The 112,612-nt window shown below is 59.1% G+C and carries 121 protein-coding genes and 2 pseudogenes (2 of these 123 running past the window's edge); 56 read left to right on the top strand and 67 right to left on the bottom strand.

Going from position 1 to position 112,612, the window contains the following annotated elements; all coding sequences use genetic code 11:
• From M5D89_RS02315 to dnaA, 5 genes are all read right to left on the bottom strand, one after another.
• Nucleotides 1-2,622 carry the 5' portion of an FAD-dependent oxidoreductase gene (locus M5D89_RS02315; protein WP_248884123.1) on the bottom strand. The gene continues 891 nt to the left of window position 1, outside the view, so 2,622 of the gene's 3,513 nt are visible here — the first part of the coding sequence; it begins with the start codon at nt 2,620-2,622; its stop codon lies off the left edge, out of view.
• Nucleotides 2,623-2,679: 57 nt separating this feature from the next.
• A complete protein-coding gene (gene gyrB, locus M5D89_RS02320; RefSeq protein ID WP_248884124.1) occupies nt 2,680-5,079 on the bottom strand; it encodes a DNA topoisomerase (ATP-hydrolyzing) subunit B in 2,400 nt (799 codons plus the stop codon).
• Complete coding sequence (gene recF, locus M5D89_RS02325; protein ID WP_248886420.1) at nt 5,076-6,122, bottom strand: DNA replication/repair protein RecF; 1,047 nt, start codon at nt 6,120-6,122, stop codon at nt 5,076-5,078. Before recF ends, gyrB begins: the two co-directional genes overlap by 4 nt.
• Nucleotides 6,122-7,219, bottom strand: coding sequence for a DNA polymerase III subunit beta (gene dnaN / locus M5D89_RS02330; protein ID WP_248884125.1), 1,098 nt, complete (start codon nt 7,217-7,219; stop codon nt 6,122-6,124). Before dnaN ends, recF begins: the two co-directional genes overlap by 1 nt.
• A 241-nt stretch (nt 7,220-7,460) precedes the next feature.
• Nucleotides 7,461-8,801: a chromosomal replication initiator protein DnaA gene (dnaA, locus tag M5D89_RS02335; RefSeq protein ID WP_248884126.1), complete on the bottom strand. Its 1,341-nt coding sequence runs from the start codon at nt 8,799-8,801 to the stop codon at nt 7,461-7,463.
• Between the two features lie 155 nt (nt 8,802-8,956).
• Here dnaA and M5D89_RS02340 point away from each other — a divergent pair, with 155 nt between their 5' ends.
• Nucleotides 8,957-9,751: an SDR family oxidoreductase gene (locus tag M5D89_RS02340; RefSeq protein ID WP_248884127.1), complete on the top strand. Its 795-nt coding sequence runs from the start codon at nt 8,957-8,959 to the stop codon at nt 9,749-9,751.
• Between the two features lie 228 nt (nt 9,752-9,979).
• Here M5D89_RS02340 and M5D89_RS02345 read toward each other — a convergent pair whose 3' ends face one another.
• Complete coding sequence (locus tag M5D89_RS02345; RefSeq protein WP_248884128.1) at nt 9,980-10,711, bottom strand: hypothetical protein; 732 nt, start codon at nt 10,709-10,711, stop codon at nt 9,980-9,982.
• Nucleotides 10,712-10,772: 61 nt separating this feature from the next.
• Here M5D89_RS02345 and thiD point away from each other — a divergent pair, with 61 nt between their 5' ends.
• The 5 genes from thiD to M5D89_RS02370 are packed head-to-tail and all read left to right on the top strand — an operon-like array spanning nt 10,773 to nt 14,152.
• Nucleotides 10,773-11,558 carry a bifunctional hydroxymethylpyrimidine kinase/phosphomethylpyrimidine kinase gene (gene thiD / locus M5D89_RS02350; RefSeq protein WP_248884129.1) on the top strand — a complete coding sequence of 262 codons (786 nt, stop codon included), beginning with the start codon at nt 10,773-10,775 and terminating at the stop codon, nt 11,556-11,558.
• A complete protein-coding gene (gene thiE / locus M5D89_RS02355) occupies nt 11,555-12,205 on the top strand; it encodes a thiamine phosphate synthase (protein WP_248884130.1) in 651 nt (216 codons plus the stop codon). Before thiD ends, thiE begins: the two co-directional genes overlap by 4 nt.
• Entirely contained in the window at nt 12,202-13,479 is a 1,278-nt protein-coding gene (hemL, locus tag M5D89_RS02360; RefSeq protein WP_248884131.1) for a glutamate-1-semialdehyde 2,1-aminomutase, read from the top strand. Before thiE ends, hemL begins: the two co-directional genes overlap by 4 nt.
• Before the next feature lie 9 nt (nt 13,480-13,488).
• The gene (locus M5D89_RS02365) at nt 13,489-13,884 is read left to right on the top strand and encodes an HIT family protein (protein ID WP_248884132.1); all 396 of its coding nucleotides are present in this window, start codon (nt 13,489-13,491) and stop codon (nt 13,882-13,884) included.
• Between the two features lies 1 nt (nt 13,885).
• Nucleotides 13,886-14,152 carry a ComEA family DNA-binding protein gene (locus tag M5D89_RS02370; RefSeq protein WP_248884133.1) on the top strand — a complete coding sequence of 89 codons (267 nt, stop codon included), beginning with the start codon at nt 13,886-13,888 and terminating at the stop codon, nt 14,150-14,152.
• Here M5D89_RS02370 and rng read toward each other — a convergent pair.
• From rng to M5D89_RS14200, 8 genes are all read right to left on the bottom strand, one after another.
• On the bottom strand, nt 14,149-15,654 hold the full coding sequence (rng, locus tag M5D89_RS02375; RefSeq protein ID WP_248884134.1) for a ribonuclease G: 1,506 nt from the start codon (nt 15,652-15,654) through the stop codon (nt 14,149-14,151). The two genes, M5D89_RS02370 and rng, sit on opposite strands and share 4 nt — an antisense overlap.
• Nucleotides 15,647-16,237: a Maf family protein gene (locus M5D89_RS02380; protein ID WP_248884135.1), complete on the bottom strand. Its 591-nt coding sequence runs from the start codon at nt 16,235-16,237 to the stop codon at nt 15,647-15,649. The genes rng and M5D89_RS02380 overlap by 8 nt, the downstream gene beginning before the upstream one ends.
• A gap of 4 nt (nt 16,238-16,241) precedes the next feature.
• Nucleotides 16,242-17,135 (bottom strand): OmpA family protein, encoded by an 894-nt coding sequence (locus M5D89_RS02385; protein ID WP_248884136.1) that lies wholly within the window; start codon nt 17,133-17,135, stop codon nt 16,242-16,244.
• Nucleotides 17,132-17,566: a hypothetical protein gene (locus M5D89_RS02390; RefSeq protein WP_248884137.1), complete on the bottom strand. Its 435-nt coding sequence runs from the start codon at nt 17,564-17,566 to the stop codon at nt 17,132-17,134. Before M5D89_RS02390 ends, M5D89_RS02385 begins: the two co-directional genes overlap by 4 nt.
• Entirely contained in the window at nt 17,560-18,042 is a 483-nt protein-coding gene (gene rlmH, locus M5D89_RS02395) for a 23S rRNA (pseudouridine(1915)-N(3))-methyltransferase RlmH (RefSeq protein WP_248884139.1), read from the bottom strand. Before rlmH ends, M5D89_RS02390 begins: the two co-directional genes overlap by 7 nt.
• Before the next feature lie 2 nt (nt 18,043-18,044).
• The gene (gene rsfS, locus M5D89_RS02400) at nt 18,045-18,398 is read right to left on the bottom strand and encodes a ribosome silencing factor (protein ID WP_248884140.1); all 354 of its coding nucleotides are present in this window, start codon (nt 18,396-18,398) and stop codon (nt 18,045-18,047) included.
• An 18-nt stretch (nt 18,399-18,416) separates the two neighbouring features.
• Nucleotides 18,417-19,061 carry a nicotinate-nucleotide adenylyltransferase gene (gene nadD, locus M5D89_RS02405; protein WP_248886421.1) on the bottom strand — a complete coding sequence of 215 codons (645 nt, stop codon included), beginning with the start codon at nt 19,059-19,061 and terminating at the stop codon, nt 18,417-18,419.
• A gap of 113 nt (nt 19,062-19,174) precedes the next feature.
• Nucleotides 19,175-19,309, bottom strand: coding sequence for a hypothetical protein (locus tag M5D89_RS14200; RefSeq protein WP_283102941.1), 135 nt, complete (start codon nt 19,307-19,309; stop codon nt 19,175-19,177).
• Nucleotides 19,310-19,629: 320 nt separating this feature from the next.
• Here M5D89_RS14200 and M5D89_RS02410 point away from each other — a divergent pair, with 320 nt between their 5' ends.
• The 5 genes from M5D89_RS02410 to M5D89_RS02430 all read left to right on the top strand — a co-directional run bounded on the left by M5D89_RS02410 (nt 19,630) and on the right by M5D89_RS02430 (nt 24,196).
• Complete coding sequence (locus M5D89_RS02410) at nt 19,630-20,868, top strand: carbohydrate porin (RefSeq protein WP_248884142.1); 1,239 nt, start codon at nt 19,630-19,632, stop codon at nt 20,866-20,868.
• Nucleotides 20,869-20,969: 101 nt separating this feature from the next.
• Complete coding sequence (locus tag M5D89_RS02415) at nt 20,970-21,875, top strand: metal ABC transporter solute-binding protein, Zn/Mn family (protein WP_248884144.1); 906 nt, start codon at nt 20,970-20,972, stop codon at nt 21,873-21,875.
• Between the two features lie 73 nt (nt 21,876-21,948).
• Entirely contained in the window at nt 21,949-22,773 is an 825-nt protein-coding gene (locus tag M5D89_RS02420; RefSeq protein WP_248884146.1) for a mechanosensitive ion channel family protein, read from the top strand.
• Nucleotides 22,770-23,669, top strand: coding sequence for a lysophospholipid acyltransferase family protein (locus tag M5D89_RS02425; protein ID WP_248884148.1), 900 nt, complete (start codon nt 22,770-22,772; stop codon nt 23,667-23,669). The genes M5D89_RS02420 and M5D89_RS02425 overlap by 4 nt, the downstream gene beginning before the upstream one ends.
• 80 nt (nt 23,670-23,749) lie before the next feature.
• Nucleotides 23,750-24,196: an Hsp20/alpha crystallin family protein gene (locus M5D89_RS02430; RefSeq protein ID WP_248884149.1), complete on the top strand. Its 447-nt coding sequence runs from the start codon at nt 23,750-23,752 to the stop codon at nt 24,194-24,196.
• Nucleotides 24,197-24,235: 39 nt separating this feature from the next.
• Here M5D89_RS02430 and M5D89_RS02435 read toward each other — a convergent pair whose 3' ends face one another.
• The 20 genes from M5D89_RS02435 to M5D89_RS02530 form a co-directional block, all read right to left on the bottom strand.
• Nucleotides 24,236-24,583, bottom strand: coding sequence for a thiosulfate oxidation carrier complex protein SoxZ (locus M5D89_RS02435; protein ID WP_248884151.1), 348 nt, complete (start codon nt 24,581-24,583; stop codon nt 24,236-24,238).
• Nucleotides 24,580-25,074, bottom strand: a complete 495-nt coding sequence (locus M5D89_RS02440; protein WP_248884153.1) for a thiosulfate oxidation carrier protein SoxY — start codon at nt 25,072-25,074, stop codon at nt 24,580-24,582. Before M5D89_RS02440 ends, M5D89_RS02435 begins: the two co-directional genes overlap by 4 nt.
• Before the next feature lie 68 nt (nt 25,075-25,142).
• Nucleotides 25,143-26,507, bottom strand: coding sequence for a tRNA uridine-5-carboxymethylaminomethyl(34) synthesis GTPase MnmE (gene mnmE / locus M5D89_RS02445; RefSeq protein ID WP_248884154.1), 1,365 nt, complete (start codon nt 26,505-26,507; stop codon nt 25,143-25,145).
• 1 nt (nt 26,508) lies between these two features.
• Nucleotides 26,509-28,113 carry a membrane protein insertase YidC gene (yidC, locus tag M5D89_RS02450; protein ID WP_248884156.1) on the bottom strand — a complete coding sequence of 535 codons (1,605 nt, stop codon included), beginning with the start codon at nt 28,111-28,113 and terminating at the stop codon, nt 26,509-26,511.
• Nucleotides 28,114-28,127: 14 nt separating this feature from the next.
• Nucleotides 28,128-28,346, bottom strand: a complete 219-nt coding sequence (yidD, locus tag M5D89_RS02455) for a membrane protein insertion efficiency factor YidD (RefSeq protein WP_248884157.1) — start codon at nt 28,344-28,346, stop codon at nt 28,128-28,130.
• Nucleotides 28,346-28,675, bottom strand: coding sequence for a ribonuclease P protein component (rnpA, locus tag M5D89_RS02460; protein ID WP_248884158.1), 330 nt, complete (start codon nt 28,673-28,675; stop codon nt 28,346-28,348). Before rnpA ends, yidD begins: the two co-directional genes overlap by 1 nt.
• 3 nt (nt 28,676-28,678) lie before the next feature.
• Nucleotides 28,679-28,813 (bottom strand): 50S ribosomal protein L34, encoded by a 135-nt coding sequence (gene rpmH / locus M5D89_RS02465; protein WP_215872187.1) that lies wholly within the window; start codon nt 28,811-28,813, stop codon nt 28,679-28,681.
• Nucleotides 28,814-28,915: 102 nt separating this feature from the next.
• Nucleotides 28,916-29,293 (bottom strand): hypothetical protein, encoded by a 378-nt coding sequence (locus tag M5D89_RS02470; RefSeq protein ID WP_248884159.1) that lies wholly within the window; start codon nt 29,291-29,293, stop codon nt 28,916-28,918.
• Between the two features lie 3 nt (nt 29,294-29,296).
• On the bottom strand, nt 29,297-29,434 hold the full coding sequence (locus M5D89_RS02475; RefSeq protein ID WP_248884160.1) for a hypothetical protein: 138 nt from the start codon (nt 29,432-29,434) through the stop codon (nt 29,297-29,299).
• Nucleotides 29,435-29,519: 85 nt separating this feature from the next.
• Nucleotides 29,520-31,145, bottom strand: coding sequence for an ABC-F family ATPase (locus M5D89_RS02480; protein WP_248884161.1), 1,626 nt, complete (start codon nt 31,143-31,145; stop codon nt 29,520-29,522).
• A 249-nt stretch (nt 31,146-31,394) separates the two neighbouring features.
• Nucleotides 31,395-33,824 (bottom strand): TonB-dependent receptor, encoded by a 2,430-nt coding sequence (locus M5D89_RS02485; protein ID WP_248884163.1) that lies wholly within the window; start codon nt 33,822-33,824, stop codon nt 31,395-31,397.
• Between the two features lie 246 nt (nt 33,825-34,070).
• A complete protein-coding gene (locus M5D89_RS02490) occupies nt 34,071-34,550 on the bottom strand; it encodes a GNAT family N-acetyltransferase (RefSeq protein ID WP_248884165.1) in 480 nt (159 codons plus the stop codon).
• Between the two features lie 42 nt (nt 34,551-34,592).
• Nucleotides 34,593-35,564: an arginine N-succinyltransferase gene (locus tag M5D89_RS02495; RefSeq protein WP_248884166.1), complete on the bottom strand. Its 972-nt coding sequence runs from the start codon at nt 35,562-35,564 to the stop codon at nt 34,593-34,595.
• A 10-nt stretch (nt 35,565-35,574) separates the two neighbouring features.
• Entirely contained in the window at nt 35,575-36,924 is a 1,350-nt protein-coding gene (locus tag M5D89_RS02500; protein ID WP_248884168.1) for an N-succinylarginine dihydrolase, read from the bottom strand.
• Between the two features lie 14 nt (nt 36,925-36,938).
• Complete coding sequence (locus M5D89_RS02505; RefSeq protein WP_248884170.1) at nt 36,939-37,337, bottom strand: ExbD/TolR family protein; 399 nt, start codon at nt 37,335-37,337, stop codon at nt 36,939-36,941.
• Between the two features lie 28 nt (nt 37,338-37,365).
• The gene (locus M5D89_RS02510) at nt 37,366-38,013 is read right to left on the bottom strand and encodes a MotA/TolQ/ExbB proton channel family protein (protein ID WP_248884172.1); all 648 of its coding nucleotides are present in this window, start codon (nt 38,011-38,013) and stop codon (nt 37,366-37,368) included.
• A gap of 38 nt (nt 38,014-38,051) precedes the next feature.
• Nucleotides 38,052-38,729, bottom strand: a complete 678-nt coding sequence (locus tag M5D89_RS02515; protein ID WP_248884173.1) for an energy transducer TonB — start codon at nt 38,727-38,729, stop codon at nt 38,052-38,054.
• A 117-nt stretch (nt 38,730-38,846) separates the two neighbouring features.
• Nucleotides 38,847-39,110, bottom strand: coding sequence for an ACT domain-containing protein (locus tag M5D89_RS02520; RefSeq protein WP_248884174.1), 264 nt, complete (start codon nt 39,108-39,110; stop codon nt 38,847-38,849).
• Nucleotides 39,098-40,165: a malate dehydrogenase gene (locus M5D89_RS02525; RefSeq protein ID WP_248884175.1), complete on the bottom strand. Its 1,068-nt coding sequence runs from the start codon at nt 40,163-40,165 to the stop codon at nt 39,098-39,100. The genes M5D89_RS02520 and M5D89_RS02525 overlap by 13 nt, the downstream gene beginning before the upstream one ends.
• Before the next feature lie 21 nt (nt 40,166-40,186).
• Nucleotides 40,187-40,816, bottom strand: a complete 630-nt coding sequence (locus M5D89_RS02530) for a MarC family protein (RefSeq protein WP_248884176.1) — start codon at nt 40,814-40,816, stop codon at nt 40,187-40,189.
• 572 nt (nt 40,817-41,388) lie between these two features.
• Between M5D89_RS02530 and M5D89_RS02535 the strand changes: the two genes are divergently transcribed.
• The 20 genes and pseudogenes from M5D89_RS02535 (at nt 41,389) to M5D89_RS02625 (ending at nt 66,030) form a co-directional block, all read left to right on the top strand.
• The gene (locus M5D89_RS02535) at nt 41,389-43,044 is read left to right on the top strand and encodes a peptide ABC transporter substrate-binding protein (protein ID WP_248884177.1); all 1,656 of its coding nucleotides are present in this window, start codon (nt 41,389-41,391) and stop codon (nt 43,042-43,044) included.
• A 4-nt stretch (nt 43,045-43,048) separates the two neighbouring features.
• Nucleotides 43,049-44,011: an ABC transporter permease gene (locus tag M5D89_RS02540; protein ID WP_248884178.1), complete on the top strand. Its 963-nt coding sequence runs from the start codon at nt 43,049-43,051 to the stop codon at nt 44,009-44,011.
• Nucleotides 44,004-44,915 carry an ABC transporter permease gene (locus tag M5D89_RS02545; protein ID WP_248884179.1) on the top strand — a complete coding sequence of 304 codons (912 nt, stop codon included), beginning with the start codon at nt 44,004-44,006 and terminating at the stop codon, nt 44,913-44,915. Before M5D89_RS02540 ends, M5D89_RS02545 begins: the two co-directional genes overlap by 8 nt.
• Before the next feature lies 1 nt (nt 44,916).
• Entirely contained in the window at nt 44,917-45,933 is a 1,017-nt protein-coding gene (locus M5D89_RS02550; RefSeq protein ID WP_248884180.1) for an ABC transporter ATP-binding protein, read from the top strand.
• Entirely contained in the window at nt 45,930-46,922 is a 993-nt protein-coding gene (locus M5D89_RS02555) for an ABC transporter ATP-binding protein (protein WP_248884181.1), read from the top strand. The genes M5D89_RS02550 and M5D89_RS02555 overlap by 4 nt, the downstream gene beginning before the upstream one ends.
• A gap of 25 nt (nt 46,923-46,947) precedes the next feature.
• A complete protein-coding gene (locus M5D89_RS02560; RefSeq protein WP_248884183.1) occupies nt 46,948-48,402 on the top strand; it encodes a TldD/PmbA family protein in 1,455 nt (484 codons plus the stop codon).
• The gene (locus M5D89_RS02565; protein WP_248884184.1) at nt 48,399-49,706 is read left to right on the top strand and encodes a metallopeptidase TldD-related protein; all 1,308 of its coding nucleotides are present in this window, start codon (nt 48,399-48,401) and stop codon (nt 49,704-49,706) included. Before M5D89_RS02560 ends, M5D89_RS02565 begins: the two co-directional genes overlap by 4 nt.
• Nucleotides 49,703-51,355 carry a peptide ABC transporter substrate-binding protein gene (locus M5D89_RS02570; protein WP_248884186.1) on the top strand — a complete coding sequence of 551 codons (1,653 nt, stop codon included), beginning with the start codon at nt 49,703-49,705 and terminating at the stop codon, nt 51,353-51,355. Before M5D89_RS02565 ends, M5D89_RS02570 begins: the two co-directional genes overlap by 4 nt.
• Entirely contained in the window at nt 51,352-51,792 is a 441-nt protein-coding gene (locus M5D89_RS02575; RefSeq protein WP_248884187.1) for a GNAT family N-acetyltransferase, read from the top strand. Before M5D89_RS02570 ends, M5D89_RS02575 begins: the two co-directional genes overlap by 4 nt.
• A gap of 45 nt (nt 51,793-51,837) precedes the next feature.
• Entirely contained in the window at nt 51,838-53,697 is a 1,860-nt protein-coding gene (locus M5D89_RS02580) for an ABC transporter ATP-binding protein (RefSeq protein ID WP_248884188.1), read from the top strand.
• A gap of 211 nt (nt 53,698-53,908) precedes the next feature.
• Nucleotides 53,909-54,616: a MotA/TolQ/ExbB proton channel family protein gene (locus tag M5D89_RS02585; RefSeq protein WP_248884189.1), complete on the top strand. Its 708-nt coding sequence runs from the start codon at nt 53,909-53,911 to the stop codon at nt 54,614-54,616.
• A gap of 11 nt (nt 54,617-54,627) precedes the next feature.
• Nucleotides 54,628-55,026: an ExbD/TolR family protein gene (locus M5D89_RS02590; RefSeq protein WP_248884191.1), complete on the top strand. Its 399-nt coding sequence runs from the start codon at nt 54,628-54,630 to the stop codon at nt 55,024-55,026.
• A gap of 32 nt (nt 55,027-55,058) precedes the next feature.
• Nucleotides 55,059-55,814, top strand: a complete 756-nt coding sequence (locus M5D89_RS02595) for an energy transducer TonB family protein (RefSeq protein ID WP_248884193.1) — start codon at nt 55,059-55,061, stop codon at nt 55,812-55,814.
• Nucleotides 55,815-56,081: 267 nt separating this feature from the next.
• Nucleotides 56,082-56,768 (top strand): hypothetical protein, encoded by a 687-nt coding sequence (locus M5D89_RS02600; RefSeq protein WP_248884195.1) that lies wholly within the window; start codon nt 56,082-56,084, stop codon nt 56,766-56,768.
• 1,295 nt (nt 56,769-58,063) lie between these two features.
• A pseudogene (locus tag M5D89_RS02605) lies at nt 58,064-58,969 on the top strand (ABC transporter ATP-binding protein).
• Between the two features lie 41 nt (nt 58,970-59,010).
• Nucleotides 59,011-59,712, top strand: coding sequence for an ABC transporter permease (locus M5D89_RS14395; RefSeq protein WP_431307168.1), 702 nt, complete (start codon nt 59,011-59,013; stop codon nt 59,710-59,712).
• Between the two features lie 439 nt (nt 59,713-60,151).
• A complete protein-coding gene (locus tag M5D89_RS02610) occupies nt 60,152-60,862 on the top strand; it encodes an ABC transporter ATP-binding protein (protein ID WP_248884196.1) in 711 nt (236 codons plus the stop codon).
• 37 nt (nt 60,863-60,899) lie between these two features.
• Nucleotides 60,900-63,323, top strand: a complete 2,424-nt coding sequence (locus M5D89_RS02615; protein WP_248884197.1) for an FtsX-like permease family protein — start codon at nt 60,900-60,902, stop codon at nt 63,321-63,323.
• Nucleotides 63,324-63,376: 53 nt separating this feature from the next.
• Nucleotides 63,377-64,642 (top strand): efflux RND transporter periplasmic adaptor subunit, encoded by a 1,266-nt coding sequence (locus M5D89_RS02620; RefSeq protein ID WP_248884199.1) that lies wholly within the window; start codon nt 63,377-63,379, stop codon nt 64,640-64,642.
• Nucleotides 64,639-66,030 (top strand): TolC family protein, encoded by a 1,392-nt coding sequence (locus tag M5D89_RS02625; RefSeq protein ID WP_248884201.1) that lies wholly within the window; start codon nt 64,639-64,641, stop codon nt 66,028-66,030. Before M5D89_RS02620 ends, M5D89_RS02625 begins: the two co-directional genes overlap by 4 nt.
• 991 nt (nt 66,031-67,021) lie before the next feature.
• On the opposite strand, the gene M5D89_RS02630 is transcribed toward M5D89_RS02625, so the two are convergent.
• From M5D89_RS02630 to M5D89_RS02735, 22 genes are all read right to left on the bottom strand, one after another.
• Nucleotides 67,022-67,363, bottom strand: coding sequence for a hypothetical protein (locus M5D89_RS02630; protein WP_248884202.1), 342 nt, complete (start codon nt 67,361-67,363; stop codon nt 67,022-67,024).
• Nucleotides 67,338-67,631 carry a tyrosine-type recombinase/integrase gene (locus M5D89_RS02635; protein WP_346347726.1) on the bottom strand — a complete coding sequence of 98 codons (294 nt, stop codon included), beginning with the start codon at nt 67,629-67,631 and terminating at the stop codon, nt 67,338-67,340. The genes M5D89_RS02630 and M5D89_RS02635 overlap by 26 nt, the downstream gene beginning before the upstream one ends.
• A gap of 183 nt (nt 67,632-67,814) precedes the next feature.
• On the bottom strand, nt 67,815-68,132 hold the full coding sequence (locus M5D89_RS02640; RefSeq protein WP_248884204.1) for a hypothetical protein: 318 nt from the start codon (nt 68,130-68,132) through the stop codon (nt 67,815-67,817).
• A gap of 307 nt (nt 68,133-68,439) precedes the next feature.
• Nucleotides 68,440-69,660 (bottom strand): ParB/RepB/Spo0J family partition protein, encoded by a 1,221-nt coding sequence (locus M5D89_RS02645; RefSeq protein ID WP_248884205.1) that lies wholly within the window; start codon nt 69,658-69,660, stop codon nt 68,440-68,442.
• Entirely contained in the window at nt 69,657-70,520 is an 864-nt protein-coding gene (locus tag M5D89_RS02650; RefSeq protein ID WP_215850719.1) for a ParA family protein, read from the bottom strand. Before M5D89_RS02650 ends, M5D89_RS02645 begins: the two co-directional genes overlap by 4 nt.
• 76 nt (nt 70,521-70,596) lie before the next feature.
• Complete coding sequence (locus M5D89_RS02655; RefSeq protein WP_226822974.1) at nt 70,597-70,851, bottom strand: hypothetical protein; 255 nt, start codon at nt 70,849-70,851, stop codon at nt 70,597-70,599.
• Between the two features lie 20 nt (nt 70,852-70,871).
• Nucleotides 70,872-71,717, bottom strand: coding sequence for a TraB/TrbI/VirB10 family type IV secretion system protein (locus tag M5D89_RS02660; RefSeq protein WP_248884207.1), 846 nt, complete (start codon nt 71,715-71,717; stop codon nt 70,872-70,874).
• Between the two features lie 467 nt (nt 71,718-72,184).
• Nucleotides 72,185-73,273 (bottom strand): TrbG/VirB9 family P-type conjugative transfer protein, encoded by a 1,089-nt coding sequence (locus M5D89_RS02665; protein WP_248884209.1) that lies wholly within the window; start codon nt 73,271-73,273, stop codon nt 72,185-72,187.
• A 12-nt stretch (nt 73,274-73,285) separates the two neighbouring features.
• Nucleotides 73,286-73,966 carry a VirB8 family type IV secretion system protein gene (locus tag M5D89_RS02670; protein WP_248884211.1) on the bottom strand — a complete coding sequence of 227 codons (681 nt, stop codon included), beginning with the start codon at nt 73,964-73,966 and terminating at the stop codon, nt 73,286-73,288.
• A 199-nt stretch (nt 73,967-74,165) separates the two neighbouring features.
• Entirely contained in the window at nt 74,166-74,537 is a 372-nt protein-coding gene (locus tag M5D89_RS02675; RefSeq protein ID WP_248884213.1) for a helix-turn-helix domain-containing protein, read from the bottom strand.
• A 15-nt stretch (nt 74,538-74,552) separates the two neighbouring features.
• On the bottom strand, nt 74,553-74,855 hold the full coding sequence (locus tag M5D89_RS02680) for a type II toxin-antitoxin system HigB family toxin (RefSeq protein WP_248884215.1): 303 nt from the start codon (nt 74,853-74,855) through the stop codon (nt 74,553-74,555).
• 163 nt (nt 74,856-75,018) lie between these two features.
• Nucleotides 75,019-75,270, bottom strand: a complete 252-nt coding sequence (locus tag M5D89_RS02685; protein WP_215874225.1) for a hypothetical protein — start codon at nt 75,268-75,270, stop codon at nt 75,019-75,021.
• 69 nt (nt 75,271-75,339) lie between these two features.
• Complete coding sequence (gene trbL, locus M5D89_RS02690) at nt 75,340-76,875, bottom strand: P-type conjugative transfer protein TrbL (RefSeq protein WP_248884217.1); 1,536 nt, start codon at nt 76,873-76,875, stop codon at nt 75,340-75,342.
• A gap of 1 nt (nt 76,876) precedes the next feature.
• On the bottom strand, nt 76,877-77,650 hold the full coding sequence (locus M5D89_RS02695; protein WP_226823502.1) for a TrbJ/VirB5 family protein: 774 nt from the start codon (nt 77,648-77,650) through the stop codon (nt 76,877-76,879).
• Between the two features lie 11 nt (nt 77,651-77,661).
• Nucleotides 77,662-78,690, bottom strand: a complete 1,029-nt coding sequence (locus M5D89_RS02700; RefSeq protein WP_248884219.1) for a hypothetical protein — start codon at nt 78,688-78,690, stop codon at nt 77,662-77,664.
• A gap of 85 nt (nt 78,691-78,775) precedes the next feature.
• A complete protein-coding gene (locus tag M5D89_RS02705; RefSeq protein WP_248884221.1) occupies nt 78,776-79,102 on the bottom strand; it encodes an EexN family lipoprotein in 327 nt (108 codons plus the stop codon).
• 74 nt (nt 79,103-79,176) lie between these two features.
• Nucleotides 79,177-81,687, bottom strand: a complete 2,511-nt coding sequence (locus M5D89_RS02710) for a VirB4 family type IV secretion/conjugal transfer ATPase (protein ID WP_248884223.1) — start codon at nt 81,685-81,687, stop codon at nt 79,177-79,179.
• Nucleotides 81,659-82,051: a VirB3 family type IV secretion system protein gene (locus M5D89_RS02715; protein WP_226823500.1), complete on the bottom strand. Its 393-nt coding sequence runs from the start codon at nt 82,049-82,051 to the stop codon at nt 81,659-81,661. The genes M5D89_RS02710 and M5D89_RS02715 overlap by 29 nt, the downstream gene beginning before the upstream one ends.
• A 22-nt stretch (nt 82,052-82,073) precedes the next feature.
• Nucleotides 82,074-82,463: a hypothetical protein gene (locus M5D89_RS02720; protein ID WP_009560729.1), complete on the bottom strand. Its 390-nt coding sequence runs from the start codon at nt 82,461-82,463 to the stop codon at nt 82,074-82,076.
• A 346-nt stretch (nt 82,464-82,809) separates the two neighbouring features.
• Nucleotides 82,810-83,202: a hypothetical protein gene (locus M5D89_RS02725; RefSeq protein WP_248884225.1), complete on the bottom strand. Its 393-nt coding sequence runs from the start codon at nt 83,200-83,202 to the stop codon at nt 82,810-82,812.
• Nucleotides 83,203-83,212: 10 nt separating this feature from the next.
• The gene (trbB, locus tag M5D89_RS02730) at nt 83,213-84,166 is read right to left on the bottom strand and encodes a P-type conjugative transfer ATPase TrbB (protein WP_248884227.1); all 954 of its coding nucleotides are present in this window, start codon (nt 84,164-84,166) and stop codon (nt 83,213-83,215) included.
• A 3-nt stretch (nt 84,167-84,169) separates the two neighbouring features.
• Nucleotides 84,170-84,637 (bottom strand): hypothetical protein, encoded by a 468-nt coding sequence (locus M5D89_RS02735; RefSeq protein WP_248884229.1) that lies wholly within the window; start codon nt 84,635-84,637, stop codon nt 84,170-84,172.
• A 182-nt stretch (nt 84,638-84,819) separates the two neighbouring features.
• Here M5D89_RS02735 and M5D89_RS02740 point away from each other — a divergent pair, with 182 nt between their 5' ends.
• Both M5D89_RS02740 and M5D89_RS02745 read left to right on the top strand, forming a co-directional pair.
• Nucleotides 84,820-85,119, top strand: coding sequence for a phospholipase D-like domain-containing protein (locus tag M5D89_RS02740; protein WP_283102942.1), 300 nt, complete (start codon nt 84,820-84,822; stop codon nt 85,117-85,119).
• The gene (locus M5D89_RS02745; protein WP_248884232.1) at nt 85,116-85,574 is read left to right on the top strand and encodes a hypothetical protein; all 459 of its coding nucleotides are present in this window, start codon (nt 85,116-85,118) and stop codon (nt 85,572-85,574) included. Before M5D89_RS02740 ends, M5D89_RS02745 begins: the two co-directional genes overlap by 4 nt.
• A gap of 122 nt (nt 85,575-85,696) precedes the next feature.
• Here M5D89_RS02745 and M5D89_RS02750 read toward each other — a convergent pair whose 3' ends face one another.
• The gene (locus tag M5D89_RS02750) at nt 85,697-86,752 is read right to left on the bottom strand and encodes an IS5 family transposase (protein WP_248884234.1); all 1,056 of its coding nucleotides are present in this window, start codon (nt 86,750-86,752) and stop codon (nt 85,697-85,699) included.
• A gap of 122 nt (nt 86,753-86,874) precedes the next feature.
• Here M5D89_RS02750 and M5D89_RS02755 point away from each other — a divergent pair, with 122 nt between their 5' ends.
• Nucleotides 86,875-87,054 (top strand): hypothetical protein, encoded by a 180-nt coding sequence (locus M5D89_RS02755; protein ID WP_248884235.1) that lies wholly within the window; start codon nt 86,875-86,877, stop codon nt 87,052-87,054.
• Between the two features lie 447 nt (nt 87,055-87,501).
• On the opposite strand, the gene M5D89_RS02760 is transcribed toward M5D89_RS02755, so the two are convergent.
• Nucleotides 87,502-87,732, bottom strand: coding sequence for a hypothetical protein (locus tag M5D89_RS02760; RefSeq protein WP_248884237.1), 231 nt, complete (start codon nt 87,730-87,732; stop codon nt 87,502-87,504).
• A gap of 699 nt (nt 87,733-88,431) precedes the next feature.
• On the opposite strand from M5D89_RS02760, the gene M5D89_RS02765 reads away from it, so the two are divergent.
• Genes M5D89_RS02765 through M5D89_RS14400 form a run of 3 tightly spaced genes read left to right on the top strand, consistent with a single transcriptional unit; the run spans nt 88,432 to nt 90,110 of the window.
• Nucleotides 88,432-88,728: a thioredoxin family protein gene (locus M5D89_RS02765; RefSeq protein ID WP_014002619.1), complete on the top strand. Its 297-nt coding sequence runs from the start codon at nt 88,432-88,434 to the stop codon at nt 88,726-88,728.
• Entirely contained in the window at nt 88,703-90,013 is a 1,311-nt protein-coding gene (locus M5D89_RS02770; protein WP_248884239.1) for a cytochrome c biogenesis CcdA family protein, read from the top strand. Before M5D89_RS02765 ends, M5D89_RS02770 begins: the two co-directional genes overlap by 26 nt.
• 4 nt (nt 90,014-90,017) lie before the next feature.
• Nucleotides 90,018-90,110, top strand: a complete 93-nt coding sequence (locus M5D89_RS14400) for a MerR family DNA-binding transcriptional regulator (RefSeq protein ID WP_431307144.1) — start codon at nt 90,018-90,020, stop codon at nt 90,108-90,110.
• A gap of 120 nt (nt 90,111-90,230) precedes the next feature.
• On the opposite strand, the gene M5D89_RS02775 is transcribed toward M5D89_RS14400, so the two are convergent.
• Nucleotides 90,231-91,175 carry an IS5 family transposase gene (locus M5D89_RS02775; protein WP_169737325.1) on the bottom strand — a complete coding sequence of 315 codons (945 nt, stop codon included), beginning with the start codon at nt 91,173-91,175 and terminating at the stop codon, nt 90,231-90,233.
• 94 nt (nt 91,176-91,269) lie between these two features.
• On the opposite strand from M5D89_RS02775, the gene M5D89_RS02780 reads away from it, so the two are divergent.
• From M5D89_RS02780 to M5D89_RS02850, 15 genes are all read left to right on the top strand, one after another.
• A complete protein-coding gene (locus M5D89_RS02780) occupies nt 91,270-91,566 on the top strand; it encodes a MerR family DNA-binding protein (RefSeq protein ID WP_283103054.1) in 297 nt (98 codons plus the stop codon).
• Nucleotides 91,567-91,632: 66 nt separating this feature from the next.
• Complete coding sequence (locus M5D89_RS02785; protein ID WP_077272807.1) at nt 91,633-91,926, top strand: BufA1 family periplasmic bufferin-type metallophore; 294 nt, start codon at nt 91,633-91,635, stop codon at nt 91,924-91,926.
• 373 nt (nt 91,927-92,299) lie between these two features.
• Complete coding sequence (locus M5D89_RS02790; RefSeq protein ID WP_248884243.1) at nt 92,300-93,619, top strand: TolC family outer membrane protein; 1,320 nt, start codon at nt 92,300-92,302, stop codon at nt 93,617-93,619.
• 26 nt (nt 93,620-93,645) lie between these two features.
• Nucleotides 93,646-94,680 carry an HlyD family secretion protein gene (locus tag M5D89_RS02795; protein WP_248884246.1) on the top strand — a complete coding sequence of 345 codons (1,035 nt, stop codon included), beginning with the start codon at nt 93,646-93,648 and terminating at the stop codon, nt 94,678-94,680.
• The gene (locus tag M5D89_RS02800; protein WP_248884248.1) at nt 94,670-96,412 is read left to right on the top strand and encodes an ATP-binding cassette domain-containing protein; all 1,743 of its coding nucleotides are present in this window, start codon (nt 94,670-94,672) and stop codon (nt 96,410-96,412) included. The genes M5D89_RS02795 and M5D89_RS02800 overlap by 11 nt, the downstream gene beginning before the upstream one ends.
• The gene (locus M5D89_RS02805) at nt 96,409-97,524 is read left to right on the top strand and encodes an ABC transporter permease (protein ID WP_248884250.1); all 1,116 of its coding nucleotides are present in this window, start codon (nt 96,409-96,411) and stop codon (nt 97,522-97,524) included. Before M5D89_RS02800 ends, M5D89_RS02805 begins: the two co-directional genes overlap by 4 nt.
• Nucleotides 97,524-98,633, top strand: coding sequence for an ABC transporter permease (locus tag M5D89_RS02810; RefSeq protein ID WP_248884252.1), 1,110 nt, complete (start codon nt 97,524-97,526; stop codon nt 98,631-98,633). The genes M5D89_RS02805 and M5D89_RS02810 overlap by 1 nt, the downstream gene beginning before the upstream one ends.
• 108 nt (nt 98,634-98,741) lie before the next feature.
• The gene (bufA1, locus tag M5D89_RS02815) at nt 98,742-99,023 is read left to right on the top strand and encodes a BufA1 family periplasmic bufferin-type metallophore (protein WP_248884255.1); all 282 of its coding nucleotides are present in this window, start codon (nt 98,742-98,744) and stop codon (nt 99,021-99,023) included.
• Between the two features lie 10 nt (nt 99,024-99,033).
• Nucleotides 99,034-99,501 (top strand): DoxX family protein, encoded by a 468-nt coding sequence (locus tag M5D89_RS02820; protein WP_077272806.1) that lies wholly within the window; start codon nt 99,034-99,036, stop codon nt 99,499-99,501.
• Nucleotides 99,502-99,581: 80 nt separating this feature from the next.
• Complete coding sequence (locus tag M5D89_RS02825; RefSeq protein WP_248884257.1) at nt 99,582-99,869, top strand: BufA1 family periplasmic bufferin-type metallophore; 288 nt, start codon at nt 99,582-99,584, stop codon at nt 99,867-99,869.
• 103 nt (nt 99,870-99,972) lie between these two features.
• Entirely contained in the window at nt 99,973-100,857 is an 885-nt protein-coding gene (gene bufB / locus M5D89_RS02830; RefSeq protein WP_248884258.1) for an MNIO family bufferin maturase, read from the top strand.
• A complete protein-coding gene (locus tag M5D89_RS02835; RefSeq protein WP_248884260.1) occupies nt 100,850-101,563 on the top strand; it encodes an HvfC/BufC N-terminal domain-containing protein in 714 nt (237 codons plus the stop codon). Before bufB ends, M5D89_RS02835 begins: the two co-directional genes overlap by 8 nt.
• Complete coding sequence (locus tag M5D89_RS02840; RefSeq protein ID WP_248884262.1) at nt 101,560-102,156, top strand: sigma-70 family RNA polymerase sigma factor; 597 nt, start codon at nt 101,560-101,562, stop codon at nt 102,154-102,156. Before M5D89_RS02835 ends, M5D89_RS02840 begins: the two co-directional genes overlap by 4 nt.
• The gene (locus M5D89_RS02845; RefSeq protein WP_248884264.1) at nt 102,153-102,500 is read left to right on the top strand and encodes an anti-sigma factor family protein; all 348 of its coding nucleotides are present in this window, start codon (nt 102,153-102,155) and stop codon (nt 102,498-102,500) included. The genes M5D89_RS02840 and M5D89_RS02845 overlap by 4 nt, the downstream gene beginning before the upstream one ends.
• A complete protein-coding gene (locus M5D89_RS02850; protein ID WP_248884266.1) occupies nt 102,497-102,847 on the top strand; it encodes a DsrE family protein in 351 nt (116 codons plus the stop codon). The genes M5D89_RS02845 and M5D89_RS02850 overlap by 4 nt, the downstream gene beginning before the upstream one ends.
• A 301-nt stretch (nt 102,848-103,148) precedes the next feature.
• Here M5D89_RS02850 and M5D89_RS02855 read toward each other — a convergent pair whose 3' ends face one another.
• Nucleotides 103,149-104,105: an IS5 family transposase gene (locus M5D89_RS02855; protein WP_004871535.1), complete on the bottom strand. Its 957-nt coding sequence runs from the start codon at nt 104,103-104,105 to the stop codon at nt 103,149-103,151.
• 97 nt (nt 104,106-104,202) lie between these two features.
• Here M5D89_RS02855 and M5D89_RS14515 point away from each other — a divergent pair.
• From M5D89_RS14515 to M5D89_RS02865, 3 genes and pseudogenes are all read left to right on the top strand, one after another.
• A pseudogene (locus M5D89_RS14515) lies at nt 104,203-104,262 on the top strand (thioredoxin fold domain-containing protein); the annotation flags it as partial.
• A 21-nt stretch (nt 104,263-104,283) separates the two neighbouring features.
• Nucleotides 104,284-104,550 (top strand): hypothetical protein, encoded by a 267-nt coding sequence (locus tag M5D89_RS02860; RefSeq protein WP_346347698.1) that lies wholly within the window; start codon nt 104,284-104,286, stop codon nt 104,548-104,550.
• Between the two features lie 145 nt (nt 104,551-104,695).
• Complete coding sequence (locus M5D89_RS02865; RefSeq protein ID WP_248884268.1) at nt 104,696-105,208, top strand: CDGSH iron-sulfur domain-containing protein; 513 nt, start codon at nt 104,696-104,698, stop codon at nt 105,206-105,208.
• 186 nt (nt 105,209-105,394) lie between these two features.
• On the opposite strand, the gene M5D89_RS02870 is transcribed toward M5D89_RS02865, so the two are convergent.
• The 6 genes from M5D89_RS02870 to M5D89_RS02895 are packed head-to-tail and all read right to left on the bottom strand — an operon-like array spanning nt 105,395 to nt 110,718.
• Nucleotides 105,395-106,933 carry a DUF3363 domain-containing protein gene (locus M5D89_RS02870; protein ID WP_248884270.1) on the bottom strand — a complete coding sequence of 513 codons (1,539 nt, stop codon included), beginning with the start codon at nt 106,931-106,933 and terminating at the stop codon, nt 105,395-105,397.
• Nucleotides 106,930-107,538: a hypothetical protein gene (locus tag M5D89_RS02875; protein WP_248884272.1), complete on the bottom strand. Its 609-nt coding sequence runs from the start codon at nt 107,536-107,538 to the stop codon at nt 106,930-106,932. Before M5D89_RS02875 ends, M5D89_RS02870 begins: the two co-directional genes overlap by 4 nt.
• The gene (locus M5D89_RS02880; RefSeq protein WP_248884273.1) at nt 107,507-107,779 is read right to left on the bottom strand and encodes a hypothetical protein; all 273 of its coding nucleotides are present in this window, start codon (nt 107,777-107,779) and stop codon (nt 107,507-107,509) included. Before M5D89_RS02880 ends, M5D89_RS02875 begins: the two co-directional genes overlap by 32 nt.
• Entirely contained in the window at nt 107,776-108,075 is a 300-nt protein-coding gene (locus M5D89_RS02885; RefSeq protein ID WP_248884275.1) for a hypothetical protein, read from the bottom strand. Before M5D89_RS02885 ends, M5D89_RS02880 begins: the two co-directional genes overlap by 4 nt.
• Complete coding sequence (locus tag M5D89_RS02890; RefSeq protein ID WP_215851124.1) at nt 108,047-108,487, bottom strand: 1-acyl-sn-glycerol-3-phosphate acyltransferase; 441 nt, start codon at nt 108,485-108,487, stop codon at nt 108,047-108,049. Before M5D89_RS02890 ends, M5D89_RS02885 begins: the two co-directional genes overlap by 29 nt.
• On the bottom strand, nt 108,484-110,718 hold the full coding sequence (locus M5D89_RS02895) for a DNA topoisomerase 3 (RefSeq protein ID WP_248884277.1): 2,235 nt from the start codon (nt 110,716-110,718) through the stop codon (nt 108,484-108,486). The genes M5D89_RS02890 and M5D89_RS02895 overlap by 4 nt, the downstream gene beginning before the upstream one ends.
• A gap of 255 nt (nt 110,719-110,973) precedes the next feature.
• Here M5D89_RS02895 and M5D89_RS02900 point away from each other — a divergent pair, with 255 nt between their 5' ends.
• Entirely contained in the window at nt 110,974-111,669 is a 696-nt protein-coding gene (locus M5D89_RS02900) for a hypothetical protein (RefSeq protein WP_215851126.1), read from the top strand.
• 53 nt (nt 111,670-111,722) lie between these two features.
• Here the strand turns inward: M5D89_RS02900 and M5D89_RS02905 are convergent, their stop codons facing one another.
• Nucleotides 111,723-112,612 carry the 3' portion of a hypothetical protein gene (locus M5D89_RS02905; RefSeq protein WP_215851127.1) on the bottom strand. Its footprint extends 334 nt past the window's final position, so 890 of the gene's 1,224 nt are visible here — the last part of the coding sequence; its start codon lies beyond the right edge, outside the window; the stop codon is at nt 111,723-111,725.

Below are 112,612 nucleotides of genomic sequence, written 5' to 3' on the forward strand. Positions count from 1 at the left end.
CAGGCGGAAGAATTGTCCCGGCTGGAAATTTTTCGCCGCCGCCGGGGCCTCTACCCAGAGCTCACAGACCGCCGGGTTGCTGCGATCGATGCGGCGGATGCGCGCGCCGAGCTGCGCCGCCAGACGTCCCTGAAAAGCGGCAAGATTGCGGGTCGCTGCAGGTGGCAGAATCTCCATCGCTGCCAGCACATCGGGATAGCTGCGCTTGGCCGAGGCAATGGCCTTCACCACACTACCGTGATACACCGGATGGGTGTCGCCAATAAAACTGACGCGGTGACCCGCTCCGTCCTGATAGGAAGTGAATGGCCCGGGTTCCGGCGATTTACAGTGTTCTGCCACCTGCACGCTCTGTACACTGCGATCATGGTGCGCCAGATGGGGCTGAAAATGATCCCCATCCAGTTGCAAGGTGCCCGGATACTCCCGCTCATAAATGGTGTTCGGCACCGTGCCGGCAGCGACGAAGACCCCGCGGGCCGGCAGCCGCAACTCTTCGCTCGTCGCCACCCAGCGCCCCTCTTCTTCTCGCAACTTGCGGAACACCATCGCCTCGACGTGGCCATAGCCATCCAGATCGGCACGCAGGGGATCGACCCCTTCCTGATAGAAGAGCCCCTCTTCCATCGCCTTGATGAGTTCTTCATGGTTACGGGTGTACGCAGGGGATTGCCGCATGCCCTTGCGATAGGCGAGGGTGACCCCACCCCAGGCGTGCAGTAGCGGAATGAAATTCGGCTTGTCACCGGCGGCAGCAGCACGCTCGCGCTCGGCACGGACAGCGCGACCATGCTCGAGGAACTCCTCAAGAATACCGAGGTCCTCTGCCGACAGGCCGGCACGCAGCTTTTCCTCACCGACTTCCGGCAAGAGGGTCTCATAGCGCGCCAGAACCTTCTCCACCTGCCGAATATAGTAGGCCTGCACTTCCGTCGCGGTATCCACCGCCGTCAGACCGCCGCCAATGACCACCGCCGGCAGGCGCACCTGCAGGTTGGCGAGACTGCTCTGCTTGCCGGCGCCGGTGAGCTGCAGGGCCATGAGGAAATCACTGGCCTGCCGCATACCACGGGCAAGACTGCCAGGCAGGGACAGGACGCGCGGTAGGCCGGCACCCGTGGCCAGACAGACATGATCAAAGCCGAGCTCCCAGGCATCCTCGAGACGCAGGGTACCGCCCAAGCGCACGCCGCCAAAGATCTGGAAACCGGGGCGACGCAGCAGGCTGAGATAGATCAGTTTCAGGAAATTCTTGTCCCAGCGCACGGTGATGCCGTACTCGGCGACGCCGCCAAAGCCGAGCAGGATGCGCTCATCGAGATCTTCCTGCAGCGAGGACCAGTCGCGCACCGGGGCATCCCGCAGGGATGCTGGTAGCGGCTCGATCTTCAGGCCATCAACGCCGACCACGCTGCAACCGGCCTGAAGGAGATGGTGCGCCATGGTGAAACCCGCCGGTCCCATACCAGCGACCAGGACCTTGCGACCGTTGTCTGCGGCGGCACAATACTGCTCCTGCCGCAGGGGATTCCAGCGCGTCAGCAGGTCATAAATCTCCACCCCATAGGGTAATTCCAGCACGTCCGTCAGAATCCGTGTCTCGACCTGAGGGATATTCACCGGATCCTGCTTCTGATAGACACAGCCCTTCATACAGTCGTTGCAGATGCGGTGCCCGGTGGCCGGGACCATGGGATTGTCGACCATGATCATGGCGAGAGCAGCGATGCTGAAACCATCGCGCCGCAGGATCTGCATTTCCGAGATCTTTTCTTCCAGCGGGCAACCGGTCAGGGTGACACCCAAGGGATCGACCTTGAAGCCGAGCTCCGGCACGCCCTTTTTCTCCGGAAAGCCGCGCGAGCAGAAATCACCGTCGTGGTCGTGGCAGTAGAGACAGTAGTGGACCTCGCTTTGCACGCTGCGCAAATCCATGCGTTGGTCGGTGAGATGGAAGGCATCGCGACGACGCCAATGGGCCGGATCGGCTGCCAAGGGGTGGTCGGGACGAAATTCTGCCCGCTGCAGGGGAACCAGGGCCTCATGGTCCATGCGCTCAGGCAAGCGGAAACTCGACCACTCCCGCACCGCCATCCGCGCAGCCGGGTCGCTCAGGGCCAGGGCGCACCACTGGGTCAGGCGCTGGACCTTGGCGGCGTTTTTGGCCTCGTCTTCCAACCAGCCCACGCCCAGACGGGCGATCGACCATTCCCGATCGTCGGCAGGTAAGGCGGCCGCATGGATTTCCTGATCCAGCCAACCCTGCAGATCGGCAAAGCTCTCGGCAAATTCACCGCGAAACCGCCGGCCGCGGCGCAGGACATAGAGCTTCTTGAACTCCATGACCACGTCTTGCGCACGGATGCTGTCCTGCAGTTTCCGGTTCTCCGCCTCGATGGCAAAGAATTCCGCCAGAAACTGCTCGACATGCGGGGCGAGGCGAAGCAGGAGTTCACTGCGTTCTTGCCCATCCTGGGCTGCCTGACCGGAACGATGATCAAGCAAAAGTTGTGCGAGATCTGCATCGCGTGCACGCAACGCATCCAGAAAAACCGCGTCCAGACGTTCCGTCATTCCCGCCTGTACATATTCGGAAAAAGCAAAATCACTCAGCTTCAGCACCGTATACTCCCTGCATACCCGGCCGGCAGAAGCCGGCCATTTTGCGCCCCAGCGGTCTCAGATGTCGAGACGCGACACATAGCGTGCATTTTCTTCGATGAAACGGCGGCGTGGCTCGACCGCATCGCCCATCAACATGGAAAAAACCTCGTCTGCGGCAATGGCGTCTTCCACGTCAACCCGCACCAAACGCCGGTTCTCCGCATTCATGGTCGTCTCCCAGAGCTGCTCCGGGTTCATTTCACCCAAGCCTTTGTAGCGCTGGATCTCGACCCCGCGCCGGGCATCACTGAGCAACCATTGCATGGCCTCGCGAAAGCGGCGCACATCGCAGCCTCGCTCGCCCCGTTCGATCCGCGCCCCGGCGGCCAAGCCCGCCTCTACCTCGCGGGCGTAGCGGGCCAGATGGCGAAAATCACTGCTGGCGAAAAATTGGCTGTCCAGATAGCGCTGCTCGCGGCTACCGTGAAACTGGCGGCTGAGCAACAGACGCGGTTCCTCGGCACTCCCCACCCAGTCCAACTGCCACTTTTCCCCCGCCAAGGCGGTCGTGTCCAGTTCCACTGCCAGGGCCTGGACATAGGCGCCCCATTCAGCATCCGTGGCAGCTTCCACCGGCGCCGGCACACTGGCCATAGCCCACAGCATCGGCTGGGGATAGCGACGCTCCAGACGGGCAACCAAGCCATCGATGTTCTGATACTGCCGCATCATGGCAATGAGTTGTTCACTGTCTACCGACTGGTCCTGGCGCGGGATAAAGTTCGCACCCTGCATGGCAATTTCGCGCAAGTAGGCGGCTAACTCGTTGTCATCCTTGATATAGCGCTCATCCCGCCCCTTCTTCACCTTATATAGCGGCGGTTGGGCAATGTAGACATGACCGCGTTCCACCAGCTCCGCCATCTGCCGGTAGAAAAACGTCAGCAAGAGGGTGCGGATATGGCTGCCGTCCACGTCGGCGTCGGTCATGATGATGACCCGGTGGTAACGCAGCTTGGCGACATCGAAATCTTCCTTGCCGATCCCCGTGCCAAGGGCGGTAATCAGGGTGCCGATCTCATCGGAGGACAACATGCGATCGAAGCGCGCTCGCTCCACATTGAGAATCTTGCCCTTGAGCGGCAGGATGGCCTGGTGGCGACGATCCCGCCCCTGCTTGGCAGATCCACCAGCGGAGTCGCCCTCCACCAGATAGATTTCACACTTGGACGGATCCTTTTCCTGACAATCCGCCAGTTTGCCAGGCAGGTTGGCCACGTCCAGCGCGCCCTTGCGCCGGGTCAGCTCGCGCGCCTTGCGCGCCGCCTCCCGAGCCCGTGCCGCCTCGATAATCTTGGCGGCAATCGCCTGTGCCTCCTTGGGATGTTCGTCGAGGAAGATGGTCAAAGCCTCGGTCATGGACGACTCGACAATCGGCTTCACCTCGCTGGACACCAATTTATCCTTGGTTTGGGAGGAAAACTTGGGGTCCGGCACCTTGACCGAGAGCACCGCTGTCAAGCCCTCTCGCGCATCGTCGCCCGTGGCAGCGATCTTGGCCTTGGCCAGCAGTCCCTCACGTTCCATGTATTGGTTGAGGGTACGAGTGAGGGCGCCACGCAGGCCGGCGAGATGGGTACCACCATCGGCCTGGGGAATATTGTTGGTGAAGCAGAGGACTGATTCGGTGTAGCTGTCACTCCACTGCAGGGCGGCCTCTACCGTTACCCCATCGCGCTCGCCGGTGAGGGAGATGATGCTCGGGTGGATGGCGGTACGGTTGCGGTTGAGGTGCTCGACGAAAGCGCGGATACCCCCTTCGTAGTGAAAATTCTCCTCCCGTCCCTCACCCCGCTCATCGACCAGACGAATTCGCACGCCCGAGTTCAAAAAGGCCAGTTCACGCAGCCGTTTGGCGAGGATCTCAAAATGGAAGCGGGTTTGCGCAAAGATTTGCGGTGACGGCAGAAAGCGGATCTCAGTTCCGTGCTTGCGAGATTTTTCTCCCTGGGCCAGGGGGGCCACTGGCTCGCCATCGCGATATTCCTGCGTCCAGACATGGCCATCGCGCTGAATGCGCAGTCGCAACCAGCTCGACAGCGCATTCACGACCGATACCCCAACGCCATGCAATCCGCCGGATACCTTGTAGGCGTTGTCATCAAACTTCCCGCCGGCATGGAGGACGGTCATGATCACTTCGGCCGCCGAGCGCCCTTCTTCGGCATGGATGTCGACGGGGATACCGCGGCCGTTGTCGATGACGCCGAGAGATTCATCTTCGTGGATGGTAACGACGATCTGGTCACAATAACCGGCCAGGGATTCATCAATGGCGTTATCGACCACCTCGAACACCATGTGATGCAGACCACTGCCATCGTCGGTATCGCCAATGTACATACCGGGGCGCTTGCGCACCGCCTCGAGGCCACGGAGCACCTGAATGCTCGAAGAATCATAGTTTTTGGTCATTGGATTTCCTCAATCAAGTGGCCTGCATGTAGGCGAAAAATGTTGCCGCCAAGTTCTTCGGGATCTTCCGTACTGGCGGCAAAAATCTGGGTGTGCAGGGCCTGGAGCTCCTGCATCCACCAATGTCGGGCAGGGGCATCGAGTTCTGCCGCAAAATCGTCGATGAGAATCACCGGTAAGGCCGCCCCAGCCTCCTGTTGGGCGGCAATCTGCGCCAAACGAAAGGCAATTCCCAGCAAGCGGAGTTGACCCCGGGACAACTGCTCGGCAGCCGGATGGCGCTGGGCGCGAAACTGCAAGCGAGCCCGATGCGGTCCGCTATGGGTGTACGCAAACTGACGGTCCAGGGCAAGATCTCGCTCCAAGGCCTCAGCGAATTCCCCCGTCCATCCCGGGTGGAGGACAAAATCTACCTCTTGGATGGCCTGGGGTCCCGCCGCCCAAATCCGCTGAAAATGACCTTGCAGGGCATGAAGATGGGTTTCTCTTTGTTGCTGGATGGTAGTACCCAGATGCAGGAGCGCCGAATTCCACGCCTCGGGACGCAACCCTTGACGCAGAGCTGCATTGCGCTGCTTCAGGGCATGGCGATAGGCGCGCAAGGTGCTGCCATAGCCACGATCCGCGTAGTACAGCCCCCAATCGAGGATGCGCCGGCGTTCTTCTGCGGGGGCAGAGACAAAGTGCGCATTGCCTTCATGCCAAGCCTGCAGAGGGAGGGTGTCGAGCAGTTCCCAGGCGCTGTGGATGCGCTCGCCATCACGGGACAGCTCGCGTTGTTCGCCCTGCCGCCGCATTCCCACGAAGCCCGCGTTGCCCTGACTGAGACGGGCACCCAAGAGATAGTGTTCACTGCCATCACGAATCAACTGCCGTTGTCCACGGCGCCAACTCTGACCCATGGCCAGCAGATGCAACGCTTCGAGTACGGTGCTCTTGCCCACGCCATTGGCACCAATGAGCCAGTTCCAACCCGGCTGGGGATGCAAGCGAAGCTGGGAAATGCTGCGCAGATTTTCGATCTGTAGCTCCACTACCGGCATCACAAACGGATGGGCATCACAACATAGAGGGGGTTATCACTCTCCTGGCCACGCAGGAGGGCGCTGCTACCACTATCGCGCACCTGGATCAGCAGTTGTTCGCACTGGAAGATTTGTTGCGCGTCGAGCAGATAGCGGGTATTGAACGCAATTTCCGTGGGTTCTCCTTGCAGTACGGCAGGCACGCGGATCTCGCCTTCCTCCTGTTCTTCGTTGCGACTCTGCAAAACCAGTTCTTCTGCCTGAAACTGCAAGGTGCAGGCGGGATTCTTGTCACTGGCGATGACGTCGATCTGCTGTAGGGCTGTTTTCAGAGTCTGACGATCGATTACACATTGGGTGGGCTGAGCTAGGGGAATGACGCGGCGATAGTCCGGGTAATTGGCATCCACAAAACGGCTGGCAAATTCCTGCTGTCCCTGCTGCATGCGACAACCCTGTTCGTCAAAGCTCCACGCCACATCGCCCGCATTGAGGATACGCTGCAGTTCCAACACCGCCTTGCGCGGCAGGATGCCCTGAAAGGGTTCTGCCTCGGGCGCATGAGCAAAGGGAATTTCCATCCGCGCCAGACGATGTCCGTCGGTGGCAATGAGGCGCATCTTCTGCTCTTGAATTTCCACGAACACGCCATTGAGAAAATAGCGGGTGTCGTTATGGGCCATAGCGCTGGCGGCTACACTGAGTCCGCGCTGAAGATCTTCGCCATCACAGTTGCCGGATAGGCGCGCAGTCCGTTCCGCCATGATGGGAAAATCCTGGGCCGATAAGGTGGGAAGGGTGAAGCGTGCTGATCCTGCGCGTAGGGTGAGACGTTCACCATTTTTCTGCATGAGAATTTCTGTGCCGTCGGGCAAGGTGCGACAGATGTCGTAGAACTTGCGTGCGGGGATGGCGGTCTGCCCCGGTTCTTCCACGTGGAGTTCCAGTTCCGCCATCAGTTGGATTTCGGAATCGGTAGCCAGCAGCTGTATCCCCTTCTCGCTGCTGCGCAGCAAAAGGTGCGAGAGAATGGCTTGTACCGGCCGACGATCGGCAATGTTCGCCATGGCAGCGAGAACGGGAAGGATCTCATCTTTTTGCACGCGAAGTTTCATAGGCTTCTCTCCCAAAAGAAGAATAAATATCTTTTCTTTGTTTTATTATGATTATTAAGGGCCGATCTGCCTGTGGAAAAGCACCACAAGCCGTTGATCGAAAGAGTTCTCGCTAAGCGGTGATCGGTCCTGGATTCCTGTGGATAAGTCGGTATACTTGGGGACGATTTGGACCGCGGATTCCATCCCCAGCTCAGTACCCGAGTTGTTCCGGGGCTTATCCACAGCTTTTTCGGCTCGCTCATCCGCCCAGTACCCGCAAGATATTGGTGTAGTCCTCGGCCACCTGAGAGTCGCTCTGGCGCAGCTTTTCGATCTGGCGACAGGCATGCAGGACTGTGGTGTGGTCACGCCCCCCAAAGGCCTCACCGATTTCTGGCAGGCTGTGCGAGGTCAGCTCCTTGGTGAGTGCCATAGCGATCTGCCGCGGCCGGGCAATGTTCCGGCTCCGGCGTTTGGACTGCATTTCCGAGCTGCGAATGTGAAAATATTCGGCCACCACCTTTTGGATATTCTCCAGGCTGATCATGCGCTTTTGCACGTCGATCAGATCCCGCAGGGCCGCCTTCGCTGTCTCGACATTGTAGGGCTTACGGGTGAAGTTGACGTGGGCGATGACGCGGCGTAATGCGCCCTCCAGTTCACGCACGTGGGAGCGGATCTTCTCGGCAATGAAAAAGGCGACCTCGTGGGGTAGTTCCACCCCCGCCTCTTCGGCCTTGCACAGGACAATCGCCATGCGGGTTTCCAGATCGTGGGGTTCGATGGCTACGGTCAGGCCCCAGCCAAAGCGCGACTGCAGGCGTTCTTCCAACCCTTCCACTTCCTTGGGGTAGCGATCGCAAGTAATGATGATCTGGCGGCCGCCATCGAACAGGGCATTGAAGGTGTGGAAAAATTCTTCCTGGGTTCGATCCTTGTTGGCGAAGAACTGGATGTCATCGATGAGGAGCACGTCCAGTTTGCGATAGCGCTGTTTGAACTCGGCGGTGCTGTTGTGCTGCAGGGCACGCACCATATCCATGATGAAGCCCTCGGAGCTGATATAGAGGATCTTGGCTTGTGGATTTTCCCGGAGAATCTCGTTGCCTACCGCATGCATGAGGTGGGTCTTGCCCAATCCTACGCCGCCATAAATATACAAAGGGTTGTAGGATTTTCCTGGATGCTGGGCGACCTGGCGCGCCGCGGCTACCGCCAGTTGGTTCGATTTGCCTTCGACATACGCCTGAAAGGTGAAGCCGTTATTGAGGTGATGACCGTTCAGTCGGCGCTCGGGCGCCGGGGGGGCTACTCTCTCCTCCACGGCAGCGACTGCTTTCGTCTCCAGCAACGCGATGCGCAAGTGGAGTCCTGGGAGCAGATCATGCAGTTCCTTTTCCAGCATTTCCCGGTAATGATGTTGCACGCGGTCACGGACGAAGGTGTTGGGGGCGAGGAGCAGCAGTTCCTCGGCGTGCAACTCGGCGTGCAGGGGACGCAGCCAGGTGTTGAACTGCTGTGCCGACACCAATAATTCCATGCGGACGCTGAGAGCGCTCCATAACGCTGCTCCGTCCTGGCTTGCCGTTTCGTTACTCATGGGGTCCTTGTCATGGATACTGCTGTCTTTCCCGGCGGCGTGCAGCGCCGAGCGCTACATTAACCATCAACATCGTACCTGAAGGCGGGAGTATACGACATGGCCCTTTTCGCCGCCAGCGAAGGCTTTCGGGTGTGCAGTTAGGAGATTGTTTCATGGACATTTTTTCTTCTTCCAGAGCGGCTGGTGCCATCGTCATCACGGGTGCCGGTAGCGGCATCGGCGCGGCCCTGGCGCGCTGCTATGCGCGACCGGGCCAGAGCCTTTTGCTTTTGGGCCGGCGGCGCGATCCCCTGGAACGGCTGGCGGCAGAGTTACGGCAGCTGGGCGCCGACGTGGAGCTGGCGCCAGTGGATGTCCGCGCCGCGGATGCCCTGCAGCACATCGCCGCAGATTTCGCCCGACGGCGGGGGGGTGTTTCCCTCCTCATTGCCAATGCGGGCATCAGCATCGGTAGCTCCTGCAGCGAGCCCACCGATTGCGCCGTCTTTGCCGAGATCATCGATACCAATCTCCTGGGAATGCACTATACGGTGGCCGCATTCTTGCCCCACATGGTGGCGGGCGGCCGGATTGTGGGCATAGGCAGTGTAGCGGGCTTTCGCGGCTTGCCCGGTGCGGCGGCCTACGCAGCGTCCAAGGCTGGCGTAGCGGTGTATCTGGAGAGCTTGCGCTTGGAACTGCGTCCGCGTCGTATCGGGGTGACTTGCATTGCACCGGGCTTCATCGCCACACCGATGACGGCGGACAATCCCTATCCCATGCCTTGGTTGATGCCCGTGGAGCGGGCGGCGCGACAAATGCAGCGGGCCATCGAGCGGGGCCGACGCCTTTTTGTCTTGCCCTGGCAGATGCTGCTGCTCAGCTTGCTCTTGCGCGTCGTGCCAGCGGGCATCTATGCGCGGTTTTGGCCGCAAGATCTGGCCAGCAAAGCGCGCCGGACCGATTAGTTTTCCACAACGCACTCATAATCGAGTTGCAAGACATTTCTCCACAGATTCTTACGATAAATTCTGTAACTCAACGGTTTTTATGAATTTAATTATGAATATTTTCTATCAAATCAGCCCATCGCCAAAGAATCGTCATTGACAGGCTCCCTATACCGATTCTATCCACAAAGTTATCCACAGAAAAACGCCCCCGTTTGGGGGCGTAGGAGTCGGCAGAACCTTTTCTCAAGCCGCCAGGCGCGGTTTCAGGAACCAGAGCTGAATCAGGCTGAGGAACATCTCCAGCAGCGCGATGGGACAGGACAGGGCACCACCAATCAGGACCAACCAGACAAAGGCGGGATTCTGGTGGGTAAGGAACCAGCCCGCAAAATCCACGGTCATGGCGATGAAGGGCAGGATGATCAAGACGTATTTCGGTGCTGTCGGGAAACGCGCCTTGCTGAAGATCCAGCCGGCGATCCAGAAGATCACACCAAGCATGGTGAGATGGATCATGCCATTGAGGAGCATGGTGTTGATGCTCATCCCGGTGTCGACCTGGGCCACCTTCTTCACATCGTCGTAGTTGGCGAGAGGCGGGTTATGCAGCACCTTGCTCATGGCAACGCTATGACACTTCAGGCAGTTCCCGGCAATCAAGGGTTTGATACTGCTTTCATATTCTGCCTTGCTCTCGCCATTGGCAATCCAGTGATTCACTGCCTCGGTCATCTTTGGCTTTTCACTGGCCGGCATCCCGGCAAAGCCCATCATGCGCGGCAATACCGCCTGGATGGTCGATGAACTGCGATTCCCGTAATAATGTTGGGCCACGGCCTGTACGGTGAGTCCGTGCTGGCCACCCACGGTGACGTAGACATAGGCCTCCGCCACCAACAGTCCCAAACCGACCAGAAAAATGAAGCCGGTGTGGACCAATTTTTCTGCTATACTCAGCTCCGGCAATTGCCGCATAGTGAAAACCTCCCTTTTTGCTTTTCACCGTTTAGGGCAAGCAATTATCCTGCCGAGATCCATGTCCAAGCCAGCACCATCCTCTCGTCCCGTCGTTCTCAGCATTGCCGGCGCCGATCCCAGCTCTGGAGCGGGTCTGCAGGCCGATCTCCTGACTGGGGCAGCGCTGGGCGTGCATGTCTGCACGGCCCTGACGGCCTGGACGATACAGGATTCCCACGGCGTGCAGCGGGTGCAGGCGCTCGATGCGGCGGATACCCGCGCGCAGATCGACGCGCTGCTGGCAGATTTTCCTGTTGCGGCGATCAAGATCGGGCTGATCGGCTCGCTGACGATGGCGCAGATGCTCGCGGAGCTTCTTGCCACACGGCGTGACCTGCCGGTAGTGCTCGACCCGATCTGGCGGGCGGGGGGTGGACAAGAGCTGGCGGCGGCGGCCCTCTACGATTTTCTGCGCGATGTACTATTGCCCTTGGCACGGATTGCGACGCCCAACCTCCCCGAGGCCCTGCAATTGAGCGGAGCGGACTCGATGGATGCAGCGGCGCGTGACTGGCCCAGTGAATGGCTGTTGATCAGCGATGGGCACGGGAGCACGGGAGAGCTCGATAATCGTCTCTATCAGCGCGGCAAGCTATTTGCCCGCTATCCGCAGAAGCGCCTACCCGGCGAGTTTCATGGTACCGGTTGTACCCTGTCTACCGCCATTGCTGCCAGCCTCGCGCAAGGTAAATCGATGCCGGCGGCCGTGGGCACCGCCCTCGCCTTTACCCATGCGGCGGTGGAACGGGCCTACCGATTGGGTAGTGGTCAGAGTTTTCTGGAGCGCGGGGCGTTTCACCCATGATGCGCGCGCGCGAACGCATCACCGGCCTTTATGGCATCACCGATACGCAGCTTTTGCCCGGCAACCGGCTGCTCGAGCAGGTGGACATCGCCCTGGGCGCCGGCTTGCGCCTACTGCAATATCGGGATAAGAGTCAGGAAGCGGAACGCCGGGAGCGGGAGGCGGCAGCCTTGTTGGAACTGTGCCAGGCACAGGATGCCTTGCTGGTGATCAATGATGATCCCGTGCTCGCCCGCGCAGTGGGGGCGCCGGCGATCCACGTAGGAGAGGAGGACCCGGACATCGCGGAAATCCGCGCGTTTCTGGGGCCAGAGATCCTGATAGGGGTGTCCTGTTACAACGATCTTCGGCGGGCCCAGAACCTTGCCGCTGCCGGTGCCGATTACCTGGCCTTTGGCGCCATGTACGCTTCAGCGACCAAGCCGTCGGCCCGATCAGCGCCCCTCTCGCTCTTTGCGGCGGCGCGTCCCTTGGGTTTGCCACTGGTAGCCATTGGCGGGATCGGGCAGGATAATGTGCAGGAGGTGGTCGCGGCAGGGGCCGACGCCGTAGCCGTGATTTCCGCCCTGTTTGGGGCGCCAGATGTCGCTGCCGCTACTCGCGCCCTGCGGGCGCCCTTTCTACGGCAAACACAGGAGAAGCCATGACCAGCAGTGCCGAACTCTTTGCCGCCTCTCAGTGCCGGATTCCGGGCGGCGTGAACTCGCCGGTGCGCGCCTTTCGCGGCGTCGGCGGTGATCCACTGTTCATTGCCCGCGCCGAGGGGCCCTACCTCTGGGATGTCGAAGGTCGCCGCTATATCGATTACGTGGGTTCCTGGGGCCCCATGATTCATGGTCATGCCCATCCCGAGATCCTTGCTGCCGTGGCCGCGGAGATGCAGAAGGGTCTGAGTTTTGGTGCACCCACCGCGATCGAATTGGAGCTTGCGGAAGCGGTCTGTGCCCTGATGCCCCATATCGAGATGCTGCGCATGACCTGCAGTGGCACCGAAGCGGTGATGACCGCCATTCGTCTTGCCCGCGGCTACACCGGGCGCGAGTACATCATCAAATTCGAAGGCAATTATCATGGTCACAGCGATAGCCTGCTGGTCAAAGCCGGATCCGGGGCCCTGACCCTGGGCCAGCCCTCCAGCGCCGGGGTACCGGTAGAGCTGAGTCGCGAGACCCTGGTTTTACCGTACAACGATCTCGAGGCGGTGGCGGTAGTGATGGCAGAACAAGGCCAGCAGATTGCCGCCATCATCGTCGAGCCCATTGCCGGAAACATGGGCTGTGTGCCGCCCGAGCCCGGTTTTCTCGCGGGACTGCGGGCGCTTTGTGATCAGCACGGTAGTTTGCTGATTCTGGATGAGGTCATGACCGGCTTTCGCGTCGCGCCGGGGGGTGCGCAGGGGCTGTATGACATTCGCCCGGACCTCAGCACCCTGGGCAAGATCATTGGCGGTGGTCTACCCGTGGGGGCCGTGGGCGGTAGCCGGGAGATCATGGAGTATCTGGCGCCCAATGGACCGGTTTATCAGGCGGGTACTTTGGCGGGGAACCCCCTGGCCATGGCCGCCGGTCTGCGTACCTTGCAGCTCTTGCAAGAGCCAGGGTTCCACCAACGCCTTGGGCAGCAGACGGAAAAACTCTGTGCTGGCCTGGCCCGGGTTGCGCAAGAGGCCGCTGTGCCGTTGTTCATTACCCAGGTGCCGGGGATGTTTGGTCTGTTCTTTACGGCGCAAACCGTTCGTAGCTTTGCGGACGTCATGGCCGCCGACAAGGAGCGTTATGCGCGTTTCTTTCATCTTCTCCTCGCCGAGGGGGTTTACCTCGCCCCCAGCGCCTATGAGGCGGGCTTTGTTTCCGCCGCCCACGATGATGCCATTATCGATGCCACGATCAGTGCCGCGCACAAGGCACTACAGCAACTCTGAGGAGCTTCCATGACGACGCTATTCACCAAGATCATTCGCGGCGAGATCCCTGCCGAAAAAATCCTTGAAGATGAGCAGTACTTGGCCTTTCTCGACATTCGTCCGATTCGCCCCGGACACACCTTGGTCATCCCGAAAGTCGAGCACGACTACATCTTCACCCTCGATGACCCCACCCTGGCAGGACTGTTGCCCTTTGCCAAGCGGGTGGTTCCAGCCTTGGAAAAGGTCACCGGCTGTCTGCGGGTGGGGGTCATGGTCGCTGGTCTGGAGGTGCCGCACACCCATGTGCATCTGGTCCCGATGACCGCCATCAGCGACCTGAACTTTGCCCTGGCGCGCGATAGTAGTGCGGCAGAGCGGGCCGCCATCGCAGGCGAGATCCGCACCGCCCTGGCGGGCTGAGATGGCTTGGCTGTTGGCCTTGCTCCTGCTGCTTGCCGCGCCGCCTAGCTGGGCGCGGGAGCATCGGGATTGTCCGGCGCAGGTCGACATCAATCATGCCGATGCCCCTACCCTGCGTTGTCTGCGTGGAGTGGGGGAAAAACGCGCGGCGGCCGTGATCGCCTATCGTGACGCCCATGGGCCATTTACCGGCCCCATGGGAGTGGCAGCGGTGCTCGGGGAAAAACTCGCCCTGCACCTGCGCTCCCGTTTGCAGATTGGCCATTAAAGAAAAACGATGTCGTACTGCTCCTGGGTGTAGGTGCTCTCGGCCTGGACCTTGATCGGCCGGCCAATGAACTCTTCCAACGCCGCAAGACTGGTGCTTTCTTCGTCCAGGAGCTTATCTACTACCTGCGGTGAGGCCAGGACGATGAAGCGCTCTGCTGGGTAGGCGCGCGTTTCTCGAACAATCTCCCGTAGGATCTCATAACACAGGGTCTCGGCGGTTTTCAGAAAACCCCGCCCTTGGCAGTACGGACAGGGTTCGCAGAGGATCTGGCGCAGGCTCTCTCGGGTGCGCTTGCGCGTCATTTCCACCAGCCCCAGGGCGGAGATCTGGGTGATGCTGCAGCGGGTGCGGTCGCTTTGCAGTGCCTTTTCCAGCGTGCGGTGCACGCGCCGTTTGTGCTCCTCGTTCTCCATATCGATGAAATCGATGATCACCATGCCACCAATGTTGCGCAGACGCAGTTGCCGTGCAATGGCGGCGGCGGCCTCGAGATTGGTCTTGAGGATGGTCTCTTCCTGGTTGCGGCGACCGACAAAGGCGCCGGTATTGACGTCAACCGTGGTCAGGGCCTCGGTCTGATCAATGATCAGGTACGCACCCGACTTGAGAGTGACGCGGCTTTGCAACGCATGTTCTATCTCGTCCTCGACATTGTAGAGGTCGAAGATTGGACGTTCACCGGCATAGTGTTCGATCCGCTCGGTGACCTCGGGCACCACTTCCCGGCAGAATTGTCGAGCGGCTTCGAAGGCCTCGCGGCTATCGATCCGAACCCGCTGGATATCATCGGACATCACGTCGCGCATCACGCGTAGGGCAAGGTTGAGATCTTCGTGGATGATTTGCGGGGCACGGCTTTGTCCAAGCTCTTCCTGCACGTTTTGCCAGAGGCGTTGCAGGAATTTCAGATCGCTACGGAAATCGTCGGCATCGACACCTTCGGCCAGGGTTCGGATGATGAAGCCACCGCTCTCTTCTTCGGGCAGGAGAGACTTCAGCAGATCCTTCAGGCGACTGCGTTCCTCGGGGGAGTCGATGCGACTGGAGACGCCAATCCGTGGCGAGAAGGGCATGTAGACCAGGTAGCGCCCGGGTAAGGTGACGCGGGTCGAGAGGCGCGCGCCCTTGCTGCCCAGGGGATCCTTGATGACCTGTACGAGGATTTCCTGCCCTTCGTGCAGCAGTGTCGAGACGCTGCGCAGATCGTGCAGGCTGATCGTGCGGCTCTCGATGTCGGTTTCCCCTTCCTGCAGCAGTTCCTCTTCATTTTCCGCCCCCTGGATATCTGCCGCATGCAAAAAAGCGGTGCGCTCCAGGCCCACATCGATGAACGCCGCCTGCATGCCGGGCAGCACCCGCCGCACGATGCCCTTGTAGATGTTGCCAACAAGCCCCCGATGACCGCTGCGCTCAACCTGCAGTTCCTGGAGTACCCCATTGTCCACCAAGGCGACGCGAATTTCCTGCGGGGTAACATTGATCAGCAATTCTTCACTCATAAGCACTCGCCAATTGGGGCGGGGGAAGGCCGAGGCGGGTAAGCAGGGCCGAGGTCTCGGCCAACGGCAAACCCATCACCGCCGAGTAGGAACCCCGCAGGCCGCGGACGAAGACGGCGCCAAGCCCCTGAATGGCATAAGCCCCGGCCTTGTCCAGGGGCTCACCGCTGGCCCAATAGGCGCGCGCTTCGGCAGTGGACAGGGGACGCAGGAAGACGGCATTGCGCGACAGGATTTGTTGTACCTGGACGCCATCTACAACGGCAACGGCGGTAAGGACTTGGTGCCAACGGCCAGCCAAGGCATGGTAGGTGGCCTCGGCCCCCGCGCAATCCGCCGGCTTGCCGAAGACCTGATCGTCCAGGCAGACCACGGTATCGGCGCCGAGCACGAGGGCGTTTTCGGCCGCTCGTGTGGCGGCCAGTGCCTTCTCCCGGGCCAGGCGCCGGACCAGTTGTACTGGCGATTCCCCCGCCTGTCGCCCTTCATCAATGGCCGTAGGCCGCAGTTCCGGGCGGTATCCCAGCCGCGCAAGAAGTTCTTGTCGGCGCGGAGAGGCCGACGCCAGTACCAGCTTGGGCATGGTGTTACGAGCCGTTGGCCAAGAGGATCTGGGCCATGCCGCTGGCGACCCCGGAGCCGGAAGCCAAGGCCAGGCGCGAGTCCGGAACGCCAGCTTGGCGGAGACTTTGCAGAATGGCTTCGGCCCGTTGGGTGGCCAGATTGAGCCCTCCCGGTTGCGCCGAAACCCGCACCAGAATTTGCGTTGCGGAAATCCCCTTTAGCGTACCGGCAACCGCGCGCAGACGCTGGCGACCATTGGCGGACAGCGTCTGATCGCTGGTGAACAGGGCCGACACCGGCATGTTGAGCTCCGTGCCATACTGCCCCTGGCGCAAGGAACCATAAGCCGCCAATGCTTGAGTGGGGGTAGAGGGGACCGCAGTGGGTGCCGCGCTACTCGGGGGGATACTGGGCGTGCTGGTGCTTGGCGCGGTGCTGGGTTGCATCGCTGCCAGGCTCTGCTCTTCCTGTTGCAGGGTTTGCTTTTGCTCTTGAATTTCCTGCGCCAGGCGAGAGCTGCGCGCGTTTTGCATGGTATGGCTCGCCAATTGCTGCTGTAGGCGCGCGTACTCCGCCTGGAGGGCCTGATATCGCTGATTCAATGCTGTGAGTTCATGAGTCAGGCGTTCCTTTTCCTGCCCGCCCGTTTGCCCGCTCTGAGCCTGTCGCAGGCCCTGCAGGCGCGCTGCGAGAATCGCCTTGTCGACCGCAAAGAGGGGCGGATTGACCTGATCCGCGGTCATTTGCTGCAGATCCCGTTGCAGGCTGGCGGACTGTTGGGGACTTAGGCGGTGCGTCTTTTGCAGGTTCTGCACTTGCGCATAGGCCTGTTGCAAGGCTGTTGTCGTGGCTACGTCGGCCCAGGCCAACGCGGGCAGGAGGAGAAGGGGCGCGGCGAGCAGGCTGCGGCGGATCATTGCTTCATCTCCTGTAGTTGCGCGCGGGTGGCGGCAATCTTTTCCTGCAGACGGGCAATGCGGCCCTGCAGATCCCGAATCTGCCCTTTCAGCTGCTGGTTTTGCTCCGTTGCGGGATTTTGGTCCAGGTGTTGCTGGATATTGTCGAGACGAATTCGGGCCAGATCCGTTTGCCGCTCGGCATAGAGATAATCGCCGCGATTCTGCGCGCTCTGCGCCGCCGCCAGGGCCTGCCGTGCCGGCTCCAGCTGTTTATTAGAGACCTGTGGTGAAAGAGAGAAGATGTGAATCCGCGCCGCCTGTACCGCAATCGCATTACTACTGCTTTGCTGTGGGGTCGGGGTGACCATCTGGGCGCAGGCACTGAGCCCCAGGCTAAGACTGATGAGTAGCCCCAACCGCGCTGCCACACGTTGATACGATTTCACCATCCACTCTCCTCTCCGCCACGGTGATAGGGTAATCCAGCGCGGATACTCCAAGCGCGATACAACTGTTCCGCCAAGACCACGCGCACCACGGGATGGGCCAGGGTCAGGGCCGATAACGACCAGCGCCAATGCGGCCGCAGGCTCGGATCAATCCCGTCTGGACCCCCGATCCACAGGGTTACGTCCTGGTGATCGTTGATCCAAGTATCCATTTTCTGCGCCAGTTCGGCGCTGTGCAAGCTCCGGCCCTGCACCTCCAAGGCCACGATTTCACTATCTTTGAGGCTGCTGGCCAGCAGTCGTTCGCCTTCTTCCCGGCGCCAGCGCGCAGGGTCCTGCTGACGTCCGCGCTTGGCCAGCGGCAGACTTCGCCATTCGAGCTGTAGCGGTGCCGGAATCCGCCGGCGATACTCTTCCACGGCACTGTCCACCCATTCCGGCATCCGGGTGCCCAGGGCGAGCACCAGCAGGCGCATCCCTAGCCCTCGTTGTGGCGAACCTTGGGCAGTTCGCCCCAGAGCCGTTCGATCTGGTAGAAATCGCGCGTTTCGGGACGCATCAGGTGTACCACCACATCGCCCAGATCCACCAGCACCCAGTCGGTTCCCGACGCCCCTTCCTTGCCCAACGGGCGGACCCCTGCCGCACGGGCCTTCTCGATGACCGCATCGGCGAGCGCACGCAGTTGCCGATCAGAATTGCCCGAGGCAATGATCAAATAGTCGGTAATGTCGGTCTGTTGCCGAACGTCGATGCTTTGGATGTCGATGGCCTTGTGTTCATCAAGGGCGGCGATACTCAGATCGCGCAGGCTTTCTGGTGTGTTGGGCAAGATTTTCGGTCCTCCAGTTCAGGGTTCGTGGTAGAGCTGATGTTGCTGAATATAGTCTAGGACGGCATTGGGCAACAGAAAGCGCGCGCTGCGGCCCGCGGCAAGCAGGCTACGAATATGGCTGGCAGAGATCTCCAGCGCGGTAACGGTGTGAAAGGCAATTCTTCCGGCGGCCAGGCCCTTCAGTTGTCCGAGTTCTTCGACGCGGCGTTGGTACAAGACCTGGCGCAAGGCTTCCGGGAGTTCTGCCATGGGCCAGCCGGGGCGGCCAATCACCACCAGGTGGGTGAGTTTCAGGATCTGTTCCCATTCGCGCCAGGTATCGAAGCGTAAAAAGGCATCCATACCGATCACCATGGCCAGGAACCCTTCGGGATCCCGTCGGCGCAGCTCGCGCACGGTGTCGATGGTGTAGGAGGGGCCGCTCTTTTCCACTTCGAAGGGAAGCACCTGCAGCCCTGGTGCTTGGGCTGCGGCGACCCGGGTCATGGCCAGACGGTGCTGAGCTGGCGCCCAGGGGCTGCCGCGATGCGGCGGATCACCCGCCGGAATCAGGGTCGCCTGCTCCATGCCCAAGGCCTCGCGCACCTCTTCCAAGGCACGTAGATGGCCATAGTGGATAGGATCGAAGGTGCCGCCCAGAAACAGACCCGTTTTCTGCATGCTTGCAGTGTAGAGGATGCTGTGGGCAGGAGAAAAGGGGAGGCGTCTTTCCAAACGCCACAGTTGTCGCGCGGACTGCCTGATACGGCAGCTTCGTCAGTCAAGCGTCCAGTCTACTGTGGCAGATATCGGTCGAAGTCGAGCGCGCCATGAAACACGCCGAGAATTTCGATCATGTCCGCATCGGCGCGATGCAGGTAGGCAATGCGGCAAGGTTGTACTACCTGCAAGCCGGGATTGCGACCCATTGAGGTATCCTGGCAATAGTGGACAGGCCAGTTTCAAGCGGCCGCCCGTGTGAAAGACTGTGCGAACACAGTGGGGGCCAGATAGCCAATCCGTGAATGCCGGCGTTGGCGGTGAAGCATTTCATTTTTCAGGCTGCCCCAGAAGCTTGATCTACCCTGGTTCCCGGGTACACCTCATTTGTGAGCCAGGCTGAACCGACATCTGTAGAAGGTCCCGCCTGGATGGAAAAGCTGATCAGATAAAAGCTAATGAGAATCGTTATTGACTGGAAAAGGACGATCCGTCATAGTCGCAGCGTCTGATCTGAATAGAGCGTTTCATGAAGACCCGTATTCTCCCGTTTCTGACTTTCTTCCTCAGCAGCCCCAGCTTCGCTGCGGCTTTGCCCGGACCAGAGGCGGATTCCCCCGTTCTGGACCAGAATGGCCTCTCGCCGCGCTATCTCACCGATTACCAGCACATCGGTCAGGGCATCTCTTGGTCAGCCCATGCCGATACAGAACTCTTTGCCAATCTTGCCGGCGGGATTCGGACCGGCGCGGCCAATACCACAGCCGGCCAGATCGGTCTGCAGTGGGATTCGGGCAAGGCGGGTTTTTGGCGCGGCGGCCAGTTTACGAGCTCGGCTTTTGGCATTTATAGCTCTGCGGAGGACACGGCGTACAGCGGGGATCTACAAACAGCCAGCAACATCTACGCGCCTTCCGCTGTCCGCCTCTACGAACTCAATTACCGCCAGCAGTGGGCGAAGGGGTTGGCCACGCGCATCGGCTACACCGACTTCAATCTCTATTTCGACGTTGCCAGCAACGCCCTGCAATTACTCAACGGCTCTTTTGGTTTGGATGCCAGTTTGGCCGGTAACGTGCCAGCGCTTCCCACCTATCCCTACTCCGGCTTGGGCTTCATCGTTCATGGCTACGGCCAGTACTGGAGCAGTAAGGCGGGCATTTTTCGGGGAGATGCGGTGTACCAATTTCGGGGCGTCTTTGACCGAGGCAATTTCGCCATTTGGGAGGGCGCCCTGCATTGGGGGCAGGAGGACGACGAAGCCCGCGATGATGACACCGACGAATATGGGCAGTATGTGTTTAAGCTAGGCGCGTGGTACTACCGTCAGCCGCGTACCCCCGCCTTTGATTTGAGCCACTCGACCCATGGCATCTATGGCATTGTAGAAGCCCACTGGCAGCTTGCTGGTGCGGAGTTGGCACCCTTCCTGCAGTGGGGCAAAGCCTTTGGTACAGAAAACCTGGTTCCCTGGTACCTTGGGGTGGGGGCACGGCTCAGTCATTTTCTGCCGGGACGTCCCGATGATGCCTTGTCCCTGGGCATGGCCCGGGCAGCATTGCGCAGCGGGGTGGTGGCCGCGGGTTTTGAGGATGAAGCACAAATTCCGGCCGTCTATCCGGCGGAGACCAGCTATGAGCTGACGTACGTCGCCAAAGTCAACGAGTGGCTGAGTGTACAGCCTGATCTTCAGAACATCACGCACCCCAGTGGTGTTTATCGGAATGCCACCGTCGCTTTGCTGCGCCTGCACTTGGAGTTTTTCTAGGATGCCCTTGCGTGGCAGAGAGGCGCACTCCCTTTGCTTGACAGCCAGGGCCGCCCTTCTGACAATAGTGCAACCAAGTTGCATTTATGGAGAATGCCGCAATGTCCGTTTTTCTTCGTCATTTCCTCAGTGTCGGCCTGGCCTGCTCCGCTTTGCTTGCGATCGGGGCCCATGCCGCGACCACCGTCCGTGCCGTCGGCGTGGAAAATGAATATGCCAATGTCATCAGCCAGATTGGTGGCCCTTACGTGCAGGTACGCGCCATCGAAAGCAATCCCAATACCGACCCGCATACCTTCGAGGCCAGCCCGGCCATCGCCCGCGAAGTGGCGGCGGCGCAATTGGTGGTGCGCAACGGTTTGGGCTACGACACCTGGGCCAAGAAGATTCTGGCCGCCAATCCGAATGCGGCGCGCCAGGTCATTGTGGTGCAAGATCTGCTTGGTTTGCCCTCCAGCACACCCAACCCGCACCTCTGGTATAAGCCAGAGACTATGCCCAAGGTTGCGGCCGCAGTGGCGGAGGCATTAGGTGCCATGATGCCGGAGCATCGTGCCTATTTTGCCGCCCAGGTGAAGACCTTTGATGCCTCCTTACAGCCCTGGCTGCAGGGTTTGTCAGCGTTCCGCAAGGAATATCCCCATACCCGCGTGGCGGTGACCGAACCCGTTGCCGACTATATGTTGGAGGCGGCTGGCTGTGCGATCAAAACGCCCTGGAGTCTTCAGGCCGCGATCATGAATGGTACCGATCCAGCGCCTCAGGATGTGAGTATTCAGAATGCCTTGTTGGCCCAGCGCCAAGTCAAGGTCTTTATATATAATCAGCAGGTTACCGACAGTTTGACGCAATCCTTTCTGGCCACAGCGAAAGAGGCAAAGGTTCCGGTGGTTGGCGTCTATGAAACCATGCCCACGGGTTATGACTATCAACGCTGGATGATGGCAGAGCTCAATGCCCTGCGTGTAGCCGTAAGCAAGGGACTGTCGACCACCGTCCTGCATTGATAGCGCTTTGGTGCCTTGCCAGGGGCGCCGCCAGTCACTAGGCTCCACAATTTGATTCTGTGGGGCCTTTGGTATGTCCACTTTGCCACCTGACTGGTTTCCTTCTTGGTCTGCGGTGATCCACGATCACCTGTGGGCCTGGGCTAATCATCTCCTGGCTGCGGTTCTGATCCTCGTGCTCGGCATCTGGTTGGCGCGCCGGCTGGGGCGTCTGACTGCCCGTACCTTGGAGCGAGTGCATCACGACCTCACCATCGCGCGCTTCCTCGAATCCCTGATCAAGATCGCCTTATATATTGTCGTCGCCATTGCGGTCTTGGGACAGCTGGGGGTGCAGACGACCTCTTTGTTGGCCATGCTCGGCGCCGCAGGTTTGGCCATTGGTTTGGCCTTACAGAAGTCGCTGGCCGATTTTGCAGCGGGGGTTCTGCTCTTGATTCTGCGCCCCTATCGTGTGGGCGACTTTATCGACGTGGCGGGGGTGAGCGGAACCGTGGAGCGCATCCATCTATTCCAGAGCGTTATCAACAGTCCCGACAACCGTCAGCTCTATGTGCCCAACAGCAAGGTCCTCGGGGATGTGCTGAGTAATAGTTCGGTCCATGATCATAGACGCATTGATCTGGTCCTTACCCTCGCTTTGTCGGCAGACCTGCAGCAGACCAAGCAAGTGCTGGCGGAGCTCGTGGCCGCTGACGACCGGGTTCTGCAGGAACCGGCGCCAGCGATCGGCGTGCAGGATCTGACCGAGCTCGGGGTGCAAGTCTATCTCCGTCCTTGGGTGCAGAGCGGCGATTACGCCAATACCCGCAGTGATCTCCTCGAGGCGATCAAGTTGCGCTTTGATGCCGAGGGCATACCCCTTGCCCAGCGTTTGCCCAGCGCCCTGACGATATGAGTGCTGCGCGTCTGGATTCCGCGCTGGCAACGGTGATTGCTGCGCTGTTGCGGTTGCTGGCCCACGCACCACGCTCCGTGCGCGTTTGGGCCGGCAATCGTCTGGGAAATCTGGCGCGCCTGCTGGTGCCCCGTGGGCGCAGGGTGGCGCGTACCAATATTGGGCTGGCCTTTCCCGAACTCAGCCCAAAACAACGCAGGGCACTCCTCTACCGACACTTTCGCCAGCTCGGCCAGGCCTTTGTCGAGTTGGGACCTCTCTGGTTTTGGCCCCTGCCACAGAGCCTCGACCTGATCCGCTCCGTGCGCGGCGGGGACGCCGTGGATACCGCTTTGCAGCAAGGAAAAGGCGTGATTCTCTTCACCGCGCACTTGGGGGCGTGGGAGGCGGCGGTGCAATACATCGGCCAACGTTGGCCAGTGACGGTGCTCTACATGCCCACCCGCAACCCGGCCATCAACGCGCAGATGGTGGCCGGGCGGGGACGCAGTGGCGCGCGTTTGCTGACCAAGGAAGGTGGCATTCGCGGCCTGTTGCAGACTCTGCAGCGGGGGGAGGTGGTCGGCGTGCTGCCGGATCAGAATGTTGATCCTCGCGAGGGGGTTTTCGCTCCGTTCTTCGGCCGACCCGCCTGTACGACTCCACTCCTGGCACGGCTGGCACAGCGGCGCGGCAGCCCGGTCTTTGGCCTGTTTGCCTATCGTTTACCCGCCGGGCGGGGCTTTGAGATCGAGATCATTCCTTTGCCAGAGAGCTTTCCCTGCGGCGACGATGCGCTCGATGCGGCGACCATGAACGCCGCATTGGAGAGCGCCATCCGCCAAGCGCCCGAGCAGTACTGGTGGGTCCATCGACGGTACAAGGATCCCGCTCCAGGCTGGGATTACCCCTATTGACGAGCTCTTGAAAATCTGCAGACCGGTCCCCAATTCTGGGACAGGTCAGCGAGGGCCAATTTGTCAAGAGGAGATTAATCATGAGTCAGGAAAAGGCTGTCAGTCATCAATCCGTGCGCGTTACCGATCCGGTGGAGCAAATTTTTGATGCCGTATTGCCGGGGTTCTTCCGCCCCGTGCAGGGTGGCGGTGCGTCGCCGCGGCCCAGTGTTGCCCACATCGACGTCATCGACCGGGACAATGAAATTGTGGTCAAGGCGGAAGTGGCAGGGGTCGACAAGGATAAGCTGGATATTCAGGTGCATGGCAACCAGGTGTACATCAGTGGTGCCAAGGAAGAGGACAGCAGCAAGGAAGAGGGCAAGTATATCTATCGTGAGCGGCGCTACGGCGAGTTCGCTCGTACCATCCAACTGCCGGTGGATGTCGATGCCAGTCAGAGCAAGGCGGCGTACAAAGATGGGGTATTGGAATTGACGCTACCCAAGGCCGAATCGGCCAAGCGCCGTAAGATCACCGTCGAATAAGACGCGTCGTAATGAGCAAGGGGGCATCTGCCCCCTTATTCAATCGTCGACCCGTAGGCTCTTTTCGCCGGAGCTCGTTTGGCCGCGATTATTGCGCCAACGTACCTTGATCAGACCACTCTTCTCTGCACGCAGAGGCACTGCCAGTTGGGGATTGGGGCTGATCATGCTGGACCAGTCAAAATGACAGAAGGTCTTGCCATCAAAATCCACTGCGACCTCTTCAATGAAGATTTTCTCACTCTCGGCAGATTGGTTTTGGCTGGGATGCAAGATCAAGGCACGAATCTCGATGACTTCGCCCTTCTTCGCCCGCGCAGGCAAATCGATCAACACCTCGCCAAAACGCCGCGTCAGTTGGCTGCCCATATTCGCCAGGACACTCACTTTGCTTCTCCTTTCTTCAGCAGGCGCACCGATTCTGCCTTGGCTGCGAAGATATCGCCGCGATTGCTTTGGGCAATGACCCGCACGGAACTATCCTGCAGGACCTTGATGCGTTGATAGCAGGCGGCCCTACCGTTGGCCGGGCTGCAGTGGAAGATGCTGACCAGGGGGGTCGGGTTCCGATCGACTAGTACAACAATGCGCGCAATATAATCGTCATCGGTCATGGGGTGATCCACCAGCACCGAGATCGGTACGGTGAGGGCATCGTCGACCTCGGTGGGAACGCGTACATGAATGCGATCCGATTCCGTCAGCTCGCGCATCTGAAAGAGATCCTGCAAGACCTGGTCGACGCTGGTCGCGGCGAAGGGCTGTGCTGGCCAGTCCAGCGCATTGGCAGCGAGGGCAATGCGCGTACCGATGATCGACGCCCCCAGAGCGAGGCTGCTGCCCATCGCGCTCAAGCGCAGGAAATCTCTTTTGTGCATGTTTGTTCTCCGGCGATTGCTATCGCTCTACAGAATAGTCGAGAAGGGCAACGCTGACAAAAGCGGGACTATTTGCCAATGCAGAAGCGGGAGAAAATTTCGCCCAAAATATCTTCCACGTCGACCACCCCAGTGACGAGGCCCAAGGCCGCGGCGGCCTCGCGCAGCTCTTGCGCGAGGAGTTCCTCGCCGCCCTCCTGGCGCACGTGGTGCAGGGCCTCCTGCAGATGGCGTTCAGCCTCTTCCAGGGCGAGGACATGGCGCTGCCGAGCCGACCAGCCGCTATCATCGCTGCCCAGCAGCCGTTGCTGCAGATGACTACGCAAGTTTGAGAGTCCGATGCCTTGGGCCGCGGATAGACACAAGCTGGGCAGACCGAGCTCGGGGGGGGCGAAATCCGGGACGAGATCGATCTTGTTCCACACCAAGGTGCAACGCTCGCGGTCGAGCTCTGCCAGCAGAGCCTGATCTTCTGCTTGCCAGCCCTGACTGGCATCGAGGAGCAGAAGCAGCTCCTCCGCGCTCTCCAGTAGGGCTCGACTGCGCCGCATGCCCTCCTGCTCGATCGGGTCGTTGCTGTCGCGCAGGCCAGCGGTGTCGAGCAGTTCCAGCGGCAGGCCCGCCAGTTCGAGTTCTTCGCGCAGGATATCGCGGGTGGTGCCCGGGATCGGGGTGACGATGGCGCTGTCCCGCCCGGCGAGGGCATTGAGCAGACTCGACTTACCAACGTTGGGGCGGCCAATAAGGAGAATCCGTGCACCACGGGCCAGACGTGCGCCGGCACGACTCTGGGCGAGGGTCGCGCTGAGATCCTCCTGTAGATGTTGCAGCTGCGCTGTCAGCGCTTCCCAATGCGCTTCGCCCAAGTCCTCTTCGCTGAAGTCGAGACCAGCCTCGGCAAGGGCAAGCGCCTGGAGAATGCCGATGCGCAGGGCATCGATAGCGGCGGAAAACTGCCCTTCCAGGCTGGCCAGGGCGGCGCGCGCCTGCGCCTGACTGCGGGCGTGGATCAGGTCCGCCACGGCTTCCGCCTGGGCGAGGTCCAGCCGGCCGTGAAGAAAGGCCCGCTCGCTGAACTCGCCGGCACGGGCAGGTCGTGCCCCCAGGCGCACCGCATGTTCGAGCAGTAAACCCAGGACGAGTGGGCTGCCGTGCCCTTGAAGTTCCACCACGTCCTCGCCGGTGTAGCTGTGCGGCGCCGGAAAATAGAGGGCTATGCCGTGGTCTATTTTTTCTGCTGGCGCCTGAAAGAACTGGCGCAAATAGGCGTGGCGTGGGCGCCATTGCTGCCCTGCTGGCAAGGCACAGAGGGCGTTGGCGATGGGCAAGGCGTCGGGTCCGGAAAGACGCAGAATGCCAATGCCGCCTGCGCCGGGGGGCGTGGCGATGGCGACGATGCTGTCGCCGAGCTGGTAGCGCCCATGGCGCGCCACCCTAGCGCTCTTTCATCACGTGGCGGGTAATCAGGTATTGCTGGCCAATGGAGACGACGTTATTGGTCAGCCAGTACAGCACCAGGCCCGCCGGGAAGAAGGAGAAAAAGATGGCAAATGCCACGGGCAGGATCGACATGATCTTTTTCTGCACTGGATCCATGGGCGCGGGATTCAGGCGTTGCTGAATCAACATGCTGATGCCCATGAGCAGCGGCAAGATATAGTAGGGATCGGGCACCGCTAGGTCATGAATCCAGAGGATGAATGGCGCCTGTCGCAGTGAGACGCTCTCCACTAGCACCCAATAGAGGGCGATGAAGACGGGCATCTGGATGACGATGGGCAGGCAGCCGGCCATGGGGTTGACCTTTTCCGTGCGATACAGCTCCATCATCTTGGCGCCCATCTTCTGCCGATCGTCGCCACATTCCTTCTTGATCTGTTCCAGTTTTGGCTGCAGCTTGCGCATATTGGCCATGGAACGATAGCTGATGGCAGAGGGGTAGAAGAAGATGATCTTGACCGCGACCACCAGCAGGATGATGGCGAGGCCCCAGTTATCAGCCCAGGAATGGAACCAGTTCAGGACCCCGTGCATGGGTTCGGCAACAATGGAGAACCAGCCGTAGTCGACGGTTTGCTCCAGACCGCGCCCAAGAGACGCGAGTTCGTTCTGCTGCTTGGGCCCCAGGAACAGCTGCTGGCGCAGGGTGTAGCTCTGTCCGGGCTGCAGTGTGGGCAAGGGCTGCTGCACCCCAGCGACATAGTTGCTGCCCGCGGGACGCGCATAGAGCTGCACCGTTGCATGGGGCTCGGGAAGCACCGCCTGCAGGAAGTAGTGGTCGGTCATGCCGGCCCAACCAGGACCGCCGTGCTCTTCCGGATGATCGCGGATATCGGAGAAGCCCTTTTCGCTCAATTCCCCGCTGTGCATCAGCAAGGTGCCGGTGAAGATCGACATGAACCAGTGGCTTTGGGTGCGATCATTGCGCAGAATCTGATCGAAATAGCTGCCTTTCCAGGGCGCCTTGCCAGTATTGGTAACCCGGATATCTTCCTTGACCAGATACGTATGCGGCTCGAAGGAAAAGGTTTTCTCGATCTTCAGGGGCCCGGCCTGGCCGCTCAGGGTAATTGGCCCACCGTCGCTAACGCTGGTCGGCGCCGTGAAGTCGGTGCGTAGGGTCTGGCCACTGGCGTCGATGAAGCCGCTCTGTTGCGCCGTCAGCCGTGCCGCACTGCTATCGAGAATGGGGTAGGGAGCTTTGTTGTCTACGGCAACCGGATACTTGCGCAGCCCGAGATTTTGGATGTCCCCGCCCTGTAAATAGATCTTGCCAGTATAGAGCGCCGTCTGAAACGCAACGCTGGGCCCTTCCCCTACCGCTGTACTCGTTGCCACCGGAACGGCACTGGGGGCAACTGGTGAGCTGCTCACGCTGCTCGAATGGGTACTCGCCACAGCCGGCTGGGTAGGCACCGATTGCGTTACCGCCGTTGGCGTTTTTTTGGGTGCCGGCTTCGGATGTGGTGCCAGCCACTCGAAAAGGATCAGGACGACGACTGAGAGGACAACAGCAATGATGGTACGTTGGTTATCCATGGGGCTCCGTAGACTCAGGGGACGGGGTCGTACCCCCCCGGGTGAAAAGGATGGCAGCGGGCAATGCGTTTGATCCCCATCCAGGCACCGCGCAGCACCCCATAGCGTTCAATGGCCTCACAGGTGTAATGCGAGCAGGTTGGATGGTAGCGGCAATTCTGCCCGAGAAAGGGACTCAAGACGAGCTGGTAGCCGTGAACCAGAAGGATGACCGTCCGTCGCAGCACGCGCATCAGCGCAGCACGCTGTTCAGGCGCCGGCAGAGCGAGGCGTAGTCAGCGTCCCGCGCCGCTGGTCTGGCGACGATCATCAGATCGTGCGGCAGAGCCCGCCCGGCACTCAAGCGAAAGGCCTCGCGCAAGCGCCGCTTGAGTCGGTTTCGGTACACCGCTTTACCGACCTTGCGGCTGACGGCAAGCCCGAGACGGGCGTGGCCCAGCTCGTTGTCCAGGCTATACAACACCAGCTCGGGAAAACTGCGTTTCTTGCCCTCGCGCAAGGCCCGCCGAATTTCGGCTTTGTTGCGCAGGCGATCGTTACGAGTAAAAGACTGACCGCTCATGCCTCAGGGGCAGAGCTTGTACCGGCCCTTCGCGCGCCGCCGCTTGAGCACCAGGCGGCCAGACTTGGTCGCCATGCGGGCGCGAAAACCGTGGGTGCGCTTGCGATGCACGACGCTAGGCTGAAAAGTGCGCTTCATGATGATCTACCCCAAAATTTCGTAAGGGCACAGAAGATAAGGAGAAGGCCTTATAAAGTCAAGGCGCATTCCATCTTCCAACTGCTGCTGACCGGCCCGATGTCAGGGCGAATGATGCCAACGCTCGATGGCCAGGAGCAGCTCTTCGTCGAAGCGCTCCGGCGCTGCGCGACGAATCCAGTCTTTTGCCTGCTGTATGCGTTTGGCTAGGGTGAAGGTGGTATAGAGTTGCTGAAAGAGCGGATCTTCGGCCAGATAACAATGAATCTGCTCCTCCTGCCGGCGGAGCTTCCAGAGTTTGCTCGTGCCCTCTGTCCGGCAGTAGAGCGTCTTGCCATCCACCTGCACCACTTCGGCGGCTTCGATGGCCTCCACTGTGTCGCTGTAGGGCTGGTGGCGGAGACGAAAGAAACGATCTCCCGGTTCCGCATTCCGCATGTCCAGGAAACGATATTGTGCATCGCCACAAGTCTTCAGCATGATCTACCCGAGCACCGTGGGGCTGGCAAAGAGCCACCAGAGTACGACCAAAGTTGCCGCGCTGGCCAGCGTGATTGCGCCACTGATCAACAGGAGCTTGAGCAAGGCTCGCGCCTCGGCATAGGAAGATTCGTTCGCCATCGTTCTAGTTGGAGTGCGTTTTCGTCCTAGAGTTTCCGGGAGTTGCCGTTTTGGCACCGCTACATGGGTATAGAACGATTTCGTCTTAGCGCCCCTTTCCCGCCTTCTTCTGGACGACTTTGCTGTTCTGCTGGGCGCGCAGGTAGTCTTCGTAGCTCCCCTTGAAATCCTCTATCCCCTGCGCCGTAAATTCAATGATCCGGGTGGCGAGGGAAGAGACGAATTCACGATCGTGGCTGACAAACAGGAGAGTGCCGTCAAATTTTTCCAAAGCCGTGTTCAACGACTCGATGGATTCCATGTCCAAGTGGTTGGTCGGCTCGTCGAGGATCAGGACATTAGGCCGTTGCAGCGTCAGTTTGCCAAATAGCATGCGCCCCTTTTCTCCACCGGAGAGCACCTGTACGGGGCGCCCCACCTGATCCTGCCCAAAAAGGAGCCGCCCCAATATCCCGCGCACTGTTTGATCGTCGTCCTTTTCGCCACGCCATTGGCTCATCCAGTCAAAAAGGCTGAGATCTTGTGCAAATTCGGCTGCATAATCTTGCGGGAAATAGCCGATCTGGGCGTTTTCCGCCCATTTGATGACCCCCGCATCCAGCGCGATTTCGCCAAGCAGGCAGCGCAAGAGAGTGGTTTTCCCTAAGCCGTTCGCGCCAATGATGGCCACCCGCTCCCCAGCTTCGATGTGCAGGCGGAGCTTGTGAAAGAGCTGCAATTCGCCGAAGGACTTGCCGAGATCCTTGCCATCCAGGGCGTGACGATACAGTCTGCGCTCTTGCTGAAAAACCAGATAGGGGTTCTGACGGCTGGATGGCTTCACCTCTTCCAACTGGATCTTTTCCAGTTGTCGGGCGCGTGAGGTCGCCTGCTTGGCTTTGGAGGCATTGGCCGAAAAGCGGCTGACAAAACCTTGCAACTCCGCCATCTTTTCCCGCTTTTTATCATTCTCTGCCAATAATTGCTCGCGCACCAGTGTCGATGCACGCATGTATTCATCATAATTGCCGGGATAGATGCGCAGCTCGCCATAATCCAGATCGGCCATATGTGTGCAGACGCTATTGAGAAAGTGACGATCATGAGAAATGATGATGATGGTGCTGTTGATCGTGCCTAGCAGTTCTTCCAACCACTGAATGGTATGGATATCGAGGTTGTTGGTCGGCTCGTCGAGGAGCAGGATATCCGGGTCGGCAAACAGGGCTTGCGCCAGGAGCACGCGCAATTTCCAGCCCGGGGCGACAGCAGACATCAAGCCCCCATGTTGCTCCAGAGGGATACCGACACCGGTCAGCAATTCTCCAGCTCGCGCCTCAGCGGAGTAGCCGTCGAGCTCAGCATACTCCCCTTCGATCTGGGCGATAGCCATGCCTTCTTCGGTACTCAATTCACTCAGGGCATAGAGACGATCGCGCTCCTGCTTGATCCGCCAGAATTCCGCATGTCCCATCATGACCGTGTCCAGCACGGTGTATTCCTCGAAGGCAAACTGATCCTGACGCAGCTTGCCCAGCCGCTCGCCACTGCTGAGACTGACGTTGCCCGAGCTGGGCTCGAGGTCGCCGCCGAGAATCTTCATTAAAGTGGTCTTGCCGCTGCCATTGGCGCCGATCAGGCCGTAGCGATTCCCCTCCCCAAATTCGACGGTCACGTTCTCGAACAGGGGCTTGGCACCAAATTGCATGGTCAGTTGATGGGTACTCAGCACGGCAAACTCCGAAGCGATCAGGGAAGACGACGGCGGCGATGATAGCACCGAATGCGGTTCATGGAGGGAACGGCTACCGGATGATTGTATGGTACCTACGGGCGGTAGTTTGTGGTTCTAGATTCGCATGAGGTAGCTGACGCGTTCCAGCACCGCCATGATGATGTGGATTCTGTTCAGTAGGCCAACAAAAAACCCGGACCGCAGTCCGGGTTCAAGCATGTTCTTCAAATAACAGGCGCGTCGGTCTTAGGAGAAGCGCCCGGACAGGCCAACCTCAATGAACCTCGGCATCCCAGGGTAGGCTTCGGCATAAGGTGCGCCGACTCCAGCAAAAGCATACTCCTTGTAGGCCTGGTAGTAGTGGAGGTAGTAGCGATTATCCAACAGGTTGTCCACGTTCAGGCTGACAGTAAGGGATGACAGACCATCCTCGTGCACTGGGACCTTATAGCTTGCCTGCAAATTGGTCAGGAAGTAGGGATCCAGGCGAACTCCAGGGTTCGGCGTTGTCGCGTCCTGCAGTAAGGGGTTGGCCTCGGTGGGCGGCAAGTCATAGGTGGTGACCTGCGGACCGGTGTAGCTTTCACTGAGTGAGGCCCGGAAGTTGTGGTGATGGTAGGTCAAGCGTGCGCCCGCCAACCAATTGGGTATGGATGCCAAAGGGTCCCCGGCGAACACGTAGCCATACTGGCCCTCGAAGGGGGTTACGTTAGCCGAGAAGCTGTTCATGTAGTTGGCACTGGTGTAGGACAAGTGGCCAGACACCGTCCAGGTCGGATCAATCTCATACTTACCGGAGAATTCCAAGCCCTTCATCTGTTCTTCACCAACGTTGGCATATTCCGCCAACCCGGTCAGGTAATTAATGTAGAAAGAAAACATGCCATGCATGTTTTGCCAGTAGCCGTCAAAATTCAGGTAGAGATGTTTCCCGACATAGCGGATGCCGGCCTCATAAGCGTTGACGGTTTCTGGTCCCGGGGCGAGGGTCGTACTGCCCGAGGGGCCGAGAATGTAATCCGCTATGGGTGCGAAGCGAGCGCCTTTGCCGTAACTGGCGTACGCTATCAGATCATCCGGCAGATCGTAGGACAAGCCCAGATACGGCAGGATTTCCTTATCATAGTTGGACAGCGTGTAGGCATTGGGTGGCGAGCCATACAGGTTGGCGGCTACATAGTTGCTGCTGCTGACGCCAGTAATGGTCACCCCTGGTTCTATATGCAGGTGGTTGTCGATCAGGTTGATTTTGTCCGACACATAACCGCTATAAACCGTACGCTGTGCCTTGTCCGCGGGGTCACCGTAAGAGTTATAGCCGTAGACTTCAGGCATATTCAAACTGCCATAAAAGTAGGAACCACCGCCTGGTCCTGCGGTCTCCTGAGCGATCAAGCCACCAATGGTAATATCATTGTGTGGCAGAAAGATGTTGATCTTCGGCGCAATGCCAATGGTGTGGGACCCGCCTTTGTTGATCTGTGCTGCCTCACCCGCATGATAACTACCAAAAACTGCGACAGGATCATAGGTATGTGGGATGACACCGGGACCCCCAGCGGTGGGCGCCAATGGGCCATAGCCGGAATAGGGGTTATTAAAATTCACCTGATATGGATAGCTCGGTAATATATAGCTGGGCTGCAAATACCCTGCCAGGTAGGAATGCTTCTGAATGTAGAAGGCCTTGGCGCCAATGACAAGATGACTGTTGATATAGGTTGAGTCACCCAAGATGGCGGTTAAGTACTGATTTTTTTGCAGCGTGCTGGCCTCGGAGAGGGGGTAATTGTAGAAAATCCCGTACTTATCCAGCTCAGCAACGGCATTGGGGGCACTGATCAAGTAACCTCGGGCGCGGTTATAAATGACAGTTGCCGTTACTTTGGACAGGCCATAATCATAGGGCTTCACAGCGCTAAAGAGAAAGTCGGTGTAGCGAGCCGGAGTATTTTGGATGTAACCATCCGTCTGGGTTTGGCTCAGGCGCGCATAGATCTTCAAGCCGCCGGTTCCGGGGATATTGCCACTGTTGACATCGGCTCCGTAGGTATCGGTGGAGAAAGAGCCGATCTTGGAGAACAGATTGGCATAGAATTTGGAGGTGGGGGTAATCGTCGTGTAGTCGACGGTGCCACCCACCGTAGCAAAACCGCCGCGGTCTGGTGGTGCCACGCCAGGATAGACGTGAATGCCCTCAATCTGTCCGGTGCTCACCAAGGTCCCCACGTTATAATTCAAGAAGGCACCTTGCCCACCAGAGAGCAGGCTGGTCATGGGAATGCCATCCAGGGTCTGCGCCAACTGACTCATACGTACACCGCGTACGGTCAGAACAGGCGTTCCCGGGCCAATGTTCTGCTGGTACTCATTGACCGACGGCGTCTGCTTTAAGAGGCTATAGACGCTCTCCGCACCGCTGGAGTGCTTGATTACGTCCGGACCAATGACCGACATGGCCGAAGCGATATTTTTCTCTCCGATCAGAAGCTTCTGATACTTCTTTTTGATCTCTTTCAGTTTGACTACCTTCCCCGAGTCTTGACTGGTATCTGTTGTGGCATGGGCGGCGAGAGGGGCGATCATGACAGCAAAAGCGGCCAAGACGGCGGCGTTGACTGCGCGCCGGGTAGCGTTTGAGACGCGGTGAGGGGGTGTTCGTAGAGGTTGTTGCATAGCTGCCTCCTATTGGGCGCCAGTGGGTATGTTGTAACAGCACGGCGGTCAAGGAGCACAAATCGTGCCCGGCATTATGGGCCGGTCGGTGGTTTATTTGCACGGGAAGAGTGCGCCTGTCGCACCATTAGAGTACAACAGGGTGTCAGAATTGTGCAACAAATTGTGTAGGGTGCAGATGGCCTAGTGGAAGCAACTTAACTAGCCTAGCCGAACGCCGTGTTGTTTGGCAGGGATTTCTTGGTATCACACGGGTTTCTGCCAGAATTCTGCCGTATCTTGATCCCCTTGCAGTTGGTACGGGCCGAAGCCAAAGCTTCTATAGAGACTCATTGCTTGGCTGTTTCTGGTCAGCACTTCCAGGGTCAATTTGCAACACCCTAGGCCGATGGCCAGCCGTTCAGTGGCCGATAACAGGCCCTTGGCGATGCCCTGACGCCGGTAGCTGGGATCGACGTACAGGTCATGGATGTTCAAGACGGGCCGATTTTGGAAGGTCGAGAAGCTTTCGATGGTGATACACAGTCCTGCGGCCTCGGTATCCAGGCTGGCCAGCAGGATCCGTATCCAGGGGCGACTATAGACGCTCTCCAGCAGCGCGTGTCCGTCCGGCAGGGCGGCGCCAGGGCCCATGGCCATCTCATCGCGGCCGTAACGCGCAAATAGATTCAAAAAGCGTTCAGCGATCTGCGGCTCTTCTCGAGTCAGGGTATGTATTTTCAGCATGGGATCTTCCTTGGTTGTTCGCTTGACGTCAGGTTGCAGGCGCTAGGAGCTGGGTGTGGCGATGACCTGTGCATCACTCCCTAAGGCTAAGTACTCTGTAACCTCGGGTGAGCACAACAGGTTTTGTCCTTGCGCCTCGCCTTGGCAGAGGCACGCACGAAAATGCTCGCCTCTGCCATGGGCAATCAGAAATCGGGGGGCAGCGTCGTTCTGTAGCTTATTATACAGGGTGTAGGGCTTGGCTTCGCGCACCGCCTTGAGGGCTGGCAATTTGCCGATCAGGCTAGGCCCCCCGTCAAGCACATCTACATGGGTGCTGCGCACAAAGCCTTCCTCAAGGAGTAGATGCATTGCCCCACGGGCATCTGCTGCGGCATTGCCTAGCTGGGAGATGAGTTCGGGATCCAGCGCTTGCCGGGGGATATCTGCCAGGGGCAGGTAGTGGTGAATGAAATGCGCCTCGTCTTCGCCCCGGATTTGATCCATTTGGCAGAAGTCGTGGGGATAAAAGTGGGCGCTGACCTTGGTCCAGAACGCTGGCTGGTCTCCACCGTGGCGGGTGGGTCCGCGCAGGTCGGCGTAAAGGATTTGCATTTCTGGCCAATGCAGGGCCAAGTACAGGAGTCGAGCGCGGGACAACAAGGGTGCAAGACCCCGGCGGCGCCATTCTGGATGCAGGAATAGGGAGCCTAGACGGATCTCTCCGAGTGGCTGGCGGTCCAGGCGCAAGGTACCGTCCGGTTGCTGGAGATAATGGGCGCTGGCTGTGAGCGTCCGCTGAAAGCCACTGATTCCGATCAGGCGGTCGTCAGCATCATCGAATAGACCTAGTAAGACCCGCTGGCCCATGGCAATTTGCTGGGGCGTTCCGACAGTGTGGTGCAAGGTACCTTCAAGTTTTTTTGCCAAGTGTGCTGGTGATTTGGGCAGACTGGTAAACCCCGGGGGAAAATGTTCTGCCAACCAGATCAATTGGCCCAGGTCTGACGGAGAAATGGGACGTAGGTAGGGCAAGACAGGACTCCTAGGTGCGCTGGAAGTCGTATAAGCAGGGCAGCTGAAGGATCTGTGTCAGTTCATCCAAAGCCGTACAGATTTCGGTATACAGTGCCGGATCTGCCAAGTCCGCAGCGTCCAATTGCTCTCGATAATGGCGTTCGATCCAGTTGCGCAGGGCTTGGTGGAGCGCGGGGGTAAAAAGGATGCCTTGGTGGGTGGTCGCCAATTCCTCGGCGCTCAGGGGAACCCTGAGACGTAGGCAGGCCGGTCCGCCGCCATTGCGCATGGACTGGTGGAGGTCTACAGGGATGATCTGGTCAATGGGGATTGTGGGATCGTCCTGCAGCTCTTGCACATAGGCCCGAGTGAGTGGCTCTTCGACACAGTCGCTCGGGACGATCATCTTCAGGGCCGCATCTGCGGCTGGCGCAATCAGCTGACTGTTGAATAGATAGCTCTGGATGGCCGTGTCCAAGGGTAAGCGGGTACTGCTGACCGAAACCACACAAAGGGGAGACCCTTGCCCCTCGAATCGCTCCTTGATGCGCTCCCATACTTCAGGTGCCTCGATAAAGGCCTGCTGGTGATGCAGGCAAAAGTGCCCTTCGCTGGTGGCCACTACGTCATTGTGGAAGGCCCCTGCGGCGATCGCCTCGGGTCGCTGTTGCAGGAATATGGTGTGCTCTGGATCTAAGCCGTGTTGGCGAGCAATGGCTTGGCTTGCCTTCAGCGACTGGCGTGCTGGAAAACCACCGTGATGGGCAGAGCCCGCAGCGTCGCCATAGACAAATATCGAAAAGCCCGGCAGTCCGTGCATGCCCTGTAATGAGCAATGGTTGGCCGCCCCTTCATCGGCGTACTCGGGGGTGGCGGGAAGGGCAGGGTGATGAATGAAATGGGAGCTCGGAAAAATGCGCTGCAGCACGCGGCTGGTGAAGGGGGTCTCCAGGGCACGGTGAAAGTGAGTGCTGAGGTTGGCCGGGGTAATATGTACACGACCGTCCTGGCACAGGGCCGAGGAAGAGACGGTAGCGGCGTTGGCCGTCCACATGGCGGAGGCTGAGCTGACCTGGCGCAAGAGCTGCGGCGCGGTGCGCGCGCACGCAGCCAACACATGCTCAGGTGTGCCGGAAAATCCCAGTTGGCGGAGGACGTCCAGGCGAGGCGTTTGATGGGGCGGCAACACCCCTTGCAGGCCTCCCAGATCATGGACCAGTGCCATTTTTTCGAGGCCCTGCAGTGCGGCCGCCCGAGGATTCGAGCGTCGCCCACCATGCCGGGTACTGGCTAGGTTGCCCTGGCTGAGCCCCGCATAGTGGTGACTGAGACCAACGATGCCATCCAGATTCAGGATGCGGCAAGCGACATGAGGCACAGGGATGGCGGCCTTCAGCTTGTCTTGGTAGCGATACCTATTTGCGTCACACCCGCTTTCTGGCAGGTGTCCATCACATGCACAAACTTTTGGAAGGGTACGCCCTTGTCGGCGGCGATGGTCACCTGGGTATGGCCCACGTCGCCATCCGCCGCGAGAAAGGATTCCAACTGAGCGGGTGACATTTCCTTACCCTTTACCGTCACGTTACCGTCTTTCTGGATGTTGATGACGAAGTGTGGATGGGGCAGGGTTTTTGCCGTGCTCGAGGTAGGCAGATGCAGCTTGAGGCCCTTATCGGTGATCATTTGCAACGTGATCATGATAAAGAACACTAACAGAAACAGCATCACGTCGATCATGGGGATTATTTCGACGCGGCCTTTTTTGCGTGGTCTGCGGTGCGGCAGCATAGTCGTCTCCTAGCGGAATACGGAATGTTCAGCTCTTGTTGGGGGCGCTATCCAAACGGTTAATGAGCAGGATCTTGATCGATTCCAACTGCTGTATCGTCTTGTCGATGGCGTTGTTGAAGGCGTTGAAGGTAATCAGGCCAACCATGGCGATGAACAGACCAGATGCGGTGGCGATCAGGGCATCGGCGACGCCACCCGTGACCTGGGTGGGGGCATGGCCCGGTGCCGCCAGAATCGAGAAGGCGTGGAACATGCCCAGGATGGTTCCAAACAATCCCAGGAGCGGGGCCAGGGTTACCGTGGTATCCAAGATCCACAACCGTTTATCCAAGAACGGCGTAGTCATGAAGATGGCTTCGTCGAGTCGGTTGTCAAAAGCCTCTCCCCGGGCGCTACCATAATGGTGCACCAGATCCATGTGTCGGTATGCCGCAGCGATGATTTGCTCCTCCGGCTGACCCTGCGCCTCCTTCATGAGGTCTTCGAGGGTGTTGCTGTCCAGCTTGGCGATTTGCGAAAGCTTGAGGATGATGCTGCGCCCCTTGCGCAGTGCCGAGCGCATGAACCACGCACGATCAAAGATGACCGCAAGCTCGACGAGGAAGAGGATGGCCAGCAAATACAACACACCATCGGAGTAGTTGGCTAGGTGCACAATATACTGAAAGGACATGAAGAAAGACTCCTCTGGTTAATGGGTATTATGCAGAATCAGGAGATGTCGATAGGGACGGTAAAAGTCAGAGTATGGGGAGGCATGTGGCTCGTGAAAGCCGGAAAGGTGCTGTTCTCCACGGCTCGGAGTGCTGCCTTGCGGATCAGCGGGTTACCCGATCCCCCCACGATATGGACGTTCTCTGCCTTGCCTCCCTGGGGGGACAACTGGAAACTCACCATCACCCTACCGGTGTAGTGCATCCGCTTGATCAAGCCACCAATATGCACGTTCTGCTTGACGAGGCTGCGTGCACTGCTGCCGTACGCCCTCACCCCGCTGTAAGCGGGCGCTGGCGAGGGAGGTACCTTGACCGGCGGCGGTGTCACTGGCGGGGGCGGTGTCGGTGCGGGAGGCGTTGGCTTTTGCAAGACCGGCTTGGGCGGTGCGGGGGGCACCGGTGGCCTTACTGGCAACGGCGCGGGTCGGTGTACGACCGGAACCGGCGGCGTAGGCTTGGGAGGCGTAGGCTTGGGTTTCACAACCGGCTTGGGCGGCGGAGGCGGTGGTAGGTGCACCATCTGCACACTGATCACCTTGGGCTTGGGCGTTGGCGTTACGTGATGCTCCGAGAAGAACACCAGGCCCGCGACCAAGGCTATCTCTACCCCCAGGGCAGCGATGAGCGCGAAGCGAAAGGATCGATTGTTGTTTGCCTGCTGTGTCCATTGCAAGGCGGTCTCCGTGTTCTCCGGAGATGCGTCATTACCCACTAAGCACCTCTATCAAATAGTTTTTTGTAGCTCGCCTGTCACTGTACAAGACGACTTCAGCGTTCCGCAGGCGGGATTCTATGTGCATTCTAACACACATTCCAAGCGCAGGAGTAAGCGCCGAATGATTTCTTGACGGCGCGGCTCCCCGGTAAATCGAATGTTGAGGCGCAGGCAGGGGACACCGTTTACTGCGGCAGGGGCTTCTTGAATATCGATACCGGTCATGGAAATCCCCCGATTGGAGAATATCGATGAGACCAGGAACAGGGTGCCAGGCTGGTCTTTGACCAAAAGCGCAATCGTGTGGCTGTCGGGGACGCCCTCTTTCATTTCTGCCATTGACGTAATTTCTCATTGACCGTGTTAGCCGATTGCTGGAGCAGGACATGCTCACCGGAGGTGAGACCGATCTCGTGGACGGTCTCCCAGCCCTTGGTATTGATAAGGACCGGCGCCCCAATAGGGCCGTGGAAGCCTGGGAGCTCGCCGTCCAGCTGAACTTGGGTAGCGACAACGGTGTCCTTTCCGCTGGCGATGGACTTGATCAGGTCGATGGTGGCGTTGGCTGTGGCAATGTCGGTCTTGCTTCCTGAGTACAGGGTCAGAAAGGGGCCAATCACCACCCGCAGGTCTGGTGGCAGGGTATGAAATTGCTCAAAAGCCGCGGCCAAGTCGCCGCGCGCCGCGCTCTCGAGTACCGCCCGCCGAGCCCAACGTACGGCTTCGGGGAAGTCCACACTGCGGTCGCTACTGCGCAGGTGTTGTATGGCCCGGGCCGTTTCCGAGCCAGAAAAGCCCTGGATGGCAACGCTGCTCCACAAAGGCACCAAATGATCCCCATGCTCGCCCAGTACCATGGCACGAACCGCACCGCGTGGCACATTCAGGGAGCGGGCAATTTCTCGGCGAAAGCGCAGACTATCCTGATAGGCGCCCATGCCCATCACGCGGTGGCGATCATAACGTTGCGCAAAAATCGCGACCATGAGTTCAACCGGGTTGCTGACAACGATCACCACCTCGTGACCATGTCCATAACGGGCCAGTGCCTCGGCGTAGGGGAGGGCAATGCCGAGATTGTGACGGGCCAGCTCGTCGCGACTGGGCGGCGGGCTGCCGGGGGTGCTATTCGGGGCGATGGTGGAGCCGGCGGCCATGACGATGATGTCGGCGACCACTTCTTCGGGCGTCAGGGCGATATCGATAATGGGACAGTGTTCGTCGAAGGCGTCCCGGAGGTCTTGGCGGAAGCCGTAGAGTGCCTTGCCACTACTACCTTGCTGGTGTCCCACCAGTTGCAGGCGATCGGTGGGCAGGAGCAGGCGTTCCAGGAGGATCCGTGCGGCCAGGTGTTTACCTGTGCTGCCGTTGGCACCGATGATGGAAATGTCCACGGTCTCAGCCCTTGATCTGGCTCATGCCAAACCCGGTAATAAGGTCAACAGACCCTGACAAATAAAACGGATGGCGATGGCACCCAGAATCAGACCCGCAAGTTTGGTGATGATTTCGATGCCCAGACTCCCCAGAAAGGCCGAAATTCGATGCGACTGTCGCATGGCCCAATAGGCCAGCAGGGTGGCCAAGAGGATGTCGACGATGATCAGGAGGTAACCCCCCAGGCTGTCGGCGTTGTGACCGTAGATAATGACGGTGCTGATGGCACCCGGTCCTGCCAGCAAGGGAATGCCCAACGGCGTCACAGTACTGCTGCGTTGAGGGTTTTTCCCTTCGGCGGATGGTAGGAGGTTATCGGTGACCAGCATTTGTATAGACATGAGCAGCAGCAGGAGCCCGCCGCTGACCTTGAACTCAGCGATACCAATAAAGAAATACTGGAGTATTCTGGCGCCAAACAGGGTACTGGCGATCAGTACCCCGGAAACCGCTATGGCGATTTGGCGGGCGGTGCGTTCTTGCTGTGCGATGCTTTTATCGCTGTTCAGGGCGATAAATAGCGGTACGATGCCAACGGGATCCATCAGCACGACCAAGGTGATGAAAGCCTGGACGCTGATAGCCAGTTCAGTGGATGAAAAGTTCATGGAGTGGACGCCCCCAAGAGATGTTGCGCCACCGAGGTGATCCCAATAGCGACAGCGGATGGCAGTTGGTGGCGCATCCTCGACACTCGCGCGGCAAATGTCAAACTCCAGCCATGGGAGCTGCCCCCTGATGTCTTGAGACGGCAGTCCGTTAGCAGTGTGTGGTGGGGCGTGCATCATGTATCGGGATCAAGCAGGTATCGTGCCGCTGTTAGAATGGCCAAGAGGAGAACTAGCCTAGAGTCCTCGGTATGCTGGCTCTTTGACAGGGTATCCTTGGTGCGCGCGGTTTGGTGCCTGCCCCATGAAAGTGCATAATGCCACGCCATGGTGCAGTAGCGGACGGTTTGCTGCAGGCAGGGTGCGCCGGAACGCCAGTCGTCTCGTGTAGAGTTCCCGGGCTCAGCAGGCGACCCTTTCCTGATCTGGCACGGGTTATGCTCCAGGACCGCCAACTTGGCCTGAGTTGGCCTTTTCGGGCGCTGCCCTGGTGACTCTTCCGTTTTTTGTGCGTTGCTGCGGAGTTGTCCTGTTGTGAGGGGTACTCTGCGCATGTTTTGGAGTAGTATCCGTTGAAAAATTTTTGCCGCGTGATGGGAATGGCTTTGAGTATGCCATTGGGGTTCCTGGGTGTTGCCACAGCTTCTGCGACGCCGATCCCCCATGGAGGGACTATTTACACGGTGCCGGGTGTCGGTATAGCCCCGCCCGCGGCGGTAAACGGCTTCAATCCTCTACTCACCTCGTCGGCCTATGATAGTCAAGTGGAAGGTAATCTTTATGCGGGGTTACTGTGGATCAACCGGCGCTTTGCCATCAATTTCAACGAAAGCATTGCCAAGCAGATCATTGTGGGCCCGCATCACCGCAGCTTTACGGTCTTGTTGCACCATTTCTGGCGTTGGTCCGACGGCCAGCCGGTAACCACTGCGGATATCGCCTATACCTACCATATGATATTGAAGTTAGGACCTTTATACCCTGGCTATGATACCGGTGGAATCCCCAAGGAAATTAAGTCATTTCAAGTATTGAGTCCCTATGCATTTCGGATCGTGACTACTCGGCCGGTCAATCCGCAGTGGTTTGAGCTCAGTGGTCTGAGCCAGTTGACGCCATACCCCAAGCAGGCATGGTCAAAATATAGTGTTCAACAGCTCAACGACAATATGACCAATTTGAAATTTTTCAAGGTGGTGGATGGGCCATTTCAACTGGAGTCTTTTCATCCGGGACGCTATGTCAGCATTGTTCCCAATCCACATTATTCTGGTCCTAATCCGCCCCATGTGGCACGGGTTGTTTTTCGCTTCTTGAATTCCAACGCCGGTGTGTTTTTTGCGCTCAAGCGTGGTGCCATACAATTAGGAAACTTGCCTAACCCGCTGTACCCCGCGCGAAAGCAGTTGACCAATTATCGACTGCATCTGGCAGGGCCGATCTGGGGTTTCAATTATCTCGGCTTCAACTTTGCCAATCCGCATATCGCTTTTATCAGAAATGTCTTGGTTCGCCGCGCCATCATGCACGCGATTGATCAGGACCTAATGATCAAAGTCATTGCGTATGGCCACGGTAGTCGCGCTTATGGTCTGATTCCCACCCACCCCGATACCTTTCTCTCCCCTGAGGCGAAAGCCCTGTTGCGCAAAGGAGAATACGATCCCGCACGGGCAAAGCAACTACTGCGTGAGGCCGGATGGCACCGGGGTCCGGACGGTATTCGCGAAAAAAATGGGCGGAAATTGGAATTCACGCTCTATATGCCACCGCAAATGGTGCGTGGCCCCACACTGCTCACGCAGATGTTGGGCGCAGTGGGGATAGAGGTGCATTTACGGGAAAAGCCCTTCAATGAAGTCTATGCCGAGATGATCGATCCTCACAATACCCATTGGCAGGCGGTATACCTAGGCTGGAGCCAAAGCGCTTTCCCTACGGGGGGGTCCATCTTTCGCTGTGGCGGCGCACAGAACAGCTACCATTACTGCAATGCCGAGATGGATCGCCTACAAGACGCCATACGGGTACACACGGGCCTCAAGGCGCTGTATATATATCAAAACTATTTTACGGAGCAGCAACCCGTTATTGTCCTGCCCGACTGGAATTTGTTCATCATGGCGGCAAAGAACATCCATGGCCTGCAACGTGCCCTACCGCCCTTGGGAGGCTTCAATCCGCAATTCCTGTGGATTGATCCTGAAGCCAAAAAAACGAAGGAATGAGCCTATGATCTGGCGTATGATCTTGCGACGTCTGGGGACCTCAGTATTGTCATTATTTTTGTTGGTCACCATTGTTTTTGCCCTGATTCACGCCACACCCGGCGGACCTGCTTACAGTATTCTGGGTATGCACGCCACACCCCAGGCGGTGGCGGCATTGAACAAGCAAATGGGTTTGGATCATCCGCTCTGGCAACAATACGCCGTGTGGTGGACCCACCTGTTTGAGGGCAATTTGGGATATTCCTTCACTCAACACGCGCCGGTTTCCTCTCTCATGGGCTCGTATCTGGAAAACTCCATTCTGCTCTATGTCCTGGCAACGGTGATTGCCATTTTCTTTTCCATATTCATTGGCATGTTCCAGGGTTATTGGGCGGAGCGCACGCCGGGTCTGATCATTGGTGCTGGTCAGATCATCGTCTACTCCATCCCTGCCTTTTTTATCGGGGTCATGCTGATTCTGTTCTTTGCCATCGATGTGAGCTGGTTCCCGCCCGGCGGTATTGGGGGGGACATGAGCGCAAGTGGGCAAGCGGGCACCTTGAGTTATCTGCGGCACATGGTACTACCTGCTGTCACCATTGCCTTACCTTTAACTGCTGGACTGTCACGTTACTTTGGCCATCAGGCGCGTGCTGAGTACCGGCAGGAATACGTCCGCACTGCTCGCGCTCGCGGAGTGCCGGCGTTACGGCTCGCGGTGCAGCATGTTTTGCGCAATGCCATCCGTCCATTGATCACCGTGATTGGGATGATGATCCCCGGCATTTTTGTGGGCGGTATCCTGACTGAGAGCGTGTTCAATTATCCGGGACTGGGCTGGTTACTGTGGCGCTCGGCCCTGGAACAAGACTATCCCACCTTGACGGCGATCGTGCTGCTGATCGGAGTGCTCACCATCCTGGGTAATCTGGCAGCGGACTTGACCAACAGTATCTTGGATGTGCGGGTGCGCTATGAGTAGTCATCCTACCGATGTGAGCTTGAGCAATAGTTTGGTGGCGCGGCCCATCCCGGGCATGTTTCGGCGTATCTGGGGCGACTCCTTGCGCTATTGGGTGGGCCAGTATAGCCACCCCATGACGTGGATTGGTCTAGGGCTCTTCGCCTTGTTGCTGGCCTTCTCTTGGGTCGGTCCTTGGTTATATCCCGCTGATCCCCTGGCCATACACGTCAATCACCTCTTGGTCGGGCCGTCCTGGGCCTATCCCATGGGAACCGATAACCTGGGGCGCAACCTCATGGCGCGGATGATGTCGGGTGGACGAGCAACCCTGGAGGTGGGCCTGCTGGGATCGGCCATCGCTATGGCGCTGGGAATTCTATTTGGCATGGCGGCGGCCATGAGCCCGCGCTGGCTGGACAAGGTGCTGATGCGCCTGTTGGATGCCATCCTGGCGTTGCCCGGCATTGTCCTGATGATTTTCTTTGCCGCTATTGTACCGCTGAATACCCTGAGCCTGATCCTGGTTTTGGGGGGGCTGTCTTGGCCTGGTTTGGCGCGTATCGTGCGTAATGAGGCGCTGGCCTACAAAGAGCGAGATTATGTCTTGGCGGCCCGGCAATTTGGTGCGAGTACCTTCTACATTGCGCGTACCCATCTGCTGCGTTCCATGCTGCCGATCCTGATCGTCAATGCGACCTTCATGGTGGCCGATCTGATTCTGGCCCTCTCCGGGCTTTCTTTTCTGGGTCTGGGTATCCAACCGCCCCACGCCTCTTGGGGTGGGCTGCTCAATGATGGCCTGCAGCTGGTCATCATTGGGCCATGGTGGTTGATCGTCTTCCCCGGGGTTGCCATTTTCTTGGCCATCGTGGCGATGAATGTGCTGGGCCAGGGATTGTTGGCACGCCTGGAGGGTCGTTGAGATGGAGCAAAATCGATTGTCCGAGCGGGGCATGCGTACCATAGCCCAGGGTCTTGGGGCGCTGCACGTGGAAGATCTGACCGTAACCTTTGGCCGCGGCAAGAAGACGTTTCAGGTCATTGAGTCCCTCAACTTTTCCGTAGCGCCGGGGGAGACCCTGGGTTTGGTGGGGGAGTCGGGATCAGGTAAGTCCATGACCGCGGCAGCACTGTTGGGCTTGCTGCCCTGGGGCGGGCGGATCTCTCGCGGGTCCGTGCGCTTAGGGGATCAGGAGTTGACCCATCTATCTGCCAGGGCAATGCGGGAACTGCGCGGGCGGGAGGTGGGCATGATCTTCCAGAACCCTCTGTCGTCCCTCAATCCGAGCATGACCGTGGCGCAGCAGATTGCCGAGCCGTATCGCCTGTATCTCGGGGCGGATGCCCGGGCAGGACGTGCTCGTGCCTTGGAACTCTTGCAGGAGGTGGGGGTGCCCGATGCCGAACGCCGATTGGATGACTATCCCCATCAGTTTTCAGGGGGGATGCGGCAGCGGGTGATGATTGCCATGGCCCTAGCGTGCAAGCCAAAGCTCCTGATTGCCGATGAGCCGACGACCGCCCTGGATGTCATCATTCAGGCGCAGATTTTGAAGTTGATTCGGCGCTTGCAGCGGGAGCACGGGATGGCCGTGATCTTCATCACCCATGATTTGTCTTTGGTCGCCGAATATGCGGATCAAGTCATGGTGCTGTATGCCGGCCGCACGGTGGAGCGTGGCCGCACCCCGGAGTTCTTTGCCAATCCTCGGCATCCCTACAGCCGCGCCTTGCTGAACTCCATCCCGAGACTCGCCAACGGCGATGCGCGTTTGAGCGATATCGACGGCCTGCCGCCCCGTCCTCAGGCCTTTCCTACCGGTTGTCGCTTTGCACCTCGCTGTACGTTACGGACGGAGGATTGTGAGCTCCGCTACCCCCCGGCCAGCGGCGAAGGCCACCAGTTCTTCTGTGTGCACCCCGTGGGAGGTGCCGCATGAGCGCTTGGCTGGAGGTGGAACATCTCGACGTGCGCTTTCCTCTGGGTGAAGGGGGGCTACTGCGAGAGAGTCAGGGCTATGTCCATGCACTCAGTGATGTGAGTCTGCACCTCGATCAAGGGGAAACCATTGGTTTGATTGGGGAATCCGGTTCGGGTAAAAGTACCCTGGGGCGCGCCATCCTCCATCTGGTGCGTCCCACGGCGGGGGCTGTGCACTTTGAGGGAGAGAATCTGACGGCGTTGAGCGAGGCGGCGATTCGTCCCTTTCGACTGCAGATGCAGATGGTATTTCAGGACCCCTATGATTCCATGAATCCGCGGATGACGGTGGGTCAGATCATCATGGAGCCGCTGAACCTGCAGCACATTGGTACGGCGCGTGGTCGTCGCAAGAAGGCCGAGGATCTACTGGAGCGTATGGGGCTGGATCGTCGGGCAATGAATCGCTACCCGGTACAGTATTCCGGCGGGCAGCGGCAGCGGATTGCCATTGCCCGTGCCTTGAGCACGGAGCCACGTCTTTTGGTGTTGGATGAGCCGACGTCGGGGCTCGATGTCTCGATGCAGGCGCGCATTCTGAATTTGCTGAAAGATTTGCAAAGTGAGATGGGTCTGGGCTACGTCTTTATCAGTCACGATCTGGGAGCCGTATCCTATCTGGCCCAGCGTATTGCGGTGATGTATCTCGGGCGGATCGTGGAGTTGGCACCCACCCGAGTGCTTACGCAGCAACCCGCCCATCCCTATACGGTGTCTTTGATGGATGCCTTGCCGCCCATGGTTCGGCAAAACGACCAGGAACGCCTGCCACCGCCGAGTGGCGAGCCCCCGTCGCCAGTGCATCCCCCGGCGGGATGTGCCTTTCATACGCGTTGCCCACACGTGGCCGCGCGCTGTAAGGAACTGCGCCCCCCCTTACAGGAACTGAGCGGTGGGCATTACGTTGCCTGTCATTTTCCATTGGGGGGCGTGGGGACGGCGATTTGATCCCGCGCACTACTGGAGTCTCATCATGAATATTGTGGAACGTCCGTCTTTGGTCGCGCTTGCCGAGCGTGTTCTTGGCGAGCTGGGGGGCTTGGCCTGGTGGTCCCTGCTTTTGGAGGAGCGCGAAACCCTGCTGCTGCAGGTAGAGCGTGGTGTCGGCCTGGCCCCGTTTCGGTCGCGCGGCCGCAGTGCCCTGATTGGGGTCATGGCTCAGGGGAATGTGGCCTACGCCTCTGTTACGGATTTTTCCGAGTCAGCCATTCGTCAGGCGGTGGAGGCCGCAGTGCAGCGCGCCCAGTCTGCCGCGTCCGTGGCCTTGTACCATGCGCAGGACTGGCCAATGGCGACGGAATCTGGCGATTGGCACTCGGCTTTTGCGCAAGGCACACCTCTATCCGTACAGGATGGCCTGCACCAGCTGCATGCGTTGGATACCGCGATGGCCCAGTCGCCCCAGGTGGTGGATAGATACGCCGGGCTGGAAACTCGGGCCATCGATAGGCTCTTCTGGCACGCTGCGGGCGCACGGCAACGACAATACACGCACCTCTGCCTTCCGCGCTTGCGGGTTACGGTCAGTGACGGTCACGAGGTGCAAAGCCGTAGCTTCAGCCCGTTGGGCCAGGGGATTGCCAGCGCGGAGCTGCTCCAGCAACTCGGTTTTATTACGGAGACAGCGCAACGCTTGACGGTGGAGGCGCGGGAGCTGGTGGCCGCGCCCAATTGCCCCAGCGGCCCTTGGGATCTGATCCTGTCGCCAGGACAAATGGCGTTACAGATTCATGAGAGCATTGGGCACCCGCTGGAATTGGACCGGATTCTTGGTGATGAGCGCAATTATGCGGGCTGGAGTTTTTTGCAATTGGCGGACTTTGGCACTTTGCGCTATGGGAGTCCCTTACTGAATGTGGTCTTCGATCCTGCTGAGACGGGAGAGCTGGCAGCCTATGGCTTTGATGATGAGGGTAGCAAGGCGGAGCGCCACTATCTGATTCGGGACGGGGTCTTGCAGCGGCCCCTGGGCGGAGCTCGCTCGGCGGCACGCGCCAATATGCCAGCACTGGCTTGTGCGCGGGTTTGCGATCCCTTGCGGCCGCCCATCGATCGTATGGCCAATATCAATCTGGAACCCGGCAATCAGAGCTTTGCTGAGATCATCGCCAGCACGGAACGCGGGATTTGGATGGACGAGAACCGATCTTGGTCCATCGATCAGCAGCGCGACAAGTTCCAGTTTGGTTGTGAGTGGGGGCGACTGGTGGAACAGGGAGAGATCAAAGGCTGGGTGAAAAATCCGAATTATCGCGGCCGCACCCTGGCGTTCTGGCAGGCCTTGGATGCCGTCGGCGATCGGTCCACCTACGCCGTGTCGGGCTCCCCCTACTGTGGCAAGGGGGAGTTGAACCAGTCCATTACTGTGGGGCACGCCTCGCCCATCTGCCGCTTTCACGGCATTGAAGTCTTTGGGGGTGCGGCATGATGACGGAAGTGGAGGGCTGGGTCGCGAGGCTTCCAGATCAACTGGCCCAGTTGGCAGGAATAGACGAGCTGTTATTTGCCGGGGTCTACGCCGAACGCACGGATTACGCGCGGATCAGTAAGTCCCGAGTGAATCAGAGCGGTATGGTGGACCAGCGGGACCTGTCCTTGACCTTGATCCAGGGGCAACGTCAGACCCGCATGGATATCACGGCGGCATGGCCGTCGATGGCCGAGTTGTCGCAATGGGTCGCCCAGTTACGCGATGACTTGAGGCAGGTTCCTGAGGACCCCTGGCTCAACCCCAGCCAAGAAGCGCGGCAGGCCCGGGGTGGAGACTACGGTTCGTCGGTGGATTTTAATGCCATGGTTGCGGCCTTGTGTGAAGCGGGGGCCTCCCAGGACTTGGTGGGGATCGTGACCGGTGGTCCGCAGTATTACGCCGTGTGCAGTAGCATCGGCCATCGTCTGGAGTTTTTAGGCGGCGGCAGCATGGTGGATCTCAGCAGCTTTGACCCAGATAACAATGCCAGCAAGGCACTACTAGCCAACCCGACGCCAGCCCAGTTGCATGCCCTGCCCAGGCAGATGCACAAGCAATTGCAAGCCCTGCAGCTTCCGGTCCAGACCTTGCGGCCCGATGCCTACCGCGCGTGGCTGGCCCCCGAGGCGTTGGCGGAGTTGTGGGGTGTCTTGAGCTGGCAGGGCTTTACGGTGGAAATGCTGCGGAGTGGTATGAGTCCTCTGCGTCTCTTGTATAGCGGGGAGCGTCAGCTCCATGCAGACGTCTCTCTCTGGGAAGATCGTGCGGGCCTGGGACTGCCCACCTTCACCCACGATGGCCATCCGTTGCCGGGGGCCATTCCCCTGATCCAAAACGGCAAGGCGCATGATGGCTTGGCGGACTCCCGTGCCGCCAAGGAATTTGGCGTCGCCATCAACGGCTCGGGGTATGCCGCCGCTCTGTCCATGGGTCCGGGAACGTTGCCCGACGGCGATGTGCTCGAGGCGATCGGCACGGGCCTGTATTTGGGCCATCTCTGGTATGCCAACGTGTCCGATCCCGCCAGTTGTCGGGTGACGGCCATGACCCGTTATGATTGCTTTTGGGTCGAAGGCGGTCGAATTGTTGGACCGGTTGCCCCGTCGCGCATTGATTCCAGCCTCTTTCAACTGCTGGGTGAGGATTTGCTGGCCTTGGGTCAGGATTTGCATCGGCTCCCCGAACGTCATACCTATGGTCAACGCGCCTGGGGCGGGATGCGCCTGCCTGGGGCCTTGACGCGTGTCCAGGTGACTTTGTGACGCGACGTTTTCTGGGGAGGGTATCGATACCGGGTTTGCGACGCACCGCCCTCGCGGCCTGCATGATGGCAGTTCCCCTACTTGCCCAGGCCGATTCTGGTAGCCTGACTACGGTCACCAGTGTGGGCCTGTCGCCACCGGCGAACGTGAATTCCCTGATGCCGATCGTCAACAACGATTCTTCCGCAAACAGCCAGATCATTGCCCTGATGTTCCCGCCGTTATTGCACGTGGGGGTCGACCTCAAAATCAATTGGCAGCGCTCCTTTGCTCAAGACATCGTGGTGAGCCCGGATCGGCGCCGATTTGTTATCCATCTGAAGCCTTGGCGCTGGTCCGATGGGCGGCCTGTGACTGGCAAGGATGTCTTGGCGTCGTTGAAGATGATTCGGGCCTTTGGAGCACGCTACCCCAATAGCGGGATGGGAGGGATGCCAGAGATTATTCAGCAGGCTACGGCGCCCAACCCCCAGACGGTTGTGCTGACCTTGCGGCGGGCCGTCAACCCGACTTGGTTTGAATTGAATGGCCTGTCACAACTGGTGCCGGTGCCGGCTTGGTCGTGGGGACGTTATTCCATTGATCAACTGTATCGCCTACAGAATCAGGTCAGCATGGTGCAGGTGGTGGATGGACCCTATCGTCTGCTGCGCTTCGACCCGGGCCGGAGCCTCAGCTTCGTCCGCAATGCCGCCTACTCCGGTCCTCCGGCGCCACTGCAACACCTGACCTTTGTGATGTATAGCTCGGCTTCCAGTGCCTTCTGGGGATTGAAGAGCGGCGACTTGCAGGCAGGCATGATCCCCCATTATCTCTTTGCGGCGCGGGGGTTGGTCAGCAATTTACAAAGCTGCGTCAGTAATGGAGGCTATGGGTTTAATTACGTCACTCTGAATCTGCATAATCCGCGGGTCTCATTTTTGGCCAGCACGCCGGTACGGCAAGCCATGGCACTGGCCATTAACCAGGAACAAATTATCCGGGTGGCGTTTCATGGTTTGGCGGTACCCAGTTTCAACCCCGTGCCTTCGGATCCAGATACCTATCTTTCTCCGGCCATGCAGCAACTGGTTCGTCATCCCCAGCGGGCGTATGATCCAGCGCGCGCCAATGCCTTACTGGCGGCCAATGGCTGGCACCGCGGCGCCGATGGTATTCGCCAACGAAACGGGCAACGCCTGGTTTTGAGCATGATCGTTCCCGACATGAGCGAGACCCTTATCTACACCGGCGAGCTTTTGAAGGCCGACTGGCAGCGCGTGGGTATCGATCTCCATCTCCATGTCGTTCCGTTCAATCTGGAGCTGGCCAAGTTGCATCCCGGTGGAAAATGGGAGGCCGCGATGATCGTCTGGTCCTATAACCCCGACTATTATCCCAGCGGCGACGGTCTCTTTGATACCGGGGGTGGCTCCAACTATGGAGGGTATTCCAGCCAGCGGATGGATGCCTTGATTCGTGCCAGTTCTACCGACTCGGGAAACCAAGCGCTTTATGCCTATGAACAGTATGCCTACGAGCAACAGCCAGTGATTTTTCTACCCTATCCACAGTATCTGGTGAAATACGCCCCGGGTTTATCCTTGGCAAAGCTCTCTCAGGCCCTGTATTCCGTGCGTTGCCAGCCACAGCAGGCGGTGGCTCCATGATCTATTCCCCGGACGTGCGTATCTTGGCGGTGGATTTTCAGCCCTGGGCGAAAATCTTGGCAGATATTCGTATGGAGGTCTTTGTGGCCGAGCAGGGAGTACCCGAGGCCTTGGAAATGGACGACCGAGATGGGGCGTGTCGCCATTTCTTGGCCACGGTGGGAGAGGCCTTTGTGGGTACCGTGCGCTTGGATGTTGCGCAGGAAGGAAAGATCGGCCGTTTGGCGGTACGCAGGGAATGGCGTCAGCAGGGTATCGGTAGCCAACTCATGATGGCGGCGCAAGAAACCGCCAAGGGGTTGGGGCTGTCCCGGGTCTGGTGCCATGCCCAAACCCAGGCGCTGCCCTTTTATTGGCGCCTGGGATACCAGGCCGAAGGGGAAGAATTTGTCGAGGCAGGTATTTCCCATTACCACCTATCCCTGCAGTTGTCCTAGTGCCAGAAGATGCCAGCACGCACCCCACGCCTTTGAGAGGACATCATGTATCGCTACTTTGAAAGTATGATCGATATCTTTCGTGATCATCAGCATCACGAAGTGCCAGATCATACCACCCGTGCCGCCGTCTGGAAGTTTTACGGGAATTATCTGTCGCAGGTCCGTCAATCGATGGTCTTGTTGTTCATCGCCGGCTTTGTGACGGCGCTGGTGGATCTGAGCATTCCCCTGTTCATTGGCAAGATCACCGGTTTTGTGGCCAAGGCCCATGCAGAAAGCCTACCGCAGAAGGATTGGTGGGCCATTCTGGGGATGGCATTCATCATTATCGTCATCAGGCCATTTATCCATTTTTTTCACGACTTGGTGACGAATCAGGCGATTGCCGCCAACTTTACGAATTTGATCCGTTGGCAGAACCATCGTGGACTCATTCGCCAGGGTTGGAGCTTTTTTCAGAATGATTTTGCTGGTCGGATCGCCAATCGGGTGATGCAGACGGGTCCTTCCTTGCGGGAAAGTACCGTCGCCACCCTGACCGCGGTCTGGTACTTGCTCACGTACGGGGTCAGCTCCGTGTGGATCCTTGCCCGCCAAAGCTGGATGCTCTCGGTGCCGGTCGTGCTCTGGTTTTTGTTGTACGGCCTTCTGATGTGGTATTTCATTCCGCGTTTGACCCAGAGATCCAACCGGCTTTCCAAGGCTCGATCGGGGCTGACGGGGGCGATCGTGGACAGCTACACCAACATCCACACGGTGAAACTCTTCGCGAAATCCGAAGATGAGGACCGCTTCGTGCGTGATGCGCTGACCGGCCACACGTCGGCCTTCCGTGCGTCGCTACGTATGATTACCACCTGGATGGCGTCATTGACGATGTTAAACGCTCTGCTGCTGAGTGGCACCACGGGCGTCGGCTTGCTCTTGTGGCACGAGGGGATCATCGGTGTGGCCATCCTGACCACGGCTGTTCCTCTCGTTTGGCAGATTGCCAATATGTCAGGCTGGGTGGCCAGCAACCTGTCCACCATTTTCGAAAACATCGGTACCGTTCAGGACGGTATGCGATCCGTGGATCGTCCTCGGGTCATGGGGGACCAGCCTGATGCCCGTCCCTTTGTTTTCCAGGCCGGTCGTGTCGAATTTGATCAAGTCTCCTTTAGCTACCACGGCGATCCAGAGACCGACGCAATAACCAAGCATATCGATGACGTCGCGTTGTGCATCGAGCCAGGGGAGCGGGTAGCCATTGTCGGGCCGTCTGGCTCGGGCAAATCGACCATGGTCAGCTTGTTGCTGCGATTTTTTGATGTAGATCGGGGACGGATATTGCTCGACGGACAGGATATTCGTCAGTTGGAGCAAGAGAGTTTTCGTCAGTACATCGGCGTGGTGTCTCAGGATACCTCCCTCTTGCACCGATCCATCCTTGATAATGTGCGCTACGGTCGCCAAGACGCAAGTCGGGAAGAAGTCGAAGAGGCCTTGCGGCGGGCGCGCGCCGATGTCTTCGTACAATCGCTGGTCGATGCCAATGGCCGGACGGGTTTGGATGCCCATGTGGGAGAGCGCGGAATCAAGTTATCGGGCGGTCAGCGGCAACGCATCGCCATCGCGCGGGTATTTTTGAAGAATGCGCCCATCCTGATTTTGGATGAAGCAACTTCGGCCCTGGATTCCGTCACCGAGCGGGAAATTCAGCACGAATTGGATGATCTGATGGCGGGCCGCACGGTGATATCCATTGCCCATCGGATTTCGACCATCGCCCATTTTGATCGCATTGTGGTGATGGAAAATGGGCGGATCGTTGAAACGGGAAATCATCAGCAGCTGTTACAGTTGCAAGGCCATTATGCGGAACTGTGGATGCGACAAAGCCAGCCTTTAGCGTTTGACTAAAAATCAGTTGTTCCATGTTCTACCGAGGTCGCCGTAGATTTTCGGCATGATAGAAGACCCGGAAACCTCCTCCTGTTCATTTTTGGTTCAATGCCGCACCTAATTGGTGCATGAAGTAAGGGATGGTTGCGAGGATTGCTGGCAGGCGTGGTGGCACGGTGATTGCTCAACGGAAAGCGGTACGGCCTGATTCGACATGGAAGGGAATCGCATGACATTTGCGTACATTGTTCATTTAGCAAACTACTCGGACGGAGTTTTGTATCTTCTGATGGCCCTGCTCGCCATTGAGCTTGCGGTGATCTTTGATCGCTTCTGGTTTTTGCGCAACGCAATGGCGAAGGGAAGAAAGATCTTATGGTTGGTCTCGAACCGGGGTAAGCTGCGGCGGCCCGATCTGGAAGAGCTTGCCGATATGGCAAAGGGTTTACCGGAAGAGTCCTTGGTTGGCGTAGCACTGCGTCACTTCAATCTGGTTCATCATTATGGCAGCGCGCGCGGTGAGGCCTTTGCCAATCGTTTGGACGAAGCCATCTTCCTGACCACCCCCAGTCTGGATAAGCGCCTGTGGGTACTGGATACGATTGTTACCTTGGCACCGCTGCTGGGACTCTTTGGCACGATTCTGGGAATGTTTCATGCTTTCAGTATCTTGGCTACACCGGATCACGCGCCAAGCTCTGTTACCGGGGGTGTGGCGGATGCATTGATTGCGACAGCATCAGGGCTTGCCATCGCCATGATTGGATTGATCAGCTTCAATGCCTTCAACAACGCTATCGATAAGACGATCTTTCAGTTGGAGTCGCTCAAAGTCGTGTTGATGAACCGTCTGGATGGTGCCCCGGTCGTGTTGGAAGAGTCAGCGCCCAGTTCAGCGAATGCGCACCCCATCGCAGAAACGGCTGCGCACGCGTAAGGAGAGATCGTATGCTTCCGACCCGTCGACCCCGCAAGAAAGGCCGGGTAGAAATTATCCCGATGATCGACGTCATGCTGTTTTTGCTGGTGTTCTTCATCATGATCACGCTCCAGATGATCACCGATAAGGGGCTCAAATTACAGCTTCCCAGCTCCAGCCAGGCGAAGGAGCTGCCGCATCCCCACTTTGTACTGAATATCCTCAAAGATGGGGCGGTAGAGGTAAAGGGTAAGAAAATGGATTTGTCGGGATTGACTGGTTTCCTATCCGCGGATGGAGACGTGGCCCATACCCAGGTCACCATTGCCGCTGACAAATTGGTGCCCTTCAAAGACTTTGTGCATGTGATGGATGCCTGTCAGAAGGCGGGCGTAACGGCCATCGGCATCGCCACGAAAGAAACGTGATCCGATCCCAGGCCCTTGAGGAGAATCACGCAATGGCTAGTGCAGTCGTGAACACCATTCTGCCGCCGGATCCCGAGCAAGGGAGTCATCGTTTTGCTACCGCCCTGATTGCTGGGGTTATCGTCGAGATGGCTTTGATTGGTGCCTTGGTCTGGTATGGAGAGACCCATCCCGCGCATCCTGTTCCGCCGCCTAAGAAACACGTCATGGCGGTACAAATGGTGACGCTTCCCCCGCCTCCGAAGGTGGTTCCGAAGCCGGTCGTCAAACCGACCCCACCGAAACCGATGCCTCCCAAGCCGGTTATCCATCATACACCTCCGCCCCCACCGGCCCCGCACCCCAAGATGGTGGTACCCCCGAAGCCGGTACCGACCCCGCCGGCGCCACCGGTGAAGATGGCTCCACCGCCTAAACCGGTACTGCCGCCCAAGCCGGCAACTCCTCCGGCGCCACCACCGCCACCGCCGTTATCGGCGGCAGAGCGGGTGGACCTGATGGGGCAGTATGTAGCGGAACTGCGTCCGCTCATTCAGAACCAGCTGCATGTCCCTGCCGAATTGCGCGCCATGGGACTCTCTGGGACAGCGACGGTGGAGTTTGAGGTATCACCCAGCGGTCAGGTGTTGTGGGCCAAGGTGATCAAGCCGAGCCCGTTGGGTGCGGTGAACCGGGCTGCCGTGGCAGCGGTCAAGAGCGGAAACTTCCCGGCGTTTCTGAAAAAGATGCCAAAACAGAATACGGTATTCGAGATCCCTATCGAGGTCGGTGCAGACTCGGGGTCGTAACCTGCTAAGAGGTGATGTATGAGTGTCCTGCAAACGGTGGTTTGGGGAACAGCATTCACAAAGCTGAAAAGAGGTGCTCCCAGAATGCGTAGTTATAGTATGAAACCCAGGGGGCCGGTTCCTCGCGAATATGACCGAAACGGTTCGATCGCGTACTATGAGGGAATCGGCGAATCAAGATGAGCAAGCAGGAAGGGGGATGAATCGGTAGTCCATAATGGCAGGGCGGCCGGCAGTGGTGGCAGTGCGGTAAGAGGCGATGTTGGTGTGGTGGATTGTGCCGAGCAGCAGGGTTTGGGGGTCGGTGGCAGCGAGACTGACAGCAAGACGGCGCTGGGCGTAAGCGGCGTGGCCGTGGCCGTGATGGCTGGAGGCCAGGATTTCTTCGATTACGATGTGGCCGTGCAGCCAGTCGATTGTGCCAGGGGCTGTGGCAAGCAGGCCGGCTTGGGTGCCATCGATCATAATGTAATCGAGAGAGCCGTTCGTGTGGCACTCGGTGAGCTCGGCGGCGTCGGCGATGTGGAGTTCGGCGGCGAGGGTGGGGTTGGTGGCGGCGAAATCCTGGTGCCATCGGGCGGCCTGGGCGGCAGCAGCTTCAGGGGCGTGGCAGGGTTGGAGGGTGACGGTGGGGCGGAGTGGTTGCTCTGCCATGATGCCGGCGCGGCCGGCATGGATGGTCTGGTCGATCGGAAAGGCGGCGAAAGCTGGTTCGCCTGCGCTGAGGATGCGGAACTGGGGTGGGTCGAAGGCGGCCCAGACATTGGCGATAGCGGTGCGCCAGGCGGGAAGATCTATTGGGCCGGTCCATGCGAGCAGATCCACGAAGGGTTTGGTGATGTCATGGCCGTAGAATCGGATGCCACCAAGCAGATGGCCGGTACGGGTCGCGACGATCCGATGAAGGTAGTCTGTCGGGTGGATGCCGGGCAGATCGAGGTGATCGCTGAATAGGGCGGCAAAGGCGGGGTCCGAGCAATGCGCGATCTGCTGGTCGAGCCATGCGGGGATAGTGGCAGTGGGGAGATGGAGCCCGGCAAAGCGGGCGATGGTGGGGGCGGTGAAGTCGTTTAGCATGAGAAGAAGTTAGCAGACAGGTATCGGGAGTTCCATTCTGAACATGACCATTCTGTGTCTTCTCCCACAATATTGTAAAATCCTGGCCAATATTAGAAGTTTCCAGCAACACTTCCATCACCGACAGTATCCTTCCAGTGTTCGGGATCCGCGATGCGCACTGAACCGAAGAAGGTATTACTGTAGGCTAGGGGAATAGTAGGCGGTACTGTCGTAGATCCTCCTGGAGGGCATTGCACTGGGACATGGTGGCCAGTACGGTGGGTAAGTCCCTGTAGTCAAAAGCCGCTGACCAAGCTTTGGCCCGGTCCATGCTGCGCAGGAATGCGAGATTATGGAGCAACGAGTCGTGGACGACTAAGCATCCCACCTACTGGCCACTGAGGTCCAGTGAGCTACTATCAAGCGCGGTGTATGAGCGATTTCTGACATAGTTCAGGCGGCGCTCTGTTGCGGGTCCGGCTAGATATCGTTAGCCGGTACTCCGTCGATAAAGATGACCCCGGCAAAGAGCTCACGGAGTCGCTATTGCACCATCGTGAGGCCCAACGGCGTTGGGCAAGGTGTATGGCATAAGATCTACGGAAAAGCGCATATACGCTAACTATTTATATTACTTACCTTTGTTTGCTATCACTAAGACAACGATTTCTTGGCACAGAATATGCGTGCAAGTCTGGCCGTCTGGCTACAAAATCGCTGGCTGCTGCGGATGATTGCCAAGAAGGGTGTTTCCTTCCACCGGATCGTTTTTTGCGACGGTATTGTGGTGCGCGGGTCGCCCGCTGGCTCCAACTAACTGCGAGCAACGCATGCCCGTCCGACTACGGCGCTCGAAACTTACGGCACCATGATCTAGCCATGGGTTGAATTGTTCAGGGATGGCCAAGGGAATTAGAGATATGGCAGGCCAAATAACCTTTGTAGAAAGCCCCGGTATAGAGCGGTGGCGCAGTAAATCAAGCATTAGTAGGGCCCCTCAGGGAAATTGGACAAGATCGTACCATGGCGTCAGTAGTTGATCTCTTCGCGCCGCGCTGTTTTTTGTCCCAGGCGAGTCCCCTGACGGGCGTTGAAGTGATCCTGACCGATGCCCTTTCCACCATGCGATATCTACGGACCAAGCCCATTGGTAAAGTGAGTAAGACAGACAACAGGACCCATTTTTCATCATGAAAGCGCTCATTCACGCAAATGAAATACAATTCGCCTATTCCGGGAAGCCGATTCTCCTTGACGTCAACCTGCTTGTTTCGCGAGGGGAGATCGTCGCTTTACTAGGGGAAAATGGCGCTGGAAAAACAACTACCGTGCGTATTCTCTTGGGATTCCGGCGCCCAACTTCAGGATCGGTAACCGTCCTGGGGGAACATCCAGCATCACTATCTATGGCGGCACGTAGGAAGATTGGCATCATGCTCTAAGAAGAAGATGGCGCGTTATCTTCAATGCTGACCGTGAAGGAACATTTACAACAGGTTTGCGGCTATTATCCCCACCCTATTGCCCCGCAGCGTTGCGCAGAGATTACGGGGATTTCTCACCTCGCGGCAAAAAAGTACCGGGAGCTCTCCGGCGGGCAAAGACGGAGTCTTCAGTATGCCCTGGCGATTTGCGGGCACCCGGAACTGATCTTCCTTGATGAGCCCACCGTTGGTATAGATGTACGGACACGCCAGCAAATATGGGATCACCTCAGAGACTTGAAGGGCCATGGAACTGGCGTATTGTTGACCACTCACCACATGGAAGAAGCCGAAGCGCTCGCTGATCGAATCGTAGTTTTGAATAAGGGAAGAATCATCTTTTCAGGACCGGCATCAACAATATCCGGTGCCAACTCATCGATCGTCATTAGTTGCCAGACATCCATACCAATCCAAACCCTTATTGCTCACCCTGCCGTGCTTTCTGTGAACACCGAAGGGAATACGATGCTCATTACAACAAAGGACTCTGACGCGATTATCCGGTGGCTCATCCAAATGGATGACCGCTTATCGGGAATAAGCATGAGAAAAAATACCCTATCCGACCCATTTATGCGCTTGACTGGGGCTGAAGAGGATCATCTATGATACGCTCCTATTTTACGGAAACCGGCTGGGAACTCCGCGCTATGTTTCGAGAATATCCACTATGGATTCCCATCGTTCTGCTCCCCTCCTTACTTTTTTTGCTGTATGGAGTGCTCGCAAAACATACCGGAACTCCCAGTAATTATGAAGTATTTCGAAGCTTTGCCGCCATGATTACAGTGGAGAGCATGGCATCTGGGATATTCTCTATTGGTGTTGGAATATCTGCTGATCGGCAAGGGGGTGTGTTGCGATTGAAGCGATTATACCCGCTACCGCCAGGTACTTATATGGTATATAAAATTCTCTCACGTATGTTGTTATTCTACATGTCCATTTTCCTTCTTAGTCTTCTGTTATTGGCTTCCGGGTGGACTCCGTCATTTTCCGATTGGGTAGAGGCTGTTATATATGCTGTGCTCGGTGTAGCTCCATTTAGTGCCCTAGGTTTAACCATCGGACTCTTTTCTGGTAGCGTCAGTGCCGCTTCTGGGATTGCTAACATTGTCCTGATGTTTTTAGGGTTTGTTTCTGGCGTTTTTATTTCGTTGCACTCTCTCCCGGGCTTCCTGCAGAGAATGAGCATTATTTGGCCTTGCCATCAGGTTTATATCCTTTGCTACACTGCTATAAGTGGAAATCAGAATCGAAACGCTATAATACTGCACCTGAGCATACTGTCCCTCGAGACTATCGCGCTCTTCTTGATAGTTGGGTATAAATGGCGGCGTTTGCCATTATAAATTCAGGGCCTGTAAGAGTTGCCTGCTGCTGGCCTTCACCACAGCCAAGCACAGACCTGTAGCAGGCCGCGGAACAGGAGATGGTAATCCACCTATTCCATCAGCAGCCTGCTGACGTGATGATCCCATCTGTCCGCGATATGGGCGATCGCACCACGCCGGAAGAGAGATGGCTGGACAGGTTCGCCAACAATCCCTGCACCATATATGCGCACCTTGCACTACATAGGCGCGAACTCACAAGCATTGTGCAGAGTTCACCTGGTCAATGCGCTTGATCCCCCCGATCTCCCTTCAATAGATGGGATGGCATAGACCTTGCTGAAACCCTCTAGTGAACACAAAGGTTTCCTTTGTCGTTGGAACTGTACGGTCTGAACGCAAAACGCAACAAGCCTTGCAACGACAAAGAATTCCCGCATTCAGGAATGAGGCAATAATGATAACTCCGACACCGCAAACCCAGGACACGGGCCCTCTGCTGGAATTGTGCAAGGTCAGTAAGGTGTATTACAGCGATACCGTCCAGACGCACGCCCTGGTTGAACTCAACCTACAGGTGAATCGTGGGGATTACGTGGCGCTCATGGGGCCCTCTGGCTCGGGCAAATCCACTTTGATGGCTATCCTCGGATTGCTGGACACCCCGACCGAGGGGGACTACCGCATGGATGGTCAGACCAGTTTGGGCTTGAACGAAGATCAGCGGGCGTCCATGCGCAACCAATATATCGGCTTCGTCTTTCAGTCCTTCAACTTGATTGGCGACCTGACCGTCGCAGAAAACGTTGCGCTGCCATTACGGTATCGGGGGGGTATCTCCAAGCAGGAACAACACGAACGGGTCATGACCCTATTGGCGCGCGTGGGCATGGAACACCGCGCCCAACATTTCCCGGCTCAGCTGTCCGGCGGTCAGGCCCAGCGGGTAGCGGTTGCCCGTGCCTTTATCGGGAGTCCATCCATCATTCTGGCAGATGAGCCAACGGGCAACCTCGATACGCACGCAGGGGAACAGGTCATGGCGTTGATGGAAGAGGCGCGCCGCGAGAATGGCACGACCCTGTTCCTGGCCACCCACGATCCGGCCCATGCCGAGCGGGCGCAGCGGGTGTTGCACCTCCTGGATGGGCGCTTTGAAGATCGATAGCCGGCCGCACGCACGATAGCGACAAGAAGGACCGAACATGACCCACTCTCTCTCGAGCGAGCTGCAGATCTTCTTCCGAAGGTTGTGGCAGCAGCGTCTCTACTTTGTCGTGTCGGCCCTCTTTTTGGGCTTGGCAACGGGGGTGGCGGGTGTCGGTTTTCAGGTCTTGTATGCCTTTCAATTGCAACCCCTGCCCTATGTCGATCCATCCCGTTTGGTCTTAATTCGCGAAGAAGCGCCAGCCATGGGCTTGGGCACTAGCCTCCAATCCAGTGCCAAGTTGCGTCAGGACTTGGATCGTGAAGCCGATAGCGGTATTCAAAGTACTGCGCTGATCTCCGACCAGAGCCAAACCACCACAGCCCGCATCAACGGGGTGGTGGTTGCCTTGGACTACAAAGGTGTATCGCCGCAAGTCTTTCCATTGCTATTCAGCCGTCCAGTTCTTGGGGTTTGGCCAGAGCTTTCCAGTGGCAAAGCCGATGGCCCGCATCAAGCAGTGATCAGCTATGCCTTCTGGAAGCGGGCCTTTGGTGGCAATCCGAATGCGGTGAACAGCGAGCTACAGGTAGCCGGTCAAAGCTATCGGATCACGGCAGTATTGCCCAAAGGGACGCAGATCGTTCCGGGCTCTTCCGCAGAGGTATTTATTCCGTTGGTCGTGCCAACAATTCAGGAAAACAATATCAATGAGTTTCTGTATGCCCGGCTGTCACCCGGAGCATCTCTCCACGAATTGAATGTCCGTTTGGCAGCGCTTACCGCACGCCTGCAAGCATTGATTCCGCCGCAGTTTCGTAGCTTTTTTAATGGCCTTCGGATTGACGCCATGCCACTGCGGAGCGCCTTCTTGCAGGAAATGGAGATGAGCCGCCTGCCCTGGTTGTATCTCGGCGTGGGGCTGTTTCTGTGGGTCATCGCCGTCTTCAACATTAGTAACTATGCCCTCTTGCGGCACCACGCTATCCTCCGCTCTCTGGGCATCCGCCAGATCTTGGGCGCGTCGCGCCTGGGGATCTTTGCCCAACTGCTGTTAGAGCAGATCCCTATTTTTTTGCTAGGCCTGTTCATCGCCGTGCCGATCGCCGGCTTGGGAAGCCGGTGGCTGTCGGAGAGCGTGTTCTCCACCAAGGGGGACGGCTACCACTTGTTTCCTTTGCATTTCAATATTGGGGTGTTGGTTTTCGTGTTGGCCTTGCTCTTGATGGGGGTCATGATCGCTCTCGTCCTGCCATTGTTCCGGAGCCGCCCCGCTTCGCTGCGCGAGGCAATTGCTGGAGATGAGCGAACTGCCAGTCTGAGCAAGGGGATGCAGCGTTTGCTTCAGGTAGCCAGCGGTGTGCAGGTGGCCTTGGCCATTGCGGTATTAGGGGTTGCGCTGAGCCTGACCACCAGCGCCCTGATCTTAGGATATCGTCCATTGGGGTTTGACCCCGAGGGCGTGTTCTATGCCACCTTGTATTTCCCGCCGGGCCATGCCAACGATGCCAGCCTGCGCACGGTTCAGGGGGCGTTGCGGTCGGTTCCTTATGTGCATGGTGCGGCCTTTGCGTCGACTCTTCCGTGGCAAGGCGACATTATGGACGGCAATTTTTCCAGCCGGCAGCGGACGGGTATGGCGATTTTTGAGCCTACCACAGGCGAATTGTTCTCTTTACTGCATATTCCACTAGAAGGAGGGCAAGCCCTTCCTCCGCTCTCTGCCCCAATACAAGGGAACCCCATATGGATCGGTTCAGACGCCTGCAAAAGGTACTATCCCGATCAGGATTGTGTTGGAAAGATCCTACATTTAGGTCCGCAGTCTAGTCCGAAGACGAACCCTATCTCGGGCGTCTACGCGCCCATCTCTTGGAGCTTGCACAGCGTGATGCGACACAGGGTTGGTATGATGTACATACCTCTGAACACACCCGTCGGACAACGTCATTTCTTGTCTACCTTAGGAAACGTGCAACTTGTCATGCGCCTGTCTCCTGAGTCGAGTGCCGCACGAACCGAAGTGCGTAACGCCATTCACCTTGCACTGCCAGGCGCAGTCCTGGCAAACATTCACTCTTATGCCGAGCTGATCCATAAACGCCGCGCCGACTTTCTTGCCTTCGATGCCGTGCTGGTGGTGTTCGCGCTGCTGGCCACCTTCATCAGCCTCTTCGGGGTCTATGTGGTACAAGGCGCTGTGCAGTCGGCGCGCGGCTCTGAATACCGAGTTCGCCGGCTTCTCGGGGCCCAGATCCATCACTTCCGTCGCCGCGCCCTTGCGGAACAGGCTCGGATCCTCCTCCCCGGCGTGATCTTGGGGATCGCTGTTGCCGCCGCCTTGGCGCGGGCGATGAGCACCCAATTTCCGCACGCACTGCTCTATTTGGCCCCAGCACTGATTGTGGTGCTTCCTCTGGTGCTGCTGGTGTACTGGCTCAGTACTTGGTGGCCTATCCGCAAGGTACTGCGCAATGGCTGACCCGAATCGATTGACGAAATCTTGATAGCCGCGACAGATCCCGGAGCGTTTGCATGCCTGATATTGCAATACCACAAAAGGAGATTCAGCGCCGAAAAAATCGGCGCTGGCTCTTGATTCTGCTGTTCTTCGTGCTGGCTATTCTCAGCTTTGCATTGCTCTGGTGGTTCATTCCCAACGGTCCGTCCGTCTCTCGCAACAATCTCCTGCTGGGCACGGTCCAACAAGGTAAGTTCGTGGTCCGAATTCGCGCGCCGGGCGATCTGAAAGCGCGGGATGAGCGTTGGATCACCAGCCGGGTCGGGGGCACCATCGAAAGCCTCCTTGTACACCCGGGCAGTGAGGTTCATCCCCAGTCCCCCCTGCTGCGCCTGCAAGACCCGACTTTGCACACCCGGCTCATTCAGGCGCAGTCGGCACTGGCGCAAGCTCGGGCCAGCGCGATAGCCAATGCATCGCAACTGGAAGATCAGCTCTACTCCCTGAAAAGTACATTGGCCTCCGCCCGTTCGGCGGCAACCAGCGCCAAGATGGAACTCGAGGCAGATTCGAGCCTCATGAAGGAACACGTCATCTCCCGCCTGCGCTACGAAACGGATCAGCTCCATGCCACCGATACTACTCGGCAGGTACGGGTGCTTCAGGAACGGGTTGCGGTCTTTCAGCAGAATATTGCCGCACAGGCTCAAGGGCAACAGGCCGTCATTGCTTCCCAACAGGCAAGCCTCGCGGCAGTAATGGCCGATATGAAAGCACTGCGCCCCACTGCACCGATGACAGGCATCGTGCAGGACGTGTCCGTACATGCCGGACAACAGATCGCACCGGGAACGGCCATAGCGCGAATTGCCAACCAGCAGAGCCTCGAAGCGATGTTGGCCGTATCGCCAGGCGATGCAGAGGAAATCTCCCGCCAGCTACCCGTGCAGATCCTGGTTCCTGGCGCCAATGCCCAGGTGATCGCCGGACGGGTGTCCCGGGTCTCGCCCAACGTGGTGCATGGATCTGTGCCGGTTACCGTGGAATTGTTGGGTACACTCCCCAAAGGAGTCCGGCCCGACTTGGCGGTTACCGGAGTCATCCGTGCCCGCAGCATTCCCCATACCCTCTATGTCTCTCGTCCGGTGGGGGTGGAGCCCAACAGCGTGACCAATGTCTATGTGCTTTCCGCCCAGGGTGACCGCGCGTTACGGCGTGAAATTCGTGTTGGAGCGGCCTCGTCATCCAGCATTCAGGTACTGTCAGGCCTTCGCCCAGGAGAGCAGATCGTGCTCTCTAACACGGAGGGTTGGGGTAAATCTATGCGGGTGCGCACATGAAGTATTGGCGAATTGCGGGGAGTGCCATTCTCCTGTCTGCGTTCGGGTGTAGCATGGCCTCCGCCAGTACGTTATGGCAATTCTGGCAAGCTGTACAGGACCACGATCCTCAGCTTCGCTTCTATCGGGATCGTTTGCAGGGTGCGTCCCAGGCACAGCCCTTGGCCCTCGCCGCGCTCTTACCACAGGTACAGGCCGATGCTGCCCTGCAATGGGCGACCAACGACGAGACCGAGCGAGAATACAGCACGGGGCCGCTGGCCCGCATTCAGGCACCGTATCGCAGCAAGAGTTGGCAGGTACAGATCAGTCAGGCGGTGTTCAACTGGGCGGCCTTGCAGGACTATCGGGCGAGTGGTGATCAGGTGGCGGCGGCAGCAGCGCAGTATCAGCAGTCGTTTCAAGATCTGGAGAGCGCTGCCATTCAGGCCTATGTCCACTGGTTGGTAGCGGCTGCCAATCTGCACAATACCCGAATGGCGCAGCGTGGCTTCACACACTCGGCGTTTACCGCCAAGGCGCTCTATCAGTCAGGAAAAACCGGTATTTTGGGTGCCGAGGAAACCCAGGTCGCGCTACTCAGCAATCAGGCGGGCTTGGCGCAAAGCTCGGCAGTGCTCCATGCTGCCGATGCAACCCTGCAACAGTTCACGGGCATCGTGCCCAGCCTGCACGTGCCACGTTTACCGCAGCGCTTGGCATTACCCATCCACTCTCTGGCCTACTGGTTACGTTTGGCGCGGATACACAGCCCGATCCTGGCGGCTGCAACAGCAGATCTGCACGCCCGTCAAAAGCAGACATCCGCCGCTTGGGGCGGATTTTTGCCTCAACTCTCCCTGGTGCTCCTGCATCAATGGCAATCCGAGAATGGTCCACTGTACTACGAGATCGGTAATCAGAGCGGCAGCTACTCCAATCCCTACCGCAGTAACAGTAACAGCGTAGGCTTACAGTTGACTTGGTCCATTTTCTCTGGTGGGAGCCAGCAAGCACAGCTTTCGCAGGCACAATATCGGCAGGAACAGGCCTTTGCCAGCCTGCAGGCAGAGCGGCGGTCTGTAGAGCAATCTCTGCGCGCCACCTTCGCCAGCTACCAGTCGGCCCGCCATCGTGCGCAGCTGTACCGCCATGCCTTGCGTGTGGCTGACCGGGCCAGTAAGGCAGCAGATGATGGCGTTCGCGCCGGTCTGGTGTCGGAAAACAATGCCATCATCGATCGACAGAATGCCCTGCAGGTGCGCAACGAGCTTAACCAGGCGAATGCTGATCTGCTGGATAGCTACGCAACCCTCTCAGCGGCCGCAGGCGTCCTATCTCCCACCGTTCTGCACCACGTATCGCGCTTATTGACTACCTCAACACCGTCTCTACCACGCACTGAATAAGCCTTACTGGCAGAGGAGAATTTCTTCCACCGCAATCAGTGCAATCGACACACCACGAAACCATAGGAACAGGAGATATCCGATGACAAGGTTGGTAGCACTCAGATCGATACAATGCATCAAATCTACCCAACGCCGGTATTTAGTGGCCTTGCTTGGCATCGCATGGCTTACAGTGCCCACCAGCGCGTTGGCGGCAGAGCATCTTGTTGTCCGTGAACTGGCCCATATCGCTGTTCCTGCGGGGGGTAAAATATGGTTCAACATGGCTGCGCGAAGTGTGGGGGAACGCTTTGTTCAATGAAATATAATTCAGCTATTCAGGGAAGCCGATTCTCCTTGACGTCAATCTGCTCGTTTCGCCAGGAGAGATCGTCGCTTTACTTCCCGATCAGCAGATCCGGCTCGATCTATCTCCGTCCGGTCCTGCGGTTCTTTGGACTGAAAGGATTTTTGGGACGCCCTAGCTTCCAGCAGTGTCCACCCACCGAATTCGCCCCCTACCACGCACATTGTGGAGCCTACTAATGTCGGAATTTCAATTTCTGTTTGAATTTTAAATAGAAATATGATGATCCTAATGAAATAATAGCAATAAATATAATAAACTCAATTTCTCTATGTTGCTGCGGAATTAGGATTGAAAATGAAATCGCCAGAAATATTACCAAACGTTTTTTCATATCTTCTATCCTGTGGTCTTCAGGCTTGGAGAAAGCAATACTTAACGTTGAGTAAAGGAACAGGCCGAGCAATGCCGGAATAATATCCAAGAAAGAAAACCCAATGAAATAAATCGACACCAGAGATAGCAAGACCCCAGTACCAAAATAAAATATTCTGAAGTTTTTCATGAAATTACTCTCTGTTTTAAAGTGGGAAAGAATAAACCAAATGGTACAGCCAGCCGTTCAAATTCCGTCGACCACGGCGTGGGCGAAGCCTACTGTAGGGGGCCGGGTGGAATGCCGGGTTGGACGATGAAAGGATACTAGCCATCAAGGCTATGGATGACCACATCCGGATCCTCCACCTCGACAATAAGTTGGTTGTAACGGTTATTAGTAAGCGTAACAAAAATTGCATTATCGCCGTTGCACGAATCCCAAAAGCTTCGTTTTCCGTCGCAATAGTAGGTGCCTGCGGTAATCAAGTCGGGAATATAGGTGCCAGCGACACGCCATCCCTTTGAATCATGAGCGGCAGCAGAGTATTTGTGAACAGAAATGATCTCAGATAGCGGAATCTCCAAACGGCTCTTGAGAGACCAAAGCTTATGAAGGCCCATCACCTCAAAAAGGACTGTGTCATTCTGAAGAGTGACGTGAACCATTACAACACCTCCATACTGAAAATAACGCACAACGTATATTCAACTGCATGAGCTTTGCGGCATCCAGCTCGGCGACCAGATCTTCACTGCGCAAATGCGCGTAGCGATAGAGCATCTGCGCACTCTTATGCCCAGTAATCTGACGGACCTTGGCATCGGAGAGTCCCATCTCCACCAGGGTGCTGGTGGCCTCGTGGCGCAAATCATGGTAGCGCAAGCGGCCCTTGATACCCACTTCTTCCAGCACGTCCTGCCAGATCTTGTCGATGGTGTACGGCCACGCTGCCCATCCCTCCCCGGCTCTCCCGGAAAGACAAAACTGGTACCGTCACGCGGATAGGTTTCGATCGCCTCGCGCAGAATGTCCGTTGCACGCTGGGTCAGGGGAATCATACGGGTGTCGTTGTTTTTGGTATCCCGAAAGATTGCTGTACGCCGCACCAAATCCACGTCACCTACCCGCAACGAGAGAATACGTGCCCAGTGCGGTGCGCAATACCTTGGCGCTGGTGTGGTCCCGGCGCTGTGAGCCGCCTTCCTTTTTGCTGGGGGTAACCTCTCGCAAATACCGATCCAGTGCAGCGGCAAGGGTCAGCTTCTGGGTCGGAGTACGACGGATGAAAACCCCGCGGACCATTTCGTCTTCCATCTGGCGTGCCCAGTCTTCGGCATCGCGCTTGGTGCGAAAGGTCTTGATCGTCGTCGGCCAGCCTTGTTTGCGCACCATGGCCTTCCAGGTGCCTGAAGGGGTTTTGACGATAGTAGGCATGACTATTCCTCGTGACCGTACCGGTACTGTACCGAATCGGTACCGAATGACTGGAGGATTGTCAAGAGATATTTATTAACAACCTGATTTATATGGTGCCCAGGGGCGGAATCGAACCACCGACACGAGGATTTTCAGTGCGATTTAGACGGCGCAAATTCAAAGCCACAATCGCAAAATCAACCCATTAAGCGCCAATCTGCCACCGCTTTAACCCATTCATCCGTGCCATTTGGCACAATTCTGTGCCCTCGGGCACCCACCAATCCCTGTGTCAATCGAAATGCATTGTGCCATAAAACCAACGTCACGCCGGGTCGGTCCCGGGGTACTCCAATAGCAATTCCAGGGCAGCGAGAACATCTTCCTCAACAGGATCCGTGCCGCCCATGCCCGCCCGTTCAAACAGCCGCTCCACCAGGAGCAGCGGAATGGACACCCGGACCGTGTTGCGAACCGCAGGGGCCTGCCGTTCCGGTGTGCCATCAGCATCGACCCGGCCGTCGTGAGAGTCCTCGCTTTGCGGATCTCCCGCATCATCGCCTTCGGCGGCGGAACTGCCATACCGGGAAGCTGCCACCATCGCGGGATGCTCCGTGCTGTCACCGTCTTTATCCCAGATCTTTTCTTCGCCGTTTCCCGGTGCGGTATGGCTCTGCGAATCCGCCATTGGTGGAACGTCTGCCATGCCCGGCGGCGGAACCGCTGTATCGCCTGCAGGTAGAGGAACCGCGACGGCCGTATTGCCGGTGAGGGTGGCAGGGTTGGGCCCCGGGCGCTGTTCCCTTTGCTCTATCGCATTCAGAAGCGCACGGCTGAAGGGCGCACCCTCCTGGATGGCTTCGGCCACGGCATCGATCCAATGGCTTTTTTCCGGGTCCCCCTGCCAGGACAGCAGGCGTTGCAATTCCAGTATTCCCAGGTCCTCCAGGGATACCCCTACCTGGATTGCCAGTTCGGACGCGGCGGGATCGGCCTTGGCGAGTATCCGGGACACCCAGGATCTGTCGCGTCCGATACGCCGCGCCAATTCCGCCTTACTGATCTGCAAGGTACCCAGGAGGGATTGCAGGGCGACGGCTATGTCCGTATCCCGCATATCGGCACGGGCCAGATTCTCCACCAGCTGCATCTCCAGGCGATCCGCCGGATTCTCCGAGTGGGTGATGACGGCGGGGATGCGCTGGAGATCGTAATCCTTTCGGGCGCAGGGCTCCCCCCGGTCCCGGGCGATCATCGCGGCACGCCAGCGCCGCTCTCCGGCCACGATCCGATACTTTCCCTGCCCATTGGCCTCCACCGTAATGGGCTGGAGCACCCCGTGTTGCAGGATGCTGTCCGCCAGTTCCTCCAGACTCTGGCCGCCCTCTCCGGCCTCCAGACCGCGGCGGGGCTGGTTGGGGTCGGGCTCGATGTTGTCCAGGGACAGATACAGAGCCACCAGATTGGTGTTACTCCCGTCCGGAGCGGCTTGCAGAGCCGCACGGGCGGCATCCAGATTGATACCTTTCAATAACGATTCTTTCACGACATCACCTCGCCACGGCGGGCTTCCTGTTGCGCCAGTATTTCATCCGCGTTGTCCGGGGCATCGACTTCTACCCCTTGGGTTTGCGCCTCGTCTCCTTCGACGCCCTCCAACAAACCGTCGAAGGTCTGGTACCAAGCGTCCTGCTGCCCGGCATCGCGGCACACTTCCCAATAGGGCTTCCCGAGTCGAAGGCCAGTACGCACATCTTCGCGTTCGTACAGATCGTCCGGCAGGACAAACTCCGGGAGCTGATCGTGCAGGTTTTGCGCGATAGCCCGGTTCTTGGGGGAGTTGGCCTTGAGCCGGTTGATCAGCACCCGGAGTTCCAGCTTCGGGTTGACCGGGCGCACCTGCGTCAGGCCAAGCTGGATCATGGACGCCAGACCTTGTGTGCCCAGGGCATCCGGAGTGACCGGCACGACCAACCGGTCTGCCACCATCAACGGCGCCATCTGCCGTACCCCGGGTGCGGGGGGACAATCGACGACGACCACGTGATACGGGCCCTGACCGCTGTCCACGACGAGCAGCCGGCGCAAGGCCCGTATGGCGGGATCCAGATCATCGTCCACGGCATCCAGAGCCGCCGACGCCTGGAGGAAGTCGAACCCGAAGATGGGGGACACCTGTACGGGCACCTTACGATTCGGATACCAGAGATCTAACGCGGTCCCCGCTTCGGTCTGGTGGCGATCCGCGTCTCCGGTCAACAAGAAGGTGCTGCTTCCCTGCTGGTCCAGATCGACCAGCAAGGTCCGAAAGCCCATGTTGTGGGCATGGATGGCCATATGTACGGCAAGCGTGGTCTTGCCCACGCCGCCCTTCTGGTTCGCAAAGACAACGCACTTCGGTTCCATGACAATCTCCTGTAGTGATCCAGACCGGTATAGCCAGCGCCCGTTGCGCCCTGTATCGCTAGCGCAGATGATCTCGTCACCGCCGCAGAATCTCCTGCACGATGGCCGAGACGCTCACGCTGTCCGGCAGCTGCGCGACCTTGGCCGAAGCCTCCGGGGTGAGCGCGATGGCGAAGGGTTCGTAGGGCGGTTCCGGCACGGGGCGACTGGCCCGGCGCAGACCCATGCTGCGCAACTCCACCACCGAAAGCCGCACCAGTTCCTGGCTCACCCGCACCGCCCGGGCGTTGGCATCGTCTTGGTATTGCGGGGCGATGAGATCTCGCCGCAACCGGGGGATGATCCGGGACTTCACCCGCCACCTCCTTGCGTATAAGGATTGGCTTCGGAAGGTTGGTCAGGAGCCTGGGGCGTCATCGCCACCGACCTGGTCCCCACCAGATTCACTCCGTGCCGATACGGTCCCGGGAACACCAGATCCTTCGTCACCACCACGTTGAAAGCGTATCCCGGCCGGATGGTGAGGGTCGGCGCGATATTGATGTATTTCTGGAACAACTGGGCCTCCGCCTGGCCGAAGGTCTGGGCGAGGGCCTGCTCCCCATTCTGCAAGGCTTCGTTCGCCGTAACGCCCGTCGTATTGGTGGAGGTGCTGGTCGGGCTCGCCTCGGCCATACCCACGTCGATCAGGGACAGAAGCAGGGCGTTCTTGAAGATCTCCCAGGTGTGGTTGTTCACCAGGTCCTTGAAGCCCGCATAGCCGCGCGGCGACGTGCCCGGCATGTTGGATAGCCGAATGTAGGTGCCGTTGGGGAACTCGATACGAGTCCACTCCACGCCTACGCGGGTCTGGCCCATGACCGCCCCGGACCGGTAATAGCCGATCAGGCGACTGCCCGCGGGGATCAGCACGTAGGCCGCGTTCAGACTGTTGTAGACGGGATGGGCCACGACCGCCGTGACCTCGCCGGCAAGATCGGACTTGATGCCCGTCTCCAGGATGGCGGGTATCACGGCGCCCTGGAGCAGCTCCCAGGGGCTGACCTCACGCCGGTCCAGGTGGGAGCTGTACACCCCGCCCTGCGCCTGGTTCTTGCCCGTCATGAGCGCAATGGACTTTGCCAGGGTCAGTGCACCTTCCGGGTTCGCATCCGGCAAGGGCGAGGCGGCTGCCGACGCGGCGGCCGCAGCCACCATGCCGGTGGGGTTCCCTCCCCAGGACGTTCCGGATCCCCCCGGCCCTCCCTGCCCACTCAGGGCCTCCATAAAGGCAGTCTCCTGCGGACTGGGTTGGCTGTTTCCGGGAGCCGTCGCCGGGGACGCCACGTACGCCTGAGCCTGCGACCGGGCGCTCGCCGTCGCGGCGGTCGCTGTACTGTTTACCGGAGCAGTCACGTCAGGCTTCGATTTGGGTAGCGCCCGCATATCCGGGGCCTTGTGTGGCTTCTCCTGCGCCGCGGAAGGCCCGGCTCCAAAACCATGGAGCTTGTCTATGGCAAGCAATCCTCCTCCACCTGCGGCCACCAGTGCCAGCACGGTTGCGGCCACGATCTTTTTGGATCTCAGGTGAGCGCCCAGGCTCCGTTTGTCCGGGATCAGGGATCCCTTGACCTTTCCCGGGCCTTCGCCCAGGGGTATCCGATGGTCTGCCACGGGTCCCCTCCTTAGTTGCGCTCGTGGGTGAGCCGGACCACCTTGCCGCTGCTGCCCTTGCCAGCCAGAAGCAGGATTTTGTGCGGCACTCCGTCCACGATGTAGTAACCGTCCCGGAACGTGGTGTTGACGATGGCGTTCTGTCCAGCCGCGTTTTCCGCCAGCACGGATGGTATGCCGCCGTGGCTGCCCTGACCCGGCCGGAACTGGATGAAGGTCTGCTTGCCGTCGTCGAAGACCCGCAAGGGCTCGATGGACCGGCAATCTCTATCGGAGAACCAGCCACCACCAGCGCAATGGATTTTCCAGTGGAAGTCCAGGTTGGCGGCATCGATGGTTGGCAGGACCGCCACGGTCTGACGCGAGACCTTCTGCGCGAAGGCCGCCTTGGCTGCGGCATCCTGCTTCCAGGTACGGACTATGGCGTCCGGGTAGTAGAAGCCGATCATGGGTGTGTAGCGCGTCTTGTCGCTGGTCACCTCGATGACGTAGTTCATGGCCTTGCCGGAGGGCGACGTACCCGTCACCACCAGATTGGCGTGCAGGCCCGCAAACCGGGGCGTGACCGCTAGTTCCGGTTGCTGGCCAGCCATGAGGGCCTCCACCTGCCAGTAGGCCGGCGACAATCCGACCGCCTTGGGACCCGTCATACCGGAGCGAAAGACGATGACCGACGTATGCAGGGGTGCGGTCACCAGGGTCGGCAAGGACTGCCCGTAGGCGTACAGAACCTCGCCGTTGGTCCCGGCAATGGGCGGAAGGTTCTGCGTCTTGCCCGCCTCGTAGGCGGCGACCAAAGCCTTTTCCGCGGCTTTCCTGGACCGCTCCGAGATGCGGCCCTGCGGCGGCGTGGCGATGGCTTTTTCCCAGATTTCCGTGGAGGTCTCCTGGGTCGGCATGGCGGATCCATCCGTCCCCGTGGCCTGGGCGTTGGGTTGCCGCACGGCGGGTACCGTATAGGAAGCCATGGGCGGCACCTTGCCCGGAATCCCGCCTGGATCCGGAGAGGCCGGACCGCCGGTGACGACACCGGCAATCGCTACCCCGCCAATTCCAAAAGTGGCCGCGGCCACCGCCGCACGAAGCATGTATGAACGCATGACGATCTCCTTTCAGGGAACCAGATTCCAGGTGAAGGACGTGAGATAGATGCCGAAGGGATCCACTTTGAGGACCGCGGGATTATCAGAGGGCGGCTGGATGCGGTAGGTGACGGTCCCCTCGTAGTCCTTTTGCCACGTGATGGACCCGCCGGCTCCGTACTGCGTCTCGATCCACTGCACTTGCATCGTTCCGCCCTTGGCCTTGGGCGTGCCTACGGGCAGGACCGACGTGATCTCCACGGTCCGTCCGCCCTCGTTGTTGGTGAAGTTGGAGTACGGGTTGTGCCGCTGGAAGTACGCAGTGAGCTGCTGGCTCTCCTTATTGCCCACGATGTGGTAAGTGGACTGATAAATCTGCTTCTCGGCGGCCACCACGGGTAGCCGTTCCCGCACGTCCCGCACCCAATGGGCGATGACGTGGCGCACGACGGGCAGATCGTAGGTGCCCGCCTGCACTTCCTGGGCGAGATGCACGGCCTGCCCCAGATGGTTGACTTCGACGACATAGGGCACGACATGCACCCGGCTGGCCTCGTACACCATGCCCGCCCCGAACAGGGCGGCAATACCGATAGATCCGAGTGCAGCCATTCGCCAGTTCTTCGCCTGGGCGATGTAGTCGCCGTACCGTTCCAGCCACTCCCGCCGCGCCACCAGGTAGTGTTCGGCGACTTCTTTCTGCTCTGCCATAAAGGGCTCCCTTTTCCAAAAGCCAAAACCCGTTTCCTGCTCTGGTATAGCCAGCCAAAAAGGGGATAGGCAGGGGATTGCGCCTGGCAGGGGCTACAGCCGGCATGGGTTCTGGGGACTGATCCGCTAGGTTCTATCTGTGGATAAGCCGACGAGAAAAGGGCGTCAAAGGATGACGAACACCCCACCCAATTTGCTTCTACACGGTATTATCGCCCGCGATCAGGACCTCAGCCGGAATACCAAGGACGCGGTGCAGCCTACGGATCATGGGCAGGGTTAATGGGCGCTTGCGATTCAGGATCTCGTAAATCCGTTTACGCTTGCCGATGATTGGCTCCAGATCCTTGACAGACAGGCCGATTTGCTCCATCCGAAACTTGATGGCCTCGATCGGATCCGGCATTCCCACGGGAAAATGCCTAGCTTCATAGGCGACCACGAGCGTGGACAGGATATCCAGGCGATCCCATTCCGGAGTACCCGCCTCCGGGTCGGAGTCCATCAAAGCCAATATCTCCGTGAGGGTCGCCCGGTAATCTGCCTCGGTGTGAGTAGGGTGAATATCCATTTTGTCCTCCTGACCTCAAGCCAACTCAATGCGTTCCGCGTCGATTTTGTCGTATTCCTGATGCGTGCCCACAAACTTCACGCAGACGATCTGCAGTCGGAAGGCAACCGAAACAACCAGCCGGTAGTCATTGCCTTTGATGTTAAAGACGACGCGGCGATTCTTCAGAATGCTGGTACTCCTGTACTGCGCCATGATGTCAGACGGCTGCGTCCAGCTGGCGTTCCTGGCCTCGTCGAACCATGCTTTCAAGGGCTGCTCGGCATCGGGGCAGATCTCCCAAAAAGCTCGCAGCGTGGAGACAGCTATCACTCGCATACCGTTCAGGGTAGTCCCATTATGGGACCATCGCAGCCTGGGCCATTCTTCGGTGATGGCTGGTGTTTCCGCCGGGGGTCCGGCTCCATGTTATGGGATACCCGGAAAGAACAAGCCCCGCGCGTTGGCGGGGCCTTCTAAACTGCAGAGATCGCTTCAGCGGTCAGAGGTTACTGTTACGGCCCTGATGGTAGCCCTCGCTGCGTGCGCGGGCCATGTCGCTAGCACTGTATCCTTTGAATGCAAGACCACTAAAATCTGCCTTGTGGGGCACGAGCATGAAGTACAGAGCGCCCATCACAACCGGGCCGATCACGGTAAGGTACACCAAATCCGTCCCGATAAAGGGAATTGCCAGCGTGATTGGCGAAAACGCCATCGCCAGTATCCAGAAAATGAATATCTTGAGCTTCACGGCCCCACCTCCATTCATCAGACTCAACCCCACCGCTTCTTGCCTATAGCGCGGATTGTCTCGTCGCCGCTACTCGCTGTGCTTCAAGCCGAACCCATTCGCTTGTACACCCACTTTGCTCTCCTCTCCGGGCGACAGGATTTTTTCTGCAACACCATGTATGGCGGTAAGGTTTTTATGCTGTTTCATCATTCTCTCCGCCAGCGACATAGGCTTGTCCTGCCCTTCGCCAGTGGCACCGCTCCGCTCCGCAGCGGGTGCCGCTCGCCTGGTCTCCGCCACACCGGAAGGTCCCGCGTTCTGCAGGGAATCCAGCTTAGGCGGCAGCACCGTGTTTTCGGGAAGCCCAGACGGTTCCGGTGGTGGTGGCGGGGCCTGTACGGCGTTCGCCATACCGGCATCCGCCGCACCGGATAGCGAGCCCGCCTCACCGGCGCCCAAGGCCGTTCCACCAGCCCCCGCAGCACCACCGGCTGCACCGGACAGCGCACCCGCTTCGCCAATCCCAGCGGCTGCGGCTTCCGCGCCCGTCAAAACCCCAGTGCCCGCGCCCGCTCCGGCGGCGCCCAAAGCGGCACCGCCCGTAGCCAGGGCCGCGGCTCCGAGCGCGGCGGCCGCCACACCACTGGAGATCAACTCACCACCGGACATTGTGGACCCGCCCGTCAGGACGCTGGCCGCGATGCCGGGCAGCTTCTTCGCCATCCAGGCAATCAGCAACACAAAAATGAGCACATTGGCATAAGCCGAAAGCGTGGTCCCGATATTGGTCCCGCCAGATTGTTTCACGCCGTTCAGCAGATTGGTAATGATGGACGAAGAATGGTTCTCGATGAAGGCAATCCAGATCACGAGGACCATGAACCGGATGCCCACGGACAGCGCGTACTTGAGGTACCCTTCCGTGTGCTGCACGGTCCAGCGGCTACCCGCAAAGCCCATCATGATGATGCCCACGGACGCCACCAGGGCGGCCTCCAACTGGATGGCCAGATACTCCAGCGCCAGATAGATCAGGGCCAGAATAGCGATGATCCCGACGACCATCCCGACAAACGCACCCAGGATGGTGGAGATCAGGGTTTTCCCGCCGGAAGAGACCAGATCCCAGACATACTTGATGGCTCCGCCCGTACCGCTCTGCACCGGCCCCTGGACACAAGCCGTGAAAATCTTGCCGCCGGTTCCGAGTATCCAGTCGAGGCTCGTATGCGGCTGCCCGGCGGCGGCGACACCGGATGCCTTGAACCCATAGATGACCCAGCCAATCAGCTCATGCCCGTTGAGCAGGATGGTAAAAAACACCCCAATGGTGATGAGTTTCTTGATGAAGGACGTGAACACTTCGTGTACGTCCTTTCCGCCGATGAGCCATTGGGCCACCAAGTAGACGAAGTCCACGCCGAATAGCGTATAGAAAATTCCTTCGGCAACGCTTTTCAGGGAACCGTACCACCCCGTTGTGGCGCTGATAAACGTATTGGTAATGCCGCTGGCCCCAGACGTGCCCGCGAAGGCGTCCGGCGCGGCGAGGAGGAGCAGCGCCAGTAATACCCAGGGTGCGAGGGCTTTGCGCCCTGCCAGGGGCCAAGGTCGTCTGTGCATTTCAATCCCCTCCCAGAGTCTGGGCCAGGGTGTTCAGTGTGCCGCCCGAAGCGCTCACCGCAGGCTGCGGGTTGGTGCCATTGCCATACAAGGCCTGAGTGGCCTCCTGGTTCGCGGCAACCTGGCTGGTCTGGTAGGCCAGCTGGTTTTTCCGCCATTCCATTTCGGCCGATGCTTCCGTATTGGCGGTCTGCTGCATCTGGGTCAGTGCCGATACTGTGGCCTGCCCGGCTTCCACGGCCCCCTGCAGCAGGGCATTGCGGCTTTGCGGGTTCTGCAAGGCCTGACTGATGGCCTGCTCCGCCTGCGCCTGGGTAGCGAAGGCGTCCGGGTTCAGGTTCGCGGCCTGGATCGCCGTATTCAGCGCGTTGTTGAGCCCGGTCGTGATGCTCTCGTATTTTTGGGTATATTCGTCCGTGAGCTGCGGGTTGAAGCTCGCATTGATGTTCTGGAACTGGTTGGCGATGTTCATGGCGTTGGTGCCCAGCTGCTGGGCCTGCGCGGCCATGCCGTAGATCTGATCGATGGGCTGCAGAATCCGGTTCACCAGGCTCTGCGGGAGGGTGACCATGTTCTGGACCATGTTTTCGTACTGCTGGATCTGCTCTACCAGCCGCTCCGCACCGGAAATTTTTGACTGGATGAGTGTGGCTTCCTGCACGATCTGTTCGGGCAGGGTGGCTCCCCCGGTGACCGCGCCGCCTGCCAGAGCCGGGACCGGCGGCAATGCCATCAGGATTGCGAGGAAGACACGGCGAATGCTCTGCTTTTTCATGATGGACCTCCTTAGTTTTCCGTTCCGCCAGATCGGATGATCTGCATGATCTGCATGATCTGCTGGACCTCCTGGTCATACTGTTCCAGGGGCGCGGTGATCGGGGCCATGTAGCCGGCGATACCGGTCTCGTCCGTCGCCAGGGCGGCCACGAGATCTTCCCGGGCCGGGTTGGCGGTCCCGCCGCCGAAACCATACGGGCTGGGGGCAGACCACGTGCTTCCGTTTTCCATGGGTTGCGCCACCTGGGCCAGGGACGGCTCGTCGCTTATGGCTTGTTGCACCGCCCGCATGATTGGCGCTTTCAGCGGCAGGGTCGGCAAACTGCCCGTGCCCGTAGGGCAGATATCCACCAGGCGGGTGATCTGGGAATCCGGGGCTATGCCATCAAACCAGCCGATGGGCGCTCCATCGTTTGGCCCGGCCACATACTGCGCCCGGGCCAGATTCGGGGCGTCTCCAATCCCAGCCTCCCACTGCGTAATGGGCAAAGGCTGCAAACTGCTGTTGGGTCCGATGGCGTTGCTCAGTTGCGTTGCCGTGGTATTCAACAGCGTGGACAGATCGTTCAGAGACGCCAACAGAGGCCCTTTCTGGGCCATGATCTGGTTCGCCAGAGCCTCTTCCCGGGGGTTGCCGGACTGCACCAGCTGCACTAGGTAATCCGACAACTGTTCCGGGAAATCAGCGGCGACGGCCTGTATGGCGTAGGCTTCCGCCTCACCGTCACCGCCGATATTGAGCGCGCCGGTCACCAGATATTGGGTGACCTGATCCCATCGGGTGTTGTGGCATTGCTCACGAAAGCCCATGGGATTGGTGACCACCGGGCCGAGACCGGCCCAGGTGGCGGCGGCGTAGGGCGCGAGTTGCCCATACGACTGCGCGGCGGACTGTACCTGCGCCCAGGTCTGCGCCATGGCACCGAGCGCCCTGCTGTCTGCCTGCATGGCGGACAACGGATCGGCCAAGGCGGACGCCGGCATGGATACCACGGCCAGAGCGGCCAGGAGAGCGGTTGTAAAACGGGTTTTTCGCATGAGTAACCCCCAGAGAGAAGACGATTCCCTCCGGGTATAGCGGGGCAAAACGGGGATAGGTAGTCTATCTGGGCCGCGTTTACAGCTAGTTCAGGGCCTTGGACAGGGTGCTCAGGGTGTCCGGGCTGGCTTTGTACTCGATATCCTGTTGTGCCTGATCCGCATTGGTACAGTTCGGAGAGGATCCATCCGCAATGCACGGTGCGTGGTTACATTCCTGGATCAGCTGCTTTCGCTGGCGGGGATGGTGCTGGTAATAGTCCGTCGAGTGATATTGGCTTGCCATGTCGTAGGGCTCCGGCTTGCATACTGCTGTCTGGTCTGCTGGTGCCGGCTTTTTGTGCTCATGCCCACATCCGGCCAATCCCAGGACCGACAACGCGGCCACCACAGCGATCTGCGATACCTTCATGAAATCTTCCTCCTTCGGTTCTATGGGCCGGGAAATCCGGCCCGCACCCAATGGCGCGGATTGTCTCGTCAACCTCAGAAAGCCGGATACAGGCGTTCCAGAAGGCCGATCCAACTCCCCTGAACCGGAACGGGGAGCCGTTCCCGCAACCAGGCCACGGGCCATGTCCGCCCATACTGGTTCCGCAATTCCGCTACCCGCTTCACGTCGCGAGGATCGGACACGGCGCAGAAAGCCAGGGTCACCGGACCCATGGCAAAAGACACCAGCCGCTGCCCATTAGGGCTGCTCACGTAGTAATCCTGCTTCGGGGTCGCGGTCTGCAAAAGCTGGATCTGCCGGTCCAGCAGGCCAAAGGCCGTATACATGGGCAGCAAGGTGGTCGACCCGGCTTCCCGGTTGGGCAGGAAAATCTTGGTCGGGCAACTCTCCTGCAAGACCGGCAGCAAAGGGCTTCCGATCAGGTCCGCCAGAGACTGCGTGGCGAAGAGGACCGCCGCGTTCTTCTTGCGCAGCACCTTGAGCCACGCCCGGATTTTGGCCAGGAACAGCGGGTTGTCCAGCAGGGTCCAGGCCTCGTCGAGCACGATCAGCGTGGGGCTGCCATCCAGCATGGTTTCGATGCGATGGAAGAGGTACAGCAGGATGGGCACCACGATGCCCCTGGCGGTATCGCCCTGGGGCAGGCTGTCCATCTCGAAGGTCAGAAACCGGCTGGAGAGATCCAGACCGTCGTGCCGGGCATCCAACAGATCCCCGTACTTGCCCGTGCCCTGGTACACGCCCACCGCCTGTTTCAGGCGGGCATCCTGCAAGAGGGACACCACGTCGGTAATGGACCGTCCCTGTTCCGATGCCAAGCCCTCGATGGCCTGGTGGATGACGGCCCGCTCGGCGGAGGTCACCGTCACCCCCTGGAGCACGGCCAGGCTTTCCAGCCATTCTTCGGCAAACACCCGCTCGGCCTGGCTATCCACCCGCTCCAGCGGGGCAAAAGACAGCTTGCTGTACTCTCCGCCCAAGTCGTAGTGCTGGGCCAAGCCCGGCGCGGCAGCGCCCACGGCCTCGGTGAGCGCGAAGAGGGACCGCCCCTTGTCGAAGGCGATGACCCGCGCGTTGCGATAGCGCAGCCACTGGGCCACGAGCAGCGCCAGCAGACTGGACTTACCAGCACCGGTGGGCCCCAAAATCAGACTGTGCCCAACATCCGAGACATGCAGATTGAAGCGAAAAGGCGTGGACCCCGAAGTCTTGGCGAAAGTGAGGCACGGTGCCGGTTGGTTCCCCGTGCGCATGAGCGGACTGGGGCACTCCCGGTCTCCCGCCCAGATCGCCGTTTTGGGCGAAACATCCGCGAAGTTCATGCTGTTCAGCACCGGGCGGCGCACGTTCTCCCAGGTGTGGCCCGGCAGGCTGCCCAGGAAGGCCTCCACCACATTGACCGTCTCCCGCTTGGCCACGAAGTTGGCGTTGTCGAGCAGGTTCATGACGATCCGAACCCGATCCTCCAGCGTCTTGGCGTCCTTCCCGCGTAGCACGACGGTGAATGTGAAATAGCCCAGGCGCACGGCACCGCTGGACACGTCGCCATCGGCCAGCGCGGTTTCTTGTTCCATGGCCTGCTTGAAGGGATCGGCCCGGTCGTGCCGGACCTGACCCCTGTCCAAGGCGGCCGAGAGGTAATCCCGCAGGCTGAATTTGGAGCTGGCCCACTTCTCCCGATACTTCCCGATCAGCTTCTTGGACTCCTGCTGATCCTGGAGAATGAAGCGGGTGGTGTAGCGCAGAGGGAACGGCAGGCCGTGCAAATCTTCCAGCAGCACGGGATTCGTGCGGTCCGGGTAGCCCGTCACACTGACCACCTCGATCAACTCCCCGTCGATGGATGGCTCCACGCCGGCGATGAAATCGTGGTGCCCGAGAAGCACGTCCAGATAGCCCGGGATCGTCGGGGGATTCACGCCGTGCGCCTTGCCGGTCAGGCACTCGTGATAGTGGGTCAGCAAGCCGCGAGCATCGAGCGGGGATAGCAGAAAGGTCTGCTGCAAGATCCCGGTGACGGCGCGAATGGCGTCCTCGAATTTCTGCAGGAGCACGTCGAAGGTGTCTGGCTGCGCGTCCTTTTTGGACTCCAGAAACATCTGCCCGGCGGACACTTCGGACTCCGGCGGGGTCTGCCAGGTAAGCGCCAGAGTGTAGCGGCAGAGAAAGTGCAGGCCCTCCTGCTCGAATTGGGAGCGGCGCTCCAGATCGATGAGGGCGGATACGGGATCGGGGAAGAAGCACCGGCTTTCTTCGATGTATCCGTCCGCAGGGACACGGGTGGCCGAGATCTGCACGGTCCATCCCGACCCGAGCCGCGTCAAGGCGGCATTGACGACCGCCGACATACGGTTGATCCCGGCGTGGGAAAGACTTTCCCGGTCTGGCCCGGAAAATCCGATGACGGACAGGAACGAACCGTCCTTGTTCAAGAGGACGGCGCAGGGTTTACCCAGTACCGTGATCTCGCCCGCCAGGATGGCGGGGTTGAGCAGATCGGGCAGCGCAAGCTCCTTACTGCGAAACTCTTTGACGTTCAGCATCTTTTCGGGCTCCCAGTCGGGCTATCCAGGACAGCAGTTTGGTGGTGGCGGGGATGGGGTGCGGGTTGGGGATCTCCCGGTACCCGGCCTCCAGCGTCGCGCCGCTCCCATAGAAGGTCTGGTACTTTCTGGACCGGTTGACCACCGCGATCATTTGGGCGTCGGATTTCGCCAGATGTTGCAGCACCGCCTGAATCAGCATGAACAGCAGCACGGCGATGACAGCGCCCGGGATGGAGAGGGTGAAGAAATACACCAGCATCGCAAATCCGGCGTTGTACATTGTCGCCGTGCGTTCCGCCCCCATCAGCAGATGGGGACGGACCAGCGACTGGTACAGCCGCACCTGCCGTGTTCCGTCCATCTTTCCTCCTCTGGTCGGGCCGTTACAGACCCAGGCCGTGAGCCAGGGTCGCCAACAGGCCGGCGTGCTGGCCCAACACGGCCGCCTGGATACCGGCCTGCTGGCCGAACCACCCATACTGGGCGATGAGAAAGCCGCCGCCCGCGGCGGTACCGATACCGACGGCGGCCTTGCCGTAGTCGTGCTTGAAGGCGTGCACCGCGCCGTAGCCGACGCCGCCGGCCACGCCCACGGACCCGATGAAGGGCATGAAGTTCTGCTGAACGAAGTTGCTGATGTCCCCGAAGGGGCCACCGGTGGCCGCCAAAGCGGCCGCGGTTCCCGCCAGGGTAAGCCCCACGCCCAGAGCCAGCTTGGCCTTGCGGCTCAAAGGCCGGCGATTGTACTGCGGCATTGCGTCTACCTGTTCCATGTTGCGATTCCTCTTGCAAGCAGGTTGTCCCGTTACCTCGACGCATCGGTAGGGACCACTCCCGACACGCCGCAGGCCCCTCGGCCTAGGTCGGTATAGCGGGGCCAAAAGGGGATAGGTAGTCCAGTCGTGCTGAGTGCACGGTCACCCCTGTAGCGGCGGGGGCGGCGTGATGAGGACTTAGGCAACGGCTGGCTCAGACACAGCGGCTTCTTGGGCAGGGGATCGATGCCTTCCCCCAGAAGCTGCAAATGGATCGACTTTCTCAGATGGGGATCCAATCTGCGGATACCAGGGGCGCCAAAGAAGAGTTCCGGGAGCAGGTAAAGGTATCCCCTAGGCATCGTCATTCCTTCAACGGCGCGTTGTGGACCACCAGGACCTGGCCACCCATCAGGGCAAAGCTGCCTTGGATGTAGGAGATGCCGGCAATCCGCTCGAGCAGTGTGATGGCGGGGACCGCCTCCCCATAGGGGATTTTCTCCCCGATCATGGCGTAGTTCGGCCCGGTGAAACGAAATTGGATATGCAGCTTGCGGGCAATATACCGCAGTGCTCCGCGCTCATTGACGCGATAGCTGGCCGGTAGCCGCACGTCAAAGAAAAAGATCGCGGGGGGATCGGAAAAGAAAGAAACACTTGGCTTGGGCCTTACCGGCGGACTCCGATGCAACACCACCGGGACCGATATTACCGGAACCACCGGAATCTGGAGTTCTGGGGCAAGAGCGTACCACATGGGCTAATCCTCACTGATCGAAACAAACGATGTCGGAAACCACCCGGCCTGCCGGGTGGGCAGATTCGCGCCGGATCTGAACCACCACGTCCACGGCTTCCCGGATCAAGGCGCTCTGGGACGGCACCCCCGCCTCCTGGCAAAGCTGGTCCAGACGGATCAGTGCGGCTTCCGGGTCATTCGCGTGCAGGGTGGCCAGTCCCCCGGGGTGACCGGTGTTCCAGGCCTTGAGCAGCGCCAAAGCGGCGCCGTCGCGCACTTCACCCACAAAGATGCGGTCCGGACGGTAGCGCAAAGTCAGCTTCAGGAGCCGGGTCATGTCGATATTGGCATCCGGGTCCGTCAGCATCTGGACGGTGTTGGGTGCCTTGCAGACTATCTCCCGCGTGTCCTCGATGATGACGACACGCTGATCGAGCCCGGAGACCTGGGCGACCCGATGCGACAGAGCGTTGAGCAGGGTGGTCTTGCCCGAACCGGTCCCACCGCTCACCAAAATGTTCTTGCGCGTGTCCAGGGCTTCGGTCAGATAATCCCGCTGATCCGGGGCCAGAATGCCGGCATGCACATAGTCCTCCAGGGTGAAGATCCTGGTGGTGGGCAGGCGGATAGAGAACGTCGGCATGGGCGTCAGAGGCGGGATACAGCCTGCGAAGCGGGCCCGGCGAAACTCGTCGGGCATCGCCCCCTCAACGATGGCCCGGTTCCGGTCCACCACCGTTTCCCGCCAGGACGCCATGAGGGCCAGGAAGTTGAGCGCCTTGGCCGGACTCATGCGGGTCAGTTCGGTGATCCCGTGTCCATGCCGCTCCACGAGGATTCTTCCGTCGTCGTTTAGCATGATTTCAACGGCGGATGGGTCATCGAAAACCGCGCAGATAGTCTCTCCCAGAATCCGGCGCATCTGCTCGATCAACCGGGCATGGGCCTCGACCTTGGCCTTGTCGATGGAATGCAGCGTCATGGGTCATTCCTCCGTCGGGTTCTCGCCTTCAACAACGATGCGCTCCTCCAGCAGCCGAGCGATCCGGCGCAACGCCCGGGGCCGGTCCCCGTCGAATCCCATCTGAGCCACTTGCGTCAAAAACCGCTCGTAGCGAGTCAGCGCAGAGGACCGGACGGCCTCCGCCTCATCAAGAACCGGCTCCGGCAGGTGCAGCAGCATGAGTTTGACGAACATATCGAACATGGCCGTGAGGGTATCCAACTCGGCTTGCACGGCCTCCACATCCCCCCTGAGCGCCAGGATCGTTGCGGACATGCGCCGCTCGAAGCCGCGCAGATCGCCGTCTCCCGCCGCGTTGGCCGCCTCGATGCCGCGAAGCGCATAATCCGTGATCAAGGCGGCCCTGGAGACGCGCTTCTCCCGGGATTCCTTTTCGATACGGTCGGCATAACGACCGATGAGCTTTACTTGTCCGAATACCGTGGGCATGGGCCCCTCCTGTTCATCGTCCCGCTTTGGTATAGCCGGACCAAAAGGGGATAAGCAGGGGCTTGCGGACGGCGGGCAATGACAGTGGTAAGGCTTAACACAGAGCAGAATTGATCTGAGCAACAAAGCTCTCCCTAGCCGCGATGGCGGCAATAGATTCCCAAGTAGCGCCATCAGGCGTGATGCGCTACTGTTGGATTATTCAGGGACAAACGGAAGCGCGCAGCAGGTGCCCGCCCAGAGAAGAGGTGGCTTTCCTGGAGCAGCACGGAGTCCAGGTGCGCCTGACGAAGAAACGTCCTATATACATGCATGCCGAGGCGGATATTTCGAGCCGCTACGCATTTGTGGGCAGCGAGAACTACAGTACGTCTTCACTTGAGGGGAACCGCGAGATGGGCTTGATTCTGACCAACCCAACGGATGTTTCCAGATTGCCGGCGCAATTTGCACAGGATCGCAAGGTGGCGGGGACGGCATGAGGCGCGCGCATATTCTGTGGCTACTTCTCGGATTGCCGGGCCTGGCTGTGGCGCAAGTGCCGCCGCCGGCCCTCACCAGCGTCAATTTTCATGTGGTGACGCATTATCGGGTGCCAAGGACGGTGCTGCATGCCGATCTGCAGGCAGAGGCATCGGGAAAAAACCCGGCGAAGCTGGCCTCCATGGTCAATCAGGACGTGGCGTGGGCAAAAGCACGGCTGCAATCGGTGCCTGGGATTACCTGGCGCAGCGCCGGATACCAGACCCAGGCCACAGGCCAAGCCGGTGCGCTCTGGCTGGTACGGGAAGATCTGGTCCTGCAAAGTCCGGATCCGGCCGCATTGCTCCCCTTGCTGGGCACATTGCAATCCCGGTTACACTTGGTCGGGATGCATTATGCAGCGCGTCCTGCCGCCGCACACAAGGCACTAAGAGGATGCGGAAAAAATCCGTAGAAACGCCCTGGCGCTATCGGATTTGGTCAAAAATTGCCGAATAGGCAGCCCTATCAGGCCTGTTTTGCCCGCTGTTGCAGTCTTTTTGGGGCCATTTTGGGATTCCAGACGCAGTACTCCCATCAGGCCACCCCCAACCGCACCATGCGGACCAGGTTGTAGGCGACGGTGACCAAGGAAAAGTGCAGACCGACCCGTTCCAAACCACGGAATCGGGTTTTCCGCATCCCTCCCACAGTCTTCATCCAGCCGAAGATGGATTCTATCCGCCGCCGGACGTGGATGCTCATGGCATAGCCCCGGTGGCGAGTAGTCCGGGCATCGATGGCCGAGCCTTTTCGCTTGCGGGCTACATGAGGGGTCACATTCCGATCCCGGAGATTCTGGACGAAGCCGTGGCGGTCATAGCCCTTGTCGGCACCGAGGGTGATGCGCTGGTTCCCGCCCAGATCGTCCACGAGTTGGACGGCGGCGTCGACTTCCGCCGTACCGTCGGCGGTGGTGACCTGCTCTCCGGCAATCAATCCATGCCGATTATCCATGAGCACATGCCCAAGATAGGCCAAGCGGGAAGCTTCGCCGGGCGCCTTTTTGTAGAGCCGGGCATCGGGGTCGGTCACCGAGGCGTGAGTCTCGTTACTGCGCGACTGGCCGCGGAAATCGGAACCATCGCCCTCACGGTCCTCGGGATCTTTCGGCCGGAAGGACTTCTGCGAAGCCCAAGCTTCCAGCAGGGTGCCATCGACGGAGAAATGCTCTTCGGAAAGCAGATTCTGGCCGCGGGCCTGTTCCAGTACGGATCGGAAGAATTCCCGTACCGTCCCATGATCCAGCAACCGATCGCGATTCTTAGTAAAGACCGTGGGCACCCAGACGTCGTCGTCCATTCCCAAACCGACAAACCAACGGAACAGCAGGTTGTAGTTGAGTTGCTCCATCAGCTGCCGTTCCGAGCGGATGCTGTAAAACACCTGCAGCAGTAGCGCCCGCAGGAGAAACTCCGGGGGAATGGAGGGGCGACCGTAGGTCGAGTACATCGTGCTGAAGTGGCTATCCATCTCCGCCAGGGAGCGATCCACGATAGCTCGGATCGCTCTCAGCGGATGGTCCTGGGGCACCCGTTGCTCCGGGGAAACGTAGCTGAACAACCCTTGGGTCTCTACCTTCGCTCCACGCATCTTTCCAACCCCCGCTGCACCATTTTGCCCAGTATACCACCGACTTTTTCATCACCGTCCTAAGAGCGGCCGAGCTGCGGGGACTGCGCCGATACCGGAAAGAAGCGCGGCAGGATTGCGCTGTGCTAGGCCACAAAAGGGTGCGTCTGGGACAGATCTTCATCAACACCAATGTCGTCCCGTTGGCGCGGCCTATGCCGGTCATGGCGCTGTCCGCCCAGGTCGTCCCCGGGCCGGTAGTAGGCCGAGGTGGGACGGAAAGTGGCCGGGTGGTGGTTGGGGGTAATGCTTATTGCGAGTGAGAGGGCGGACTATCCTGGTAATATGGGACTATATGCAAAAAGTGATTGGCTTCGACTTGCGGGCCTGCTGGAAAAATACCTGTAGCACGCAGGGACTGGTTGCCCATTAAGGGACAGCACGCGTAGAGTAATATCCAACGGCGCCAAGGCAGCGATAGCGGACGTTCGTGAGATCCATACTATCGACTTGGGAGCACTCTATTTCTCAAAATTATTCCACACAGAATACCCTTTCCGAAAAGCCACTAGACTCCAGATAGACTCTACGATACCAAATGGCCACGTTTCGGAAAGAAACCCGTAGATCGCAGAAGAGATGCAGATTATTCCAACTGCTAGAGTAAACCACGATGATTTTTGCTCCAGAGCATAAAATGCCATCATCAAAGTTACCACCGATGCGCCGTATATCGTCAGGAGATTCACGTTTTTCTCCAGTTCTGCGTATCAAAGCCCCACCACTAAGACGAGCCCCAAAATCATGAGAATGACCAGGCTCAATCGTTCGCTATTGCGATCCAGCCAAGCCCACCGCCAGTGTAAGCCCAGCCACGTAGCGAGCCAGACCAAGAGCATGATAAGGACCAGCGTCGCCAGGGAATAGGTCAGCAGCACCGCCGTAATGGCCAGCGTTCCCACAGTGCGTGCCGCTGTGAATCCGGTGATTACTTTGCGCAATCGTTTACGCAGTAACGTCGGCCAGTTCCAGAGTCTGACGCCGCTGGTGATCTAGACGCTGACCACCCAACATCGGGAGCACCCGGGCTCGACGGCCCAGTTGCACTACGCAAACGATCATGGGGCTTGAAGCTCTACCCCTGATGATGAAAAATAGTCCTGTCCATTGGCGTTGCCAGTCGCTAGAGGCACCATAACCGGGCGGTGCTTGGCTTCAGCGGGTCTATGGTCGATCGCTCTTTCTTCTCTTTGCAAGCCTCTGGTGAGGTCTGCGGGGTAAGTGTGCCCAGCTTTCTGCCGTTTTTTCACAGTAATCTGAAGGTGGTGCTTTTGGGCAGGAGGTATCGCTTCCGTCCTACCCGACGATCCGCCGCTATCTCAAGGCGCAGGGCCTGTTTCAAGGCAAAAACCACCCTTCGCAGCCCAATTCTCCGCACTGACGGGCTATCGCCAGGCGATTCACCGATGAGCGCACCGCAAAAACCACCCGTAAACGTCAACATCAGAAAGAACTCACGGATCCAGCCATTCGTAAGCTTGAGTGGATTCATAGCCAACGCAAGATGCAGTCGCAGGCTCGTGAGGCGCCACGTGAGATTTGTCCAACGACTTCTTCGCTTGACTTGGAGTAGACTCTAGCATCTATCCTCTGTTTTGAAGCCCCCATCATGGTCTATCGGCTCCAGGAGGTACATCCACATGGCGATCAACGTCGAAGTATTTTCTTCACCCGGCTGTGGCAAGTGCGCCCAAGCGGTTCAGGTTCTGCGCGCCGTAGCTGAAGAATTTGGACCAGATAAGGTACAGTGGAGACAGGTAAATATCTTGGAGGAACTGAACCACGCGGTAGAAGTTGGTGTCCTGACCAGTCCAGCCATCGCGGTGGAAGGCAAGTTGGTGTTCGCAGGTCTCCCAAGCGTGCGGGACTTGCGCAACTATCTAAATAGCATTCTATCAGGAGGAGAATCCCATGATCGTATTGCTTCTGCTGACTAGCGCTGCGTTGGGTCTGCTTTCCTTCTTCGAGCCCTGCACCATCGCGACCCATACAGTCTTTGCAGCGCGCAGCCATGCACAGCATGGTCGTGGTGTGCTAACACTATGGATCACCCGCAGTATTTTCCTGGCTGCCATCCTCGCCGTCGCAGCTCAGCTGATTCCTTCGCCGCATTGGGGGCCATACCTGCCCTCTATTGTTCTAGCAGCAATAGCTCTCCCATTCATCATCTCACGTTTCATGTATCTGCCGGTGCCACACTTCACTTTCTATAAACTCATTCCCGGAGGAGCGAGATGGCCACAGCCGTTCCAGCTGGCGTGGACTTTGCCAGCCTGTGCCCTTCCGCTCTTCGGAATCGTAGGAGGAGTCGCGGTTACGCTCCACCACCCCCTATGGGCAGCCATTGCAGGGGCGATTTACGCCTCGGCTTTCACCCTGCCGGTGATAACAGCCGCGTGGCTAGGAACTGGACCACGTCTACTAGGATTCCTGGATCGCACAGCCCCGGCTGCACCCGTCGTGACCGCTGTCGGGCTTATCCTCGTGGCGTTGCTTCTTCTCTCCCCGCATGTAAGTACTGTCGTTGATTCGAGCATGGTCCCCGATGTCCTGCGGCATCCCTCATTTGCAGCCCTTGCCTTGGGGTTCGGCGTCGGCTTTCTCTTCAGTTTTGAGCCACTGGCGCTTGCTTCCTTGGGTATGGGGATCACTTTTGTGACGCGAGGACAAAGTCGTTCTTCGAGCTTGTGGTTGACCGGGGCGTTTCTATTGGGAATGATCCTGACTCAAGCATTTTTGGGAGGCGCCGCCGCGGAAGGTGGTCATTGGGTACATGGGATCATGGGCCGTCAATGGGGAGTAGTCTTGGGACCCGTGGCTATCCTCCTGGGCCTATTGTGGGCTGGTTTGATCAAGATTCGATTATCTTGGTTCTCGATGCGCGCAATGAAAGTTGAGGGTCCGCTGGGCGCCTTTATGCTCGGTATTCCCTTCGCGGTTGCCGTGTGTCCATTTTGCACGCCAGCTTTGCTAGTTATGCTGACTGCTAGCGCCAGCGTGCATTCGTTACCGTTCGGAGTCGCCCTCCTCTCTGCTTTTGCCGTAGGTCGTAGTCTACCAGTGCTCACAGGAGCAACCGGTCTTGCGTGGCTGGAACGCTTCCCCGGAATGGAACAAAGTCTACCAGCTTTGAAGGTTATGGGGGGAGTGGTGATGATCGCCATGGGGCTGTATCTACTCAATGGCTACTTTTACTGGCTTCCTAGTTTGGCTGCAGGATAAGAAAATGGGTTACCGTATCGGTGTTCTGGCTAAGGATGTCGGTGTGCTACCTGACACGATTCGCTATTACGAAAAACTTGGTTTAAGGAAGCTCTGACCTAGCCTAAAAAGGTGCGCCTTGTCCCCAGTATTGACCTAAGCACGTTGCTATCAGGTCACTTATCCGTCAAATTCCCCCATTTTCTGGAGAATTATTGGATATTGGGCACACCACTCCCTACGCGGCCAGGAGATATCTCCTCAGCATGTACAGATTGGCCAAGGCAAAGAGCGTGGTCAGTTGAGCACCGTTCTTGGCCAGACCCCGATATCTGGTTCGCTGATAACCGAATTGGCACTTCAGCACCCGGAAGGCGTGTTCTCCCCGGGCACGGATCCGGGCAATGGCGCGGTTGTAGCGCTTGAGGGCCGCCAAGCCGGTTTTCTGCCCAGGATAGCGTCGCCGCGCTACCGCGTTCCGTATGCCTCGGGCCACCAGCGTGTCATGCACCTGGGGATAGTCATAGCCCCGGTCAGCGAGGACCACCGACTCCTCTCCGGTAAGGAGCCCCTCCAGCCGCTGATGATCCGGTACCTTGGCCGCGGTGAAGTCCACCGCCTGTACGATACCTTGGAGATCCGTTGCCACATGCGCCTTCATCCCGAAATACCACTGATTCCCTTTCTTGGTGGAGCTCATCTCCGGATCCCGCTGGCGGTCTCGGTTCTTGGTGGAGCTCGGGGCGTGAATCAAGGTGGCATCCACGGTCTTGCCCTCCTGCAGAAAGAGCCCTTTCTCCCGCAACACCGCCTGCACCTCGGCAAAGATGGCCTGAGCAAGCGCATGGCGCTCCAGTAAGCGGCGGAACTTCAGGATCGTGGTCTCGTCAGGAACGAAGTCCCGGCCCAGGTCGATACCGACGAATTGACGGAGCAGGGGAACCTCGTACAGGGCCTCTTCCATCCCCGGATCGGAGTAGCCGAACCATTGCTGGAGAAAGTGGATACGCAGCATCCGCTCCAAGGGCATGGGCTTGCGGCCACTGCCACCCTTGGGATAGTGCGGCTCGATCAAGGCCACAAGCCTGGCCCAGGGAACCACGGCATCCATCTCGGCCAGAAAGCGTTCTCGCTTGGTCTGCTTGCGGCGTCGCGACAGGCTGGGCTCCTCGGCAAAGGTCATCTGTCCGGTCATGGATGGCATCTCCTCGCTACTCGGTCAGCCCATTCTATCAGATGGCTAAATCAGAGACTCCTTAATGAATTCTCCGCCCCGCATGCGAGGCGGAGTACGACAATACACAGCCATGGACAGGGATCGTTTACGTTTCATCCGCCAGGCTAAAAATATGGGTTTCACCTTGAAACAGGTGGACGAACTGCTGAAATTGCGAGATGGTCAAATGCCATTGAGAGAAGACGTACGCGCGTTGGCCAGAGAAAAGATGGAGGAGATAGAAGCGCGTATAACGGAGCTAGAGCATCTGCGCGCGCAGTTGCGGATACTCACTAACTTGTGCGAGTGCGAGAGCGGCGAGGAATGCCCGATCCTCAGTGCGATTGAGGGCAGATGACAAGCACACCTTTACTTTAGGAATAGGCGACGTTAGACAATTTTCTGATTTACAGGAGAGGATCACATGGACGACCTGATTTGCAATTCATACAAAAATTTTCCTCGCAAAGTTATTTTTGCTGGCGCCATTGCCCTCGTTGGGAGTATTGGTGCATCAGCCTACTCATCGGCTGATGCAACCACCTGGATCAAAGTCAAATGTTATGGAATAGCGCGGGCGCACATGAATAGCTGCGCAACAGCCACCCACTCTTGCGCTGGGCAGTCGATACATAATGGAAGCAAAACTTCATTTCTGTACGTGCCCAGAGGGCTCTGCCAAAAAATTGTGGGGGGAAGCTTGGTTCCCGGCAAGTGATCGCTTATAGCGGGTTATTCCCCACTGAAGCGCTCTACAGATGAGATCCAACAGTGTTTATTTATGAGCGTGCTAAAAATGCCATGAAAAATCGTGTAGTCCGCATTATATGTCTACCGAATGTTTTACCGCCTTGGGCAATAGTGATTGGCAACGCGCTCCCTCGATGTCATGTTGGCGTAGGGGGCGGAATCCCTGCTCGACTTTGTGCAGGGAGGGCAATTCTTCGCAGTCTTGATCTACGCTCACCAAGTTGAGGCGGGGAAATGAGATGACAACGCTTCGCGTGCCACTCGCTGAATCTCTTGCTGTACTCTTTTCGACTGTAATCAGCATCGAGACGATAAAAAACCTCGGGCCGCTGGGGACCGGCATGCATAGACGACCGCGCGCTGTATTCGTTGCTGCGTTGCTTTTGTTCAGCGTCAGTAGTGCGGTACAGGCCGAAAATCTGCTTTCAGCCTATCACCAAGCCTATCGCACTGACCCGGCCCTGGCCGAGGCGCGTGCGCAGTTTCAGGCCACGCTTCAGGACAAGCCGGCAGCGCGGGCGGCGCTGTTGCCACACCTTGGGCTTGGGGCGAGCGTGGGCTATAACACGGGCACCTTTTCCGGCTTTGCCGGGCTCGACCTGAGCAAGGCCTATCTGTCGGACAGTTACAGTGTCACCCTCACCCAGTCGGTTTTCGACGGTCAGAGCTACGTGGCGCTGCGTCAAGCCGACAGTCGCATCCAGGCGCAGACGGCGGCACTGCTGTACACGCAGCAGCAGTTGGCCCTGCGCGTGGCCACGGCCTATTTCAAGGTGCTGGAGGCGCAGTCCCAGGAGCGTATTGCCGAGCGTCAGCGACGCCTGCTGGAGAGCATCTACCGGCAGACGGAGGCGGCCCTGAAGGTGGGCACCGGCGATATCATTGCCGTGCGTGAGGCCCGAGCGCGCCTCGATGCAGCGCGGTCGGACCTGATCCGTGCCCGCAATGCGGTGTCCATCGCCGAGCGCGGCCTGGAGCGCCTCACCCACGCGCCCGTCGGTCATCTGGAGGATCTCCGGCCCTTTACCGCCGAAGGCCCCAAGCCGGACGACATGGACGCATGGGTTCAGGCGGCCATCCGGGATCAGCCGCTGATGCACGAGGCCGAGGCGCAATTGCGTACGGCCCAGGAAGAGGTGCAGTACCAGCAGCGGGCGCGCTGGCCCAAGGTCGATCTGCAGGGGATTGCGCAGCACAACCATGGTAGCCCCTTTCCGGGTTTCAACGAGAATCAGGCTGGGGTGAGCCTGAATCTCTCCATGCCCATCTACCAGGGTGGAAGCATTTCCAGCGGGGAGCAGAAAGCCCAGGCCCTGAGCGTGGCCCAAGTGGACCACCTGGGTAGCGTTCGCGACCAGGTGCGACTGGATACCCAGACCGCTTTTTTGAACCTTCAAGACAGCGTATCCCAGCTCCAGGCGGCCAAGGCAACGGTGGAATCGGCCAAAGTCTCCTTGACGGGCACGCGCAAGGGCTATGAGGTAGGTACCCGTTCCATCATCGATCTTTTGCAGACGGCGACGGACTACCTGCGCGCCGAGCAGGATTATAATGTTGCCCTGTACAAGCAGGTGCTCGCCCGGGTCCAGCTCCAGGCGGCCACTGGACAACTGGACCTGCAGGACCTACAGGCCGTGAACGGTCTGCTGCAAACACATTGAATACGCCATTAGAAAGGAAGCCCGTCATGGCCAGCAAAAAAATGCGCCTCATCCTGCTGCTTCTGCTTTTGGTCATTGGCGCCGGGGTGGCCTACTGGTGGACCCACCGTCCGGTCACCAATCCCCATACCTTGACCATCTACGGCAACATCGACATCCGCCAGGTGCAGGCGGCCTTCAACGACAACGGGCGCGTACAGAAACTGCTGATGCAGGAAGGTGACCACATCAAGCAGGGACAGTTGCTGGCAGAGTTGGACCCGACGCGCTTTCAGGATGCCGTCGATCGGGATCGAGCCACGGTAGCGGCCCAGGAGCAGGTCTTGGCCAGACTGCTCTCGGGTTCCCGCCCCGAAGAGATCGCCGAGGCCCGGGCGCAGGTGGCGGCGGCCCAGGCGACTCTGGAAAACGCCGAGCTCGTCTGGCGGCGACAAAAGGCTTTGGCCGCCGAACAGTACGTCCCCAAACAGAGCGCCGACAATGCCGCCGCGGCCCTGAAAACGGCGCGGGCCGATCTCGACCATAGCCAACAGGCCCTTATTCTCGCCATCAAAGGGCCGCGTAAGGAAGACATTGCGGCCGCCCGAGCGCAGTTACTGGCCGATCGCGCCGCCTTGGCCCTAGCCAAGCGGAAGTTACGGGACACGAAGCTCTACGCACCGGAAGATGGCGTAGTCCAGGACCGCATTGTTGAGCCGGGCGACATGGTCTCGCCAGCAACCCCGGTCTTTACCCTGGCGCTCGACAATCCAGTCTGGGTGCGCGCCTATCTGCCGGAGACGGCCTTGGGCAAAGTGCGGCTGGGCATGCGGGCACAGATCGAGAGCGACTCCTTTCCCGGTAAGCAGTTTGCGGGCTGGGTGGGTTTCATCTCGCCGACGGCGGAGTTCACCCCCAAGACGGTGCAAACCACGGATCTGCGCACGGAGCTCGTCTACCGAGTGCGGGTCTATGCCTGCAATCCGCAGCATGAGTTGCGCCTGGGCATGCCGGTAACGGTGCAGATCCCTCTGCAGAACAACCAGCCCCAGGCCCTCTCCGAGCACCCCTGTGCGCACTGAACCCGCGGCTACCCGCCCCTTGCGCTTCGTTGGGGTGCACAAAACTTTCCAGCGCGGTAAGGACACGGTTCTTGCCTTGGATGGTCTGGATCTGGAACTCGCCCCGGGCCAGGTGACGGGCCTGCTAGGACCCGACGGGGCGGGCAAGACCACCCTCATCCGCCTGGCCGCTGGGCTCCTGCGTCCGAGCGCAGGGCAGGTCGTGCTGTTTGGGCAGGAAATCCGCACCGGGACGACGGATCTGCAGGAGAAGATCGGGTACATGCCGCAACGCTTCGGCCTCTACGAAGACCTGACGGTGCAGGAGAATCTCGATCTCTACAGCGACTTGCAGAGACTTGACCCGGAGCAGGCGCGCAATCGCCAGGAAGAGCTCCTGAAACTCACCGCTCTGGGACCTTTTGGCAAGCGTCGCGCCGGGGCACTTTCGGGCGGCATGAAGCAGAAGTTGGGCTTGGCCTGTGCTTTGCTGCGAGCACCCCAGCTCTTGCTTCTGGACGAGCCCACCGTGGGTGTGGATCCCATCGCCCGCCGCGAGCTCTGGGAGATTATCCAGGGTCTACGCGGCGCTGGGACGACGGTCTTGATGAGTACGGCCTATTTTGACGAGGCGGAGCGTTGCGATGCCATTGTCCTGCTCCACGAGGGTAAACTGCTCCAGCAAGGGAGCCCGCAGAGCTTCACCGATCCTCTGCGCGGGCGTTGTTTTTTGGTTCGCCACCCCGAAATGCGGCGCCGCGCCCTGCGCGAGTCGCTACAAGGACGCCCGGGGGTACGGGATGCGCGGATCGTCGCCGACGGCATCCGCGTGCTCACCGGGCCGGAGCCGGTGACGCCCGCTGCCGGCGAGCAGTGGGAGCCAGTGGCACCCGCCTTTGAAGACGCCTTTGTGCAGCTCTTGGGCTCTATGGAAACGACGGCAATCGCTGCGGCGCCAATAAGCACCGCCGTTATAGACGACAAAACCGCCGAGGCAGTGGTCGAAGTGGAGGGCTTACGCAAGTTCTTTGGTCACTTTGAGGCGGTCAAAAGCAGCACCTTTAGCGTGCGCCGTGGCGAAATCTTTGGTCTTTTGGGGGCCAATGGCGCCGGCAAAACCACGACCTTTCGTATGCTCTGCGGTCTTTTGCCGCCCTCCGCAGGGACCCTGCGCGTGGCCGGAGTCGACATGCGCCGGGCGAGCAGTGCTGCCCGCGCCCGCATCGGCTATGTGGCGCAGAAATTCGCCCTCTATGGCAACCTCAGCGTCGATCAGAATCTCCGTTTTTTTTCTGCCGCCTATGGCCTGCGCGGCAAGCAACGGGCTGCGGCCTTCGCCCGCGTGCGCGTGGAGTTTCAACTTGCCCCCTACGGCACCGTCAATGCCGACGACCTGCCTCTAGGTATCAAGCAACGCTTGGCCCTGGCCTGTGCCCTGCTCCACGAGCCGCCCATCCTTTTTTTGGATGAGCCCACCTCGGGGGTGGATCCTCTGGCGCGGCGGGAGTTCTGGCAGCGCATCAATGCCCTTGCGGCACAGGGGGTGACGGTGCTCATCACCACCCATTTCATGGATGAGGCGGAATACTGCGATCGACTCGTCTTGATGTCCTTGGGGGAGATCCTCGCCCAGGGCAGCCCCGCGGAACTGCGGGCCCAGGCCAAAAGCCCAGAACACCCGGACCCCAGCATGGAAGATGCTTTCATCCAAATCATCGAAACCCACGAGCGCCAGATCCGGAGGGCATCGTGAATCCTCGGCGCCTGCGCGCACTCATTCGCAAAGAATTTCTGCAGATCCTCCGCGATCCTTCCGCCATCGCCATCGCATTTTTTCTGCCGGTGTTCCTGCTCTTTCTCTTTGGCTCCGGGGTGTCCCTCGACGCCCGCCACATTCCTCTGGCGGTAGTGGTGGATCAGCCGACGGCGGAGACTGGTGCCTTTGTCGGTGGCCTGCAGCAGTCCTCCTATTTTGCGCCGAAGCGCTTCCTCAGCGTGCAACAGGCCCAGGCCGCCCTCATGGCACGGAAGGTGGATGGAATCGTCTGGCTACGTTCCAATTTCAGCCGCCAGATTCTGCAGGGGAATACCGCCTCCATCGGGGTCTTCGTCAACGGTGTGGACGCCAACAATGCCCGCATCGTCGAAGGCTACCTGCAAGGGGTCTGGCAGAATTGGTTACAACAACGCGCGCTGGCGGCCGGCAAGCCCTTGATCATCCCGGTAGACGCCAAGGATCGAATCTGGTTCAACTCCGCGCTGCGCAGTCGTGACTATCTGATACCAGGCCTGATTGCCATGATCATGACTCTGATCGGCGCCCTCCTCACGGCTCTGGTGGTAGCCCGGGAGTGGGAGCGAGGGACCATGGAGGCGCTCATGGCGACCCCAGCGCAGATGGCGGAGATATTGATCGGCAAACTGATCCCCTACTATGTCCTGGGAATGGGCGGCATGCTGCTCTCGGTGGCTATGGCGGTCTGGCTCTTTGCCGTGCCCCTGCGGGGGAGTTTCGCCGTCCTGCTGCTGGCCTCGACTCTATTCCTTTTGGTCGCCTTGGGCATGGGCCTGCTCATCTCCAGCGTCGCACGCAATCAATTCGTGGCCGGACAGATCGCCATCATTGTCACCTTCCTTCCGGCCTTCATCCTTTCGGGATTCATCTTTTACATCCCGTCCATGCCCGCGGCGATCCAGGTCCTCACCCACATCGTTGCCGCCCGCTACTTTGTCAGCATTTTGCAGACCCTGTTCCTCGCCGGTGATGTCTGGCCGATTATTCTGTGGAATAGCCTCGCCCTGCTGTTCATGGCGATTTTTTTCCTGGGCGTGACCCTGCGCCGCTCCCACAAGAGGCTGGACTGATGCTAGCGCGCATCTGGGCCTTGGTGATCAAGGAATTCCTCGCCATTTTGCGGGACAAGAAAAGCCGGTTCGTCCTTATCGGGCCGCCCATCATTCAGCTCTTGGTCTTTGGCTACGCCGCCACCTTCGACCTCGATCACATTCCCTACGCCGTTTATAACCAGGACAGCGGCTTTGCCTCTCGCGAACTGCTCGGCTATTTTCAGGGTTCGCGAGCCTTTCAACAGGTGGCGACCATCACCCGCGAAGGCCAGATCGCTCCCCTCATAGACCGCGAAAAGGCCCTGCTGGTGCTGCAGATCGGTCCCCATTTCACCGAGGATCTTCTGCATCATCGGCCGGCGCCGGTGCAGGTGATCATCGACGGCCGCAATTCCAACACGGCTACCATTGCCCTCAACTATGTCAATAGCGTCCTGCTCTCGTTCGACGATCGCTGGGCACGGGATCACCACTGGGGCAGCCCACCGGCACAGCTGGTCACCCGCGCCTGGTTCAACCCCAATCTTCTGTCGCACTGGTTCGTCGTTCCCGGTATCGTCGCCCTACTTACCCTGGTAGTGACCCTGCTGGTGACGGGGCTCTCGGTAGCCCGGGAACGGGAGCAAGGGACCTTTGACCAGCTACTCGTTACTCCCATGACGCCCTTGGAGATATTGGCGGGCAAGGCACTGCCGGGGATTCTCGTGGGCGCCGTGGAGGGCACGTTCATTTCTTTGGTGGCGGTATTCTGGTTTGGCGTGCCCTTCATCGGTAGCGTCTTTGCCCTCGCCCTGGGGATGCTGCTCTTTCTCTTTGCCGCCGTCGGCATCGGCTTGATGATCTCGTCATTGTCCATGACCCAGCAGCAGGGCCTGCTCGGCGCCTTTCTCTTTTTGGTGCCGGCCATCATTCTCTCGGGCTTTGCCACCCCCATCGCCAACATGCCGGAACTGGTCCAAGACCTCACCTATGCCAATCCCATGCGCTACTTTTTGGTGATCGTGCGCGGGGTATTCCTGGAAGGAGACGGGCTGCTGGACCTGTGGAGCCAGTATTGGCCCTTGGCCATCATCGCGGTCCTGAGCATGAGCGCCGCGGCCTGGCTCTTCCGTCATCGCATGCAGTAAGGGGGCCCTTCGTCACACCGCTCAGCGATGGGGTGTAATAAAAGTCGGCGCTCGACGACTAAAGGGATGAGCATCTAATCCATTCACTCTAATCGAGGAGAAACCGCTATGACTACAAGCGTTGGAAAAGGCAACAATTCCCGGACCGCCACCGCAATTGCGTTGGCCGCGACCTTGGGCGTCGCAGCGCTCGCCATGGCACCTCAGGCAGACGCGGCATCCTGGGTGAAGTGTTATGGCATTGCGCGGGCACACATGAACGATTGCGCAACGACTACCCACTCTTGCGCTGGCCAATCCATTCACAATGGTGGCAAATATTCCTTCCTGCTCCTGCCATCCGGGCTGTGCCAGAAGATTGTTGGCGGCAGTTTGGTACCCGGCAAGTAGGGGCCCTGCCGTGGGTACCTGCTCTCTTGTCCTGCATCGGATGGACCAGGTATACGCCCGCCTGGTCGATGCCAGCCAGCATCTTTCATCTTTGGCTGCATTGGCCGCGCGGTGGTGGATAGCGCAGATATTCTGGAATGCCGGGATGGTGAAGCTGCAGAGCATGACCTCCACTATCGCGCTCTTTCGGTACATGTATCACGTTCCCCTGCTGCCGCCAGTATGGGCAGCCTACTTGGGTACGGGTATCGAGCTGGTCTTTCCGGTATTGCTGGTATTGGGACTGGCTGGGCGCGTCGCTGCCGCTTTCCTTTTTTTCTACAACATTGCAACCATCATTTCTTATCCGCAGATGGGCATGGCCGGCATACTGGATCAAGTACCCTGGGGGATCTTTCTCTTGTATCTGACAGTGTATGGACCCGGAATACTGTCAGTAGATGCCATTCTCCAGAAATTCCTGCACAAAGCCGGGTAGGTGATCTCTTTCTACCGCCTAGGCCTACGCCCAGGCTTGGTGGGAAACCACGTGGTAACAACTGAAAAGGAGTAGTGCAAATGGAACAGAAAATGAACGACCGTAACCATATTTTCCGGAAGGCCGTTTTGGCTGGGGCTCTGACGCTTGCCGGGGCAGGATTCGCCAGCACCGCCTGGGCTGGGATGATGCCCCACGGCTACGTCAAGTGTTATGGAATCGCCAAGGCACACCAGAATCAGTGTATGTCCATTGGGGGTATCACCCGTGGTTCTGCCACCACCAACGGCAACCCGGATGCGTGGCTGGCGGTGCCCAAAGGTGTTTGCCTGAAGATCGTTGGGGGTAGTCTAACCCCCGGCAAGTAAGGGGTATTCGGGTCCGGGGTTTGCCCTGGACCCGGTTGGATGTTATCAGGATCTTTTCCCGTGCCCTGCAGAGGAAAAGGCCTTGACCCCAGGAGAAAACCACATGCTAGACACTCTGGAAACCGATACAACCGTTCCTGGATCACGAAGCATCGACGCCATCCCTGCCGCTGCGGGCATTGGATTGCGCGCGGCACACTACGATGATTTTTTGGCAATGGCACCGGAGGTCGCATGGGTAGAAGTACACAGCGAAAACCTCTTTGCCGCCGGTGGCAAGGTCCACCGCGTCATGGAGCAGGTGCGTCGTGACTATCCCCTGAGCCTGCATGGCGTCGGCCTTTCTCTGGGTAGTGCGGACCCTCTCAATCTGGATCATCTACGCCAACTCAAGCGGGTGATACAGCACTATGCTCCTGGGCTGGTTTCAGAGCATCTATGTTGGATTTCAGTAGGTGGAAGGTATCTCCACGACCTCTTCCCACTACCCGGAACAGAGTCCATGCTGGCACATCTGGTCCCTCGTATCCAACAGGTGCAGGAAGTCCTCGGGTGTCAGATTCTGATCGAGAATGTCTCTGCCTATCTGCGTTTTTCCGGCGATGCGCTGCCCGAGTGGGCCATGCTCAACACACTGGCAGAGAAAACCGGCTGCGGGTTACTCGTGGATATCAACAACCTCTTTGTCAGCAGTCGCAACCAACACTTCGACCCCCTCGTCTACCTCGCCAATCTCCATCGTGAGGCGGTACGGGAAATTCATCTGGCCGGGTTTTCGGTGGAAGAAGTAGAAGGCACAACGGTGCTCATCGACACCCATAGCTGTCCAGTGTGGCCGGAGGTCTGGGACTTGTATGCCCGTTCCTTGCGCATGTTCGATCATCGGGTGCCCACCCTTATCGAATGGGACAGCGACTTGCCAACCATCGATATCCTGTTGGGCGAAGCGGCCGAGGCGCAAAGGCTGTTGGAGAACACCCATGGATGAGATTCGGCAATGGCAGGAAGCCTTTTGCCATGCCTTGCTCGCCGACGAGGAAGGGGTGGAACTGCCGGGACTCGTCGGCCCCATTTCCGCTGCGGCATCCACAGCCATCTATCGCAACAATGTCCTGGAGGGATTTCGGCTGGCTCTGGCAGATATCTACCGAGTCGTGGAAACGCTGGTCGGTGAGGAGTGTTTTCGTGCTCTTTGTTTCGACTATGTGCGTGTCCTCCCCTCGGCTTGCGGGGACCGCAATGCCTACGGTGGGGCGTTGCCCGATTGGTTGCTGACCCATCCTCTCGTTCAATCGGTACCCTATTTACCCGACCTGGCGCGCCTCGAGTGGGCGCAGCACGAAGCCTATCAAGCGGCGGAGGGGTACGCCGAAAACGGCCTGCATCATTCCCTGCAACTCGTGGAGTCCGACTACCCCATTTTTTCCATCTGGGCATTTTGTCAGGATCCCAAAAACGCAGAGACTCTCGATCTGGATCGCCTAGCGGGTGAGACCGTGCTGGTGGCGAGACCACAGGAAGAGGTGATGATGCGCCCCATGGAGCCGACAGAGGCGCTGTGGTACCGGTCACTCCTGTCGGGAGCGAGCCCCGTGGAAGCCGCTGCCCTGGTACAAAATCGCGAGCCCGGAATACACGTGCGTGGATTTTTGGAAACCGCACTGATCGCAGGACTTTTGGTGGAATGGCAATGACGGAGAATGCTCCGGAGCGATACTCCCCAGACCAGTGGGTAGATGTCTATGGTGATGCCCTGTTTCGTCATGCCCTGTTTCGCCTGAATGGCAATTGTGCCTTGGCGGAAGACCTGGTGCAGGAGACCTTGCTGGCCGCTTGGCTGGGTCGAGAGAACTATGCAGGGGCGGCAAGGGAAAAAACCTGGATGTTCGGTATCCTGGAGCACAAGCTGTTGGATCATTTTCGCCAGCAACAGCGGCATCCCCAGGTTTCCTTCCCGGAAGGCGAGAACGACGAAGACGAAATGGAACAACTACTGTTTCGCGCTGATGGCCGCTGGGCGCTGCGCCCCGGGAATTGGGGCCAAAATCCAGAAAAACTGGCGGAAGATCGAAATCTCCGGGAGGCTCTGCAACGTTGTGTGGCGGATTTGCCCGAGGCACAGCGTATGGCGTTCGTGCATCGGGAATGGTTGGGCGAGGATACCGCCTACTGTGCCCAGCAGCTTTTGACGAGCATCAATCACTTGGCCGTTTTGTTGCACCGGGCACGATTGCGCATCGCCCGTTGCCTCGAGGCACTATTTCCGCAGGGAGAGGCGCGTTCGTGAAGTATCGTCACCTCATGTTGACCTGTAAGGAGGCGGCTCAAGAAATCTCCAAAGCGCAGGATGGCCGCTTATCCACGCGCGAGCGTTTAATGCTGGCGATGCATCTGCTCTTTTGCGCCTCCTGCCGACAATACCAACGACAGGTACATTGGCTGAGCGAAGTCTCCCGGAAATTGTTGGCACGATGGAGTGATCAACGCTTAGGCGAGGATTTCAAGCAAGGATTGCGTGAGCGATTGCGTCGATGCGACGCGACGGGACAGGCAACCGATCTCTATACGAATCCGTCGGACGATGAGACCGGTGGAGACCGCAGTGACGCAGACAGCAGGAGTCCGAAATGAGTAAATTAGCGATTGTGTTGCTTTCCGATATGAAGGATCCAGTAAAAGTAGAAATGGCCATGCGCTATGCATTAGTGGCCAAACAAGAAAACGTACTAAAAGATATACGGTTCTATTTCTTTGGTCCTGGGGTGCGTGTTCCCGGGCAGGTTATGGGAGATCAACAAGCACTCCGGGAAGTTCTTGACCAACTTCTGGACAGTGGCATAGCAACGGTCGCTTGTATCTACAATGCACGCCAAGCAGGAGAGGAAGAAAATCTGCGCAAGGCAGAGATCGAGGCAAAAGCCATTGGTTCGGAATTGACGCGTCTGATAGCGGATGGCTATCAGCTCCTGTCCTTTTAGAATGCGCCGAGCGATGACAATCCGCATGCACACAAAAGTTCTCTTCAGCATACTGTTAGCCGCCAGCCTGTCTTTGGTGGTCTTTACCCCGGCCGATGCCAGTACTTTGGCAACTGGCCAGCAAACCGTTGAGCAAAAGCTGTGGACGCAGACGCTGCCGAAACAGTTAAGGAAGCTCTGACCTAGCCTAAAAAGGTGCGCCTTGTCCCCAGTATTGACCTAAGCACGTTGCTATCAGGTCACTTATCCGTCAAATTCCCCCATTTTCTGGAGAATTATTGGATATTGGGCACACCACTCCCTACGCGGCCAGGAGATATCTCCTCAGCATGTACAGATTGGCCAAGGCAAAGAGCGTGGTCAGTTGAGCACCGTTCTTGGCCAGACCCCGATATCTGGTTCGCTGATAACCGAATTGGCACTTCAGCACCCGGAAGGCGTGTTCTCCCCGGGCACGGATCCGGGCAATGGCGCGGTTGTAGCGCTTGAGGGCCGCCAAGCCGGTTTTCTGCCCAGGATAGCGTCGCCGCGCTACCGCGTTCCGTATGCCTCGGGCCACCAGCGTGTCATGCACCTGGGGATAGTCATAGCCCCGGTCAGCGAGGACCACCGACTCCTCTCCGGTAAGGAGCCCCTCCAGCCGCTGATGATCCGGTACCTTGGCCGCCGTGAAGTCCACCGCCTGTACGATACCTTGGAGATCCGTTGCCACATGCGCCTTCATCCCGAAATACCACTGATTCCCTTTCTTGGTGGAACTCATCTCTGGATCCCGCTTGCGGTCTCGGTTCTTGGTGGAGCTCGGGGCGTGAATCAAGGTGGCATCCACGGTCTTGCCTTCCTGCAGCAAGAGCCCTTTCTCCTGCAACACGGACTGCACCTCGGCAAAGATGGCCTGGGCAAGCGCATGGCGCTCCAGTAAGCGGCGGAACTTCAGGATCGTGGTCTCATCGGGAACGAAGTCCCGACCCAAGTCGATACCGACGAATTGACGGAGCAGAGGAACCTCGTACAGGGCCTCTTCCATCCCCGGATCGGAGTAGCCGAACCATTGCTGGAGAAAGTGGATCCGCAGCATCCGCTCCAAAGGCATAGGTTTGCGGCCGCTGCCCCCCTTGGGGTAGTGCGGCTCGATCAAGGCCACAAGCCTGGCCCAGGGAACCACGGCATCCATCTCGGCCAGAAAGCGTTCTCGCTTGGTCTGCTTGCGGCGTCGCGACAGGCTGGGCTCCTCGGCAAAGGTTATCTGTCCGGACATGGATAGCATCTCCTCGCTACTCGGTCAGCCCATTGTATCAGATGGCTAAATCAGAGACTCCTTAACGTATATCCAGGATGGTCACGGCGGACCGGTTATTTATGATTTTCAGGACCCAAACTGCCCGTACTGTCATGCCCTTTATGAAAACGAAGCCCCGCTCATATGGGAAGGCAAGTTGACCGTGCACTATGTACCTATAGCAATCCTGACGCCGGAGAGCGCGGGAGAAGCGGCGGCATGGCTATCATCGCCGCATCCAGTGCAAACGCTGCAGCATTTTGAAGCGATCGTGGGAACCGCATTTCAAACGGGGGATTTCGCGCATCTCCCCCATGTACAGGTAACGGCAAAAATCCGCGAGGAACTGCAGGAAAACAAGAAAATGTTTCTTGAGTTAGGTTTTGATGGCTGTCAAACAGCGCCACGGATTGAACAGATTTAAGATGAAATCAGCGGCATCATTGACCATGTCGAGGCATGCCAGAACGCGCATTTGACCATTTTATATCAAATGGTTGATCTGCCAGTAATGCTTTGGAAGACTGTTCAATATTCTGCGCTAATGGCTGTTCAACCGATGATGCTGCTTGACAAACAAACCTTTCTGTGACGGCTCGCATCAACGAGTGGGCTTTGACGGTACGGAAACGGCCGATCGCCGGGCCTATTTAGACCAAGCAAAGCGCATTCCGGGTCCGGTTATGTCGCTCACAGATGTCGAGAGCCTGTGCTCAGCCGCACGTTTTTGTGATCCCAATGGACAAGTCTGGAATCTCGTCTTAAAAACAGACCACCCAACGTCCCAGCAGCATTTCGTTACCCAGACGTGCGACTGTCCATCAGGTCGACTCGTCGCCTGGGACGACAAAACAGGCGAGGCTGTTGAGAAGGCCTTCGAGCCCTCTATTGCGCTGATTGAAGATCCTGACCAACACTGCTCTGGCCCAATCTGGCTCCGAGGCTACGTTCAGATCTATGGCGTCGATGGTTTCGCCTATGAACTCCGTAATCGCGTTACGCTATGCCGATGTGGTGCGTCCAAGAACAAGCCCTTCTGCGATGGCTCGCATATCGCCATTGGGTTTATTGATCGGCTCTAATCGAGTGCAGATCAGTTCCTCTTGCACACAAAAATCTCACAAACCATATCCATGCGCCCCTTGCTTGAGGCATAGGTTCCCAATGTCCGCTTTCAGTCTTTTGCTGTCCAAACCCTTTGACGCTCCGGCGGTATGACTCCGTGGGTACCGCCTGTCAGGTGCTCCAGGTCAGTATAGCTATCGGTGTCACTCCAGTTCAACATCGTTGCGGTCCGGTCCAGCCTTCCTGGATTCCCGTTCTTGCTTCTGCTTCTCCCGCTCTGCCCTCTGCTTCTCTTGCGCCTTCTGACGCTGCCGATCCAGAAGTTGTTCGTGCCAGTACCGCTGGAAGCCGGTGCTCGCTTCCTGGGCGGGTTCCATCCCGGCATTCAGCGCGTCGTCCAGAGCCTTTTCCGGGATACGCACCGGGCCCGGCCTATCTGGGATCGTCAGCCCATAGTCCTCGACGGCGGAGTAGGAGATGGTCTTGCCGTCCCTCTCGAAGGACTTGCCCTCGATGGCGACCAGATGCCGCAGTTGCAGGTCCTGGGACGCACGGGCTTTCTCGATGGCCGCGTTCTGATAGACGATGTGCGCCCGATAGTCGGTGCCCTCGATGAGGATGTAGCTGCGGTCGTACTGCTCGTCCAGGCCGGTGCCCAGCACCCGGCCTACCAGGCGTTCCCCCGGCCGGAGCCTGGTCACCTGGGGCGGACAGCGGGGTTCGGTCATGAGGGCGCGGGCATGGGCGACCATCTTCGTGCGGGTCTGCAGGATTTCCAGTTCCCGCAACGCCTTGGTCCAGCCCGCCTCCAGCGCCCAGGTGGAGGAAGCGATCTTCTGGGCCAGCCCCAGCCGCTCCAGGGACTCCAGCCGCCGCATCCGCAGTCGCTGGTCGGCGTAACCCCGGTCTCGGGGTTTCCGGACCACCTCGGCAAGAAAAGACATCCCATCGGGCAAGGGCTTAGCCTGCCGTTCGATCTCCCGGTCCAGTGGCGTCAGTTTGCGGGCATCTATCTGCTGCTCTTTTGCCCGCTGGACCTCGGCGGGGGAGCGATAGCCCAGACGCTCGGTAGCCACCTCCGACGCCAGATCGCGCATCCCCTTCCGGATCAGGTCCGGGGCGATCTGCAAGCCGTTATTGCCGCGGATCAGCAGATGCACGTGCGGATGCCCGGTATTGTAGTGATCAATGGCGGCCCACTCGACCTTTTCCGGGTGCCCGGTCAGGTGCGGAGCCAGCCGGGCCATGTAGTCGCGGGTGTACTCCCGCAAGTCCAGCCGGTCGCCGTCTTCCGGGGCCAGAATGACCTTGAACAATCGGGGATCACCAGCCAACTGCCAGTCTTGCAACCGGGATGCAAGCGAAACCTTATCCTGCTTGGCATCGAAGCCATGCCCCTTCTCGCCATCTTTCTGGGCATCCTCACGCTCCAGATAACTCCCATGGGCCGCCCACTGTCCCTGCTTGCGGTTGGGAACGTAGTTGACCTTCACCGTCGCCCGTCGGGCGGCTCCGGCATTCGGCGCACCGCTCGGCGCGGGCTTGAGCGCTCGGCGGCCAGACAGGATGCCCGATACCGCCTTTGCCCCGGTCATCGATCGGGGCAGCGCCCGCCGCTCCGCCGTGATCCGGCGCAGGACGCGGGCCGCCTGAGGCCGGCCGCGCCGTTCCTCTTCCTCGATGGTACGGCCGCGAACGAAGGATTTGCCCGATACCGACGTATCAGATCGCTTCTCGCTCACAAGAGTCCCCAGAAAGTCACCAGCAGAAACAGCATCAGCAGCAGGAACCCGGTAACCTGCCAGATGCGCCGGGTAACTCGATCGTCCCTGGCCTGCACCAGGCAGGCGAGGCCCGACAGCAACAGGAGCAGCGCCCCGGACGGGGCCATCAGCAACGCGCCCACGGCTCCACTCGACAGCCAGCGGGGCGGCCGCCCAACGGCGAGGAGGTACCCGTAGCCGGTACCCAGAGCGAAGGCGATGACCAATGCAGACAGGACCCCAAGCAGCGGATAGGCCCAGGCCCCCCAGGGCTCCGGCACACCTCGCTCCGCTTCGCCCGCATTGGCCTTTGGCTGCGTCGGCTGGGCCTCTGGTTCCCTGGAGGGGCTCCCCTGCTCTGGACTGGATCGGGAAGCGGGACCACGCTCCAGCGCCTCGGCAATGGCGGCGGGACTTTCCCCCATAGCCGGTTCGGGAGCCGGAGGAAGTTGCATGGCCTTTCCAAAAAGCCTCCCGGCCCACCTCCAGCGCGGCACCCAGACCGTGCCGCCCGGCGTGTCCTTGCGCAGGGCGCGGGGCGGAATGTACGGCTTATTCTGAAAGTCGGATTTCGTCTTCTGCATCACCCCATTCCTCCAGGATACGACGACGGGCATAGCCGATCAGGTCTTCCTTCCGCGTCCGGTAAAATCCCTCCAGCAGGAGGCGCTTGACGAGCATCTCCGCCTCGTCGCCCAGGCTTGCTGCCAGCCAGTCGGCCAGCTGCGTCTCTGGATCCACGGAATAGGCGGCGTACAGCAGGGGTAGATACCGTCGCGGGTCCTGCAATAACCGCGTTGCCCGCTCTTTCACCTCCGGCGTCACAGCCAGAACACCACGATCTTTTGCCCGTTGGCGCCCGGGGTACGGATCTGCACCCGGCCTTGCAGGACCTTGCCCTGATCCAGCGCCTGAAGCACGGCACGGCGGTTATTGTCCTTACGGTAAAGCCAGCCCACGGGAACGTCTGGCCGGGTATCGAGCCAAACGCCTACCGCGTCCGGGTCATAGGGATTACGGGTATCCCGGCGCAGAAAGACCGCATTCTCGGCGGGCAGTCCGGTCATCCCGGTCGCCGCGGGGAACTCCCGGTTAAAGGCTAAATTCGATACCCGGCGCATGGCGCTCCTCTCCTTTCTCCGCGACAAAACCCCTTGGCCCGGCACGCACTGCGAGGACATCGGGGCAGGTCTGGCGGATGAGCCATTGGGCGCCCGGGCGGTCCGGGCGATCCGGTCCCTCCCGAAGTCCGGTTCCCTGCGGAAAGAGCGCCACGGCGTTTCCGCCCCGCAAAGCCCTTGCCAGGGTCCGCAAACCGAAGGGGCTTTCCGAATCTAGGGCTATCATCCGGTGTCCCCCCGCCATGCGCCCGTAAGTCCGCAGCAAGCGGGACCAGACAGGGTGGCGGGCGTAATCGGGATCGATGGGGAACAGCGCCCCGCGCATCCCGACGGCATGGGTCAACCACCAGGCCAGCCGGGGTCCATCCAGCAGCGAGGTATGGGGACGGGCGAGGATCAGCAGACCGCTCATGCGCGTTTCCTCGGTTTGCCGGCCCGGACCGTTCGGGACCCAGAAGCCGGCTCTTGCTTCGGCCACTCGGTTCCCAATTTCAACGGATCGTCCCGATCCGGCCAGAAGGCGGCGCTACAGGAAGGGCAGCGGTAATAGGGCTTGCCCGTGGACGTGGCCCGCGCCTGGGTGGCCGTACCATGGCAATGGGCACAGTCCGGTCCCTTGTCGTAGGTCCGGTTATCTGGTTGCCGTGTGCCAAAAGGTTCCCCCGGCTTGCCGTGGTCGTCGGCCAGCAAGGGGTGGGCATCCTGGTTGGAGCAGGCCCAGAAGAAAAGCCCCTTTTTCGTCTTGGACTCCAGACGCCGGACGGTCGCGTCGCCCTTGCAGAGGGGGCATGGGAGGGTGGCGGCGTTTTGCTTGCCGCCGCCTGCTGGGGCGGCCAGGGCCGCTCCCTGTTTGAGCCTGGCCACGGCGGCCCGCACCGTGTCCGCAACCGCCGCCGTCAGCTTTTCGGCGGGAACCCGGCCTTCGGCCACGGCTGAGAGCAAATCTTCCCAACGAGCCGTCGTCGCCGGATCCGCAAACTCGGCCAGATCCTGGCTTTCCAGATACGCGATGAGGGCGCGGCCCTTCGCCGTGGAGATCAACTGCTTACCTTTCTTCTGGAGATACTGCCGCTGAATGAGCCCTTCGATGGTACTGGCACGGGTGGCTTCCGTCCCGAGACCGGAGGTCTCCTTGAGCTTCGCCTTCGCCGCCGGGTCCTCCACAAACTTGTGGATGTTGGACATGGCCTCGATCAACGAGCCGTCGGTGAACCGTGCTGGCGGCTTGGTCTGCTTTGCCTGCGCCTGCCCGCCTTGACCACGCACCGCATCTCCGGTTTGCAGGACCGGGAGCGGTGCCCTGGCTTCGTCGTCGCCTTCTTCCTCATCGAGGGAGATATTCCCATAGAGGCGCTTCCAGCCCGGGTCGATATCCTGGCGGCCGGTGGCCTTCCAGGTCTCGCCCCCGAGATCCACCAGGGCCGACAGGCTCCGGTAGCGGTACTCCGGCAGGAACAGCGCCACATAGGACTTCCAGATCAGCTCAAAGAGCCTCGCCTCGTCCCCGCCGAGTCCCGCGGCACTCTGGCCGGTCGGAATGATGGCGTTGTGTGCCGTAATCTTGGCATTGTTCCACGCGGCGTGCTTGCGACCGGTATCCAACATTCCTTTGATCGCGTCAGGAACCGGCAAGGCCCGCAGGATTCTGGGCGCGTCGGAGTGCTGCTCTTCCGGCAAGTAGCGGCAGTCGGTACGCGGGTAGGTGGTGACCTTCTTCTCGTACAGCGCCTGACAGGTATCCAGCACTTGCTGAGCGGACATGCCGAAACGGGCGGAGGCCACCTTCTGGAGCGCCGACAAGCTGAAAGGCAGCGGTGCCGCCTGCTTCTGCTCCCGGGACTCGAAACGCGATACCCGGCCCGGCCCGCTGGCCTTGGCGGCTATCGCATCGGCCAGTTTCCGGTCGATCAGCCGGCCTTCCTCATCAAAGCCTGGGCCGTCCGTCCCTCTGGGCTCCCACTTCGCCAGAAACGCTCCATTGGCGTGCTGGCACTGGGCAAAGACCTCGAAGTAGTCGCGGGGAACGAAATGCTCGATGGCCAGATCCCGCCGGACCACCAAAGCGAGGGTGGGCGTCTGCACCCGGCCCAAAGGGAAAAGGTCCCCGGACTTGACGGTCACCGCGCGGGAGAGGTTCATGCCCACCACCCAGTCGGATTGACTGCGGGCCTCGGCGGCATCCCTCAGGGGCCGGTATTTCTCGTTGGACTCCAGGGCGGCGAAGGCCTTGCGGACATTCTCGGTATCCAGGGCCTTGAGCCACACCCGCTGGACGCGGCCGCGATAGCGGAAATGCTCCAGAATCTCGTCGATCAGCAGTTGCCCTTCCCGGTCCGGGTCTCCCGCGTTGATGACGGTATCCGCCGTCTTCAAGAGACTCCCGATTTTCTGGAGCTGGTCTTTCGCGTCCCGCTTGGGAAACTTCTTCCATTCGGCAGGCATGATCGGCAGGTCCTCCATTCGCCAGACCTTCTTGCCCTTGGCCGTCTTGGGGACAGAATCGGGCAGATAGGCGTCGGGTTCCGCCTGCTCCAGGATGTGACCAAAGGCGTTGGTGATCTCATAGTTGCGGGCCTGTGCCCCAAGACCCTCGCGGATGGCGCGAGCCATGGACGGCTTTTCGGCAATGATGACGGTTGGCATGAGCTATCTCCCAAAATACGCTGCGTTTGGGTATAGCCAGGCGCCGTGGCGATCGGTAGGAGATGGGCTGTAGCCAAAGGTCGAGCAGGCGCCGAATCAAACGGAAATAGGACCCGCACGGGAAAGCTATACCAAACCCGTGCGGATCTTTATCTTGCGTTCCATGATTTCCGCTAAAATTTAACAGTCGGTATCGTTTATGATAGCGTGAACCGTTCACGCTATCATTTGTGGTACCAACTAGGGAGCGCAGGCATGAAGCGGAAAAAGACGCTGGAACAGAAAACCTGGGATCGGGAACGGGTGATGGCGGGGCGGAAAAGGCTGCCACCCATCATCCAGGGTCGGATTCTGGCTGCGGAAGGCATCACCCTATCGCCTCAGTGCGCCACATTACTGCGGGCTATCCTGGAACAGACCACATGGGGGAGCGATCAATGGATCTTCGACGGAGTGGTCGGGCTGGTGGCGCAGCAGGCCGGATGCTCCACCGCTCAGGCGAACCGGTGTGTCAGTCGCTTCGTAGAGTTGGGCATCCTCGCCCCGACGAAAGCGTCCAATGGGTGTGGGAAGCCGAAGGAATACATTGTCCGCGCTGGATCGGGGGCCTCGGCGGAGCCGAGGCCGGAGCGAAGGATTATAGCGGGGCAGGAAAACCTTCCGTCCAGCATCCGGGGTCGGATACTGGCCGCGGATGGCCTCACCCTGTCGCCTCGATGCGCCACGCTGCTGCTGGCCATCCTGGAACAGACCGTGCGGGGGAATGATCAATGGATATTTGACGGAGTGGTCGGGGTGGTGGCGCAGCAGGCCGGATGCTCCACCACTCAGGCGAAACGGTGTGTCAGTCGCTTCGTAGAGTTGGGCATCCTCGCCCCGACGAAAGCGTCCAATGGGTGTGGGAAGCCGAAGGAATACATTGTCCGTGTCGAAGCGGAAATGCTGAGCTAACGGCCGCAGAAGGCCCGCCACGGTGGGCGGGCCTGGAAGGGGTCGGCGGACGCCTATTCGATCTCGGCGGCTTCCTGCTTCCGGGATACCGGAACGGCCTCGGCCGGCGTCCGCGGGGTTCTGGCCGCTTCCATCACCTGCTTCCGGCTCGCCGTCAGACGGTCGGTGGCGCGAGTCCGCTTCTCGACAGGAATCCCCTCGATGGTGACGTAACGGCCGTACTTATGGAGAGCTTCCCCGAGACGGTCCAGTGTGTCGTGAACGGCACGGTAGGCCGCCCCTCGGCCGGCATACCCGCCGACCTCCTGCATGACCTGGACGGCGATATTCTCGCCCCGCCCGGCTCCGTCGCGCTTCACGAAGACGAGTTTCCCGTCCGGCCCCAGCCGCCAATCGAACAGATGCGTGTTTTCGGAGAGGACCCGGTAGATGGCGTAATGCCTGGGGTTGAGTTCCGCGGCGGCGGCCAGGGACAGGGATCGGGATAGCCGGGATACCGCGATGGCCCGATCCGTATCCAGGGCCTCGGATTCAACCTGAGCCGGGACTTCAATCGCTTGCGGCGTCTCGGACAGCGGTTGGTCGTGCAGATGGCCGGGCTCCACCCCATAGTCCCGGGTCGTGTTCTTGCGGTATCGCACGATAGCCGCCCGCAAGCCTGCCGGATCGTCCGGGGTGGCGTCCGCCTCGACCAAGGCTTGCAGAAAAGCCAGACGGGCCGTGTGCTGGGCGTCCTGACGGGACATCCCGGAGGCCTCGACTCCCCGCGTATGATCCTGAAAGGTCTTCTCGAAGGTCCTGAGGCTCGACGGTTCCACGTTCGGCAGGGACACCTCGATACCGCGCAGCCGGGCGGCAAGGCGGATGGACAACTCCGTCACTAGGGCACGGGCCCGGAATCGATTTTCCGCGCTTGGGCTGGCCAGATTCTGCGCTTGTGTTG

This window comes from Acidithiobacillus acidisediminis (assembly GCF_023277115.1).
In the GTDB taxonomy this organism is placed as follows: Bacteria; Pseudomonadota; Gammaproteobacteria; order Acidithiobacillales; family Acidithiobacillaceae; genus Igneacidithiobacillus; species Igneacidithiobacillus acidisediminis.

Coding starts and splice junctions, on each gene's coding strand:
- gyrB (WP_248884124.1), bottom strand. CDS start 5,079: ATGACCAAAAACTATGATTCTTCGAGCATTCAGGTGCTCCGTGGCCTC.
- recF (WP_248886420.1), bottom strand. CDS start 6,122: ATGCCGGTAGTGGAGCTACAGATCGAAAATCTGCGCAGCATTTCCCAG.
- dnaN (WP_248884125.1), bottom strand. CDS start 7,219: ATGAAACTTCGCGTGCAAAAAGATGAGATCCTTCCCGTTCTCGCTGCC.
- dnaA (WP_248884126.1), bottom strand. CDS start 8,801: ATGAGTAACGAAACGGCAAGCCAGGACGGAGCAGCGTTATGGAGCGCT.
- M5D89_RS02340 (WP_248884127.1), top strand. CDS start 8,957: ATGGACATTTTTTCTTCTTCCAGAGCGGCTGGTGCCATCGTCATCACG.
- M5D89_RS02345 (WP_248884128.1), bottom strand. CDS start 10,711: ATGCGGCAATTGCCGGAGCTGAGTATAGCAGAAAAATTGGTCCACACC.
- thiD (WP_248884129.1), top strand. CDS start 10,773: ATGTCCAAGCCAGCACCATCCTCTCGTCCCGTCGTTCTCAGCATTGCC.
- thiE (WP_248884130.1), top strand. CDS start 11,555: ATGATGCGCGCGCGCGAACGCATCACCGGCCTTTATGGCATCACCGAT.
- hemL (WP_248884131.1), top strand. CDS start 12,202: ATGACCAGCAGTGCCGAACTCTTTGCCGCCTCTCAGTGCCGGATTCCG.
- M5D89_RS02365 (WP_248884132.1), top strand. CDS start 13,489: ATGACGACGCTATTCACCAAGATCATTCGCGGCGAGATCCCTGCCGAA.
- M5D89_RS02370 (WP_248884133.1), top strand. CDS start 13,886: ATGGCTTGGCTGTTGGCCTTGCTCCTGCTGCTTGCCGCGCCGCCTAGC.
- rng (WP_248884134.1), bottom strand. CDS start 15,654: ATGAGTGAAGAATTGCTGATCAATGTTACCCCGCAGGAAATTCGCGTC.
- M5D89_RS02380 (WP_248884135.1), bottom strand. CDS start 16,237: ATGCCCAAGCTGGTACTGGCGTCGGCCTCTCCGCGCCGACAAGAACTT.
- M5D89_RS02385 (WP_248884136.1), bottom strand. CDS start 17,135: ATGATCCGCCGCAGCCTGCTCGCCGCGCCCCTTCTCCTCCTGCCCGCG.
- M5D89_RS02390 (WP_248884137.1), bottom strand. CDS start 17,566: ATGGTGAAATCGTATCAACGTGTGGCAGCGCGGTTGGGGCTACTCATC.
- rlmH (WP_248884139.1), bottom strand. CDS start 18,042: ATGCGCCTGCTGGTGCTCGCCCTGGGCACCCGGATGCCGGAATGGGTG.
- nadD (WP_248886421.1), bottom strand. CDS start 19,061: ATGCAGAAAACGGGTCTGTTTCTGGGCGGCACCTTCGATCCTATCCAC.
- M5D89_RS14200 (WP_283102941.1), bottom strand. CDS start 19,309: ATGGGTCGCAATCCCGGCTTGCAGGTAGTACAACCTTGCCGCATTGCC.
- M5D89_RS02410 (WP_248884142.1), top strand. CDS start 19,630: ATGAAGACCCGTATTCTCCCGTTTCTGACTTTCTTCCTCAGCAGCCCC.
- M5D89_RS02415 (WP_248884144.1), top strand. CDS start 20,970: ATGTCCGTTTTTCTTCGTCATTTCCTCAGTGTCGGCCTGGCCTGCTCC.
- M5D89_RS02420 (WP_248884146.1), top strand. CDS start 21,949: ATGTCCACTTTGCCACCTGACTGGTTTCCTTCTTGGTCTGCGGTGATC.
- M5D89_RS02425 (WP_248884148.1), top strand. CDS start 22,770: ATGAGTGCTGCGCGTCTGGATTCCGCGCTGGCAACGGTGATTGCTGCG.
- M5D89_RS02430 (WP_248884149.1), top strand. CDS start 23,750: ATGAGTCAGGAAAAGGCTGTCAGTCATCAATCCGTGCGCGTTACCGAT.
- M5D89_RS02440 (WP_248884153.1), bottom strand. CDS start 25,074: ATGCACAAAAGAGATTTCCTGCGCTTGAGCGCGATGGGCAGCAGCCTC.
- yidC (WP_248884156.1), bottom strand. CDS start 28,113: ATGGATAACCAACGTACCATCATTGCTGTTGTCCTCTCAGTCGTCGTC.
- yidD (WP_248884157.1), bottom strand. CDS start 28,346: ATGCGCGTGCTGCGACGGACGGTCATCCTTCTGGTTCACGGCTACCAG.
- rnpA (WP_248884158.1), bottom strand. CDS start 28,675: ATGAGCGGTCAGTCTTTTACTCGTAACGATCGCCTGCGCAACAAAGCC.
- rpmH (WP_215872187.1), bottom strand. CDS start 28,813: ATGAAGCGCACTTTTCAGCCTAGCGTCGTGCATCGCAAGCGCACCCAC.
- M5D89_RS02470 (WP_248884159.1), bottom strand. CDS start 29,293: ATGCTGAAGACTTGTGGCGATGCACAATATCGTTTCCTGGACATGCGG.
- M5D89_RS02475 (WP_248884160.1), bottom strand. CDS start 29,434: ATGGCGAACGAATCTTCCTATGCCGAGGCGCGAGCCTTGCTCAAGCTC.
- M5D89_RS02485 (WP_248884163.1), bottom strand. CDS start 33,824: ATGCAACAACCTCTACGAACACCCCCTCACCGCGTCTCAAACGCTACC.
- M5D89_RS02490 (WP_248884165.1), bottom strand. CDS start 34,550: ATGCTGAAAATACATACCCTGACTCGAGAAGAGCCGCAGATCGCTGAA.
- M5D89_RS02505 (WP_248884170.1), bottom strand. CDS start 37,337: ATGCTGCCGCACCGCAGACCACGCAAAAAAGGCCGCGTCGAAATAATC.
- M5D89_RS02510 (WP_248884172.1), bottom strand. CDS start 38,013: ATGTCCTTTCAGTATATTGTGCACCTAGCCAACTACTCCGATGGTGTG.
- M5D89_RS02520 (WP_248884174.1), bottom strand. CDS start 39,110: ATGGCAGAAATGAAAGAGGGCGTCCCCGACAGCCACACGATTGCGCTT.
- M5D89_RS02530 (WP_248884176.1), bottom strand. CDS start 40,816: ATGAACTTTTCATCCACTGAACTGGCTATCAGCGTCCAGGCTTTCATC.
- M5D89_RS02540 (WP_248884178.1), top strand. CDS start 43,049: ATGATCTGGCGTATGATCTTGCGACGTCTGGGGACCTCAGTATTGTCA.
- M5D89_RS02545 (WP_248884179.1), top strand. CDS start 44,004: ATGAGTAGTCATCCTACCGATGTGAGCTTGAGCAATAGTTTGGTGGCG.
- M5D89_RS02550 (WP_248884180.1), top strand. CDS start 44,917: ATGGAGCAAAATCGATTGTCCGAGCGGGGCATGCGTACCATAGCCCAG.
- M5D89_RS02555 (WP_248884181.1), top strand. CDS start 45,930: ATGAGCGCTTGGCTGGAGGTGGAACATCTCGACGTGCGCTTTCCTCTG.
- M5D89_RS02560 (WP_248884183.1), top strand. CDS start 46,948: ATGAATATTGTGGAACGTCCGTCTTTGGTCGCGCTTGCCGAGCGTGTT.
- M5D89_RS02565 (WP_248884184.1), top strand. CDS start 48,399: ATGATGACGGAAGTGGAGGGCTGGGTCGCGAGGCTTCCAGATCAACTG.
- M5D89_RS02575 (WP_248884187.1), top strand. CDS start 51,352: ATGATCTATTCCCCGGACGTGCGTATCTTGGCGGTGGATTTTCAGCCC.
- M5D89_RS02580 (WP_248884188.1), top strand. CDS start 51,838: ATGTATCGCTACTTTGAAAGTATGATCGATATCTTTCGTGATCATCAG.
- M5D89_RS02585 (WP_248884189.1), top strand. CDS start 53,909: ATGACATTTGCGTACATTGTTCATTTAGCAAACTACTCGGACGGAGTT.
- M5D89_RS02590 (WP_248884191.1), top strand. CDS start 54,628: ATGCTTCCGACCCGTCGACCCCGCAAGAAAGGCCGGGTAGAAATTATC.
- M5D89_RS02595 (WP_248884193.1), top strand. CDS start 55,059: ATGGCTAGTGCAGTCGTGAACACCATTCTGCCGCCGGATCCCGAGCAA.
- M5D89_RS14395 (WP_431307168.1), top strand. CDS start 59,011: ATGTTTCGAGAATATCCACTATGGATTCCCATCGTTCTGCTCCCCTCC.
- M5D89_RS02610 (WP_248884196.1), top strand. CDS start 60,152: ATGATAACTCCGACACCGCAAACCCAGGACACGGGCCCTCTGCTGGAA.
- M5D89_RS02615 (WP_248884197.1), top strand. CDS start 60,900: ATGACCCACTCTCTCTCGAGCGAGCTGCAGATCTTCTTCCGAAGGTTG.
- M5D89_RS02620 (WP_248884199.1), top strand. CDS start 63,377: ATGCCTGATATTGCAATACCACAAAAGGAGATTCAGCGCCGAAAAAAT.
- M5D89_RS02625 (WP_248884201.1), top strand. CDS start 64,639: ATGAAGTATTGGCGAATTGCGGGGAGTGCCATTCTCCTGTCTGCGTTC.
- M5D89_RS02630 (WP_248884202.1), bottom strand. CDS start 67,363: ATGGTTCACGTCACTCTTCAGAATGACACAGTCCTTTTTGAGGTGATG.
- M5D89_RS02640 (WP_248884204.1), bottom strand. CDS start 68,132: ATGCCTACTATCGTCAAAACCCCTTCAGGCACCTGGAAGGCCATGGTG.
- M5D89_RS02650 (WP_215850719.1), bottom strand. CDS start 70,520: ATGGAACCGAAGTGCGTTGTCTTTGCGAACCAGAAGGGCGGCGTGGGC.
- M5D89_RS02660 (WP_248884207.1), bottom strand. CDS start 71,717: ATGGTGGCTGCGGCCGCCGCGTCGGCAGCCGCCTCGCCCTTGCCGGAT.
- M5D89_RS02665 (WP_248884209.1), bottom strand. CDS start 73,273: ATGCGTTCATACATGCTTCGTGCGGCGGTGGCCGCGGCCACTTTTGGA.
- M5D89_RS02670 (WP_248884211.1), bottom strand. CDS start 73,966: ATGGCAGAGCAGAAAGAAGTCGCCGAACACTACCTGGTGGCGCGGCGG.
- M5D89_RS02675 (WP_248884213.1), bottom strand. CDS start 74,537: ATGGATATTCACCCTACTCACACCGAGGCAGATTACCGGGCGACCCTC.
- M5D89_RS02680 (WP_248884215.1), bottom strand. CDS start 74,855: ATGCGAGTGATAGCTGTCTCCACGCTGCGAGCTTTTTGGGAGATCTGC.
- trbL (WP_248884217.1), bottom strand. CDS start 76,875: ATGCACAGACGACCTTGGCCCCTGGCAGGGCGCAAAGCCCTCGCACCC.
- M5D89_RS02695 (WP_226823502.1), bottom strand. CDS start 77,650: ATGAAAAAGCAGAGCATTCGCCGTGTCTTCCTCGCAATCCTGATGGCA.
- M5D89_RS02700 (WP_248884219.1), bottom strand. CDS start 78,690: ATGCGAAAAACCCGTTTTACAACCGCTCTCCTGGCCGCTCTGGCCGTG.
- M5D89_RS02705 (WP_248884221.1), bottom strand. CDS start 79,102: ATGAAGGTATCGCAGATCGCTGTGGTGGCCGCGTTGTCGGTCCTGGGA.
- M5D89_RS02710 (WP_248884223.1), bottom strand. CDS start 81,687: ATGCTGAACGTCAAAGAGTTTCGCAGTAAGGAGCTTGCGCTGCCCGAT.
- M5D89_RS02715 (WP_226823500.1), bottom strand. CDS start 82,051: ATGGACGGAACACGGCAGGTGCGGCTGTACCAGTCGCTGGTCCGTCCC.
- M5D89_RS02720 (WP_009560729.1), bottom strand. CDS start 82,463: ATGGAACAGGTAGACGCAATGCCGCAGTACAATCGCCGGCCTTTGAGC.
- M5D89_RS02725 (WP_248884225.1), bottom strand. CDS start 83,202: ATGTGGTACGCTCTTGCCCCAGAACTCCAGATTCCGGTGGTTCCGGTA.
- trbB (WP_248884227.1), bottom strand. CDS start 84,166: ATGACGCTGCATTCCATCGACAAGGCCAAGGTCGAGGCCCATGCCCGG.
- M5D89_RS02735 (WP_248884229.1), bottom strand. CDS start 84,637: ATGCCCACGGTATTCGGACAAGTAAAGCTCATCGGTCGTTATGCCGAC.
- M5D89_RS02740 (WP_283102942.1), top strand. CDS start 84,820: ATGCGCTACTGTTGGATTATTCAGGGACAAACGGAAGCGCGCAGCAGG.
- M5D89_RS02745 (WP_248884232.1), top strand. CDS start 85,116: ATGAGGCGCGCGCATATTCTGTGGCTACTTCTCGGATTGCCGGGCCTG.
- M5D89_RS02750 (WP_248884234.1), bottom strand. CDS start 86,752: ATGCGTGGAGCGAAGGTAGAGACCCAAGGGTTGTTCAGCTACGTTTCC.
- M5D89_RS02765 (WP_014002619.1), top strand. CDS start 88,432: ATGGCGATCAACGTCGAAGTATTTTCTTCACCCGGCTGTGGCAAGTGC.
- M5D89_RS02770 (WP_248884239.1), top strand. CDS start 88,703: ATGATCGTATTGCTTCTGCTGACTAGCGCTGCGTTGGGTCTGCTTTCC.
- M5D89_RS14400 (WP_431307144.1), top strand. CDS start 90,018: ATGGGTTACCGTATCGGTGTTCTGGCTAAGGATGTCGGTGTGCTACCT.
- M5D89_RS02775 (WP_169737325.1), bottom strand. CDS start 91,175: ATGACCTTTGCCGAGGAGCCCAGCCTGTCGCGACGCCGCAAGCAGACC.
- M5D89_RS02780 (WP_283103054.1), top strand. CDS start 91,270: ATGCGAGGCGGAGTACGACAATACACAGCCATGGACAGGGATCGTTTA.
- M5D89_RS02785 (WP_077272807.1), top strand. CDS start 91,633: ATGGACGACCTGATTTGCAATTCATACAAAAATTTTCCTCGCAAAGTT.
- M5D89_RS02790 (WP_248884243.1), top strand. CDS start 92,300: ATGCATAGACGACCGCGCGCTGTATTCGTTGCTGCGTTGCTTTTGTTC.
- M5D89_RS02795 (WP_248884246.1), top strand. CDS start 93,646: ATGGCCAGCAAAAAAATGCGCCTCATCCTGCTGCTTCTGCTTTTGGTC.
- M5D89_RS02810 (WP_248884252.1), top strand. CDS start 97,524: ATGCTAGCGCGCATCTGGGCCTTGGTGATCAAGGAATTCCTCGCCATT.
- bufA1 (WP_248884255.1), top strand. CDS start 98,742: ATGACTACAAGCGTTGGAAAAGGCAACAATTCCCGGACCGCCACCGCA.
- M5D89_RS02825 (WP_248884257.1), top strand. CDS start 99,582: ATGGAACAGAAAATGAACGACCGTAACCATATTTTCCGGAAGGCCGTT.
- bufB (WP_248884258.1), top strand. CDS start 99,973: ATGCTAGACACTCTGGAAACCGATACAACCGTTCCTGGATCACGAAGC.
- M5D89_RS02835 (WP_248884260.1), top strand. CDS start 100,850: ATGGATGAGATTCGGCAATGGCAGGAAGCCTTTTGCCATGCCTTGCTC.
- M5D89_RS02840 (WP_248884262.1), top strand. CDS start 101,560: ATGACGGAGAATGCTCCGGAGCGATACTCCCCAGACCAGTGGGTAGAT.
- M5D89_RS02850 (WP_248884266.1), top strand. CDS start 102,497: ATGAGTAAATTAGCGATTGTGTTGCTTTCCGATATGAAGGATCCAGTA.
- M5D89_RS02855 (WP_004871535.1), bottom strand. CDS start 104,105: ATGTCCGGACAGATAACCTTTGCCGAGGAGCCCAGCCTGTCGCGACGC.
- M5D89_RS02875 (WP_248884272.1), bottom strand. CDS start 107,538: ATGCAGAAGACGAAATCCGACTTTCAGAATAAGCCGTACATTCCGCCC.
- M5D89_RS02885 (WP_248884275.1), bottom strand. CDS start 108,075: ATGCGCCGGGTATCGAATTTAGCCTTTAACCGGGAGTTCCCCGCGGCG.
- M5D89_RS02890 (WP_215851124.1), bottom strand. CDS start 108,487: ATGAGCGGTCTGCTGATCCTCGCCCGTCCCCATACCTCGCTGCTGGAT.
- M5D89_RS02895 (WP_248884277.1), bottom strand. CDS start 110,718: ATGCCAACCGTCATCATTGCCGAAAAGCCGTCCATGGCTCGCGCCATC.
- M5D89_RS02900 (WP_215851126.1), top strand. CDS start 110,974: ATGAAGCGGAAAAAGACGCTGGAACAGAAAACCTGGGATCGGGAACGG.